This is a genomic window from Hymenobacter cellulosilyticus (genome assembly GCF_022919215.1).
GTDB classification, from domain to species: domain Bacteria; phylum Bacteroidota; class Bacteroidia; order Cytophagales; family Hymenobacteraceae; genus Hymenobacter; species Hymenobacter cellulosilyticus.
The window spans coordinates 850,328-959,355 of record NZ_CP095046.1 but is presented as its reverse complement, the minus strand read 5'-3'; the positions used below and the strand labels follow the sequence as shown (position 1 = coordinate 959,355).

Here is a 109,028-nt window from a genome sequence, read left to right as displayed (position 1 = left end):
CAAAGAAAGAGGCATAATGCAGCTGGCAGCCCTGGAAATGAACTTCGAACAGGAAGTCGCGGCAGGCCGCAAACTGCACTCCCGACAACTTGCAGTCGGTAAACGCTACGTTCTGCAGGCTGGCCCCCGCCATGGCCGCCGATGACAGATTGCAGCGCTCAAACAGGCAGTCGGCAAACCGGAGCTGGCTGAACTGGGCCCCGGAGAAGTCGCAGCCGATAAAGTGGCACTGCTCAAACTCGGTTTCGGGCTGAGCTGCCAGCGTACGGGCGTCCCAACGCTCAAAACGGTTTTCGGCGGGAAATACGGTGGGCCGGCCGGTCGGCTTCGCTCGACGCTGCTTCATAGCAAGAAGGTAGTTCAGAAGATAAAAGGGAAGGGTAACCGGGGCAAAAGCCGGGCTAGGGTTGCTGCTGCAGCCAGCGCACAGCCTCGCCTTCCTCCACAAACCGCTCGGCCAGAAAAGGCTTGCCCCCGAAGTAGGTCGCGGGCGGAAAAGCCGCGTCGGCGTCCTGGTCGCGCAGGTTTACGGGAGCCAGCAAGTAGGCCAGATAAGTACGCTGGTGCAGGCGGGGCTGGAGCTGGGGCAAAAATGTGCTCAGCATCCACTGGGCACCTTCTCGGTCAGTATTGAAGCGCCGGCGGCCGTCGAGCAGCCAGTGCCGGCAGCCGTGCTCGGCGGCGTATTCCAGCAAAACCAGGTAGCCCTGCTGCATTTCCGCCACCGAAATCAGGCGCTGCCAACGCACTAGCAGCACATTCAGATCGGGACGGAAGGTGAGCGTCAGAAAATCGGGAACGGGAGGCAGAGGCATGGGCGGCGGGTAGCGGGCAAAGCTACGCGCCCAGGCTACAAGTAAGAACCCCGGCCGGAAAATTTCGCCGGGAGCCGCCAACAAAAACAGGCACGGGACAAAGCCCCGCGCCTGTAAACAAGCGGGTTGAGCCCAGATGACCCCAACCACTACTTGCCCGGAACTGGCGCCGAGGCGCCATATACCTGGTTTTCTGCTGAAAAAGGACCGTAAACCAAACCCAAGAAGCTTGCAGGAACCTCCTGTAGCCCAGCCCTGGCCCCAACCCAATATTGCTTCCTTTGACGAGCTTCCGCAATACCTACTTGTGGGTATTTTGACTGGCTAGCAGTACAGCAGGGGAGAAGCAATAGCTTGAGTCGGGCAAGCTGCTCATAGCGCCATAATTATATTCAACTTATTCCGGCTTCATCCTTCTAAATCACAACAAGAAACCTTATTGACTAAATACCAACCCATAAAACGTCTGTTTAACTACAAAAATTACAATTTATTCTTTTTAACAGCTTGCCATTTCTTCGAAATAATCCAATAAACTTGTAGTTCAGTCGAAAGACTATCCGGTCCGCAAACCGGTGGTTCAGCGTGTTACTTGCCAAGTTGGATTTGTGAAGAAAATACTGGCCCTGCTACTAGGGCTGCTAGCTTTTCCCGCGCTAGCTCAAACGGGGGCCTCTACGCCGCAGCTGGCCCACTGCGACGCCGCCATTGAGCAGTTTATGAAGCGCTGGAAAATTCCGGGCGCCTCGGTAGCCATCAGCCGGCAGGGCAAGCTGGTCTACAGCCGGGCTTTCGGCTACGCCGACCTGGCCCGCACCGAACCCATGCGCCCATCCCACCTGCTGCGGGTGGCCAGCGTGTCGAAGCCGGTGACGGCCACAGCCATTATGAAGCTGGTAGAAGAAGGCCGCATTGATCTGCAGCACAAGGCCTTTGGGCCCGAGGGCTATTTGCAGTCGGCGTACTACACCGGCGCCATTCAGGACGAGCGGATCTACGACATTACGGTGCAGCAGCTGCTGGAGCACAGCGCCGGCTGGAACCGCAACAACGGCGTGGACGGCTACAACACCTCCGACCCCATCGACTTCCCCTTGCACGTGGCCGACGCGCTGAGCGTGCCCAACCCGGTGGGCGACTCTACCATGGTGCGCTTTCTGCTCAGCAAGGGCCTCGACTTCAAGCCCGGAGCCCGCTATGCCTATTCCAACGTAGGCTACCTCGTGCTGGGCAAGATTCTGGAGCAGATAACCCGGCAGCCCTACGAGGCCTGGGTGCAGGAGCATATTCTGGCCCCGGCCGGAATTCACGAAGCACACCTGGGCCGCAACCTGCTGACGAACAAGAACGAGCGGGAAGCCGAATACTTCAGCAAAGAGCACCGGCTGTCTTGCTATGGCACCGGCAAGGAAGTGCCGGCCGCCTACGGCACCTGGAACATTGAGGCCATGAATGCACACGGCGGCTGGCTGTTTACGGCCCGGGACCTGGTACGTCTGATGCTGGCCACCGACGGCAACCCCACCCAGCCCGACGTGCTGGCGCCCACAACCCTGGCTCAGATGATGGAGCCTTCCGAAAACAACCGCCACTATGCCAAGGGTTGGATGGTCAGCAAGAAGGTGAACTGGCACACCGGCAGCTTAGAAGGCACGGCCAGCTGCGTGGCCCAAACGGCCGACGGCTACACCTGGGCCATTCTGCTCAACAGCCGCGCCAACCCCAACCGTTTCTGGAACGACCTGGAAAAGCTGGGCTGGGAGTGCGTGGAAGGCGCCACCGAGTGGCCCGAACAGGACTTTTTCCCGCCGGCACAGAACGCCGCTACCCTGCGTGCCACGGCCACCCAGCCCACCACCGCCGCCCTACGCTGGACCAACGGCAACGGCAGCCGTCGCCTCGTGGTAGTGCGGGAGGGCAGCCCAGTCGAAACCCTGCCCCACGACGGCACCAGCTACGCCGCCGATGCTGCTTTTGGCCACGGCTCGGCCCTGAGCAAGGGAACCTACGTAGTAGCCGCCGGCACCGACAGCACCGTGACCATCCGAAATCTGGCGCCCAACAAGACGTATTACGCCCGGGTGGTGGAGTATTTCCAGAACGACACCACCGGCCAGCAGGCCATGTATGCCCTGGATGGCAACCCCTCCTGGCAGTTTCACACGCCTGCGGCACCGTCCTTGTTGGCCAAGCGCAGCCGCTCTACTGGTAAAAAGGCAACGGCAGCCAGCCGCTCGACCAAGAGCCTCAACGTCAGCAAAGCTGCCGGCAAAAAGCCTTTGCCCGCTACCAAGCCTGCCTCCACCGACGGGGCCGAACCTCAGCTCAGCAAGCAGCACTCCAAGGGCTGGAGCTGGCTGAAGTGGTTTGCCCGCGCCTAAGGTTGGCGTTTGCCTGCAAGGCTTAGTTGCCGACAGTTTTTGTCTTTGCGGGAAGTTGAGCGTATAAGCGGCGTAAAAGTCCGGCCGGCACGTGTACTTTCGGGTACCAGCCGGGCGTAACGCATGCGTCCGTTGCGGGGTCCTGCCAAAGGCCAGCCCCGCTTTTCGCTTCAACTATGACACAGATTCGCACGGGCCTGCTGGCCTACGGTATGTCGGGCAAGGTTTTTCACGCCCCTTTTGTTGCCACCCACCCCGGCTTTGTGCTCAGTGCCGTGACGGAGCGTAGCCGCAAAGAAGCCCGGCAGCAGTATCCTGAAGTGGTGAGCTACGACAGCGTGGAAGCCTTGCTGGCCGACGACAGCCTGGAGCTGGTGGTCGTAAACACGCCCAGCAACACCCACGCCGACTTCACCCGCCAGGCCCTGCTGGCCGGCAAGCACGTGCTGCTGGAAAAGCCCGTGGCCACGTCGCCCGATGAGGTGCGGGAGCTGTGGGGCCTGGCCCAGCAGCAGGGCAAGCACCTACTGGCTTACCAGAACCGCCGCTGGGACAGTGACTTTCAGCTAGTTAAGCATGTTATCGAAAGCGGGCAGCTGGGCCGGCTGGTGGAAGTTACCTTCCGCTACGACCGGTTCAAGACGACGCTGAATCCCAAGCCGTTCAAGGAAACGCCCCTGCCCGGCAGCGGCTTGGTATACGACCTGGGGCCCCACCTGATTGACCAGGCCATCAGCCTCTTCGGTCAGCCCCTAAAAACGCGCAAAACCACTGGCCGCTTCCGCACGGGCACCCAGGTCGACGACTACTTCTCCATCCAACTGCTATACTCGGGCTTCACGGTATCCTTAGTATCCGGCCTGCTGATTGCCGACCCGTTGCCGGCCTTTGTGGTGCATGGCACCCAGGGCAGCTTCCGCAAAAACCGCAGCGACGTTCAGGAAGCCCAACTGCTGGCTGGCCTCTCGCCCCTGGCCCCCGAGTACGGCCTGGAGCCCGCCGACCAAGCCGGCACCCTGACTATTGCCGGCGGCAATGACGTGAAAACGACCACGGTTCTGCCTGCCGCGAAAGGCGACTACACAGGTTTGTTCGAGGCCGTGTACCACACCATTCGCCACGGTGAGCCCTATCCTATTCGGGAAGAGCAGCTGCTGTGGCAAAATGAAATTCTGGCCCAAGCCGACGACCTCTGGGCGCTATAGGCTTAATTAAATCCGCAGGCGTGGCTCACGCTACGCCTGCCTGTAGTGGGCTTACACCTGTTTGGGCCGCTCCAGCTTGCTGACTGGGTATTGCGGGTCCATTTCGCGCAGGGCGTCGCGTAGGGCTTTGGCTACCACGTAGGCTTTGTACCAGTTCTGGTCGGCGGGTACCAGGTGCCAGGGGCAGCTTTCGGGGCTGCAGTGGCGGAACACGTCTTCGTACACGGCCCGGTACAGGGGCCATTTCAGCGCCTTGGTCTCGTCGCCGGCCTCGTACTTCCACTGCTTGGCCGGGTCGCTGATGCGCTCCTGCAGCCGCTCGCGCTGTTCCTGCTCCGATACGTGCAGGTAAAACTTCAGAACCGTAGTACCGGCCTGCTGCAGAAGCTTTTCGAAGGCATTGATGGCCGTAAAGCGCCGGCGGGCTTCCTCCGTGGTGATGAGCTTCTCGACCCGCGTAATGAGCACGTCTTCGTAGTGGGAACGGTTGAACACCTGTATCATGCCATGGCGCGGCACCTGCTGATGTACCCGCCACAGAAAGTCGTGGGCTAGCTCCTCGGTAGTCGGCTCCTTGAAGGCGTGGACCCGCACGCCCTGGGGGTTGAGCCCGCTGAATACCTTACGAATCAGCCCATCTTTCCCGCTGGCATCCATACCCTGCAGAATAACCAGCACGCTACGGCGGTTTTCGGCGTAGAGCCGGTCCTGCAACTCTACCAGGTCCTGCCGGATTCGCTCCGTTTCGCGCTGAATATCATCCTTATGTACTTTTGAAGGGGCTTTGCTATCGGCAGTAAGCAAATCGAAGGAGGCGGAGTCTTTCATATATAATGGCGGGTAATAGCTAAGGAAGTCAACTATACGAGCGGCGTCTGGGAAAAGACTATTGACCAGCAACTGCTAGACTGAACGACGTCAAGGTGGCAAGCACACGGAAAGTCCGGCCAATTATGCATGCCACATTGGCCGAAATATAAGGCATTGAGGAGCTTGCGGCGGTCAATATGGCTGCTTTGGCTACTTAACGTGGCTTAAAACGGGTTGGTACAGCGTTTGTATTTAAGCAGTCAACCAAGAAAGGAAAACTAGCCATGAATCTGATTAGCAAAGAGTTTATTCGCAACATCGCCCCCCAGCTCGACCTGCTCAACACGTTAGGTGGAGGCACGGCCCAGGCGGTAGTGCGTGTGGATAAGCGCGAGCAGGGCGTGGTGATTCGGGTGGCAATTCCGGCCGTACGTCCCGAAAACTTCCACGTAGTGCTCGACAACTCCCGCCTGACGGTGTACTGCGAGTATCGCCACACGCCCGAGGATCAGGTAGCAGCTCCGCTGTTTGCCCAGAGCCTGGACCTGCCCGCCAATCTCGACCTGACCCGCATCGACGCGGTGCACAAGGGCAGTGAGCTGCAGGTGCGCATCCCCTTCAAGGATGCTGCCGCCCAGAAACGCGAAATTGAAATCAAGCAGCGCTAGGAATCTGCTCCTGCTGCATTCTTCATACCGTCGGGGCCGACCGACACCATTGTTCCACTTGGCCACTGCCTCCGCAGTGGCTTTTTTATTGCCTTCTTGAGTTGGCTTCTAGCCAAACAGTGGAATCAGCAGCACGAAACCCAGCAGTAGCGACAGATAAAACCACCCCATCACCTGCCCGCGGTAACGCCGCGGCAGCCGGTTGCTGAGCACCAGCACGGCCGCGACTACCAGCACCAGGTACAACAGCAGAAACACCACCGTTTTTACCCAGTTGCTGACGATGGTGTTTTCGGGTTGAAACTGGTCGGCCATGCCCAGGCCTGAGGTCAGCCAGCGCAGCAGGTAATAGGCCGCGGTTTCAAACGCGACGAACAGGACCGCGCCCAGCAGTAGCTCCCCGGGCCCGGATTTTTGTTTGATTTCAGCCATTGCAGCCCTAAGCTACAAAAACAAGTCGGCCAGCGGATATTCCACTGGCCGACGGGCGGTACTGGTCTGACGGGTAAGGCCGACTATTTCTTGCCTTTGCCGTTGGGCTTCCGGTCAAAGGTGAGGGTGACGGCTCCGGAAGGCTCCGTGGTAGCCACCGTGTTGTAGGTCAGGCCTTTGGTGGGCCCTTCGAATACTTCAACGTAGGTTGAGTTGAACACCACGCGCTGCGCCGGGCGCTGCCCTTCGGGAACCATACCGCGCCATACGGCCGAGGAGTTGCCGCTGGGCGTTACGATAAACTTCTCCTGGGTCATCGTCACGCAGGACGTAGCCGGCAGTGTGGGCAGACCCAGCAAGGTATTCGTCATGCATTCCTGCCGGTCGGTTTTCAGCACGTAGGCCCCGTTACCGTTTTGTACCGCGCCTCCAATTCTATTGTTCTGGGCCTGAACGGAGCTGCCAGCAACCAATAAGCCGGCGAAAAGCAGAGCGCTGAAGAAGTTGTGCGTGCGGTTTTTCATGTTGAAAGGAGGGAGAGTGAGAGAGGATTTCTTTGTGTTGTCCAAGGCCAGCCAAGAACTATACCAGAAAACTCAGCCACTATTCCCGCCCCGGCAGCTCGCTGTTCTTTACGGAAGCTGCCGGCCCAGAATTTCAGCCGTGCGGGCCCGCACGTACAAATCTTCCACCTTAGTTCGGGCCCAGGGCGTACGGCGCAGAAACGTCAGGCTGGACTTTACGGATGGATTGACTGCGAAGCAGTTAACCTTGATTCGCTCGTCGAGGCCCGGCCAGCCGTAGTGGGCTACCAGATACTCCAGAATCTGAGCCAGCGTGACGCCGTGCAGCTCCCGAATGAGGTGGCCGGATTCGTCACGAACTTCGTTGGGGTTGGGCTGAGCCATAAAGCAAAAGGCGTTTAGCAGGAACCACAAAGGTGCTGAAAAGCGCTTGTATCTACGTAGCCAACGGCAGCCGGGAGGCGGGGAAGATGGGTTTTTGCCGGCTTTTGCACATCATTGGCTTAAACTTGTTCGTTACCTTTGGCATGGCGACCCTCATGAATAAACCTTCCCGACGACCTGCTTCGCGCCGCCGCGCTTCTTCCTGGCGCCGCTATCTGGGCCTGGCCGTACTGGCTATAGGGATTCTGGGCTTGGCCGGCTACCTGCGCTACCAGCGCCAGATTCACCGCTACGCCCGCCGGGCCTACGCCAGCTTCAGGGCCGGCAGCCTCACGGGCCGCGAAAAAACCCCACTGCTGACGGGCTACTCGGTGCACGGTATCGATGTATCCTCGTACCAGGGCAAGGTTGACTGGGCGACCGTAGCCGAGCACAACGTGCGCTTTGCTTTCATCAAAGCCAGTGAGGGCGTTACCCTGCGCGACTCCCGCTTTCAGCGCAACTGGAAAGGCGCCCGGGCGGCGGGTATTTACCGCGGCGCTTACCATTACTTTCAGCCCAACTACGACGGCGCCAAACAAGCCAACCTGTTTACCCGCACCGTACCACTGGAGGCCGGCGACCTGCCGCCGGTGCTGGATGTGGAAGCACCCGAGTTTCACGACGTAGCCGTGATGCGGCGGGGCGTGGGCACCTGGCTGCGGCTGGTAGAGCGCCACTACGGGGTGAAACCCATTCTGTACTCCAACTACAGCTTTTATAAGCGCCACCTGGCCGGGCACTTCGACGACTACCCGCTCTGGCTGGCCCATTACGAGGTCGAAAGCCCCAAATTGCCCCGCGACAAGTGGATTATCTGGCAGCACAGCGACGAAGCCTACATTCCCGGAATCCGCGGCACGGTCGACTTCAATGTGTTTCAGGGTAATTTCGAGAGCCTGCTGGCCCTGCGCATTCCGGCTGCCCGTTCCGGCAAATCCAACTAACCGCTGCTTTCATGACTGTTGCTCTGCTTCGTTCCTCTGTCGTTGGCCTGCTGGCTGGTTTGCTTTTGCTTAGCAGCTGCGGCGGTAGCAAGAATGCCTTTACCCAGTCGGGTGGCGCTTCCTACTACGCCGACAAGTTCAACGGCCGCAAAACGGCCAGCGGCACCACGTATCGGCCAAACAAGCTTACGGCGGCTCATAATACCCTGCCCTTCGGTACCGTGGTCAAGGTGACGAACCCGCGCAACAACCGCTCGGTCAAAGTAACCGTTACTGACCGGGGACCCCACGCGAAAGGCCGTGTAATTGACCTTTCACGCAAGGCAGCTCGTAAAATAGACATCGTCGATGCTGGCGTGGCGCCCGTGCAGCTTAAAGTGGTTCGGGCCAAAGGCCGACGCTAGAACCCGAATTATCTTCTCACTCTTTACCCAGCCGCTGCTCGTATGCGCATCCGCAAAAAAGTCAAATGGGTCCAACCCGCCGAGGCCGACCGGTTTACCAACCTCAGCGCTTTCGTGAAGGCCGCCGAAGCTCAGGGCTGGACCGAAGCTGAAATCCAGTTCGTTATCAACGAAATAGTGGAAGCCCGCGACGAAGCCGAGGTACACGAAATATTCCGGGACTACACCCACCTGTAGCCTTTGGGCCTGCCTACAAACTACAAAAGCTCCGACGCAGCCTGCGTCGGAGCTTTTGTAGTTTGGGAGTAAGTGCTGGAAAGCTTAGTTCTTGCGCTTCGCCTTCATCTTGCCTTTGCCGTTTTTAGCCATCATCATCAGGCTGTCCTGCTCAGCTTTCATGGCTTTAGTAGTCAGGCGGCCACTGAGCGACATCATGTCGCCTTCCTGCAGGGTCACGGTACTGCCGTCGGGCTTGGTTACGGTGCCATCAGCCATGATTTTGGTGCCGTTGGTCAGGGTCGCGGGCTCAGTCAAAGCAGTGGTGTGGCCCTGCTGGGTCAGCAGCACCTTGCCTTCCTGCATCAGCACCCCGTCTTTCATCGTGACACCTTCCCGTACTACGGTTTTGGGCTTGGGGGCAACTGCCCGGCGGGGCGCAACTTTGGTTTGGGCCTGGGCGGCCACGCCAACTACGGTTAGCCCGAGAGTCAGCAAAAAGGAGAAACGAAGCTTCATGAGAGAATCATTAAAGTGAGAGAGGAGCGCTTGGTAGCGGAAGTGTAAAATACAAAATCCTGGCAAAAGTTCCGGGCTCTTCCGCAACAACCATCTTTTCCTGGTTGGCGTTAAAAAGAGCAACCAGTTTTGCCGATTTACTATTTACTGCCTTCTAAGCCCAACCTTATGTCAAATCAAACGTCACCCCAGGACATTTACACTGAGTTTCGCCAGCAGGTCAATATGACGCCTGCCGAACTGGAGAAATGGCTTACAACGGAGGAATCCAAATCGGTAGGGCAGGACGACGGTGACGGTGAAAGCGTCGGGCACAAGTCGGGCCGCCGGATTATTCAGCTTTTGGGCAAGCCCAAGACCGAGCTTACTGCCGACGATGAAGCGCATATGCATAAAGTACACGCGTATATCAGTCGCCACCTGGCGCAGGGCCCGCAGGCCGACAAAGAGCATTCCCGCTGGCGCTATTCGCTGATGAATTGGGGCCACGACCCGATGAAAAAGTAGCTTTGCAGTGGGCAGATTTCAACCCGAACCACTCCCGGGCCAGGTTGGAATCTGCCCACTGCAAAGTCGTCACTATCTTCCATCATGGATTACAAAGACTATTACAAGGTTTTGGGCGTGGAGAAAAACGCCACAACTGACCAGATCAAGAAAGCTTACCGCAAGCTGGCCCGCCAATATCATCCCGACGTAAATCCCAACGACCCGAATGCGGAGCGTAAATTCAAGGAAGTAAACGAGGCCAACGAAGTTCTGAGCGACGAGGAAAAGCGCCGCAAATACGACCAGCTCGGGGCCGACTGGCAGCGCTACCAGCAGGCCGGAGCTGGCCGCGGTGGGCAGGCCGGGGGCGGGTTCGACTGGTCGCAGTACACCCAGGGTGGTGGTTTCGAGGGCTTTGGTGGCGGTGGAGGCGGCAGTAATGACCCGTTTGGCGGAGCCGATTTCTCTGACTTCTTCAGCTCCATCTTCGGAGGTGGTGGCGGTAGGGCCAGCGGCAACCCCCGCCCCGCGGCCGGCCAGGACTATCAGGCCGAGTTGGAGCTTACTCTGGAAGATGCCTATCAGGGCGGCCCCCGCACCCTCACCGTGAACGGGAAAAAGCTGCGCATCAATATCCAGCCCGGCGTGGAAGACGGGCAAACTATCCGGCTGCGTGACCAGGGCGCCCCGGGCCGCAACGGCGGACCCAGCGGCTCGCTCTACATCACCATCCGCCTGCAGCCCGATGCGCGCTATACCCGCACCGGTGCCGACCTGACCATGGACGTACCCGTGAGCATTTATAAGGCGCTGCTGGGCGGCGAGCAGGTGGTCGACACGTTTTCGGGGCCGGTCAAAATCAAGATCAAGCCCGAAACCCCAAATGGCACCCGCCTGCGGCTGCGCGGCAAAGGTTTTCCGGTGTATAAGCAGGCCGGGCAGTTTGGCGACCTGTACCTGCGCCTGACCCTGACTTTGCCCCTGAACCTGACCGATGAAGAAAAGGCACTAATTCAACAACTGGCCGACCTCCGCAACGAATCGTGACGCGTTATGGAACCCACCTTCATTACTATTACCCTGCTCGAGTGCTCGGCCCACTACGGTTTGAGCGAGGCCGATGTAAGGGAGTTCATCGACCTGGGGCTGCTGCAAGAGGCTGAAACGCCTGATGCCATCCACGGTGAAGCCGACGACCTAGCCCGTCTTTCCCGCCTGCACCACGACCTGGGTATGAGCAAGGAGGCCATTGACATCATCGTAGCCATGCGGCGGCGACTGGTAGCCCTGCAGGACGCGCTGGCCCAGCAAACGGCCCGCGCCGCACAGCTTGAGCGGTTTTTGCGCGGCTCAGGCCCCATCATCGAGGCCGACTTCTGAGGCGCTGCCTTATACTAGATCCACGGCCAGCGCCAGGGCGCAGCCGGCTACGGTAGCCGCCAGCTTGGGCAGGTTCAGGTGGTGCTCGGGGCTGGTTTCGAAGAGAATGGTGGTAGATACGTGCAGAAAGTTGCCGGCCACCAGGCCCAGCAGGGCCGCGTACCAGCCCCCTTGCAGTAGTTGCTCCAGCACCACGTAGTTGCTTACCACAATGCCCGCTGGTCCAGCCAGCGCGAAGATAACCAGATAGGGGAAGGCGCGCTTAAAGCTGTTGAGTCGCAGCAACAAGGCGGCCATCAGGGCAAAAGCGGCCGGCACGTGGTGCAGGGCAATACCGGCCAGAATAGCGTAGAAACTCTGGCCCACCCCCGCTGCTTCCGGCGACTTCACCAGGATGCTGCCTTCCAGAAAGGAGTGCAGCACGAGCGAAAACAACAGCAGAAACGGAACCCGCCCGGCGTGCGACGTATGGTAATGCACGTGCCCGTGCTCCACGCCCTGGGAAAATACCTCTAGCAGCAGCTGCCCGAAAAACCCGGCCAGCACAAAATACCCAATGCGGTGGCTAAACTCCGGCCCCAGGCTCAGCGCTTCTGGCAGCAAGTGCATGATGGTCAGGGTGAACAGGTAGGCGCCGCTGAAAGCCAGCAAAGGCTTCATCCAAACGGTGCGGGCCGTGGGCACCAGCCGGGTAAGCCACCCTGCCCCCATTACAGTCAAAAACAACAAAAAAACGGCAAGCCACATGAAGGTACAGTGCTAATGTGGGGTAATAGGCTAATAGGGAATAGGCTAAAAATGAGCCCAGGAATGCTTCTGCGTTAGAGAGAAGGCCATTACGAGCAGTAGCCCGTCAACGCTTCAGGTAACCCTACTTCTTCAGGACAAAAATCATCCGCGGGCTGGTCTGCTCATCGTAGGGGCCGAGGTGGTAGTCGCCCAGCACCTCGGCCAGGCGTAGGCCCGCCATATGAAAATATTCCTCAAACCGGGCCTGGCTCAGCGCCCGCACCCGTTCCTCGTAGTGCTGCTCCCGCCCGTCGCGGTCCACGAACCGGATATCTTTGACGATAAAGTCGTTATCGAGGTGGCGGTGCAGGTGAAAGGTGATGTCGTCCACGGTTTTTTCTTCCCGGGCCACTAGCTGCCGCACCGTCAGCTCGGTGTTCATGAAGTCAATGACCATCTTGCCCCGGGGCGCAGGGCTTCTGCCGCTGAGCGCAGGGCCACCACGTTTTCGGTTTCGTTGGCGAAGTAGCCGAAGCTGGTAAACAGGTTGAAGATGAAGTCGAACGGGCCGTAGGGCAAGGCGTCGCGCATGTCGTGCACGTGAAAGTGCAGGTGCTCGTGCTCAAACTGCCGGGCGTGCGCAATGCTTTCCGGCGACAAGTCCACACCGGTTACGTCGTAGCCCTTTTCGCTCAGGTAAATGGCGTGCCGCCCTTTGCCGCAGGCCAGGTCCAGCAGGCGGGTGGTAGGCTTGGGGTGCAGGTGCGTCAGCAGCTCGTCGATGAAAACCCGGGCTTCGGTGTGATTTCGGTCCCGATAAAGCAGGTGATAATAAGGCGAATCGAACCAGGTACTAAACCATTCGGCTACGGGTTGTGGCATTCGGGAAGGGGTAAGCAGAGCGGTAGGCAGCATGCGGCGCGGAACAAGCTGGCTAGACGCGTAATTTTGCAACAATGTTACAAAAAAGCCCGCGACTTTCGGCCGCGCCAGCCTCCACGGCACTGCGGTTGGCTTGTTTGTAAAAATACGCTGGCCCCAATCCCGGTCGCCGCCGACGTAGGGTCAGCAGCGCCGGCATTGGGGCCAGACGGTGTATAATAAAGAGGGTACTACTCCTCTTTCATCTGTTCAGCGGGCTTCTCGTTGGTGTCGTGCTGGGTTTCGGCCGGCGCGGGAGCAGCCTGCTCCGACTTGGTGCGGTCTTCCGCTTCCCCATTGGCCGAGCGGGCGGCTTCGGCACCAGGATGGCGGTCCTTCTCAAATTCTACGTTCGAGCTGATCGGGGCAGCAATGGCTCCACCCTTGGCCTGGTTGGGCTCATGGGCCGTGCCCATATCAAAATTGTCGCTGGAGCGGGTGCCAGGAGCTACCTGATCCAGAGATACTTTGGCCTCCGGACGCAGGTCCGATGGTTCGCTGCTGCAGGCGTTCAGGGCCAGGGTGGCCATGGCCACGGCGGAGAGCAGAAGTTTTTTAGTCATGTTCGTAAAGTGTTGAAATGCTAAGCGTTATGGCAGGCAACAAGCCCCGGCAAAGGACCTCCACCCGTTGCCTCACTTGCTTAGTACCAGAGTACTGTACCGGAGCGGACGGCTCAAAGTTACGCGGAAGTTGGGCTCGTAGGCGCGGGCGAGGCCGGAGATTGGGCCGGCAGCAGGTTTTTGCGACGCAGCATTGAGTCAAACAGCTTGATGTCGTTGGGCGAATTGAAGATGCGCAGCGGGAAGTGCAGGAAAATCGGCACGTTGAAAGTGCGGGCCATCCAGCCCTTGAAGCCCTTGAAGCCCTTCAGCTCGTCGGCCGCGGCCGGGGGCTGCAGCCACAGCAGGTAGGCATCGTTGTCGCGGCGGGCCTGCCCGATCATGTCCCAGGTGAGGCCCATGCCCTTGGTGTCGCTCTGGCGCAGAATCACCTGCCGGTTGTCGATTTCGTAGTGCATCCGCTCAAACAGAGCCTTGCTTTGCTCCATCTGCGCCACGCCCGTAATCTGGGCTGAGCGCAGCAGCACGAAAAGCACCGTGAGCAGAACAGCGGCCAGCAGCCACCACCACGAGGGCCAGATAAGGGCCGGCAGCAGGCCGATGGCCAGCGGAATCAGAGCATACCACCATTCCTTGCGCCACACCTGGGCCATGGCCATGCGGGTGTAGGTATCGGTGTCAAGCTGGTATTTTTTGGTGCGGATAGCCATGGGCGCCGGGCCCTGGGCTTGCCGGTAGCCACCGCGTTGGTTGGGTTGTTGCATCTAGCGTAATGTGGAAAATGGGTTCTGCCGGTGCTGCGTAAGAAAATGGCCGGGTGAGTTCGGTTCGTAAAACGGCCCCCACGACCTTTTTACGGTCAGTACCTTACAGATTAAAATGCTTTCAGGCTCAGGTCAAGGCTTTTCACGGAGTGCGTCAGAGCCCCGACGGAAATGAAGTCGACCCCGGTCTGGGCTACTTCGGCAATGGTATCCTCGGTGATGCCACCGGAGGCTTCGGTTGGGAAGCGGCCGGCAATCAGATCCACGGCTTCGCGCAGCTTGGCCGGCGGCATATTGTCGAGCATAATCCGCTCGATGCCCCCGATTTCAATGACCTGCTGCACTTCAGCCAGCGTGCGGGTTTCGACCACAATGGGTAGCTGCCGGTTGGTGCGCGCCAAATACGCTTTGGTGGCCTCAACAGCCTGTCGGATGCCCCCGGCATAGTCGACGTGGTTATCCTTGAGGATGATACCGTCGAAGAGGCCGTAGCGGTGATTGACGCCGCCTCCGATTAATACTGCCCACTTTTCGCAGATGCGGAAGTTGGGCGTGGTTTTGCGCGTGTCGAGCAGCTTGGCCTTGGTACCGGCCATCAGGCTGGTCAGGTAGGCCGTCTTGGTTGCAATGGCACTCATGCGCTGCATGCAGTTGAGCACCAGGCGCTCGGCCGTCAGGATGCTCTGGGAGCGGCCTTCCACGATGAAGGCAATGTCGCCGTGCTTTACCTCTTGGCCGTCGTTGAGGCGCTGCTCTACCTGCAGGTCGGCGTCTACTTCGCGGAAAATCAGGTGGGCCAGCTCTACGCCGGCCAGAATACCTTCGCCTTTAACCAGCAGATGGGCCCGGTTGCGGGCATAGGCCGGAATGGCGGCCAGGGTGGAATGGTCGCCGTCGCCGATATCTTCGGCCAGGGCCGTGCGAATAAAGGTGGTAAGCGCTTCGGGGGTCAGGTAGGATGGGTTTTGCACGGTGCAAAAATAGAAAAAGGCCCTGACTTGCGCCGGGGCCTTTCCTAGAATCCTTAAAAACAGTTGGCGGCGTAAAGGCTGCGGTTCTGTTTAAATAAGTAGCTTTTTCTCAAATTCTTAGCTCTGCGGAGCCCGGTGGGCCAACTATTCCTTGGTGAAATCAATGGTGTCAATCACCAGGTTGCCCTGCACCGACTTCATCTTGACGAACATCCGGTAGGCTCCGGTTTTGCTTACGTACTTGCCAACCGCGTAGGGAGTTCCCTCGTTACTACCTCCGTAATGCACAAAGTCGAAACCGGCAGGAGAGTTTTTGGCGAAGAAGTCCTTCATCACAAATTCGGCCTGTGTGGCGCTGTAGCTTTGTTTATCACCATCAAAGCTCAACTCGACGGTAGAGCCAAAATGTTGGGACAGTTCCCGCGAAGAACCACTCCGGATGGCATTGCGAACCGGTGTGAAGGCCTCACCTTGTGCCAGTACCGTTACAGATAGTAACAAGAACCACACGATGGTAATAACCTGAAAAATGTTGCGTTTCATACTATAAGTAGGGAATGTATCATACAGTTCGCTAAAACTATGCCAAGTAGGCATTGTTCATAAAATGTCCCCACAGCCGTTCGCCACGGCTACAAGTTAACCTAAACCAACAAAATGCGCACGTTCCCGCCCGTGCCCTTATCTTTGCCGCTATGAATAAACAGGTATTGCTGGTGATTTTGGACGGGTGGGGTTTGGCTCAGAACACGGAAGTATCGGCTATTGATAAGGCCAATACTCCGTTTGTCGACTCACTGTTTCAACGTTTTCCCCACAGTAAGCTTCAGGCCTCAGGCGAAGCCGTGGGGCTGCCCGACGGGCAGATGGGCAATTCGGAAGTCGGCCACATGAACATCGGGGCCGGCCGGGTAGTGTACCAGGATCTAGTGCGCATCAACAAATCGATTCGGGAGCGGAAGCTGGGCTCGATGCCCGCGCTGGAAAAAGCTTTCGAATACGCCCGCACCACGGGCCGCAACCTGCACTACATCGGCCTGCTGTCGGATGGTGGGGTGCACTCCCACATTGAGCACCTCAAAGCCCTGTGCACGCTGGCCCACGATGCCGACGTACATAAGATCTTTATTCACGCCTTCACCGACGGCCGCGACACCGACCCCAAGGGTGGCGTGAACTACGTGAATGACCTGGAGCAAAGCCTGGCCCGCAGCGGAGCCAAAATTGCCTCCGTGGTGGGCCGCTACTACGCCATGGACCGCGACAACCGCTGGGAACGGGTGAAAATAGCCTACGACCTAATGGTAAACGGCAAGGGCACGCCCTCCCAGAACCTCATTCAGAGCATGCTCGATTCCTATAAGGAAGGCGTGACGGATGAGTTCTTGAAGCCGATTGTGAAAGTTGGGGCCGACGGGCTGCCGCTGGCTACCATTCAGGAAGGCGACGTGGTTATCTGCTTCAACTTCCGCACCGACCGGGGCCGGGAAATCACCCAGGCCTTGACCCAGCAGGATTTCCACGCCTTCAACATGCACCGGCTGAACCTGCACTACCTGACGATGACCAACTACGACGCTACGTTTGTGGGCGTCACCCCGATTTTCGAGAAAGACAACCTCGAAAACACGTTGGGCGCGGTGCTGGAAGCCAACAGCAAGAAGCAGATTCGCATTGCCGAAACCGAGAAGTACCCCCACGTTACGTTCTTCTTTTCCGGAGGGCGGGAAGTGGAGTTTGAGGGCGAAACCCGCCTGATGCGCGCTTCACCCAAGGTTGCCACCTACGATTTGCAGCCCGAAATGAGTGCCTACGAGCTGCGCGACGCCCTGGTGCCCGAACTGCAGGCCAAGTCGGCTGACTTCGTGGTGCTCAACTTCGCTAATCCCGACATGGTAGGCCACACCGGAGTGTTTGAAGCGGCCGTGAAAGCCGTGGAAACCGTGGACACCTGCGCCCGGGACGTGGTAACGGCCGCGTTGGAGAGCAACTACGCCTGCATCGTCATTGCCGACCATGGCAACGCCGACATGATGATTAACCCCGACGGCACGCCTAACACCGCCCACACCACCAATCTGGTGCCCTGCATTCTGGCCGACAACGATTACCAAGGTACCCTGGCCGACGGCAAGCTGGGCGACATTGCCCCCACCGTGCTGGCGTTGATGGGGCTACCTCAGCCCGCTGATATGACTGGCGTGTCGTTGCTGCAACCCACTGTTATTACCGCCCAGAATGCATAGAGCATGGTGGGCCGCGGCCGTCCTGTTACTCGCTACGTCCTGTAGTGAGCAGCAGGAGGCTGCCCGCCCGGCCAACCAGTCCGTAAGCCGCTGTATTTCGACGTAAAAGGCTTTCTGGACAATCAGGCGGCCCAACTCACCCAGCGCCAGCCGGCCGTGGAAAAACAGGTAATGCTGCGCGACGGACAGATGGAAACCACGCGGGTGGAGAAGGTCGACTGGAGCAAGGAGCTACAGATTTTCTACCAAGCCGACATCAATAAGCCTGCCCTGCGCGGTGCCTACGAAGCAATAGGCAGCCCGGTAAATGGAGCTCAGGAATACCGCCGCAAAGGCATCATTGAGAACATTGTGGATCAGTTACGGGTAAGCGGCGACGGGACTTCTTCGGGCACCATTGAGGCGACTCTGACCCAGGACAACCCGCTGTTTTTCTCGCGCAAGTTTCTGGCGCTGAGCTACCAAAATGGGCTACTGAAAACCTACCGGGTGCGGGGCGTGCAGAAGCTGGTTCTATTCGATACGCTGCGTTACTCGGCAACGGTTACCGTGCTGCCTTAAGTTTGGTTGGAAGCTATTCTGCAGTTTCTCTCTCAAGTTTTGGCGTCTAACGATACCAGTTACGCCCTGGTAGCACCAGTGCTGCTAGCTTTAGCCACCGGCCCGCGCCGCGACCAAGCCCGGTCGGCACTACGGAGTGTTAACCTCCTGCTGGCTGCAGGAGGGCTGATAAGCATACTCCTTGTCATGAATAAGGTCTGGCAGCTTTACTTTTTTGAGGGGAGGCCGAGCGGTTTACCTTCGTTAACCTATATACCGGCCCGTATTGGTGGGCTGCTGTCCTAAGAGTGCTGCCGCTGTTACTGGCTCAGCTGTTCTGGTGGCGCCGGCTGCGGCAGAGCCAGTGGCTGCCGGCTTGGCTGGTAGGCATCATATGGGCAGGAGCGCTAAGCCCATTTCTGTCCTTTTTGTGCCGGGAATGCCTGCCTAGTGCTTGGGTAATGGTTGCCTTACCCGATTATTACCTGGCCCTAACGCTGGCTATTTACAGTGGTGTTGGCTGGTACTACGGCTGGCGCCGGGCTTACTAATCTTGCTGCTTAATCCAGATAAGGCTCCACGTGAGCTACCGAAGGTTTGCCCGCCGAGAAAGTAGCCGATACGTTGTTGGTACGCTCAGTATCCCGAATCTGCACTTTGGCGCAAGAGCCACCATTCTGTCGCGTAGAAGCATCCAGGGTTTGGCGCAGGCGCTGCCCGTAGGCAGGAGTGAAGTTGATAATAACGGCGCGCCGTAACAGACGCTGCTCGGGCATACAGTAGAACTCGAACTGGTTGCCCTGGTGCTGCAGCGTCAGAATCGTGTCGGTCTGGCCTTTCTCGTGCACGTTGGCAAACGACTTGCGGGAAATGACTCTGGCGCCGGCCTGCAACAGTTGTCCGACGGTGGGCTCGGTACCGAAAGGCTGACCGGCCAATGTGTCGTTGGTCGTAACGCAGGTGGTTTTGGCCGCTCCAGGCCGGGCTACCGTGCGGCGCTTGGGCGAGGTAGGCGGCTCAGTCTGCGTGCGGCTGGCCTGTGCGCTGCCATTAGGCTCCAGACCCATGCTAACCGCGACGCACACTGCCAGGGCAGAGACGAGTTTGACCGAAGGAAGCAGGACAGCAGAAAACATAGCGCGACAAAGGCCTTTATTGCCTCATACGCAAATATTTACTGCTTGGCCTTGCCCGGGTCGGCTTTATTTTAACGGATTTTATCCTTCCGTGCCCATGATGGTGGCCACTATCCAGCGGCGGCCGCCGTGGTTGCGGTGTTCTCCCAGATACACGCCCTGCCAGGTACCCAGGGCCAATTCCCCGTTGGTAATCGGGATGGAGACGGAAGTGCCCAGCGTGGCGGCTTTCAGGTGGGCCGGCATGTCGTCGGGGCCTTCCTGGGTGTGCTGGAAGTAAGGAGCATTTTCCGGAACGGCCCGGTTGAAATACTGCTCAAAATCGTGGCGGACGGTGGGGTCGGCGTTTTCGTTGATGCTCAGGCTGGCCGAGGTGTGCTGGATAAAAAAGTGGACGGTGCCCATCTTAATCTGTTCCAGCTCGGGCAATTCGGCCACCAGCACGTCGGTAATAAGGTGGAAGCCGCGGCGCACGGCCGGCATCCGCAGGCGTTTCTGAATCCAGATCATGGCAGTATTAAGGGTCTAGACGCTCGTAAGCTCCCGGGTCGGGGGTCCTTGAGTTGCGGGGCCGGTTGAGCAGGTCCGTGCCGACGCCGCCAAACGGCTGAGCCTTATCGAGCACCTGGGAGAGCGTATCGAGGCTGTAGTCGAACTTGTCAGCATACTGGCCCGCGGGCCGCTTAAACTTAGGGTCTTTATTGATCAGGTTACCGTTGGTGTCGAAGCCGGTCTTGTAGCGCTGAGTGCGCAGTACGGTGTTGCGCACGGTCAGCTCGGCGTAGTCATTGCCATTGCTAAACAGCAACTCATCCGGAATGGAGCCCCAGATAATGGAGTTGCGAATAGCTATCCGCGTTACTATCGGCTGGGCGGTCCACTTTGCCGCTGGCTCATTCGTGAAGGCCAGAGACTCTGATTCGCGCCGGAACAGGGGCGTGAAGTTGGCAACGGTGCAGAAATTCAGGTTGAAGGTGCCCCGGCCAACCCGAGAATAGCATATTCGCCGCAGTTGGTAAACAGGCAATTGGTCAGGTTAAACTCGCCGGCAATGCTCAGCACCCCGGCTCCATCGAAGGTTTGGCCGCCGTTGGCAAAGGATAGCTTCGAGCCGGAAATGTTCTTAATGATGGTGTTTTCGACGGTTACCCGGGGCGGGGCTGCTGGTTGCCCGGGTTGTAGACGAGCAGACCGAAGCCGGCATTCTTGATTTCGGCGTAGCGAATCAGGTTGTTGCGGCTGCTGACCGAGTCGAACTGAATCCCGGCCCACTGTCCGGGAACTTCGTTGTAGAAAGGCTCGAGCCGGTCGCCGGAGAAGCGCACGATGTTGGGGTCGGTGGGCTTGATGGGGCCGGTAGGGGCATAGTCGGGGTTTACCCGCAGCGTGCCTTTCACGATAATAGCGGCTCCGGCGTGGGCGTATACCCGGGCTCCGGCCTCGATGGTAAGCACGCAGCCGGCAGGCACCAGCACCGAACTGGGCAGCACGTGGGGCTTGTCTTTGCGCCATACCTCGTTGCAGGCCAGCACGCCCCGGTGAAAAAAGGCGTTCTGCCCGTACGCCACCAGCTCTACCTGCTGGTCGTTGCCGTTGGTCTTGAACCGGAGCTGGTCGGCAATCAGGAAAGGCTTGCCTTCGGGCTGGGCGCCGCCGGGCCCGAGCTTGGCCCGCACTAGCACCAGCAGGCTGTCCTTGCCCCGGATTTCAACGTTGTTGGCCACTGGCCCAGCATCCCCGTTTACGATTAGGGAGTACTCCGACACGGCCGGGTTCAGCACACTGATCTGCTCCACTTTCACGGCCCGGCTGTTGCGGTTATACACCCACAGGCGTTTCGTGACTGTGCCTACCTGGGTAAAAACTGTGTCGAACAGCACTGTATCGGCCGAGAATTCGAGCTTGGCACCAGGGTCGGTGGTAAACAGGTCTTCCTTCGGCTCACAGCCCGGCAGCACAGTAAGCAGGCACGACAATACGAGCAGGCAGGGTAGCAGAAAGCGCATAGCAAGGATATGGGTCAGGGTAAAAACGGGTCATCCTGAGCTTGCAAACAACCTTAGAGCCGTGGAACAATGTGTTCTAGCGCAGTAAGGTCCTTCGCAAACTCAGGATGACAAACGGAATACAGGGCAGCTTAGTGCATTGCGCTTACGCCACGCCTTCCTGCAGACGCTCGGCGCTTTCGGCGATGCGCAGCTGCTCGACGAAGTCGTCGATGTTGCCTTCCATCACGCTGGCCAGGTTGTAGACCGTGTAGCCGATGCGATGGTCGGTAACGCGGCCCTGGGGTAGTTATAGGTGCGGATTTTGTCCGACCGGTCGCCGCCGCCAATCATGCTCTTGCGCTGGGCGCCTTCGGCTTCGTTCTTTTTGGCCAGCTCAATTTCGTAGAGGCGGGAGCGAAGTACCTGCAGGGCCTTGTCGAAGTTCTTGAGCTGCGACTTCTGGTCCTGGCACTGGGCCACCAGGCCGGTGGGCAAGTGGGTGAGGCGCACGGCCGAGTAGGTCGTGTTTACCGACTGACCACCGGGGCCCGACGACATAAACAGGTCCTTGCGCACGTCGTTCATGTCAATCTGTACGTCGAGTTCCTCGGCCTCGGGCATTACCACGATGGAAGCCACCGAGGTGTGAATGCGGCCCTGGGTTTCGGTGGCCGGCACGCGCTGCACGCGGTGCACGCCGCTCTCAAACTTAAGCTTGCCGTACACGTCCTCGCCTTTTACGGCCAGGATAATTTCCTTGTAACCACCCGAAGTGCCTTCGGTAGCGTCCACGAGCTCCATCTTCCAGCCCTGGCGCTCAGCAAAGCGCATGTACATGCGCTGCAGGTCGCCGGCGAAGATGGCCGCTTCGTCGCCACCGGCCCCGGCCCGGATTTCCATGATGATATCCTTCGAGTCGTTCGGGTCTTTGGGAATCAGCAGCTCCTTGATGACGGTTTCGAGGCGTTCCTGCTCGGGCAGCAGGGTTTCGAGCTCGTCTTTGGCCATCTGCCGGAAGTCCTCGTCCTTTTCGGTGGCAATAACTTCGCGGGCGCCCTCGATGTTGGAGAGCACCTGCTGATAATTCCGGTACTCGGTCACGATTTTGCCGAGGTCCTTATACTCTTTATTCAAGGTCTTGTAGCGCTTCATGTCGCTCATGGCCTCGGGCTGCATCAGCTGCTCGTTTACGTCTTCGTAGCGCTGGCGAATGGCCTCCAGTTTATCTAGCATCTTGCCTTCAGGGAATTGTATTTGCTATGCAAAGGTAAGGAAACAAACACGATGAACCCGGGCCCGCGTTCCAGGTAACTGATAGAATATAGGGTAGCCCCTACATTGGCTGCGCCAAGCCGCCAAAGCGGCGGAAGTCAGCGTCCCAAACCCCTAGACCATCTACTCCGGCGTGAATCATTAGAGAGAGGCCGGTAACCTTCGCAGAGGCGGTGTGAATCATTGCAGAGAGGCCGGCAACGGGCGCAGGGGCAGCGTGAATCATCGCAGAGAATGTGGCAATGACCGCAGAGACAGTGTGAATTATCGCAGAGACGGTGGCAATGACCGCAGGGACGGTGGAAACCATCGCAGGAGCGGTGGCAAGGAGGGCAGGAACAGTAGCGGTCAGCGCCGGTCAGGGGCTTTGGACGAGCAGCGCCGGAGGGGCGGCGGGTGGCAAGCTGGACGGGCTGAGCAAAAATTTAACACGCTTTAAAGCGGGGAAGGCGTTGCGCGGGCCGGATAATTCACTACTTTGGGCTCAATATTCAACGCGCCTGATGCTTCAGCCAACCGCTACAGCTGCTTTTTCCCGCGCCCTGACTGTCATTACAACAGTCACAGGTATGGTCACAACAACCCGGTAACCGGGCTGCACCTACCTCTTTTTCCCAACGTTTCTTTTCAGAGTTGCAGCCCGAGCCGAGGACCCCACAGGGGATTCCTCCACGCCCGGGCTTTTTCGTGTGTTCTTTCTACATTAAACGGTATGCAGGTTCTAAAATTCGGGGGTACGTCGGTGGCCAATGCGGCCAACATTTCCAAGGTTATTGACATTGCAACGGCCGCGGCCCAGCAGGAAACCACCATCGTGGTAGTATCGGCCCTGGGCGGCATTACCGACGCGCTGATTGAAGCCGGCCGCCTTGCTGCCACCGGGCAGGAGGACTACAAGGAACGCCTGCGCCACATCGAAAGCCGCCACATGGAAGCCGCCCGGGAGCTGGTGCCGGTGGTAAGCCAGAGCAGCGTGCTGAGCCTGGTCAAGAAGCACTGCAACGAGCTGGAAAGCATCTGCGACGGGGTGTTCCTGCTCCGGGAACTGAGCGTGCGTACCCTCGACCGGGTGATGAGCTTCGGGGAGCTGCTTTCCTCGCAAATCGTGGCGGCCAGCCTCAAAGGCCGGCAGGTAGCCCACCAGTGGCAGGATAGCCGCCAGCTGATCCGCACCAATTCCCAGCACGGCTTTGCCGCCGTCGACTTTGCCGCTACCAATCAGCTCATCAACGACTTCGTAGCCGGCCAACCGGAAGCTTTATACCTGGTGCCGGGCTTTATTGCCGCCGACGAACAGGGCATTACCACCACGCTGGGCCGCGGCGGCTCCGACTACACGGCCGCCATTTTTGCTGGAGCCCTGGGCGCCAGCCGCCTGGAAATCTGGACCGACGTGAGCGGCATGATGACGGCCGACCCGCGCCTGGTGCCCCACGCCCGGCCCATTCCGCGCATTTCCTACCAGGAAGCCATGGAACTGTCGCACTTCGGGCCAAGGTGCTCTACCCGCCCACCATTCAGCCGGTGATGAGCCAGGGCATTCCGTTGTGGATCAAGAACACCTTCGCCCCACCGACCACGGCACTCTGGTGGAAGTGAGTCCGCCGGCCAACAACCACATTGTGCGCGGGTTGTCCAGCATTGCACAGCTGGCCTTGCTTAGCCTCGAAGGCAGCGGCATGGTGGGCATTCCGGGCTTTTCGAAGCGGCTGTTTGAAGCCCTGGCCCGGGAGAAAATCAACGTAATTCTGATAACTCAGAGCTCCTCGGAGCACTCCATCAGCGTGGCCATCAACGCCCGCGACGCGGCGGCGGCCCAACGCTCCGTGGACGAGGAGTTTGCCTACGAAATTGCCGTGGGCAAAGTGGACCCGCTGCACCTGGAAACCGACCTGGCCATTGTGGCGCTGGTGGGTGAGAACATGAAAAACCACACCGGCATCAGCGGCCGGATGTTTGGGGCCCTGGGCAACAACGGGGTCAACATCCGGGCCATTGCCCAGGGCTCGTCGGAGAAGAACATTTCCACCGTGATTCGGGCCCAGGACGTGAAAAAGGCCATCAACGTGCTGCACGAGTCGTTCTTCGAAGCCACCGCCAAGCAGGTCAACCTGTTTGTGGTGGGCGTGGGCAACGTGGGCAGCAAGCTGCTGGAGCAGCTGGACCGGCAGCAGGCCTACCTCCAGGAAAAGCTCAAGCTCAACGTGCGGGTGGTGGGCGTGGCCAACAGCAGCAAATTTGCCCTGCACGAGCACGGCCTGGAGCCCGGTGAGTGGAAGCAGGCCCTGGCCGACGGCGAGCCGCTGCACTTGCCTACGCTGGTCGAAGCCATTCACGCCCGCAACCTGCGCAACGCCGTGTTTGTGGACGTGACAGCCAGTGCCGACGTGGCCCAGGTGTACGGAGCGTTGCTGGAAAAAAGTGTGGCTGTAGTGGCCTGCAACAAGATTGCCTGCGCCTCGGAGTACGTGAACTACGCCCGACTGAAGTCGCTGGCCCAGGAGTTCAATACCGATTTTCTGTTCGAAACCAACGTGGGTGCCGGCCTGCCCATCATTGGCACGCTCAACGACCTGCTGCGCAGCGGCGACGTGGTCAACCGGATTGAGGCGGTACTGTCGGGCACGCTCAACTTCGTATTCAATAACTACGACGGTAAGCGGCCCTTCGCCGAGGTGGTGCGCCAGGCCCAGGCCGAAGGGTATACCGAGCCCGACCCCCGCCTCGACCTCAGCGGCACCGACGTGGCCCGCAAGATTTTGATTCTGGCCCGGGAAACCGGTGAAAAGCTGGAAATGGAGCAGATTCAGAACGTGTCCTTCCTGCCCGAGTCGTGCATGCAGGGCAGCGTGGAAGACTTCTACGAGCAGCTGGCCGTGCACGAAGACCATTTCCGCAGCCTCTACGAAGCCGCCGCTGCTCAGGGCAAGAAGCTCAAATTCGTGGCCCGCTACGCCGACGGTAAAGCCAGCGTAGGATTGCAGTCCATTGCACCCGGCCACGATTTCTACGCCCTGCACGGCAAAGACAACGCGGTGCTGTTCTACACCGACCGATACCCCGAGCAGCCCATGGTTATCAAAGGCGCCGGGGCCGGGGCCGAGGTAACGGCTTCGGGCGTATTTGCCGACATCATCCGCACGGCCCGGGGCTAAGTTTTCTTCAGACGCTCAATTTCACTTTATGTCTGCTTCTGTAACCGTACTGGCTCCGGCCACCGTGGCCAACGTGGTCTGCGGCTTCGACGTGCTGGGCTTTGCCCTGGCCACGCCCACCGACACCATGCACCTGCGCCTGACCGACACGCCGGGCGTGACCATCATCAACGAGGACGACTATAACCTGCCCACCGAGCCTACCCGCAACGTGGCCGGGGCGGCCCTGTTGGCCTTGCTGCGTGAAGCGCCGGCGGGCACCGGCATCGAGGTCCGCATTCAGAAAAACATCAAGCCCGGCAGCGGCATCGGCAGCAGTGCGGCCAGCGCGGCCGGGGCCGTGGTGGGGGCTAATGAGCTGCTGGGCAATCCATTCAGCCAGGAAGAGCTGGTGCGCTTTGCCATGTTCGGGGAGGAAGTGGCCTCCGGCGTGCAACACGCCGACAACATCGCGCCGGCCATCTACGGGGGCGTCACGCTGATCCGGGCCACCGAACCCAAGCTCGACATTGTGACTTTGCCCGCGCCTGAACTGCACGTGACAGTGGTCCATCCCCAGATTGAGGTCAAGACTTCCGATGCCCGCCAGATTCTCAAAAAGGAAGTTTTGCTCAAAGACGCCATCCGGCAATGGGGCAACGTGGGCGGGCTGGTGGCGGGCCTGCTTAAGGGCGACTACGACCTGATTGGCCGCTCCCTGGAAGACGTCATCATCGAGCCCGTGCGCAGCATCCTGATTCCGGGCTTTGCGGCCGTGAAAGAGCAGAGCCGGCTGGCCGGGGCTTTGGGCGGCGGCATTTCCGGCTCGGGCCCGTCCATCTTCATGCTGAGCCGCACCGAGGAAACGGCCCAGGCCGTAGCCCAGGCCATGCAGCAGATTTACAGCGATTTAGGCATCGACTTTCATACTTACGTTACCCGCATCAGCCCCGGCGGGGTGCGCGTGGTGCCGACTCAGCAGCTTCACTCCAATGCAGTACTATAGCCTCAAGCACCAGGCCCCGAATGTCGACTTCCGGGCCGCCACCATTGCCGGTCAGGCGCCCGACGGTGGCCTGTACTTCCCCGAAACCATTCCGCGCTTCTCCGCAGAGCTGCTGGCCAGCCTGAAAACTTTGCCCAAAGCCGAGCTGGCCTTTCAGGTGATGCAGCCCTATGTGGGCGACACGATACCCGCCGCCGAGCTGGCCCGCATCTGCGCTGAAACCGTAGACTTCCCGTTTCCGGTGGTACCCGTTACCGGGCAAATTGCCGCCCTGGAGTTGTTCCACGGCCCGACGCTAGCATTTAAGGATGTGGGTGCTCGGTTTATGAGCCGCTGCTTGGGCTACTTCTCGCGGCAGCAAACCAAGAAGGTAACCGTGCTGGTAGCTACTTCCGGCGACACCGGCGGGGCCGTAGCCAACGGGTTTCTGGGTGTGGAAGGCGTAGACGTGGTTATTCTGTATCCGTCGGGCAAAGTAAGCCCGGTGCAGGAGCGGCAGCTCACGGCCCTGGGGCAGAACATTACAGCCCTGGAAGTGCAAGGCGACTTCGACGACTGCCAGCAGCTGGTGAAGCAGGCCTTTACTGATGCCGCCGTCACGAGCCATTTGACGCTGACCTCGGCTAACTCCATCAACGTGGCCCGCTGGCTGCCCCAGCAGTTGTACTACATCTACGCCTGGCAGCAGTGGGAACACCCGGAGGCGCCGGTGGTGGCCGTGCCCAGTGGCAACTTCGGCAACCTCTGCGCCGGCCTGCTGGCCTACGTGTCGGGGCTGCCGGTAGCGCACTTCGTGGCCGCCTGCAACGCCAACGACTCTGTGGCCAGCTACTTACGCACTGGTGACTTTGCCGCTAAGGCCGCCGTGGCTACCCTATCCAACGCCATGGACGTGGGCAATCCTAGCAACTTTACCCGCATTCTGGAGCTGTTTGCCCAAAGCCACGCTACCATCAGCGGCCTGATCCACGGCTGCACCGTGAGCGACGAAACGACTAGTGCCACCATCGAGCAGGTGTACCAGCAAACCGGCTACATGCTCGACCCGCACGGCGCGGTGGCCTTTCACGCCCTGAATGACTACCTGCACACCCGGCCCGGGCAGCACGGCTTGTTTTTGGAAACAGCCCACCCGGTGAAGTTTCCGGAGGTGGTCGAGCCGCTAATCGGGCAAGCCATTGCCCTGCCCGACTCGTTGCACGAGCTGATGCGGCAGCCCAAGCAAAGCACTATGCTGGAGCCGCGCTACGAGGCGTTGCGGGAGTATTTGCTGGCGCGCTAACCGGCAACTTCCGATTCTTTGCGTTGTTTGCACTACCAAAGCCGGTAGATGCCGGCTAGGCTGTTTTCCTTGTTTTCCTGCCGTTATGCGTCCTGCTTTTCCCGCGTTATTCTCCGCTGTACTGGCGTTGAGCCTATTGGCCGGCTGCCGGCCCGACCAGATTGAGCACATCGAAAACGGAAAGCAGATTGCCACGACCCTAGAAAATATGGCCGTAAAGCGCATTCTGCCGGCCGACTTTCTGCGGGCTACCCGCTGGGCCGGCGACTCGCTCACCGGCCAGGCCGACCGGGAACTGCGCCGCCTGCTGGCTGAGCAACTGCAGGCCGGCGGCGTAGCAGCGGCCCTGCCTTACTGCCGCCCCGAATCCTACGCCTCCACCGATTCGCTGGCCCTGGTGCTACTGGCTACGCCGGGCCGGCTTTCGTCTCGCCCCCGCAACCCGCAGAATCAGGCCCCGTTATCTGCTACCGAGCTGCGCCCCGATACGACCCGGCTTATCAAACGGCTCACAGCAGATGTGTTTGAGTATCAGCGGCCCATTCTGCTCAGCGACGCCCAGTGCCTGCGCTGCCACGGGGAAGTTGGGAAAGACATTGCGGCTGCCGACTATGTCCTGATCAAAAAGCAGTACCCGCAGGATCAGGCCGTGGGCTATAAGCTCGGCGACGCCATGGGCGTGTGGCGCGTAAGCTTTGCCCGCAACGGCATTGCGGAGTTTTATACCATGAAAACCCGCAAGGTGATGAAGCCCCGCAAGCCGCTATTTTAGCCTGTAAAACGTTCATCATCTTTGTGTTAGTTGGCTAAGGAAGCCAGTTCTGCAGTGCCCGCCTGATTTTGACCTCAACCTTACCCCGGCTCTGGCAGTTGAGGGAGCTATGAGCCAGACTTCAGCTACTCCTATCATCATTATCGGGGCCGGAATGGCCGGCCTCACCTGCGCCAACTATCTGCACCGCGCGGGCCGGCCGGTGCTGGTCCTCGAGGCGGCCGATGCCGTGGGCGGCCGGGTGCGCACCGACGTTACGCCCGAAGGCTTCCGCCTTGATCGGGGCTTTCAGGTGCTCCAGACCCGCTACCCCGAGGTGCAGCGCCTGCTGGATTATGGAGTCTTGCAGCTGAAAGCCTTCCGCTCGGGAGCTGCCATCCGGCTGGCCGACGGCCGGCAGACGACCCTGGTGAATCCGCTGGATCAGCCCCTGGCCGCTTTTTCGGCCCTGACTTCGCCCATTGGCACCCTGGCCGATAAGCTGCGCATCCTGGCCCTGGCCAAGCGGGTAAAGACCAGCACCAACCAGGAACTGCTCAACTTTCCCTCGACCGATACGCTGACCTATCTGCGTCAAAACGGCTGGAGTGAGCAGATCATCGACTCATTTTTCCGCCCCTTTTTCGGCGGGGTGTACCTAGACCGCGGCCTGAGCACAGCCAGCAACTTTTTCGAGTTCGTGTTCAAGCAGTTCGTGGAAGGCGACGCGGCCATTCCGGCCCTGGGCATACAGCAGATTCCCGAACAACTGGCCGCCCGCCTGCCCGTTGGCAGCATCCGGCTCCAAACGCCCGTTGCCAGCATTCAAGGCAACACCGTGCAGCTGGCCTCGGGCGAAACCCTGCAAGCCGCGGCCGTGGTAGTAGCCACCGATGGCGAAGCAGCAGCCCGACTGTTGCCCACGTCCCGGCTCAGCTTTCCCACCGCCTGGCGCCGCACGACCTGCACCTACTTTGCCGCCGACCAGTCGCCGGTGAAGGCCGATAAGCTGCTGCGCATAAACGCCGCGCCCAACACTCTGGCCCACAATGTGGCCTTTACCAGCCACGTCGCGCCGGACTATGCCCCGGCGGGCCGCACACTGATTTCCGTCAGCACCCACGGCAGCCAGGGACTGGACGAGGCTGAGCTTACGACGTATCTGCGCGAGGATCTGGCTATTTGGTTTGGCCCTGAAGCCCGGCGCTGGCAGCACCTGCGCACCTACCATATTCCCCAGGCCCTGCCTGTGTACCCCGGCGGGCAGCCTCCGCACCAGCCCTTGCAGCTGGCCCAAAACCTGTACCGCTGCGGCGACTACACCGCCTATCCGTCCCTGAACGCGGCTATGGCTACGGGCCGGGAAGTAGCGGAAGCCCTACTGGCCTCTTAACTGTGGCCAACTAAAATAACTGGCCCCGGCGCTGCTCCTGTTGAGCAAAGCCGGGGCCGGTTGGCATGTAAAAAGGCTGGCTAACTGAGTTTCACGAAAGCCGGGCAGTGGTCGGAGTGTACTACATCGGGTAGCAGGCCGGCATCGGCAATGCGTGGCTGCAGGGTCTGGTCTGCCAGGAGGTGGTCGAGACGCCAGCCCACGTTACGGGCCCGGGCTCCGGCTCGAAACGTCCACCACGAGTAGTGCCCCGGGGCGTCGCCGTGGTGATGGCGGAAGGAGTCCACGAAGCCGTCGGCCAGAAAGTCGGCAAACCAAGCCCGCTCTTCCGGCGTGAAGCCCGGGCTTTTCTGATTGGCTTTAGGATTGTGCAGGTCAATATCGGTCTGGCAGCAGTTGTAGTCGCCCCCAATAATCAGCGGCGGTACGCTTCCTTTTATTTGGTCGATATAGCGGCGGAAAAAGTGCAGCCACTCCACCTTAAACGCCTGCCGCTCCTCACTGCTCGTGCCCGAAGGCATGTACACGTTCAGCACCGAGCAATCGGCAAAATCCAGGCGCAGCACCCTTCCTTCCAGGTCGTAGCACTCCGTGCCACAGCCGTAGGCCACGTGCAGCGGCGCTATTTTGGTAAACGTAGCCACGCCACTATAGCCTGGTTTCTGGGCCGGATACAGATAAGCCTGATAGCCCAGCGCTTCGAAGCCGGCCACGTCCAGCGGCGCAGTGCCCGCCTTGATTTCCTGCAGGCACAGCACGTCCGGATTGGCTTCCTTTACCCAGTCCAGCAAGCCTTTGCTAAGAGCTGAGCGGTAACCATTGACGTTGTAGGTGATGATTTTCACAGACAAAAATAAGGTTGGTAGGCGAGTACGTGTCCGGTTTACAAACAACGCGTTACGCCCTGTTTGGCAAGCGGAGCCTGGTTACTCGTCTTCCTTCATGAAAGCGTCAAAATACTCCAGCATGTGCCACTTGAGCATCCGCTCCTGCTCTTTCAGGTTGGCAAACGGCACGGGCCGCACCAGCCGGTAGTGCGGCCAGCCCTCCTCGTCCACATGGTCGAGCTCGTAGTGCCCCGACAGGCTGAACAGCCGGCAGGTGGCAATGTGCATCAGGTCCTGCTTCTGCTCTTTCGTGAAAGGCCCGGCTCCCTGGCCCAGCTCCTGCACACCAATTAACAGCAGCAGCGCATTCAAATCAGGCTTTTTACCGAACCGGGCGCGCATCTCATTCATGAGCTGCCACCAGCGGGCCTCAAACTGCGCTTCGGTTTCGTCCGTGTGCAGGGGCATGGTTACGCGTCGTGGTGGTGTGGGGGCGCCAACGGGCCAGCCTCCTCCTTGAGTATTTCCCAGTACTCCACGGCCCGGCGGAAGTGCGGAATTACGATGCTGCCCCCAATCAGGTTGGCAATGGCAAACACCTCGTAGATTTCCTCGTCGTTGAGGCCTTCCTCGTGGCACTTGCCCAAGTGGTACTTGATGCAGTCGTCGCAGCGCAGCACCATGGAACAGGCCAGGCCCAGCATTTCCTTGGTTTTCACGTCCAGGGCGCCGGCCTGGTAGGTGTTGGTATCGAGGTTGAAAAACCGCTTGATGACCTTGTTGTCAGCCGCCATGATTTTCTCATTCATGCGCTGGCGGTACTCATTAAACTCCGTGACTTGGCTCATGGTAAAGGGGTAAGATCTGGGCTATAAACACGAAAGTAGCTACAAAAGTCGCCTGCTGCCGCTGCTTCTTCAGCGCTGCCTAGCTAGTAGGCTCATCTACCGTTTTTTACGGTGGCGGTGCCGGATAAATCCGTACCTTTTGCCGGCTTATCTTTTATTGTTACCTGCCTTATTTCTTCTATTATGCTACCTGCTTTCCTGGTCGATTTGACGGCTTTGGTTTTTCCCCAGACCTGCTTGGCCTGTTCCCAGTCCCTGATGCGGGGTGAAGACGATATCTGCACGCAGTGTCGGGCGCAGCTCCCCTACACTGACTATCATAAGCTGCCCGCCAGTCAAAATCCTCTTGCCCGCCGCTTCTGGGGCAAAGTCCCGTTGACGCACGCCCTGAGCTACCTGCGTTTTTTGCGCCGGGGCCGGGTTCAGCACTTGTTGCATCAACTCAAGTACCAAGGACAGCGCGAAGTTGGACAAACCCTGGGCCGTTGGTACGGGGCAGAGCTTGCCAGCCAGGACCTGCACACCGAGTTCGATCTTATCGTGCCCGTCCCGTTGCACCAGCGCAAGCTGGCGCAGCGCGGCTTCAACCAGTCCGACAGTTTTGCCGAGGGGCTGGCGGCTGGCCTCGCCGTGCCGTGGCATGCTACCACCCTGCGGCGCACCGAGTACACCGATTCCCAAACCCGTAAGAACCGCACCCAGCGCTGGCAAAACGTAGCCACAGTCTTTGAAGTAGCCGAGCCCCACACCGTCACAGGCAAGCATGTGCTGGTAGTTGATGATGTGCTGACCACGGGGCCACGCTCGAAGCCTGCGCCGCGGCATTACTTGCGGCTGGGTGCCGGGCCGTCAGCATTGCCACTATTGCCTGCGCTGAGCACTGACTCAGGTTTTTTTATTGGGAGGGCCCGGTGTTGCCCGCTTAGTATCGTGCACATTCCGAGCAAGGCATAAACAAGAAAGGCCACCCGTTTGGGTAGCCTTTCTGCATTTGAGGTAATCGTCTGAAATACCCGGTCGAAGCCGAAGCTCAGATTACTTGTTCGAGCCGGCGTTGATCATAGCGCAACGGAAGCCGATAGCTGCCGTGGCCGAATCTTCAGCCATGAAACGACGCGTACCGGGCGACAGCCAGTAAGCTACGTCTTTCCACGAGCCGCCTTTGTACACCCGCACGTGGTCGTCGATCAGCGACTGGTAGTTCTTCTTGTCGTATTTCTCGGAGGGGTCCAAGAAGCCGTTACGACGGAAGGGGTTCAGGTCTTCCACGTCTTCGAACGACAGCGGACGGTAGATGTCCTGTACCCATTCGTTTACGTTACCCGACATGTTGTACAGGCCATAGTCGTTTGGTGGGTAGGCGTATACGTACTCCGTAATCATGGCGCCGTCATTCAGGCTACCAGCAATACCGGCATAGTCACCGCGGCCGCGCTTGAAGTTAGCCAGGAAGGTACCCATGTTCTTGCCGTAGGGGTTCCGCACCTGACGACCATCCCAAGGATAAATCCGCTTATTTTCCTGGTTTTCGTTACCAACTTCCTGGGTACCAATCAGAGCCTGAGCAGCATATTCCCATTCGGCCTCAGTAGGCAGACGGTAGTTAGGCAGCGTGTTACCGTTCTCGATGGAGATTTTTACGCCTCCAGCAGCATCAGTACCTTCCGCAGCATCACCGTCTTTGTTCTTCTTCTTGCCGAACAAGCCACCGCCTTTAGAGCTTCCTCCGCCATCATCAGAGTCCATAGCCAGACGCTCGTTTACTTTCGAGGTCCGCCAGGTGCAGTAATCGTTGGCCTGCAGCCAGCTTACGCCCACTACGGGGAAGTAGCGGAAGCCGGGGTAACGCAGGTAATAGTCAACGTAAGGGTCGTTGAAAGACAGCTCCCGGGCCCACACGGTTGTGTCGGGCAGGGCGCGCTGGTAAATTTCCTCCGACGAGTCTTTGCGCACAAAGTGCAGATACTCCAACCAGTGAATGTTAGCCACTTCGGCCTCATCCATGTAGAAAGAAGCAATAGTAACGGTCCGCTCGATGTTGTCGTGCGACATGGTTACGTCCTCTTCCTGGGTACCCAGGACAGTGCGGCCACCTTCGATAAACACCAGGCCCGGACCCTCAGGGATGCCCTGATAATCGGCCACTTTCATGCCCTCTTCAGTGTTGTACTCAATGCCCGTAGTCGAGCTGTACTTACCGGGCTTGGTAGCTGTGGGAGGGCCACCCTTACAGGAAGCCAGCGCGCAGGCTCCTACGACCGCAAAACGCAGGTACTTGGAAAAATTCATGATCAAGTTGAAACTACCTGAGAGAAAATGATTTAGGCAAGGCAATTTGGATGCAATAATACGAAAATTTAGAACGCTGGGCAAGGAATTGACGGGTAATTACGCCGTTTCAACCGGCGCCAGGCCGCTTCCAGCGAATCGAACTGTCGCAGGCTCAACGATACCTCGTGCGCCCCACCCAAATCCGCACTTAGCGCGCTCAGACTTGCATCGTAGCTATAACCGAGCCGAAATGCCCCCACACTGAGCCCGGCGAGGGCCGTCAGGATCTGTTGGGGCTGCTGCGAACCCGGCAGCGGCACCCCCGGTAGAGGAGGCCCAGCGTGATGGGCGTCAGCACGGCGTAGAGGCCGGCTTCGGCCCGCTGGCTGCCACCCTGCCGGGTGTAGCTTAAGGTAGGAGAAAGGCTGATTTCGCGGTATTGTTGCTTCACGGTACTGCGCACGAAGTAATGCTTGTAGCCCCCGTTTAAGTTCAATCGGAGGGGGAGTTTGGTTTGGGTCCGGAAACCCAGGTCGGGCTGGTTGAGGTGATGCCCGGCCAGACCGAACCAGAACCGCTCCCCATATACTAGCAGGCCGGTACCCAGCGTAAGGTAACTGACCGGAGCATAGTCCAGAGCTTCGCGAGTACCACCCTGCACGGTGCCGTTGTTGTCGATTTGGTCGCCGAAGACGAGGTTGTTGTAGCTGATGCGCTGGTTACCGTAGCTGGCCTGGGCACCAGCGCTGACGCTAAGCTGGGGCGTGAGGCGGGCGTGGTAGGCGTAGGTGCTCCCCGCTTCAATACGGGTATACCCAATACTGCCAGTGCGGTCCACGTTCAGGAGCACACCCACAGCACTGGTCTGGTCCTGGAAACGGTAGTCGGCGGCGAGCTGGCTGGTTTGGAACGTGCCGGCCAGGGTCGGGAACTGGTTGCGGTAGCTGAGCGTGAGGCTGTAGTCGTCGAGCAGGCCGGTAAAAGCCGGATTGGTATGCAGGCGCGTAGCGTAGGGCTGGGCAAAGTACAAGTCCTGGGCCTGGGCTGCCCCGGAGCCAGCCATAGCGCAGCCTGCCACCAGCATTATAGCCGCCAGCGGCTGCCACCGCCCCTGGTGGTACCCTATAACCCGCGCCGAAGAAACACGATACGTCCGCATAAGCAACTTCCTTAACGCGTTACGCATCTGTTTTCGTACATGCCCGCTGCCGGGCGCTGGAACTAAACAGTTAAAATTATCCATCTTCTACGCAGGTTGCTTATGGTAGTGGTCGGGACGGTGGCGCTACCCTCTATTTACTGAAAACTACGGACCCAGGGCCCAACCGGCGGTAAGTTCTGCACTACTTTTGTCAATAGCTGAGTATACTGCGGCTTCGCTCCGACTCCTTCTTCGTTTTTTCCTTACTCATATGCGCAAGTTTTTTTTAGGCTTACTGATCTTCCTGGTCGTGCTGGTGGCAGCCGTAGCCCTGACGCCCATCTTATTTAAAGATAAAATCAAGCAGGCCCTGGACAAGCAACTGGCCCAGCGCGTGAATGCCAAAGTGGAATACGACCCGGGCAATGTCAGCCTGAGCTTGTTCCGCACGTTTCCGGACCTGGCTTTGAGCATCGACCAGCTTCGCGTGATTGGCAAGGACTCGTTTGCCCGCGATACGCTGGCCTACTTGCCCGCTTTCCGGGTGGGTATGGATTTGATGAGCGTGGTGCGTGGGGAGCAGATTAAGATTAGGTCGATTGAGCTCGACCAGCCCGACATCAGCGCCAAAGTACTGAAAAGCGGCCGGGCCAACTGGGACATTATGATTTCGGATTCGGCCGCGGCGGCCCAGGGCCAGGATACTTCCCAGGTGAGCCTGGCTATTAAAGGATGGAAAGTAAACGACGGGCACCTACGCTACGAGGACCGCACCATTCCCTTCAGCATGGAGATGCGGGGGCTGAACCACTCGGGCTCGGGCGACTTTGCCAGCAACATCTTCGACATGGTAAGCCAAACGACGGCCGAGCAGCTTTCCATGACTTACGCCGGCACCGAATACGTTTCGAAGAAGAAGCTGACGGCCGACGTGACCCTGGCCATGGACCTGGGTAAGATGCTGTTTACCTTCAAAGACAACAAGGTGCAGCTCAACGATTTCCCGGCCTCGTTCCAGGGTAGCATCGGCTTGCCCAACGCCACCGACATTACCTACGACCTGACCTTCAAGGCCCTGGAAACCGACTTCAAGAACATTCTGAGTTTGGTGCCGGGCGTGTATACCGAGCAGTTTAAGGACGTGGAAGCCGAGGGCAAAGTAGCCTTCGACGGCTACTTCAAGGGCGTGCAGAACGAGCTGAAGATGCCGGGCTACGGAGTGAATCTGCAGATCAAGAACGGCATGTTTCACTACCCGCAACTGCCGCAGGCGGCCCGCAACATCAACGTGGACATGAACGTGGACAACCCCTCGGGCTTTACCAACAACGTGAAAGTCAACGTGAAACAGTTTCACCTGGACCTGGGCAAAAACCCGGTGGATGGCAACGTCATCGTGGACGGGCTGGAGCCGATGAAGATTGACGGCCGAGTGAAAGCCAACGTAGACCTGGCCGAAATGATGAAGGTGTACCCGGTGCAGGACTTGACCCTGCGCGGCAAGCTATTCGTGGACGCTACCGGCAAAGGCACGTATTCTAAAACCCAGATGCCGGTGGTAAATGCCAAGATGAACCTGACCAACGGCTACGTAAAGAGCAAGCAGTTTCCGGCCCCGATTGAGAACCTGACGCTGAACGGCACGGTAGTAAATGCTACTGGGCAGGTCAATGACACCCGCATCGACATCCCGCAGTTTCGGATGCTGCTCGATGGTGAGCCGCTCGAAGGCCGCGTGGCCGCTCAGAATATCGACAAGCCCATCTTCGACGCCGACATCCGGGGTATTGTGGATTTGACCAAGCTGACCAAGATTTTCCCGCTGGAAGGCATGACTGTGACGGGCCGTCTGAACGGCAACGTGGCCGCCAAGGGCAAGATGGCCGACATCGAAGCCGGCCGCTACCAGAGCGTGGTGGCCTCGGGCACGGTGAACGCCCAAAACGTGACTTACAAAAGCCCCGACTTGCCCCAGGGGGTGAAAGTGACCAAAGCCACGGCCACGTTCAACAACGACCAGATTGTATTGCGCGACATGACCGGTTTCGTGGGTTCGTCGGACATTGCGGCCTCGGGCACGATTTCCAACTACATGGGCTATATGTTTACGCCCGGCCAGAGCCTGCGCGGCAACCTGAACGTGAATTCGCGCCGCTTCAACGTGAACGAGTGGATGGTGGACAATGTGAGCGGCAAGCCCAGCGCCGGCGCTGCTACGGTTGCCAAAGCTCCCGCCACGCCCACCCAGGCCGATGGGGTGCTCGAAATTCCCAAGTTCTTCGACCTGACCCTGAACGCCAACGTGGGCCAGGTGGTATACGACAACCTCAAGCTCGACAACATGAAGGGCACCCTGGCCGTGCGAGACCAGGGCGTGAACCTCAACGGGCTGACATTTAACACGCTGGGTGCCAGCTTTGCTACTACCGGCGGCTACACCAGCAAGGACTTGGCTCACCCCAAGTTCAACCTGGGCCTTAACATCAAGAACCTTAACTTCCAGAACGCCTTCAACGCCTTCAACTCGGTGAAGAAGCTCGTGCCGCTGGCCTCGCAGGTGGAAGGCATCTTCTCCACCAACTTCAACGTGAGCGGGGAAATGGGCCAGGACATGATGCCGGTGTACAGCACCCTAACCGGCAAGGGCTTGTTTGAGGTAATCCGGGCCGCGGTGGGCGCCTCGCCGGTACTGAGCAAGATTAGCTCCCTGACCCAGTTGCAGGAACTCAAGAGCTTTGCCGTGAACAACAAGGACGTGGCTGCGGAGCTCATCAACGGCAACTTCATCGTGAAGCCCTTCGACTTTACCGTGGGGCAGGTGAAAAGTACGCTCGGCGGCTCTTCCAACATCGGTGGGGCCCTGGAGTACGTCATGGCCCTCGACGTGCCGACCGGTAAAGTAGGCAACGCCCTGAATGCCAAGCTCACCCAGCTCACGGGCGTGCAGGATATCAAAGGCACGGAGCGCGTCACGCTGGGCCTCAAAATCGGGGGACGATGACTTCGCCCCAGGTAGCCCTGACCACGGGCAGCGTGAAAACCCAGGCCAAGGATGTAGCCAAAGGCTTAGTGCAGAGTGTGGTGCAAAGCAAGGTAGACGACGCCAAGCTCAAGCTGGCCGCCCGCAGCCAGGTGGCCCAGGACAGTGCCCGCAAGGAGCTGGACCGGAAGCGCCTGGAGCTGGAGGAAAAGGCCCGCCAGGAAATCGAGAAGAAGCGCCTGGAGGCCCAGGCTAAGCTGAAGTCGCAGGCTACCCAAACGCTGGGCAACCTCTTTGGCAAGCCTAAAAAGCCGGCTGCCAAAACTCCCGACCCGGCTCCGGCCGATACTGCGAAAGGCGGCCAGTAAGCAGCTTGTTCCTTTATCATCCTTACAAAAGCCCCGGTCTTGCTCAAGGCCGGGGCTTTTGCTTGACCCAATTGGGAGAAGCTCATGGTGAGTACCGCTACTGAGCAGAAGAGCTTGATATCTGGAATTTTATAGAACTTTTTTAATGAATATAGAAGATTAGCAAGGCGTTTTGCATAAAAACGGACCGGTTCTTGTCAGAAACGAAGTTGTTGAGTTTGCCTGCAAGCCCACCACTTTGCTCTTCCCACTCTTACCTACCTCCGTTATGAAGTTTCCCCAACTCCTCTCCGTAGCCGCCCTGGCCAGCCTGGCTTTTGCGGGCTGTTCTAAAGACAACGACGCGCAAAATCAGGCCAAGCTCGAGGTGCGCCTCACCGATGCTCCCGGCGACTTCAGCCGCGTGAACCTGGATGTGCAGCAGATTGAGGTTCACCTCAAGGACGAAGCTGACCCCACCGGCTGGGAACGGCTGGCTTTCACGCCCCAGGCCCTCAATATCCTGGATTACGTCAACGGCCGCTCGGCCCTGCTGGTCAGCACCGACTTTGCTCCCGGCGACCTGAAGGAAATTCGCCTGATTCTGGGCCCCAACAACACCGTAACTACCCGCGACGGAGAAACCTACACGCTCAAAACTCCCAGCGGCCAGACTTCGGGCGTGAAGCTGAAGCTGGACAAAGTAACGCTCCGGGCAAGTGAAACCTACCAACTCCTGCTCGACTTCGACGTGGCTAAGTCCATTGTGGAGCGTGGCAACTGGAAGCCCGGCAACGACAAGAAGGAGCGTTACCTGCTCAAGCCCGTAGTGCGCCTGGTAGCCCAGGAAATTGCCGGTGGCATCTACGGGCAGGTTACGCCCGCCGCGGCCCTGCCCCAGGTCCTGGCCATCCGCTCGTCGCTCACGCCCGCCGACACGTTCAGCACCTCCGCCGATGCTACCGGCGCCTACCGCCTGCAGAGCCTGCCCTCGGGTACGTACCGCCTGGAGTATTTCCCCTCCACCACGGCCCCGGCCAATCAGCCCGCTTACCGCCCAGCCACCCGTACCGGCATTGTGGTGGTCAACAATCAGCAAACCAACGTGCCGAGCGTAAGCCTGGTTAACTAAGTCTGGTTTCAGCCTAGCGCGGAGTTTTCTGTGCTTGTTGTTAAACAAAAAAGCCCCTCAGTCAGTCACTGAGGGGATTTTTTATTGGCGTCGGCCAAGCTTAGGCCAATCCTTGCACCAACTGCAGAATCTCCTGCTGGGTGCTTTGGGTCTTGTCTTTGGCGTACCAGGCATGGAGCTGGGTGCTGAACTCCTCAAAGGGCAGATTCTGACTTTTTAGCTCCAGAAACATGTGCTGAGCTGGCTCCGGGCGAGGTCCCCAACTGGCTGCTTCCGTCAGCGTCTCGGCGTCGAGCACCACGAGCTTCGGGATAGAGCGGCCCCCGTTGGTTAGGTACTGGTCTATCAGGTCCAGGTTTTCGTCGCGCAGTACGTAGTGGGTCGTGATGTGGCCGCCCGAGGCCTGGGCCACGGCTTCCAGCGTGGGCACAATCTGGGCCGCGTCGCCGCACCAGCCTTCGGTGATAATCAGCCAGGCATAGCGCCGGGGTAGGGCCGCTACGGCCGCCCGCAGCTCGGGCAGCAGCTGAATGGTTTTGTCGATGCGGCTCATGCGCTGCACGTTCAGCCGGGTGTAGTTGGTCAGCAACTCGCTCTGCTGCGGACCAGTGGTTTTGCCCTCGGCCTGCAGCTCGTCAATCAGGTGGCGGTAGGCGGTGTAGGAGTAGCTGGCGGCCAGGCGCTCAGGCGTTAAGACGGGAGTTGCCATATCAAAAAGAGGGAGAAGGGAATGGCGTATAACCAACAAAAAGCCCTTCGGTTTGACGACCAAAGGGCTATGTATCCGGTGTGGGTCAGGTAATCTACAGGCTTACCTGCTCCTTGCCGGCCGCCGACAGCTCCCGGCAGTAGGTAATGAAGTCGGTGTTGATGGGTTCCAGGCCGTTTTCGCGCAGGCGGGTGGCTACCTGAGCCCGGTGGTAGTTGGCGTGCACCGGCACGTGGGTAAAGATGTCCGACACTTGGCTGGTGTAGGCGTCGCCCACCGAGTTGGTGTACGAAATCAGGCGGCTCAGCTCGGCCTCGTCGGCGCTGCTGATGAGCTGGTGCAAATGCTCCGAGGTTTGGGCGTGCAGCTGGTGCAAGCCGGCCAGATCATGCTCCTGCCATACTTTCACCGGGCTTTTCGTGTCCGAGAGGCGGGCAATCCAGATGGCCTGAGCATTGAGCACGTGGCTAAACAGGCGCAGGCAAACGGCCGGAATTTCCTGACCCGCGGCTACTAATCCGTCGAGGTGGCGCAGCAGGGTTTCGTTAGCCCACACGTTGTAGGCCCCAGCTTTTCGTTGGTGTTAATCATGATGGTAAAGAATTGAATGCAATGGCGGAAAAAGGCGGCTACGCCGGTCCGTTTGGCCCTTAGCGCGGGTCTCGCCAAACCAGGCTTTCACCGGTTTTGTTTTTATCAAAGTCAGGGCACTGTCCGTCTCCTTTGCCGGTCAGGCCCCCGTCGGGGTGGCAAATAAGCTTACCCTTAGCGTTGTACACATTAGAGAACTGGTCGCAGCAGCCCAGGGTTTCATAGTACACTACTTGGCCTTTATAGGTGTAGCGCGAAATCTGGACGCCTGGGTTGGCTTTGGGCTCGGCCAGGTGCGCCTGAATCCGGTCGGCCAGCCACTTGGGACGGGCGGTAGTGTCGAAGGCCGCCGTGGCAGAGGCCCGCAGGTCGGTGGTGTTGGTGCTGGTCGGGTTTGGCGTATCGTTTCCGTTTACATTGCCGCTCACGGGCGGGTCGGTAGGCGTGTTCACGGCTACGCCGCGGCCACAGGCTGTACTCAGCCAGATAGCCAGAGAAGAAACGGCAAGGGACAGGAATAAACGCATGACAACAGGATTAGAGGGCGCGAATGTAATGAACGCACACTAAACCGGGAGGTTGCCGCCTTAGCCCAGCAAGGCCCATACCCGGGGGCCAAACACGAGCAGCCCCACTACGAGCGCGGCACCAGCCGTCACGAGTACCGCCCCGGCGGCTACATCCTTGGCCTTGCCCGCCAGCAGGTGGTACTCCGGCGACACGAGGTCGACAACGGCCTCGATGGCGGTATTGACCAGCTCCGCCGACCAGACCGAGCCCACGGCTAACGCCACTAGGGCCCATTCTAGGCCGGAAATTCGGAAGTAGAAGCCCAAACCAATAACAATGACCGTAGCCAGAGCGTGAAAGCGCAGGTGTACTTCTGAGCGCAAGGCCGAAGCCACCCCCGAAAGGCGTGCCCGAAGCTGGCTATGCGGCGGCGTAGCAGGCTGTCCTGGGGCTCAGCCACGGGCGTCGAATTCACGGAACACGGTGAGCCGTAGCTGGTCCCATTCCGGTTTCAGGATACTAAAATAGACCGAGTCGCGGCGCTGCCCGCCCTGGGTAAACATGTGGCTGCGCAACACGCCTTCCTCGGTGGCACCCATGCGGCGCATAGCCTCCCGCGACTTCCAGTTGCGGGCATCGGTTTTCAGCTCCACCCGCTCGCAGCCCAGTTCCCCAAAGGCGTATTTGAGCAAGAGGTGTTTGGCGGCGCGGTTGAGGCCCGTACGCTGATAATCCCGACCAATCCACGTCCAGCCGATTTCCAGCCGCTTTTCGGGCAAGGCAAAGCTGCCGTAGCTGGTGCTGCCCACCACCCGCCCCGTCTGCCGATCGATGATGGCGAAGGGGTAGCGGCGGTGGTTTTCCCGGTCCTGCACGGCCTGGGTAAGGTAAGCCGCCAGGCCCACGGCGTCGCTAGGGTTGGGTATGGTGGTAAAGCGCCAGATTTCGTCGTCGAAGATGACGGCTTTCAGGTCTTCAAAGTCGGAACACTCCAACGGCCGCAGCCGGACGCGGGAGTTTTCGAGCGTGATGCAGCGGGAACAGTCCATGAGGTGGGAATAAGCAGAACCAAAATCGTCTGTCATCCTGAGCTTGCGAAGGACCTTATTACGTTAGAACGAATCGTTGTTACGAGTATCGTTCTTATCCTAGAAGGTCCTTCGCTTTGCTCAGGATGACAGACGATTGATAGATTGTCAGATTAAGAAAACTACTTCTTAATCTCGCCAACCATGTCCTCGGGCTTCAGCCACTCGTTGAATTGCTCCTCGGTGAGGTAGCCGAGCTGCAAAGCCGTTTCCTTCAGCGTCGAGCCGTTTTTGTGGGCCGTCTGGGCAATTTCGGCGGCTTTGTAATAGCCGATGTGGGGGTTCAGGGCCGTGACCAGCATCAAGGACGAATCGACGTGCTTCTTGATGTTTTCTTCCAGCGGGCGAATACCCTCGGCGCACCGGTCATTGAACGACACGCACACGTCGCCGATGAGGCGGGCCGAGTGCAGGAAGTTGTAAATCATAACCGGCTTGAAGACGTTCAGCTCGAAGTGGCCGTTCATGCCGCCGATGTTGATGGCTACGTCGTTGCCCATTACCTGCGCCGCTACCATGGTCATGGCCTCGCTCTGGGTAGGGTTTACCTTGCCGGGCATGATGCTGGAGCCGGGCTCGTTGTCGGGAATGAACAGCTCACCGATGCCGGCGCGGGGCCCGAAGCCAGCAGGCGGATGTCATTGGCAATCTTCATCAGCGAAGCAGCCACGGTTTTCAAAGCGCCGTGGGCTTCCACAATGGCGTCGTGGGCGGCCAGAGCCTCAAACTTGTTTTCGGCCGTGATGAAGGGCAGGCCGGTCAGGTCGGCAATGTGCTTGGCCACGGCCTCGGAATAGCCAGGAGGCGTGTTGATGCCCGTACCCACGGCGGTGCCGCCCAGGGCCAGCTCCGAAAGGTGAGCCAGGGTGTTGTTGATAGCGCGCAGGCCGTGGTCGAGCTGGGAAGCATAGCCCGAAAACTCCTGGCCTACGGTCAGCGGGGTGGCGTCCATGAGGTGAGTCCGGCCAATCTTGACGATGTGCATAAACTCCTCCGACTTGCGCTTCAGCGTGTCGCGCAGCTTGGTAATGCCCGGGATGGTTACCTCCACCAGCGTCTGGTAGGCGGCAATGTGCATGGCCGTCGGGAAGGTGTCGTTCGACGACTGCGACTTATTCACGTCGTCGTTCGGGCCAGCACCTTCTTCTCGTCGGCGAGGCTGCCGCCCTGCAGCACGTGGCCACGGTAGGCAATGACCTCGTTCATGTTCATGTTCGACTGCGTGCCCGAGCCGGTTTGCCACACCACCAGCGGGAAGGCGTCGGCCAGCTCGCCAGCCAGAATTTCGTCGCACACTTTCCCAATCAGCTCCGCTTTTTCGGCGGTCAACACGCCCGCGTCGCGGTTGGTGAGGGCCGCAGCCTTCTTCAGAATGGCAAACGCCCGGATGATTTCCTTGGGCATGCGGTTGATATCCTGCGCAATCTGGAAGTTCTCGATAGAGCGCTGAGTCTGGGCGCCCCAGTAGGCGTCGGCCGGCACCTGCACGGTGCCCATGGTGTCTTTCTCGGTGCGGAATTGCATGTGGGAAGGAAAGTTGTTGGTTGCTGGTTATTAAAGCCTGGTTGGAAGCAGCTCGTCCACCGAATGGCAGGCCTTAGCTGTTGCGAAAGTACGGAAGGCCGGCGGAAGACGCCACGCCTTCCGCTTACTTCACTACTTCCAGCCAGCCTTTGACGTAGGGCGTACAAAAGCGCTGATTTTCCAGCGTATAATAATACGTCCCATCGGGCTGGCCGGGGCCCCAGTCGTTGCGGTAGTCGTCGGTGGTATACACCTGCCGGCCCCAGCGGTTGAAGATGCGCAGGCGGGTACCAGGCTCTATCAAGGCAGCGTTGGAGGGCTTGAAGACATCATTTAGGCCGTCGCCGTTGGGGGTGATGATGTTGGGCGGCAACACCGGTCGCAGCAGCGTCACGGTTACGGCCTTTTCTTCTACGCAGGTGCCCTGCGTGATGCGTACCGTGTAGCGCCCCGAAGTGGTAGCTACAATGCTGGGCGTAGTCGCCTGCGTCGACCACAGGTATGTGCTGCCCGGCTCAGCTTTGGTAGTCAGCACCACGCTTCCCGCTATGCAGCCGATGGTATCGGGGGTGATGGTAGGCGAAGCTACCAGGCGGATGGTAGTACTGTCGCGGGCTGAGCAGCGGCCGTTATCGACCACTACCGAGTACTTGCCGGGCTGCCGCACCACAATGCTGGCCGTGGTGGCGCCGGTGTTCCAGCGGTAGGTGGTGCCGGGGGTGCTGGCGTTGAGCGTGAGGGAACTTCCGGGGCAAAGGGTCAGGTCGCGGGGCAGGGTCACCGTTGGTTTGGCTTTCACGCGCACGGTCACGTAGGTCGTATCGTTGCGGGAACACGCCAGGCCGGTGCCCAGTGCCACCATCCGCACCCGGTACGTCCCGGGAGTCTGAAACAGGTGCACCGGGGCTGCGGAGGTATCCTGGGCGGAACCATCGGCAAAATTCCAGCGGAAACGGGTGCTGCCCGCGGTCCTGTTGACGAAGGCCACCTGTACAGGTGCGCACGCCGAATCGACAGCCGCCACGGCCGCCTGCACCAAATTGCCCAGACGGATGGTGGTACTGTCGCGGGCTGAGCAGCGGCCGTTATCGACCACTACCGAGTACTTGCCGGGCTGCCGCACCACAATGCTGGCCGTAGTGGCGCCGGTGTTCCAGCGGTAGGTGGTGCCGGGAGTGCTGGCATTCAGCGTGAGGGAGCTCCCGGGGCAGAGGGTCAGGTCGCGGGGCAGGGTCACCGTTGGTTTGGCTTTCACGCGCACGGTCACGTAGGTCGTATCGTTGCGGGAACATGCCAGGCCGGTGCCCAGTGCCACCATCCGCACCCGGTACGTCCCGGGAGTCTGAAACAGGTGCACCGGGGCTGCGGAAGTATCCTGGGCGGAGCCATCGGCAAAATTCCAGCGGAAACGGGTGCTGCCTGCGGTCTGGTTGACGAAGGCCACCTGTACAGGTGCGCACGCCGAATCGACAGCCGCCACGGCAGCCTGCACCGAAGTACCCGCGCCAGTGTTCTGGTCGATTTTAAGTGCTAGTACATCTAGCCCGCCGCCGGTACGCGAAACGCGAGAATACGCTGTGGCCGTGGTGGGGGAGGGGCTATTCGTGCAGAAGCTCTGGTACAGCCGGCCTTGCTCGTCAATCCGGTGCGAGTTGGAGTGCACGTGTTGGGGTGAAAAGCCAAAGTAAGAACCGAATAAGCGGGTGCTGCAAGTAGCGTTCAGGGTCGTCGTATAAAACCCACTCAAACCGCTATTAGGCAATGGATTCACGATTGGCAAGGCCGAATTGGAATCGAGGCCCGCCAGGTGAATATTGCCGCAGCCATCTACCCTAAACGATTGAACCGTCAGAAAGGAGGTGTTCAGGGGTCTGGCCAGAAACTGCTGCTTGGTAAGCGTACTGTTCAGGCCCGCTATAAAAATCCGCCCACTCGGCGTGGTCAGGGCGCCGGGCGTGGTGGCAAGCGTGCCCGACGTGTTGCCGCATACTATTATGTTGCCGGCCGCATCGGTGTCGACGTGCGTTATGACATCGGTCGCGTTCAACGAACCGAAAAAGGTGGAAGCGAGCAGGGCCCCGCCATCAGCCTGCAAACGAGCCACGAACGCGTCGCCGGGAGTGGCATATGTGGTGCGCAATGCGCCGGACGTTACCGGAAAGTCGGAAGCATTGGTGGTGCCCGTAACCAGCACGTTGCCGGTAGGCTCCAGCTGCACGGCCGTGCTGGTTTCAATTCCCTGCGCGCCGCCCAGGAAAGTGCTCCATTGTAGCGTGGTCATGGAGGCATTCAGGCGGGCCACAAACAGGTCGGTACCTCCTAAGGTCCGGTCGTACGCCCCGGCGGTGGTAGGGAAGTTAGTCGAAGACGTAGTGCCAACCACTACCGCTCCGGCATTGGTTACAGCCAGCTCAACCGGCGCATCCTGGCTGCTGCCTCCCAGATAGGTTGACCCTACCAGAGCCGTGCCGGTGGCATTGAAGTGCGTTAGGGCCAGATCAACCGAGCCATTGGCCGAAGCATCGTAGCAACCCGCCGTGGAGGGAAAGTTGGTAGAGTTGGTGCTGGTCAGCACGTACAGTTCCCCCGCGCTGTTGGTGCGCAACGCCCGTACCTCGTCCGAGCTACTACCCCCCAGATAGGTGGCGTACATCAACTGAGAACCAGTCGGATTCAGCTTGCTGATCGCCACTTCGGTGCTGCCCCGGGATGAAACCTGATAGGCCCCCGGCGTAACCGGATACCCGCTGCTTTGGCCAAAACCGGCGGTATAAATATTGCCGGCATTGTCATAGCCCGTGGCTGCCCCCCACACCTCACCGGTGCTGCCCGAGAAGGTACAGGCCACCACGACTGGGTCAATTATCAGGGGCTGCTGATGGTCGTAACCCTGCGGGAAATCATAGCGCAAGGTGTTGTCGGTGAGGCGGTACTGGCAAGGTACCGCCCGGCGCTGGCCGTGCACGAGCTGATACGCATACGGGCGCTGCTCTACCACGTCGGTTACGGAGGTATGCACCAGCAGAGTGCCGTCGGGCTGCAGCTGTAGCCCATCGGTGCCACGGTAGCGGAGCGCAATGGCGGCGGGCTGCCCCCCGGGCTGCACAATGAAGTCGTATTTTAGGCTGCCATTTTCGGTCCCGTACACCCGCAGATCGGTGCCGGGATACAGGCCGGCGTAGCGCACCTCCTCGAAGAGCGACACGTGGCTGGCCCAGCGGCTGGGGTCGTTGCCGATAAAGTAGTTGTGGTACGCCGGCAGCTGCTGCTGTCCCACCGACTTCGCCGCCGCCGATGCCCCCACAAAGTCAACGAATACCGCGTGGCCGCGTACCGCCACATCGGCGGCGGGCTGGTGGGTGCGAGTGGTAGCTTCGGCAGCATCGTGGGCGCGTAGCAGGTCGGCGGTACTGCGCCAATCGTATACGAGGCCGGTAGCAGTCAGAAACACACTGCCGCCCGGCACTTCAGCCCGGAAACGGACCGGCGTATCCCATTGTTTTTTGTTTTCAACAAATCGGGGGTTGGAAGCTGCCTGTGCTCCGGTGGTGCCAATTGCACATAGCAAGGCCAGTACCGGCCGTAGCCATCGGGTAGAAAAGGGCATAAAAAATTAAAAAAAGAGAATAGAGTAAGAGCAAACGAATTGTAAAACTACCTAAATCAGCAGCGCACCTGTTAGTAATTAGCCGGCTTTTTAGCGAAGAAAGCAGGCTTACCTCCTAGGCCTGCCTCGTTGTAGCTATAGCCCCATAATTCTGCGCGCAGCCGGCATGACTTTGCGCGGTCTGATTCCGTACACGGAAACTCAAAAGCCTAACTCCACCCGTATGAAAACGACCTTCGAATCTGAGTCCGACGCCCTGGCCACTCCCGCAAGCACGCCCACCACTGCCCAGCCCACCGCCGCTACTGCCCCAGCTGCTACCGAAGAAACACCGGTGCCCGTGGCCGGCAACGGCAGCCCCGACTACAGCCAGGTGCAGGTGAAAACCCAGCCCGACCTGCCCCGCGAGGTAGAGCCCGGCGGCAGCGCTACCGAAGCAGAAAGCGGCGGCGGCTACAGCGGCTAGGCTACGAGCTGTCATCCTAAGTGAGGCGAAGCACCTTCCTCACCTACCCCACGAAAATTCTTGCCAACGTGAAAAAGCCCCTTACCACCGCAGCGGTAAGGGGCTTTTCACGTTTAATTATTCTTATCACTCGGGCTAGGAAAGTGCTTCGCCTCACTGAGGATGACAGAAACAACGTCGGGCTGCTTAGAACGAGTAGTTCACTGAGGCCTTAATCACCCGGTTCTGGGCGTCGAAGTTGTTGTTCTTATCTAGAGACGAGAGGCCGAAGTCGTAGCCGGCGCTTAGGCCAAAGCCGCTGTCGAACTGGTAGCCCAGGCCGCCCACCACGCCAAAATCAACGGAGCGGAACTGGTCTTTCACGTCGAAGTCGGTGGAGAAGGCATTGAAGCCCAGGGCCCCGGCCTGCACCCGCACTTTATTGCTAACCAAAAACGAAGCCTGCGGACCAGCAAACAGATAGAAGCCAGGCGTGAGGTAGCCTTTGAACAGCACCGGCACGTCGATATAAGACATGCGCGAGGTGGCCGTTACGCGGGCATTGAGGAAGTCGAACTGCTCCCAGGGCAGGGTGCCCACCAGCTTGGCGCCCTTCTCGGAGTAGGAGACGCCGGGCTCCACAGCAAAGCCAGGGCCGAGCGGAATGGTAGCATACACGCCGGCGTGCAAACCGGGCTTCATTTCTTTGGTCACGGCCCCGTCGGTGTAGCCGGCCAGGTCCATCACGCTCTGCACGGCATCACCCGACCAGTCGGAGACGTTGACTCCGGCCCGGAGGCCGAATTGAACGCCGGGCGTGGTGGGCGTGGTCCGGACGGGAGCCGAGTACACCGGCCGGGCCGGGGAATTGGAATATACGGGGCGGCGAACCTGGGCCTGGGCCGCGGAAAACAACGAAGAAAGCAAAAGCGCGGCTACAGCCAAGCGCCCGAAAAGGCTTTTGGAGTTCATGGCAGAAAGGAAAATCAGGAGGGAGATGTCAGAGAAAAAGCTGGCCGCAGCGGGGCGCGCATTGCTGCAGCGGGCATTCTGAGGACCATACATTACAAAACCGTGCCAGTTGAGAAGCCCAGCCCGCCTGGCTCGGGGAAGTCGTGAGCTTCCCTTTTGAAAGTCAGAACCTTGTGTTTTGGCCGCATCGACCAAATCGGCTAAACTATCGACTGGCGGGCGGCGGGGTATTCAGCTGAAGAGTGGGCTGAACTGTGGCGGCGCTTCACGAATCGGGCAGGCTCGGCAGCTGTTTGGCGGCTGGCTACGTACACCCTTTCCCAACCATTCACGCCAAACACCCCGCGCTATGAGCACGATTAAGAAAGTAATTGAGGTCCTGGCTTCCTCCGAAAAGAGCTTCGAAGATGCCCTGCAACGCGCCCTAACCGAAGCCAGCACTACCGTGAAAGGCATTAAGTCTATCTATATCAAAGACCAGAGCTGCCGGGTGCGCGACAACAAGATTGTCGAGTACCGCATCACGGCTAAAATCACCTTTGAGGTAATGCACAAGTGGGACCCCAATGCCCTGCATACCGGCGACGCGGCTTCGGACACGCCCACTCCCGCCGGCGACGGCAGCCCCGACTACAGCCAGGTGCAGATCAAAACCCAGCCCGACCTGCCCCGCGACGTGGAGCCCGGCGGCAGCGCCACCGCACCCGAGAGTGGCGGCGGCTACAGCAACTAAGCGAAAGCAAGCACCACGTCTGACCAACAAAAAAGCCGCCCCAACTCAGGGGCGGCTTTTTTGTTGCCTTAAGGGTAGTTTTCCCCACGTGTTGACTATGAGGCTTTAGAACGTCACGTTGACGTCGACAACCTGGTCGGCACGGCGGCCGTTGGCGGCGCCGGGCTTCCAGGCCGGACCCTCGCAGAGCAGGCGGATGGCTTCCTGGTCGTAGTCGCGGCGCAGACCACGCATCACCTTGAAGTTGTCGAGCGAGCCGTCGGCCTTCACTGTGAAGCGCACCCGCACACTGCCCGAAAGCTGCGTGGCTGGTGGGTCGGGTACAAACATGGCCTCGCGCCGCAGGTACTCCCGTAGCACGATGTAGCCGCCCACGGGCTGGGGACTGATAGCCGGAGCCGGGGGCAAAGCAGGTTTGCGCTTGATAACTTCCTCCGTAGTTGCTGCCTGGGGCTTGGCCACCGCCGGGGCGCACTGACTGAGTCTGCTCCGACTTTTTGAGCCAGCATCACCCGGCTTTGCTCGGCCTTGGTTTCCGTAGGCTCCGGCTGATTGGGAGCAGCTACCACCGGAGCCGGGGCCTGCATGGCCACAGAGCCCGAAACTGCCTGGTCGCTCAGCACACTGGCTGCGGCAGGGGCAGACTGACGGGCGGGAGCCGCCGCTACTGCCGGCCGCCGACTGCGCCGGGCCGGAGCCACCGGGTGCCGGGCGGCCGGAGCAGGTAGGGGAGCCGTAGCGGGGGCAACTGGCGTCGCTACAGGTCCTGTTGCCGCAGCCACCTCTGCCGAAGCAGGCTCGACTTGTGACGGAGCAGTTTCTACTGCGGCGGGCGGCGGGGCGGGCACTTGCACCGCTACGGGCGGCGACCCGGCCGCCGGGGCCTGCGGACGGCGTACTCCCCACCACACGGCCGTGCTTACCAGCAGCAAGGCCAGCACGGCGGCCACGGCTTGCCAAGTGCGGGCCGCGTAGCGGGGCGCGGCTTCCCGGGCCACGCGCTGGTGCAGCCGGTGCCGCAACTCGCTCAGGGCCTGATCGGTGACGGCGGGGCTGGACAGGTCCAGGCCTTCCAGCACTTCGGCGCAACGGCTGCAGCTCAGGGAGTGCGCCTCCACGCGGTGCTGTTCGGCGGGTGGCAGCGCTCCGGCCACGTACTGCCGCAGCAGGGGCAGCGGCAGGTGCCCGGCCGCATCGGGGGCCGGGGGCTGGGGTGGAACAGGAGGCTGATTAGCGGGCCGCATTGGGAGCTGAGTCGAGGTAACGTTTGAGGTTGCGCTTGCCGTTTTGGAGGTGGCTTTTCACCAGGCCGAGGTCAAAGCCGGTGAGGTCGGCAATGTCGCGGTAGCATTTCTTTTCGAGGTAAAACAGCTCCAGACAGCGGCGCTGTGCCTCCGGCAAATCGGCCAGGGCGTGCTCCAGAGCCTGCAGGCGGGCCTCGGTGAGTTCTTGATCTTCAGTTGCATCACCTGCCTGATGCAGAACTCCGGAGGATTCCATATCGGCCGCGTCGGGAAAATGCAGGACCAGGGCACCGTCGGGGCCGGCCCGCTGCCGGGCCCGGAGGATCATCAGGCAGTGGTTGCGGGCCGTCGTCTGGAGCCAGGCCGGGAAGTTGCTCACTTCGTGCCGCCGCAGCGTGTCGAGCAGCTTCTCGAAGAGCTGCATCACCGCGTCCTGGGCGTCTTCGTCGGGCCGCAGGTACTTGCGGCACACGGCAAACACCAGGGGCATGTGTCGCTCGTAGAGCACGCCCAGGTCGGCCACGGCGCCTTCGAGGCGGTAGCGCGTGAGCAGCTCCTCATCGGACAGCTCGGTGGGCGACTTCGGGCGACGTTTGAAAAACATAGGACAGCGCGGCCCCACGGACCTGGGCCCAAGATACGGCATCGGGCTCGTTGTTGGGCGCTTGGTGCAGGTTTGAGTGGCTCCTGGCTTCCGGGGCGGCGCTGGCTTCCGGATTGGCGAATAAAGCCCAACAGGGTCAGGGTTTCTTATCGAAGCGGCCCTTGGTCACTCTAATCGTGTCGCAGCCGGGCTGGGCCAAGGTGAATTCAAATGTGCCAGAGATAATACCAGCGCTCAGGTCCAGGCGGCTTATAAATACAGTACCGCGGGAGTAGACGGCTGCTTGGTCGTTTCTATATTCATTACAAGGGCGCATCTTGTAGTCATCAATGAAAGAAACGCCCACTTCACTATTCAAACCTACCTTGTAGGTACCAACGTGGTCGATATTTATCCCGCCCAATGACACTTCTTGCGTTTTCCCACCTTTGGGCTCAGGATACCGGTAGGTCACAATTTGGAGGCTGCCTCCCAGAAAATCCGGTTCGTAGATTACGGTATAGTTGCTGATACCGGCATTGCCACTGGGTAAATAGACCTGTCCGTTTACCAGACACCCGAAGGTATTGGCCCCGGTTTGAGTCGCGGGTGGCAGCTGGCTTTCGGGGAGGGGTCTTTCTTCTTGCACTGGATTAGGCCCAACAGTGCTACGAGTAGAAGTGAATTTCTCATAGCTATAGAACTAGAGCTGCTTGTCGAAGCGGCCGTTGGTGACGCGAATAGTGTCGCAGCCGGGTTTGTAGAGGGTAAAGGAAAAGGTGCCGGAAATAATGCCGGCGGTAAGGTCCAGGCGGGTAATAGTTAAGCTGCCGCGGCGGTAATCCGGGAGTTGATTTCCGTCATAACTATTACAAGGAAAAGGAATTGAAGTATTTACATAGGAGCCGGCCCCTTCTGTCACGGGAATAGTCAGGGCGAATTCACGTGCTTGCGTTATTGGGCCACAACTAAGATTTATATACTGACGGTCGTTACCATGCACCTGGTAGGTTCGAATGTTTAACGTGGCTCCATTTGGCCCAGGTTAATAGAGCACGGCATAGTTGCTGGTACCGGTATTGCCTCGCGGCGTCCAAGGCCGGCCATTGACCAGACAGCCAAAGGTATTGGCCCCGTTCTGGGTGGCAGGCGGCAGCTGGCTTTCGGGGCCGGTCACGTCCGACTTGCATTGCAGCAGCGGTAGGATGGCTAGGAGCAGGGGCGCGGAAAAGACTCGGCGAAAAGGCATAGCTAACGAATAAGACCGAGCCGCCACGATTCGGCGCTCAGCTATAGTAGTCAGCAAGATAAAGGAATCCAAACGGCTCCAGAATTTTTCTGCGCCCGGTGTGGAATCCGGTGTCGGGCCGCATCAGAATAGGTGAAACTGATCTTCTCACCTTCGTCTGATTGTATGCGCAAGCCCGTCCTCCCGGAGCCAAGCCGCCGGCCAGCCCTCCTCCGGCAGACCTTCCCGCCGAGCCCTGACTTTCGGCTGAAAGGCCCAAATAAAGGGGAGGCAAGCAACTCTTCGGACGATTATAGTCTCCTTAGCCTAGCGGGACAGGCCACGCCGGCGGCACTTTCGCGGAGCCAGGCGGTCCGGCGGAGGTGGGTACCGGGCCCAGGCACTGGTCGTCAAGCTCCGGGCAACACGCAATTGGGTAGAGTTGTCGTTAGGGCAGCGTCCGGCATTGCCCTTCGGGGGCCAAGCGGTAAAGAGCCGGCTCAGCCAGTCGGCACAAGGCTTCGGCGGGGAGGATGCGGAAACGTAAAGACCAACGGAGTACACCTGTTGCAGCAGCTGTATTCAACGTTTCGGCACCTTCCCGCCCTGAGCCAGCCCCTTACCGGCCCGTTCTGCCCGACTACTTCGCCCTACGACTGCTCCAGCCCACCGGCCCCGATGAGCACTTCGCTGGGCCCTGGTGCCTAAGCCTGATAGCCTCTCCGCTACTTCCATCCCAAGTTTCTGCTCCTACTACTGCCGCCAGTATGCACACCTCTGCTGTTTCCCGTCGTATTGCTGAGCCCTGCTCCCAGTCGTGGGCCGCTATGACGCCCCAGGGCCCCGGCCGCCGCTGCGCCGCCTGCGAGAAAGTAGTTATTGACTTCACTCAGAAAACCGACGCCGAAATTCTGGCTGTGCTCCGGGCGGCGGTGGGCGGCAAGCAAACCTGTGGACGGTTTGGCGCCAGCCAACTGAACCGGCCGCTGCAACTACCAGCCCCACCCCGGGCCGCGTGGTGGCAAACGGCCGTAGCGGCCACGGTGGCCCTGCTGGGGCTACGGACTCTAGCCCCGGCTGCCGGGTGGGCCCAGCAAGTAGAGCAGCATCTGCCCGGGCCAGCCGCCTTGCTTCTGAGCCAGCGGGGCAGGTGAAGGGAAACTTTGAAGGAGTAGCGGTAACAGTCCCTACTTCCGCTGATTCAACGGTTGTTACCGGGCGGGTAATAGACAAGTCAACCAACGAAGGGCTGCCTGGAATCGGGGTCGTCTTGAAAGGCACAATCCGCGGCACCGCTACTGATCCTGATGGGTATTTCTCTCTGCGCGTGAGCCAAGAGGAGCGGAAGCTGCCCCTGCTTTTTCAGACCATTGGCTACGTCAGCCAGGAGCTTCCGCAGCCCACCAAGGTTAAGGCCCAAGGCCTACTCGTAGCGTTGGACGTGGATGTCAAGGGCGGGCTGGTTTGGTATGCGCCGATTTACACCCCACAAGGCGTGTGGCAGCGGGTGAGCAGCATTCCGAGGCGAATTCTGTATGCCGTTCGGCGCGACTATTAGCCATGAGAAGCGCTACTCTTCTCATTTCCCATCGGCGGCGGACACTGGCCGCCGATAGAATCACCGTCTGGGCCGCGCGCCTGCTGCCGAATGGAAGCAAGTGGCCCGGGCACAGCCGCGGCCGGGCCCCGGCCTGCAGGGCGCCACCTTGCGCGGACTGGTTTGGCGGGTCACCGCTTTCCCGCTCACAAACCAACTCGAAGAAACTCCTGACCGGTGGGCGACTGGTCAGGAGTTTTTCGTTTGAGCCGGCCCAAACGACGCAGTCGTGCTTTTTATTATACAATTATCAGTCTACAGGGATGCCCGAATTATGTTGGAAAAAAGTCACGGGCCGCTGGGTTACGTATGCAGACCTGTCGGTATAAAGAATCACTAAGCGGCGCCGCTTTCGCAGCATTTTCCGAATACGCAGCTCTGCGTACAGAGCCTCTTCGCCCCGTCTTCAGGACCTTCCGCTCGCGACGGATGTTTCTGGTCACGCGCTTCTTTTCCTGGAAAAGTTCTGAATTCAGTTTCGTGAGTTCAGCGGTGGAAGCATGGCTTTTTCGGTAGTCTTTTCTTTCCACTAGCCCTTACTTCAATGCCTATATCCCGCTTGCGGCCCCTGTGGCTGCTGGCGAGCGGCTTGCTGCTGCCCGCCTGCCAACAACAACGCTACTCTGAGCCCCTGGAGGCAGCTTCCACCTACGAAATGCCCCCGGCGGCCGACTACGCTGAAGCCGCTCCGCCGCCCCGGCCCCGAATACCGAATCCTACGCCCGGCTCCCGGAAAACCCATTCGAAACCGTGCGGCAGGCTCCGCTAAGCACCTTTGCCATCGACGTGGACCCGGCCTCGTATAGCAATGTGCGCCGCTTCCTGACCCAAAACCGTCAGCTGCCCCCGCCCGAAGCGGTGCGCCTGGAGGAACTCGTCAACTACTTCCACTACGACTATCCCCAGCCCCTGCGCCCCGATGAGCCGGCCGCGCTGCAAGCAGAAGTGGCCCGCTGCCCCTGGAACCCCGCGCACCAATTGGTGCTGGTGGGTGTGCAGGGGCGGGAGGTAGCCCACACCGAGCTGCCGCCGGCCAACCTAGTATTCCTGCTCGACGTGTCGGGCTCGATGAGTGACGCTGACAAGCTGCCGTTGCTCAAGGCCAGCCTGCGCGAGCTGCTGCCCCGGCTCCGACCCCAGGACTACGTTTCTATTGTGGTGTATGCCGGTGCGGCGGGCTTGGTGCTGCCGCCCACGCCGGGCAGCCGGCCCCGGGAGATTATGGCGGCTCTGGAGAACCTGGAGGCTGGTGGCTCTACGGCGGGCGGGGAGGGCCTGCGCCTGGCCTATCAGGTGGCCCGGCAGCAAGCCCGGCCCGGCTACAACACCCGCATCATCCTGGCTACCGACGGTGACTTCAACGTGGGGGAAAGCTCGGATGCCGCCATGGAGGAGCTCATTACCGAAGAGCGGCAGTCGGGTGTGTTTTTGTCGGTGCTGGGTTTCGGGGAAGGCAACCTGCAGGACAGCAAGATGGAGTTGCTGGCCGACAAGGGCAACGGCAATTACGCCTACATCGACAACCTCAACGAGGCCCGGCGGGTGCTTGTGCAGCAGTTTGGCGGCACCCTGTTTACCCTGGCTAAGGATGTAAAGGTGCAGGTGGAGTTTAACCCCGCCGAGGTGCAGCAATACCGCCTACTCGGCTACGAAAACCGGCTACTGGCCGCCGAGGACTTCAACGACGACACCAAGGACGCCGGGGAGCTGGGCGCGGGTCAGCAGGTGACGGCCCTCTACGAAATCGTGCCCGCCAACGTCCGACCCCGCGTCGACCCGCTGAAGTACCAAGCGGGCCCGGCGGACTACGGCATTGTCTCTCCTGCCAGCGCCGAGTTGCTGACCGTGAAGCTGCGCTACCAGGAGCCCCAGGGCAGCGCCAGCCACCTGCTCACGCTGCCCGTGCGCAACAGTAGCACCGCCATCGAGCAAGCCTCTGACAACTTCCGGTTGGCCGTAGCCGTGGCTGAGTTTGGGTTGCTGCTGCGGCAGTCGGAGCACCGGGGCCAGGCCAGCTACAGAGCGGCGCTGGGCCGGGCGCAGTCGGTGCGTGGCCGGGATGCCGACGGCTCCCGCCGCGAATTTGTGGAGCTAGTACAGCGGGCCGCTGAGCTTAGCAGTGAAGCCGCCCAAGCACTGCCCAACGAGGAGTGGCGCCGCTAGTAATGCGCGGATAATCTGGTAGTTGAAGCGCTGAGGAATTACTAGTCCAGGCGCCTGTTTCCTGAAGGGCTACCGAACGTTTGTTCGTAATAAGCCGCAAAATTTAATTTGGAATTGCCAGAACCTGGTCCCACCTTGCCCTCGCAAAGCACCTGATTCTCATGTCTCAGCACACCGGCCGTTTCTTTTTTAGCTATTACTTCTACTACGCCCACGCGTAGTCGAGCGGCCCTCCTGTAGCTTTTCTAACCGAAACTCTCAGCGCCTCTCGACAACCTCGGGAGGCGCTTTTTTTACGCTTACTTTTTGCCTCACATGCCTGCTTCAGTCTTCTTTTATTACGGCTATACCTACTTCTTCTTTACGAAGAAGCGGGGCCCCGTTTGCCGAAGCTGACCGAAGCGCAGCACCAAAGCAAAACCCAGGCCCCGCACTCCGGAGGCCTTTTTTTTATGTCTTTTCCCAAGTACCTCGCATCATGCTCCCAACCGTCGCCATCCAGGGCTTTGAAGGTAGTTTTCACCAGATTGCCGCCCGCCACTACTTCGGTCCCGCTGCCTTGACTACGCCCTGCGCCACGTTTGGGGAGGTGGTGCGGCAGGTGAGCAGCGGCACGGCCGGGCACGGCCTGATGGCTATTGAAAACTCCATTGCCGGCAGCATCTTGCCCAACTACAACCTGCTCCGCCAGGCCGGTCTGCGCGTCACGGGGGAAGTGTACCTGCAGATCCGACAGCATCTGATGGCCCTGCCCGGACAGCAGCTCGATGATATCCGGGAGGTGCACTCCCACCCCATGGCTTTGCTGCAGTGCGCCGACTTTCTCAATCAGCACGGCCCCTGGCGGCTGGTCGAAACCGAGGATACGGCCCTGAGCGCCCAGCGCATCCGGGAAGGCCTGCGCACCGGTACCGCCGCCGTAGCTGGCAAGTTAGCCGCCGAGCTGTTCGACCTGGAAATTCTGGCCAAGGACATTCACTCCGAAAAGAAGAACTACACCCGCTTTCTGGTAGTGGACCGGCCCGAAAATGCCGCCGCCGTGGAGGCGCCCAATAAGGCTTCGCTCTACTTCCACACCACCCACGCCCAGGGCAGCCTGGCCCAGGTGCTCATCCGCATTGCCGACCAGGGCATCAACCTCTCCAAGCTGCAGTCCTTCCCGATTCCGGCCAAAACCTGGCACTACTACTTCCACGCCGACCTCGAATTTGATGACTCGGCCCAACTGGACGCCGCCCTGCACAGCATGAAGCCAGTAACGGAAGGCCTCGAAGTGCTGGGCGTGTACCACAAAGGCACCACGCATAAGTAGTTCATACTTCAGAACGTCATGTCGAGCCCCGCGAGACATCTCGCGTGCCACAGTATTCAAATTACCGACCTAACATCAGCACGCGAGATTCCTCGCGGGGCTCGGAATGACAGCCCGAAACGAATATTCTAGATCATAACCCATGCAAGTCTCCGTAGCCAGCCGCCTTCAGCACACCCAGGAGTACTACTTCTCCCGGAAGCTGCGCGAAATCGACGCCATGAACAAGGCCGGTGCCCAGGTTATAAACCTCGGTATTGGTAGCCCCGACATGCCGCCCCATCCGCGCGTAATTGCCGCCCTGACCCAGGCCGCCGAGCAGCCCACTACCCATGCCTACCAGAACTACAAAGGCGTGCCGGCCCTGCGCCAGGCCATGGCCAGGTGGTACAAGCAGAGCTACAGCGTGACCCTGGACCCCGAAACGGAAGTATTGCCGCTGCTGGGCTCCAAGGAAGGCATCATCCACGTGAGCATGACCTTTCTCGAAGCCGGCGACGAAGTGCTGATTCCCAATCCCGGCTACCCGGCCTACCGCGCCGCCGCTCACTTGGCCGGCGCCACGCCCGTGGACTACGACCTGCAGGCCGAAAACAGCTGGCTGCCCGACCTGGCTGCCCTGGCTCAACGCGACCTAAGCCGGGTAAAGCTCATGTGGGTTAACTACCCGCACATGCCAACCGGTACCCCGCCCAACGCGGCGTTCTTCGCCCGGCTGGTGGCCTTTGCTACCGAGCACAACATCCTACTGGTGCACGACAACCCCTACAGCTTCATCCTGAACCAGGAGCCGGCTCAAAGTCTATTAGCTGTGCCGGGAGCCCGGCAAGTAGTATTGGAGCTGAACTCTCTGAGCAAGTCGCACAACATGGCGGGCTGGCGCGTGGGCATGCTGCTGGGCCGCGGTGATTTGCTCCAAGAAGTGCTGCGCTTCAAGAGCAACCTCGACTCGGGGATGTTCCTACCGGTGCAGCTGGCCGCCGTAGAAGCCCTGCAACTGGACGCAAGCTGGTACGAGGAGCTCAACGCCCACTACGCCGCCCGCCGGGAGCTGGTCTTTGAACTGCTCGACACCATCGGCTGCCGCTACGAACGGAATCAGGTGGGCTTGTTCGTGTGGGCTGCCATTCCGGCCGGTCATGCCGATGGCTACGCGCTGAGTGATGAGCTGCTGCAGGCGGCCAAGGTGTTTATCACGCCCGGCGGCATCTTCGGCTCCAACGGCAACAACTTTATTCGGGTGAGCCTCTGCCAGACGACGGCCGTGCTGGAATCCGCTTTAGGCCGAATCCGGGCGGCCCGGCAACAACCTTCTTTTACCACCCCGACCGTATGAAAACTGTCACTGTAATCGGCCTGGGGCTTATTGGCGGCTCGCTGGCTATCAGCCTGAAAGCCCACGGACTGGCTGAGCATATTATAGGAGTAGACCACAGCCCGGAAAACCTTGGCAAAGCCCAGGAGCTAAGCCTCATCGACGAAGGCACCACCGACCTGCCCGCCGCCGTGCGCCGCTCCGACCTGGTGGTGGTGGCCGTGCCCATGGACGCCATGCTCACCGTGCTGCCCCAGGTGCTGGACGAAGTCGACCAGCAGGTGGTCATCGACGTGGGCTCTACCAAATCGATGCTGCTGGCGGCCGTAGCCGGGCACCCGCGTCGGGGCCGCTTCGTGGCCGTGCATCCCATGGCCGGCACCGAGTACTCGGGCCCCGAAGCCGCCGTGCCCGAGCTGTTTACCGACAAAACCCTGGTTATCTGCGACGCCGAACAGAGCGACGCCGACGCGGTGAACCAGGTGCAGCACCTCTTCGAGCAGCTCCGGATGCGCATCGAATACCTCGACGCCGCTGCCCACGACCTGCACACGGCCTACGTGTCGCACATTTCGCACATTACCTCCTTTGCCCTGGCCCTCACGGTGCTGGAAAAGGAAAAAGAGGAGCAGCAGATTTTTGCCTTGGCCAGCGGCGGTTTTGCTTCCACGGTGCGCCTGGCTAAAAGCTCACCGGATATGTGGGTGCCCATCTTCCGCCAAAACCGCGTCAACGTCCTCGACGTGCTCGACGAGCATATCAAACAGTTGCAGCACCTGCGCCACCTCATTTCCCAGGAAGACTACCCCGCCGTCTACCAGCAAATCGAGCAAGCCAATCTGATCAAGAAGATTCTGAAGTAAGAACAACCTGGATAGAACGTCATGTCGAGCCTTGGCGAGACATCTCGCGTGCAGTGCTAATCAATGCCATTGCAACCTCAGCACGCGAAATGCCTCGCGAAGGCTCGACATGACAGACGACTTCTTCTACCATTTCTCAACTCCCCGCAAAACTCAAACCCAACATATCATGCAATCCGCACTTTTCAACCGCCAGCCCGACGATAAGCCTTACCTGATTTCCGGGCCTTGCTCAGCCGAAACCGAGGAGCAAGTTCTAGAAACCTGCCAGCGCCTGGCCGCTACCGGCAAGGTGCAGGCCCTGCGCGCCGGCATCTGGAAACCCCGCACCAAGCCCGGCGGCTTCGAAGGCGTGGGCACCAAGGGTTTGCCCTGGCTCAAGAAAGCCAGTGAGCTGACCGGCCTGCCCATTGCCGTGGAAGTGGCCACCGCTAAGCACGTGGAAGACTGCCTGGCTTTCGGCGTCGATATTCTGTGGGTGGGCGCCCGCACCACCGGCAACCCCTTCTCGGTGCAGGAAATTGCCAACGTGCTGCGCGGGGTGCAGGTGCCGGTGCTGGTCAAGAACCCGATTCACCCCGAGCTGGAGCTGTGGGTAGGCGCCGTGGAACGCCTGCAGAAGGCCGGCCTAAGCCAAGTGGGGCTGATTCACCGGGGCTTCAGCTCTTACGGCAACACCGACTTCCGCAACGCCCCGATGTGGCACCTGCCCATCGAGATGAAGCGCCGCCACCCCGAAATGCCCTTGCTCTGCGACCCCAGCCACATCTGCGGCCGCCGCGACACCTTATCGGCCGTGGCCCAGCAGGCCCTGAACCTGGGCTTCGACGGCAACATGATTGAAAGCCACATCGACCCCGACCACGCCTGGAGCGACGCCAAGCAGCAGATTACCCCGAGGTGCTCAAGGACCTCATCACGGACCTGGTGTGGCGCCACGAAACCACCAACCAGCGCGAGTTTCTGACGGCCTTGTCCAGCCTGCGCGAGCAAATCAACCAGCTCGACGCCGAAATCATCCAGCTCCTAGGTCGCCGCATGGCTGTGGCCGAGAAAATCGGGGTCTACAAAAAGGAAAACGACATCACCATTCTGCAAACCAGCCGCTGGAACGAGGTACTGGAGCGGGCCCAGCGCCAGGGTTCATCCGTGGGCCTTACCCCGGAGTTTATCGAGCAGTACTTCGCCGCCGTTCACCTGGAGTCCATCAACCACCAGAACAAGGTGATGGAAGGCTAACTTCTAGCCCGAGCGGTCCGGTCGAGTCCCGCCACCTCACCCAGAGCCCCGTCTAACGGCCCGTTGCTGCTCGCCAGCAACGGGCCGTTGTGCGTCCTGGCAAGTCGAAATCAGCTCGGTCCGATAAGTATTTAAGAATACCCGAAATGCCCGTGAAGTTCTTGTCTAATTCCCTAAGGTTTCATCAGCGCCGCAGCCAGACCCGGCAACGACAGAGTGCCGGTAGGAGAGCAGGGTGCCGACCACGCAAAGTTTGCCGATAGAGAGGTTTGTAGACTTGGAAAAGAACAATTTGTGTTTAAGCTGGATTACAAATATTTGCTAAAATGAATTAGGATATTTTGTCGTAGTGTTCTTAATTTAGAAGCGCCTTACACCTGAAGTTTAGGATTAAGGTAATGTATTGGGATGGTGGAACTGATCTAACAACATTTAAATCTTGGCTATGTACAAAACAATACTCATTCTCCTGTGTGCCTTGTTTACGCTTCTGGAGCCCCAGGCGGTACAGGCAACCACCGCTGACTATTCGGTTGAAAAAACCGAAATAGCAGAAACCAACACTCCCCGCCCAAACTACAAGCCTTACCGGGGCAATAGCCGCCACCGGGCTAAAAAGCTTGGCGTATTCCGGCGGTGGGCCTTGCGCCGCAAGGCAATGCGTAAGCGTAAGCGCAAGGCAATACCATCGGTGAAAGTCGATAAGCCCATGCGCAACAAATAGGTCCAGTCTACTTAAGCACAGCATACGGAGCAGTTTATCCGAGTCCGAAAAGGGCCGGGTAAACTGCTCTGACTTTATAACGGGGTCATGGCCGTAGCCAACCCCAGGAATAACGGCTCACGTCTTCTAAAACAGATATGCCTTTGGGTTATACATAGTTGAGGACAACAAGCCCGTTAGAGAGTGCCCAACGCCGAGTGGCAAGAGGAGAAACATAGGATTATATTTTTAAAATTATATACTAGCTGTAACACTGAGCCTGTTGTAGCTGTAGTAGCCTTGAACGTTCATCATCCTCTATCTTGAGGCTCCATACTACCTCTGTCTTCCCACTCCTATGGCTGAACAATTGCAAACCATTACCAAATTTTTGAAACTAAGTGAATCTCTGGAGATAGACCCGGCAGCTTATGCGACAGTATTGCATCCGGATGTGGAGCAGGTAGAGTTTCCGAATATGCTGAACCGGACCCTGCAGCGCCGTTCCTTTGCCGAGATTCTGGAAAATATTCGGGCCGGGCGTGAGCTACTGGTAAATCCCCTTTTCGAATTACAGCAGATGCAGCAGTGCCCGGATGGAAGTGTGGTGATTGAGGCTCACTGGCAAGCCACGCTGGCCAATGATATTGGGCCGCTAGTCCGGGGCCAGCAGCTGGCTGCCCAGTTCTGCGTAGTCTTCGAACTGAAGGATGGCCTTATCATCAAGCAGCGCAACTATAGCTGTTTCGACCCTTTCTAGAAAAAGTGGGGAATTGTAGGTAGGCCCAGCAGGAAGATTGCAGGAAGCTGAATCCAAGGTGAACTTTTTTGCGTTTGATAAAACACCATTTTCATCCTGGTATAGTATTAGCTAGGAGAAAATGGAAAATTCGCCCGGCAAAGTTAGTGAACGGTAAACCTCTGCTGTTCAGGTTGTTTGTGCGAAGCGTAAAGTCCACCTTTTCTTCAGCGTTATGTACAAACTACTGCTCTTACTGCTTTGCGCGGTGCTATGCCTGGGGGAACCAGGATCAGCCATGGCCGAATCGGAAACCAGTGCTGCCGCTACGGAGCTAACCGTGGATGGCCGCCCGATTCCGCGTCCGAACTACAAACGGTATAAAGGCCGCAAAAAGCACCGCAAGCCCGGCTTCTTCAGACGGTGGGCCGCTCGGCGCAAAGCAAAACGGAAGCAGCAGGCTGCCCCAGTGCGCAAAGGCGTTATTACTGTAGATCCTCCAACGCGGAACCAGTAACCGGATCCGCTTCCCGGTATTCAGCCGCACTTCTCTCGTGAGGGAGGTGCGGCTGATTGTTTTACCGGACCGGGAGGCGCAAGTGCCAGATGCGGTTGCGGCGTAGTGCTGTGGTAGTTTTTAGTTTTGCCTTCTATGAGTTCTCCTTCCCCGCCAACGGCAAGGCTACGCTCGGGACGCCGTTTCAATACGCGCTGTTCCGGGCCATCTGGATTGCATCAGTCGTGTCGAACATTGGCACCTGGATGCAAAACGTGGCCGGGGTGTGGCTAGTCACGACGCTGACTACCTCGGCTTTGGTAGTAGCCCTGATGCAAACCGCCAACAGCCTGCCTGCCTTTTTGCTGAGCATGCCCGCCGGGGCCCTGGGCGACTTAATTGACCGGCGCAGGCTCTTGCTGCTCACGCAGGGATTTATGGCCATTGTCGCCTTCGCGCTAGGGGCTCTTACGCTCCTGGGCGAAGTTTCGGCTCTGGGTGTCCTGGCGTTTACTTTTTTACTGGGAATCGGGGCGGCGTTGAACGCGCCGGTGTGGCAAACCGTGACGACGGAGCTCGTACCCCGCCCGGTACTGCCGTTTGCTATTACCCTGAATGGCGTCAGTAATAACATTGCCCGCGCCATCGGCCCGGCCATCGGCGGACTCATCATTGCCTATTACTCGCCGGGCTGGGTGTTTTTGGTGAATGGGCTGTCGTTCTTAGGCACGTACGCCGTCATTTTTTCGTGGCAGCGCACGGAGGAGGCCAGCAGCGGCCCCGCCGAAAATTTTACCGGCGCGCTGCGGGCCGGCCTGCGCTACGTGCAGTATTCGCCGGCCATCTATGCTGTGCTGTTTCGCACGTTTGCCTTTTCATTTGGCGCCAGCGCCATGTGGGGGCTGCTCTCGGTGGTTATAGCCCGCAAGCTGGGCCTGAGCTCAGGTGCTTACGGGGTGATGCTGTCTTGGCTGGGAGCCGGCGCTATTACGGGCGCCTTGCTGATGGGCCGAGCCGGAAATAAGCTCAACTTTAACCAGCGGGTGCTGCTCGGGACCCTGGTATTTGTTGGTACCAATGTGTGCTTGGCCCTGGTAACGGTAGTGTATTGGCTGTATCCGGTTATGTTTCTGTCGGGAATTGCCTGGCTTATGGTCATGACCAGCTTTAGTACGACGGTCCAGCTGCACGTGCCCAAGTGGGTGCAGGCCCGGGTGGTAAGCATCTATATGCTGGTCTTTCAGGCGGGACTTTCGCTGGGCAGTATTGTGTGGGGCGAGCTGGCTGACCGGGCCTCATTGGAAACGGCCTTGCTGGCTACTGCAGTCTGGATGCTGGTAAGCATGCTGCTGGCTATTCCCTTTCCCATGCGCTCGGCCGAAGGGCTGGACCTGGCGCCCGCTGAGCACTGGCCCGATCCGGCGGTGCAGGGCACCATCGACCCCGATGACGGACCGGTGGTAGTCATGATTGAGTACCACGTAGCTGCTGCGGACCAGCCCGCTTTCCGGCAAGCAGTGGCTCGTCTTACCCGCCTGCGGCTGCGGGATGGTTCGTTGCGGGCCGGGGTGTTTTCGGATATCGCCGACCCGACGCGCATTACGGAATTTTTTCACGTAGCTACCTGGGGTGAGCACCAGCGGCAACACCACCGCTTTACCCGGGAAGATCAGGCCCTGGAAGCCCAGGTGCGGCAGCTGCATACGGGCCCGGAGCCGCCCCGGGTGACGCACTTTCTGGCTTTCCCTAAAACCCCTAATGTGGAAGTGGCCACGCCTTTCGAAACGATGGAAGGGCCGCAGTAGTCCGTAACGTAGCAAAACAACGTGGCCGCCCTGTAATGGAGCGGCCACGTTGTTTTATACCCGACGGGCTGAATTACCAGGAACCGCTATTATCGTTGGTGTCATCGAAGCCGCCCCGCCCGAATCCCCGGAGGAGGGGTCATCATACGACGAGCTTTCGTCGGAGGAGAAATAATCGGGGCCGGAATCGGCGGAGGTATTCTCGGAGAAGTAGTCTGGAGCTGGATTGTCAGTGGTGCCGCCAGTGCCGTCGAGGGCCGGGAAGCCGCCGCTGGTAGCCGGGCCGGCCGCGCCGTAGCCCAGGTGCGGTGCCGGCGCATCCGGATTGAGCTGATCGGGGTGGGGTGTGTCGTGGGCGGAGGCCATACGGTTGCCCAGATAAGCGCCGGCCGCTGCCGCTGCCCCGGTCATTAGCATGCCTCCCACGGCACTGCCGGAGCCACCGCCCCGGTTAGGAAGAAAATCCGGGGCTGGCTGTCGGTTATAGCCTTGGTTGTAGCCGGGGCCCGGCTGGTTGTAGCCACCGGAATTAGGACGGTTGGGCAGAAAATCGGGAGCTGCGCTGCCGGTAGCTGGCGCCGCGGGAGTTGAAGACCGTCGAAACAGCCGGGTTACCAGCCAGATACCGCCGCCCAGCACCAAGGCTCCGAGCAGCAGCGTACCTAGTCCAAATTCAGAAGACTCGGGCTCTGGCGCCGACACCGGAACCGAACTGATGGGCTCTGCGGCCGTAGCCGGTGGGGAAGTAGCTACGTCGGGACTGGCTAAGCCGGTGCCGCCGGGAGTGGTGGCCGTGGCAGCAGAAGCAGCCGGCTGGTTTTTCTGGGGTTGGATTCCGGGTTAGCCGCTAGCATCAGCGTGTTTAGGCCCGCGCGCAGTCCGGCGAAATAGTTGCCTTGCTTAAAGCGGGGCGTCATATCCTGGCTGATTACCCGGGCAGTAACCTCGGGCGTAATGGCCGTGCGCAGTCCGGAGCCGGCCTGAATGGTTACCTGATGCTCCTGGGCGCCAAGCAGGATAACGAGGCCGTTGTCTTTGTCGCGCTGGCCGATGCCCCAGGCCTGCCCCAGCGCCCGACCGTAGTCGGCAACGCTGCGGCCCCCGAGCGAAGGTACCGTGACGACAACTATCTGAGTACCGGTTTTATCGGCGTAGCGGCGCAGGCCGCCTTCCAGCGTTTTGGCATCGGCCGGGCTCAGCAGCTGCGCCTGATCTGTTACGAAGCGGAAAGGGGTGGGGCGGGCCGGTATATCATCAGCGGGGGCCGCCGCCCAGGCCGGCTGACTCCCAGCCACGACCACCAGGGCCCAGAATAGAAAGAGAAATCGGTACATGGCGCAGGCAGTAAGGTTAGCAGTTAGATCTGGTTTGCCTCACTTTTACGCACTGATTAGCCAAGTGGCTACGGTATTTTCCCTTCGGTTCGTCGGGGTCATTTAAAGCTGAAACGACTCCTGCGGGGCGTGCTACCGGTGGGTTGTCAGCAGGGAGTAAACGACCGTGTCCAGGTAGCGACCCTGGAAGTAGTAGTTTTCCCGATAGTGAGCTTCCTGCACGAAGCCGTGCTTGCGCAGCAGCCGGATGGAGGCCACATTATCGGGGTCCACCTGAGCTTCCAGGCTATGGAGCCGCAGGTGGTCGAAGCCGTAGTCGATTACGGCCTGCAATGCCTTAGCCATCAGGCCCTGCCGGGCAAAGTCGGGATGCAGTCCGTAGCCAACCTCTGCCCGGTGATGGTCGGCCTGCAAGTGCCAGAGGCAGATGGTGCCCATCAAGACTTGCGGCTGCTCGGGCGGGCTCAGGGCCCAGGTAATGCCTTGGTTGGCGGCTTCCAAATCGGCCAGCAGCCGCAGATGTTGCTGAGCCTGAAACAGGGTCGGCTCTTTTTCGCGGGGAACGTAACGCAGAAACTCCTCGTCGGAGCGGAAAAACCGCATGGCTTCGGCATCGTCAGCCGTCAGCTGCCGCAACAGTAGCCGGGGAGTGCGCAGCTCGGGAAAAGGCGTAAACTGAAACTGCAGCACGGCGCTACTTTTGAGCAGCCGGGTGGGCCGACTGGCTGGCGGTGAACAGGGCTTCGGCCGTGGGCTTGAGGTCTACCTCATCCAGGAATCCATCGGCCAGCGTCAGGACCGAAAACAGCTGCCGCTGCAAGTCCTGCACGTTCAGCGGACCGCTACGTAGGGCCGTTTGGACCAGATGCAGCGACAAATCGGCTAGTACCAGCCGCTTGCGCTGCCAGTGGTCGGGCTCGGCCACGGCGCCTTGTTCGGTCAGGGCGTGCGCCTGACTTACCAACTGAAGAATTTGCTCGTGCATGTTCGTTGCTGAATCGAAAGGAAGAAAGCCCCGGCCGGGGCGGAACACCAACATAAGCAGGCCGGGCAACCTGAGCAGCCCCAGGCGGAGAAGCCATAAAGCCGGCACCCGGCTCAGTTACCGCATCACCGACCGGGACGCCGGCGGCTCACTCGGCTCTACGGACCGGACAAAGCGTAGGCGGCCGTCGGGACCCATGCTGGCCGCTTCAAATCCATTGCGCTGCAGCACAAGCTGCGAAGCCAGGTTGTCGGGCTGGGTGTGAGCCAGAAGCTGCCGGACCATGCCCGTGTGACTGGCCTGCTGCACCAGGCCGGCTACCAACTCGGTTGCCAGGCCCTGTCCGCGCCAGTCGGCCGCTACGGAGTAGCCAATTTCGGCAGTGCCCGCCGCGTCGGGAGGGCCCAGAAAGCCGCCCGCGCCAATAAGGGTGGTGGGGTGGGCGTCGGTGGCTTTGCGCAGGGCATACCAGCCGTACCAGCCCGCTGCCGTGCGGCCACCAGCCGTGAGCTGCTCCAAAAAGTAGCGCATAGCGTCCAGGTCGTACTCACCCGGGGGCCAATCAGAGGGCAGAGCTGCCCCGAGCAGAACCGGAAAGTATTGGGGTTTGTGCAGCTCGGCGGTGAGCAGGGCCCGGCTGGCGGCAATAAGCGTGAGGCGGGGCGTGTGGGTGATGAGCGGAATCATAACAGGCTATACGATTTCCCGGGGTAGGAAAGCAAATATAGGCAGGGCCGCCACCTTTGGCTTAGCGGTCTGCCTCCCGGACGAAACCAGCAAAAGCGCCAAAAAGATTTTTAGTCACGCGCTTAATCCGGCCGCTTGGCAGCAGCAAAAGGTTGAACAACTAGCCCCGTTGCAGGTTGAGCAGAAGAATTGGGCCGCCGGCTCAGTAATCCGGCGCCGTCGTTTATGAGTGCAAAGCTTGCCTCCGCTATTTATTTTCAAAATGCCGCCGGCCAGCTGCTGGAAGATCCGGCGGGTTTTCTGCGAGTCAACTGGTCTTCGGGACCCCGGCAGCTTCAGGACACCAAGGCTTTGTTCACGCACATGGCCTCGGCTTTAAAGCGCCGGGGCTGGAGCCGGATTTTGATTGACCAGGTAGGAATGCTGCCTTTTTCCGAAGTAGAGCAGCGCTGGGTGGCCGAGGAATGGCTGCCCCATGCCGTGGTGGGCGGCTACCGGCACGGGCCATTATTGTATCGGCTGATGTGATGGTGCGCCTGGCCACGGCCTACATCACGACCCATATTCAGGGGTTGCCGCTGGTATACCGCTCATTCGAAAAACCAGCTCAGGCCGAAGCGTGGCTGCTGCAGCAACAGGGGCAGCCCGGGTAAGCCGCCCAACGGCTGCCAACACCCGCTGTTAGGGCTTGGTGGTGCTCAGGGAAGGAGCCATGGCTTCTTCTGCCAATGGGTTCCAGCCGCGTAGCGCGGTTTCGTAGTTGTAGAAAGCCGCCTGGTCGGCGTTGAGCTGCCGCGACCAGGTGGTGCGGGCTTTGGGGCTGGCGCCGGGGCCTTTCGACTTGTATTCGGCGAAAAAAGCTTCCTGCTTGTTGTCTTCTTTGCCCCAGTGGTCCCAGCCTTTGGCCTTAATAATGCTGCTCAGCTCGCAGTTCAGAAACACGGTTTTGGCGGCCGGCTTCCAGGGGCGGCCCAGGAAATACGAGTCCTCGGGTGCGTCGCCCACCACTTTGCAGCGCTGAAATACGTAGCCGAAGCCGATGCTGTCCGGGGTGGAAGCGGCCGTGATGCACGTGCCTTTGGGCTTGCAGTACAGCGTGCAGTCCTCAAACCACGCCGTGGCCGCCCCCAGGATAAAGTCGGTAGTGCCCTCGATGTAGCAGTTCTTGTAGAATTGACGGCTGCCGTAGCCATAGGTATAGAGCGTGTCGCGGAAGCCCAGGAAGCGGCAGTTCACGAAGCGGGCCTTGTCGCCGTACACCCACATGGCCGGGGCCTGACCCGCCAGCCCGGCCGAGTTCTGAAAGGTGATGTTTTCGGCGCTGAAGTTGTTGCCAAACACGCGGAAGCTGGCGGCTTCGGAGGTGCCCAGCTTTTCGCCGCTTTCGGCCACGCGGCCGTTATAATCATCGTACACGAGCACCGTCTCGTTGAGGTCTTCCCCAGCAGCGTTACGAAGTTCTGCTTTTTGGCCAGGTTGAGCTTTTCCTTGTAAGTGCCTTTCTTAATAAAGATGGTAATCGGAATGTCGTTGCCTTTCGGCACAGCGTCCAGGGCGGCCTGCACGGTTTGGTAGGTTCCGCTGCCGTCCTGGGCAACTATGATCTGTTTAGTTTGAGCAAAGGCAACGCAGCAGGAAAAGAGGAGCAACCAAACGAGTAGAAGCTTTTTCATGGGTAAGTAGGTGGGTAGAGATAATCATGGGATTTGAGAAAACTAATTGCAGAATAGGTGTGAAAAATGCGCGGAGCGCAGGGGCGAGGTATTTCAGAGCAAAATAGGAGAAAAGAAAGGCTTATCAAAATCAGATAGCCCGGAAAATCCGGCGCAGGGCCAGAACCCAGCGGCGCCAGCTTACCAGACTCTTCGCCGCTGGCAAGTTTGGAGTGCCCGTGTGGCTTTACTGTCGGGGGCAGTCTTTATCTTGCGCGGTTACTTGTTACTCGCCCAGCCCGATGAATCCACACCTTGCTCTTGTTACCGCTTATTTTGACCTCGTCGACTCGTTTACGACCGATCCGGCTGCGTATACCGACATCCTGCATCCGGACGTAGAGCAGACCGAATACCCCAATGCGGTGTATAAAACCCTGCAGCGCCGCTCATTTAGCGAGATTATCGACAACCTCCGCATCGGGCGGGAGCTGCTGTATTCTCCCAAGTTTGATGTGCAGCGTACTCAAGCCTGCCCCGACGGCACAGTGATAGTAGAAGGCCTGTGGCAGGCCACGGTGATAAGCGACGTGATGGGCCTTACCCGCGGTCAGCGTATTTCGTCCCAGCTGTGCCTGATTTTCGAATTCAAGGACGGTAAAATCTTCCGGCAGCGTCGTTATCCGTGCTACGAAGTACTATAAGCCGTAAACGAGGCTAATTTGTATTATTCCTGCTATTGATTGATCAAAGAAGCCCGAGCGTGCTGGTCAGTCGGCTTTCTGGCTGCCGAAGCTGGTGGGAGGGGAGCGGGTTCTGCAAGCATTGGCAAATCGGCACGAAAAAGGCCTTCCCTTACGGGGAAGGCCTTTACCTGATAGTTCGGGCTGCCAGTATCAAGAGCCCGTACCATTACTGCTGGTACCGGCCAGCTCGGACATAGCCGCCGGGCTGTTGGGCTGGTTCTGGTTTGTGTCGGAGCCGTTTTGCACGGGCACGTCGGTGGCTTGCTGGCCTACGCGCTCCGACATACGGCCGGTGCCGTTACTGCCATTGCCAGTGCCGCTCATCGTTGCTGCCGACTGGCTGCCGCGCACCTCAATCTGGTGCCGCCGGGTTTTCTGCTCGTCCTTGGGCACGCTGACGCGCAGCACGCCGTCCTCGAACGAGGCCTGAATCCGGCTGGCGTCGACGGTATCGGGGAGCTGGAAGGAACGGTTAAACGAGCCGAAGGAACTTTCTACCACGTGGTAGCGGCGCTGCTGCTGTTCCTGGCGGAAGTGCCGTTCCCCGGCAATGGTCAGCCGGCCCTGGTGAAAGTCCACCTTAATGTCTTCCCGCTTCAGACCGGGCAGAGCCGCCTCTATTTCGTAGCTCTGCTCAGTTTCGTAGGCATCTACGTGGGGAGAGAAGCTATTCACGCGCCCCCGCGCCGCCAGTGAATCGTTGAAGAACCGGTCGAGCATCGTGCTGAAGCTCGACGAAGCCAGATCCGAAAACGAATCCTGATACTTTTGAATGGCCATGGTCGTACAGGTTTGAGGTGAAACAAACGAATACAAGCGGCCTTAATACGCAGGCAAAAAAAGTGCGGTTTCACCCGAAAAGCAGCTTTTTTAGCCTGTAAAAGCGAAAAATCGGGTAACGGCTACTAGTCCTACCAGCCAGCTACGGGTTCTGAAACGACAGCGGCCCGCATCCGGAAAGACGCGGGCCGCGGGAACGGCGGTAACTAAAAGAACAGCTTGTCGGCCAGGTTATTCTTCCGTCTTCAGCGGAACGTTGGTGAAGCTGCCGTTGATGATAATGTCGCACCGGCGCTTGGGGAAGCTGCTGTACTCTACCGTTGGGTCATAGTTGCCGGCCAGGGTAGCGGTGTAGGTACCGCTCAGCAGCTGCCGCTTGGCATCGTAGGCCGTGATGATAAAGTTACCGGTGATATTCTGCCCGCGGCTGTTGAAGAGGACACTGCCGCCGCCCAGATTTTCCGGCAACCGGTAGGCGTAGGTCAGATCGGCGTCGCCTTTGGCAAATTCCTTCTGGGTTTTGAGCGTATAGCTACCCACGATGCCGGACTTAACCGCGGTTCGGTCGAAGGTAAAGTCGACGTACTCCGTAGACGTGAGCGGGCCGGCCGCTACGCGCATAATCTTGCTGTTCTGGACCGACACCATTGAGGCTTTCTTGTCCTGAAAAGTGGTGTCCCGGCGCTGGCCGTTGTCGTAGTACACGATGGAGCGGCTGTACACAAAGGTGGGCTCGGGCAGGGGCTCTGGCGCGACTTGCTGGTCATCTTCTTTGTCGCAGCCCGTGGTCAGTAGCAGCGTAAGGCCCAGGAATAAGGAGCGGGTAATAGTGAATTTCATAATGAAGTATAAAGGTGAGTTTGAATGCTCAGACGAAAAATAGTGCCAACTGGGCAGCTCAGGCCCGAAAATACCGATCGGGCCAGTTAAACTAGAGACCAAACGAAGGGCCGGAAAACAAAAAACCGAGGCACCCGCCACTGCGGATGCCTCGGTTTGAAGCTAGCCAGGAACAAGCCCGGCCAGTAAGCTTAGTCGACCAGCAGGCGGGCCGTCTGCAGCTGGTTGCCAGCCTGAACCTGTACCAGGTACAGACCAGCGGCCAAGTTGCGGAGCGACACCAGCTGCTCCTGCTGACCAGCGCCCTGGCGCACGGCCGAAAGCTGCTGCACGGGCTGACCCAGCATGTTCAGCACGGTCAGGGTAGCCGAGGAAGCCGAAGTCAGCTCGTAGGCTACGCGCACCGTTTCGCGGGCGGGGTTAGGAGCCAGGGCCAGGCTCAGCGTGGGCCGGCTGGCGGTAGTGCTGGCCGTCGTGTTGCGGGTGAACGTGTAAGCGCCGGTGATGTCGTTGAACGTTACAGAGTAGTTGCCGGCAGTAGCCACGGGAATGTTCGGGCCGTTGGCAACACCTACGCCACTGGGGAAGGTAGCAGCACCCCAGTTTACATCCCAGTTATCGTTGGCACGGAACTTCACCTCACCCACGGTCAGGGGCAGGGTAATGGTCCACTGGTGGTTGTTGGCGCCGGTGCCGGCCGTCATGGCCGTGGAAGCATCCCAGCCCTTAGCCGTAGCCGAGCCAATGATGCCAATCGTGGGGTAAGTTGTCTGGGCCATAGCCAGCGTAGCGCTGAACAGCAGGACCAGCAGGACGGTAAGCGTGCGGGTAAAGTTTTGCATGTGGTGGGAGTTGAATTGTGAATTAATTACACAACAAATAAAGCTATAAAACCTGTAATTAAGTACTGTTCAGCGCATCTTTTAACGAGGCTTTTGTGATCTGAACGAAGAGGAAGCTCCGGAATGCTGCGCTACACGCAGCCGCAGGTACTGCTGAAGCCAGATGGGGTAAAGATTATAGCCCACGTTACTAAGCAGCAGCACCACTGCCCAGCCCAGGTGCCCTTGCGCAGCTGCATATACACTCGTTCCGGCAAAGAAGAGCAGCATACTCGCGTGAAAACGCTCCTGGTGGTAGCTGCCACTGGCCAGCCTACGCAAAGCGGCCGGGCCCGCGGCGTGGCGGTAATGCGGGTACCGGCGCCGAATCAGGAAGTTAACGAGGTAGCCGTGCTGGGTGAAGTAGTTGACTGCGGGCACGCCAAGCCGCTGGTAAGGAACTCGGGAGCGGCTAAGCTGCCAGTACCGAAACCAGGTCTTGGGTACTGCATACACCAGCAGGCTTGCGGCCAGCAACCCCCACAGCCAGGGCCGGGCCATGTGCTGATAGCAAAAGGCGCTCAACGGCCCCAGGCTCAGCCCCGACCACAGCACGTTCGGCACTGCGTTGAGGCTGGTCAGAAACGCCGCGGAGGGAGCGGAAGCTTTCTTTTCGGTAAGCATGGCAAGCCCGTGAAGTAGCTCCTGATTATACAATCCTGAGGCGCAGTGGCGTCCCTGGCTCTGCTACTCCCGCAGGTGCTCGGCTTTCCAGCGCATGGCCGTCAGCACGCGGGTGTGGCCGCTGGGATGGTCGAAGAAGATGATTTCCTCCCAGGGGCTGGGGTCAATCTTGCGGTACTCCGAGAGCTTCATGGCCGTGGAGGCAAAGCCGTCGGGCTGGCGGGCGGCATTCAGGCCAAACATATCGGCTTCCTGCTCCTGGGTGCGGATAATGGTGTTGAAGCCGGGGCGGGCCAGCAGCATGAACACGCTGAACAAGACGGCCACCAGCGGCAAACCGCCCACGTCGCCGATGCTGCTGATGCCCCAGCGGCTGCCGTAGCGGGCCAGCAGGCGGTGGAAGGCCCAGTCGACAAACCCCAGCCCCAGCCCGATGATGAGCACGAAGAAGATGAGCATTTTGGGAATGTGGTTGAGCACGTAGTGGCCCAGCTCGTGGCCCATGACGGCCTGCACCTCGGCCGGGGTGCAGCGGCTCAGCAGGTTGTCGTTCAACGATACCCGGATGGTGCTGCCCAGCCCGCTCACGTTGGCACTGATGCGCTTACTCTGCCGGGAAGCGTCGTACACGTACACGTTGTCGGCCGGCACGCCATTGGCCCGGGCCATGCTCAGAATCTGGCTGCGCACCGGGCCGGCGGGCAGGGTGGTGTATTTATTGAACAGGGGGCTGATAAAGATGGGCGACAAAAACACCGACACCACCAGGAAAATGCCGACCAGGCCCGTGGCCCACGCCCACCAGCTGCGCCCCGTGCGCCGGATGGCCGCGTACAGAATCAGCACGACCACGCTGCCCACCACGGCCGATATAGCCAGGCTCTTGAGGTCATCGGTGAGCCACTCCCCAAATGACTGGTTCGACAGCCCGTACTGGTGCTCCCGGAAATAGTCGTCGTACACGCTCAGCGGAAAGCTCAGCACGTGAGTCAGCACAATATACAGGGCAATGTAGGCCAGCGTGGGCAGCACCTTGCCCGGCAGGCGCTGGGCCCAGGCTTTCATGCGGCGCGAGAGGCCCAGCACCAAAAACACGGCCGCCACTGCCAGGCCGTAGAGCAAGCCCCACAGCTGCAGCCAGTAGCCGCCCTCGAAGTAGGCGTCGGAACTGGCTTTCTGGGCCGGGGTCAGGGTGTTGAGGTAGTGCTGGGTAGCCGCTTCCACGTTGAAGGCCGCTGAGTCGGGAGGGGTGGCAGCCAGCACGGGCAGGGTGAGCAGTAGTAAGGTGCCGGCCAGCAGCAGGCGTCGGGTAGAAAGGGGCATAGGGAGAAATAAAGGAATACAAGCACTAAACACAGCAGCACGGCAGCAGTGGTGCGGTACCACTACTACGGGCGCTGCCTTGGCTCCCAGATGCACGGATTCCGGCTGGGGTTGCCTGCCTTATTTGTCTAAAAGCCCGAGGCTTGCGGCCCTTACCGCCGGACCCAGGCGCCTGCTACTGCACGGGTACGTTCGCAAAGGAGCCTTTGAGGACTACCGTGCATTTCTTGCGCAACGGCTCGCCCAGGCCGGCCAATGCGCCGGGGTCCGATACGCTGGCTTGCTGCAGATAGAACCATCCGGATATCAGCTTAGTCTTCGGGTCGTATTTATCGATGCTGATGCTGCCATTGCTCAGCGCGTTGAAGTAGGTATCAATGAGGGGGCGAGTCGCGGCTGAGCCCACCACGTACGAGCCGCCGGCACTATTCCGCTTCGTCTTATACAGGTCGAAGAAGTATTGTCCGGTCAGACTCGGGCTGAGCTTCGCGTCCGGAATCATAATGCGCACCTGCTCGGCCTGGCTGGGTACCTCCAGCACAATCTGCAGACCCATGTAAGACGACCACGTGGCCCCAGGCCCGATGGCCGTGGCCTTAATGACCTCCGCCGGATAGCCATTGGCCAGCACCAGCACCGTGTCGCCATTGGCAGCCGGGGGCGTCAGCGGATAACGCAGCTCCCGGTCCATGCGGGTTTCGGCAGCCGGTACCGGGTCGTCGCCATCCGACGTATCGGAGCAGGCGGGTAGAGCAACGGTGCCCGCAGCGAGCAGGAGGGCGAAAAGGTGTTTCATAGCAGGGCAAATAGAATAGTAGTTCTAAGGCAGATAAGATACTAAAGCACGCGGAAACCCACCGGGGCCAAGCTAGGAGCGGCCGTTGGAAGCTTCCGAGGCCGTATTGCCGCGAAACAGCAGGATGTCCTTATCGAACATGTAAATCCCGCTTTTATCGTCTCCGACCAGCTCCAGCTTGTCGTTCAGGGTGCGGGCCAGGGCTTCCTCTTCCAGTTGCTCCGAGACGTACCACTGCAGGAAGTTGTGGGTGGCAAAGTCGCGCTCCTGCAGCGTGAGGCCCACCAGTTCGTTGATGCTCTCCGACACGGCTATTTCGTGGCGCAGGAAGTCTTCGAACACGCGCTTCAGGGACTGAAACGTAATAACCGGCTGGGGCAGGGCCGGCACCAGGGCAAAGCCGCCCCGCTCGTTCACGTAGCGAATCAGCTTGAGCATGTGCACCCGCTCCTCGTCGCTCTGCTGGTAGAAGAAGTTGGTTACCCCATCCAGGCCCGGCTGAATCTCGGCCCAGGACGCCATAGCCAGGTAGGCCTGCGACGATTGGGCTTCCATGAAAATTTGCTTGTTGAGCGCGTTTTGAACGAGTTGGGGCAACATAGCAGATCAGCTGTTAAGGTGGACGGAGTGGGTAATTTACAGGTTTACCGCTTTCCTAGCGCTTGCCCAGCCAGATTATTCCGGAACCTGGTAAGGACCCGGAATCCGCTTTTCCCAATCCAGCTGCTGCGCCCGGGTCAGGGGGCCCTGCACGGCCGGGTCCCGTTCCTGCCGGCCCTGGTAGCGCTTCTTGTCCACCACGAAGTAGAACAGGCTGTCGGGAGGCACGGAGGTAAGCTGCCAGGCGTTGTTGTCGGCGTAGCGCCAGTAGCGGCCCTTGGTGAGCACGTAGCGGCTGTTCCACTTGGCCGAGTCGCACCCGCCCGGAATCACCGGCTCGGTGCCGTTGCCGATGTAGAGGTTGGTGTAGTCCAGGCTGTTTTGCCAGGCAAAGGTCATGTTGTCGCCCAGTTCGGTGGAGTAGCCGTTGTCGCAGGCGCTGAGGCCAACGGCGGCCAGGAGCAGGCCGAGTGCTTTTTTCATCCGGGAAGTAAGCTAGGATTGATGCCGAACCAGTCTTTCTTGCGGCCGTGCCGGTCCACGGTTTTGCGCCGGGCCATGTACCAGCTATGGGTATGCATACGCACGCTCCACACGTAAAACTGGTACGTGAACCCATAGGAGTACCACCGCGGCGACCGGAAATGGTCGAGCCGGTGGGTGCTGTGGCCCAGGAGCGAGTACAGGGACTTGGTGTCAGCCACCACGATGATGACCCGGTTACCGTGTACAAAGCCGCTCATATTGGCCGAGCCGGCAAAGGTCTTGTTGCGGTTGCTCAAGGACGTAACGGCCTCAATGGGTCCAAAAGACAGGGCCATGTCCACGTACTGGGCTGCCCCTTCCGGATTGCCCTGGTACTTGTCGTAGAGCAGGTAAATCAGCCGGTCTGTTTCCGACTGCATAGCCACCTTCAGGTCGTTAGTAACGGGGTGCTCACTAAGGAAGGCGCTGTTTTGGGGCCTTCCCCGTCGGCAAACTCATCCCACAGGTTCTGGAAATGATGCATCAGTGGCTTCAGCATCGGGGCCAGCACCTCGCCCGGGTTCCAGGTCGTCACGTCGGTGGTACGGATGTGCAGATCCTGGTCCTGGGAGTTGCGGTAGCCGTCCCGGCCCCGGTAGGCCAGGGTCTGGTGAATGCACTTCTCGTAGAGTACCAGCTCGTCGAGGTTGTAGCGCACGTTGCTCTCCAGGTTTATCACAAACCGGGTTCGGAGTGGCGGGCCGCTTCTGACGGGCCGCGGGGCCGCCTCCATCCGCCGCCCGGCGGGCAGCAAACTGGCTTTATCGTGCCGCACCGGCGGGGGCGTGGGGCGAAGCGCCTGCCCGGCGCGCGCCAGCTGCTGCTTGTCGCTCTGGGGCCTGGGAGTCAGCTGTTTCATAACCGTTGATAGAGTCGTAAGAAATAGAGCGTTGAGATAAATAAGGCCGGTGGGTAGGCGGCCGTAAGGTGTACGCTGCCACCGGTTAGCGGTTGGAATATAGGAAGTATTCCATGTCCGCGGCCGGATTGGGCCTGCCCGCAGGGTAGGACTTTGCCGGTGGGGCCCCAAACCGAAAGCCTGGATTGGAAAGCACGCCCGTTTGCCCTATTTTGACTCCTGATCAGACTGCCGGGGCAAAAGCCTGGCAGGTTGTGCCTATCCTGGTTACCACCTTTTATCAGAAGTTATATGAAGAAGTTAGTCATGGGGGTAGCCTTGCTGGGCTTGCTTACCGCTTGTCAGAAAGAAGATGAGGCCCCCGCCGCGGAGCCGGGCTTTACCTTTCGGGGTTCCACCATCGATGCCCTGGATATTGCCACGCACGATACCTGCTCCTTGTTCAACAAGTCGAAGAACGCCCAGTCGTTTCTCTGGGACTTCGGCAACGGCGTCACCTCGGAAGCCAAGCAACCGGTGCTTTCCTACGACAAGCCCGGCAACTATATCGTGACGCTGACCACTACCAACCAGGAAGGCCGGAAAACCTCGATTTCCAAGACCGTGCAGGTTCGGGACCTGGTGGTGAAGCGCATTATGCTTAACCGGGTCTACTGGTCCCTGACGCCGATTCCGAACTTCAACTCTACCTGGCCCCAAACCGACGAGGCCGACGTTTACCTCCAGATTCAGTACGTAACCCAGAACAGCAAATTCTTGCCCGGGGCATCGTGGAAAACGCGCCGGTGGTATTCCGGAGTGAGGCGCTGAAAAACGTGTTTCGGGACACCCGCACGCCCTTGGCCATCGAGGTGCCCAGCAAGGTGGCGCTCGACAAGCGCAAGTTTGGCCGCAGCTTTTCAAATGACTACTACTTGGTCAGCCTGATGGCAACCGATGCTGCCGGCACGTACTGTCTGATATCGAACATGTTTAGTGGGGGCAGTGCCGGGCCTAAGACCGATGACTTTGCCAGCCGCAAGTATATCTACAACGTGGCGCTGTTCAGCTCCCTGGACTTGGAGTGCAGCTACGAGTAAGCTCCTGCACCAACCCAGCCTCCAGCATACAAAAGCCCTTTACTACCGCGTAGTAAAGGGCTTTTGCATGCTTAATAACGCTTGTCAGAACATGGAGGAAGGTCCTTCGCAAGGCTCAGGATGACAGACAAGGAAGAGAAAAGTCTACATAAACAGGCCGCCGTGGGAAGGTAGCCGCTAGTAACTTTCCTTCTGGAAGCCGAACTCCCGGAGCTTGGCCTCAAACGTATCCGGGAACTGGGCCTTGATGTGGTGAATCAGGGCCCGCAGGGCTTTGCGCACCTGCTCTTCGCCCTGGTCCTTGCGGCTGACTTCTGATACGGCACAGCTAAGGGCCGCCGGCTTGCATAATAATATAGCGCAGAGGTTGATTTGCCGTTTGCTTGCCCGCATAAAAGCAGACCTTTGTACTTGCCTAAAGCTCAACTTTCTGCCTGCTTATGAAATACGGTACTCTTTTTATCTATTTGTTTACGGTTGTTACGGCGTTGCTTACGGGGCCCAAAGCCTGGGCGCAGGCCCCGACTGGCAGGCTGTAGTTGGTATTAGTGGCCCGGTGGGGAATGGCTCACAGATAAAAGCTACTACCACCGACGCCAGCGGCAACGTGTATATAGTCGGCACGTTTGGGGAAAGGCCGGCTTTGGCTCCCTCACCCTGACGAGTGAAAGAGTCAGCATATTCGTGGCCAAATGGAGCCCGGCTTCGGGGCGTTTCCTGTGGGCGCAGCAGGCGGGGGCCTCCTCGACAACGAGGCTACGGCCATAACGGTGAGCGGCAACGACATTTACATTGCGGGTCAATTTGCCAGCCCCACCATCACCTTTGGCTCCATCATGCTTAGCAGTACCAGCGTCGATTATACGACCGACGGATTCGTGGCGAAGCTTACCCAGCAGGGCGGTACGGCCCGCTTTGTCTGGGCGGAGCGCATAGGAGGCACCCGGGGGCAATATATTACGGCGGTAGCCTGCGCCGGCACCAGCGTATACGTGGCCGGGTATACCGATGGCCCTACGGCTCAGTTTGGCGCATTCACCTTCCAGAACGCTTCCTCCGACACCTATACGACGGATGCCTTCGTGGCCAAGCTCACCGACGCGGGCAACGCGGCTTCCTTTACCTGGGTGCAGTACCTCGGTGGCACCGACTTCGACCAGGCGGATGCGTTGGTGGCTGAGGGCAACAGCGTGTATCTGGTGGTAAGTTCGTCCAGTCCGGCTTTTGCCATCGGCAACACGGTGTTCAGCAGCGCCGGCGGCTCCGACATCTTCGTGGTCCGGCTGGCTGATGCCTGGGCTACCAGCACCATAACCTGGACGCGGCAACTCGGCGGCACGGGTGCTGACCAGGCCCGGGCCCTGACCCTGAGCGGCGACAACCTGTACCTGGCGGGCGGCACATCGAGCCCCGGGTTATCCTTTGGCTCCGGCAACTCCAATTCGGCCGGTGGCTATGATGCTGTGGTTGCCAAGCTTACCACGGCGGGCGTCCCGGTATGGATTGCCCGGGGCGGGGGCTCCAGTAACGAATCGGCCTACGCCCTGGCCGTGAGTGGGAGCAACGTGTACGTAGCCGGGTACCAAGCCAGCCTTACGGCTAGATTTGGCACGACCAGCCTGGTAAGATCGGGGCCAAATGCGTCCATGGGCACCGATTTGTTTGTGGCCCGGCTCACCGACGCCGGCCCTACCGGCGACTTTACCTGGGCCCGGAAAGCAGATGGTATAGGCAGCAGCAATTACGCGTTTGCCGTGGCCGTAAGCGGGGCCAGCGTATACGTCGCAGGTCAGATAGAGGGGTCTACTACTTTTGGCAGTGTGCCCGTAAGTACGGGAGGGGGACGCGGCGGGGCTTTCTGGCGCTGCTAGCCGATGTAGCTCCCGCCACCAACACCAAGGCTCTGCTATCGGAGGTAGGTCTGTACCCGAACCCCGCCCACACCAGCGTTACCTTGCAGTTGCCCTTGATACCCAAGGCTACGCCGGTGCTGTTCAAGCTGCTCAATACCGTGGGGCAAGTGGTCAGAACCCGCACCCTGACGCTCACCAATGGCCTGCGCTCGGAGCTAAACCTGGCTGGGCTGGCCGCCGGCCACTACATCCTGCTTATGGAGGCAGATGGTCAGCAGGCGGCCCACCCCTGATTGTGTACTAGGATAGGGAAGCGTTTGCGGTCCGGGAAGCAGATGTAAACACAGAAAAGGCCTACTAGCTGCTAGTAGGCCTTTTCTGTGTTTACATCTGCTTCCGGAACCTGAACTCCTGGAGCCAGGCCGCAAGCGTATCCGGCAACTGGTTGCCACTCGGTGCTCATACCGGCAAAGAAAGAGGATATGCCGCCTTCGCTACCGAGGCAGTGCGCCCGCAATAGGCGCAGCGGCCAGCTGAAGCGAAGTACCATCTATGCTTCGTTTGCCTTATTGCGTTTGTCATCCTGAGGCGCAGCCGAAGGACCTCCCTCACTTACCCCTCGAAAAAGGCGTTCAATGCCTAAAGCCCTTTCCTATCAGCGTAGGAAATGGCTTTAGGCATTGAACGACGCTTGTCAGAACATGGAGGAAGGTCCTTCGCAAGCTCAGGATGACAGAGGCGAGAAAGCGAAGGAAGGTCCGCCGGACGGGCTAGTAGCTTTCTTTCTGGAAGCCGAACTCCCGGAGCTTGGCCTCAAACGTATCCGGGAACTGGGCCTTGATGTGGTGAATCAGGGCCCGCAGGGCCTTGCGCACCTGCTCCTCGCCCTGGTCCTTGCTGCTGACCTTGCCGCTGCGCTGCCCGCTGGCGTGGGTGCTGTCCTTTACTAGCTCCTTGTACTCCGCCACCAAAGGCTCCCAGTGGGCGGTGCCGTACTTGTTCTTGTCGAACTTGTGCGCCTTGAGGGCCTTGAGCAGCTTGTCCAGGGACTTTACCCGCTCGGGGCGGGCGGTGGGGAGTCGGTAGTTTTTGCCCATCTTCTCGATGCCAAACTCCCCGTAATAGGCCGTTTTATCATCGTTGGCTTCGGCCAGGTAGCCTTTCACGTAGGTCAGGCTCTTATCCAGCAGCTTGTCCAGGGTCTTCAGGCGCTTGGCCTGCGGGGTGCGGGCATCCCCGGCGGCATCGGCCGCGTCGCGGCTGTTGGCGAAGGCAGCGGCCTGGGCGGCAAAGTCGGCCTTGGTGAGCCAGAGCAGCGCCGGCAGCTCCGAGCTTTGCCAGGCTTTGGCGGCGTTGGTGGCTACTTCCGCCAGCGCAATGGCGGAGGTGGGTAGTTGGCCGGCCCGGTTGGCGGGCTTAGCGGGTTTGGCCGGCGTAGCGGCCGACTCAATAGGATTACTAGACATCGATAAATGAGTTAAAGGATACAACTTCAGGAATATACCGTTCTGATTGTATACTGTCAAGCAGTAGCCGAGCCCGGAAACAATTATTTCTAAGCCCCGGGGGAGCCCCTGAGCCCGGAAACAAAAAAATACAAGCTCCTCTACTCCCCGGAGCCTTCCAACGATTGTTTTGAAGCTCCGGGGAGCAGATGAGCCCTAAAACGAATGTTTCCAAGCCCCGGTGTAGCAGCCGGGCTTGGAAACATTCGTTGGAGAGGTCAGGGGACTTTCTACCGGCAGTTGCTCGGCTGTGCCCAGTGACGACTAGAGCTGGTTTAGCGGGCAAAGCGCTTGAGAAGCTTGCCTTTGCGGGAGTACACGGCGTTGACGTCGAAGTAGGGAATGTCGTCGCATTGGTAGAGCACCCCCGCTCGCCCACCCCGATGTCGTAGCCAAAGCGGCCCCGCACCACGACCGTATCCCGGCGGCCGTGCCGGAGCTGCCGGCTGTAGTAGCGGTAAAAGGCCGTGGTGTCGCCGTAGTGGCCGCTGGGGTAGGGCACCAGCAGCGTGGTGCCCTTGAAGAGCCGCCGCACCAGGCTGTTGGGGTACTCCACCTTGACAACGGTATAGGCCTCCTGAAACTCGTCGCAGCCCCAGTCGCTGGGCCAGGTGACGGTGACGCGGGTAGGGGGCAGAAACCGGTGTTGCAGCCCATCCACCATTGCTCCCGCTCCGGCGTACAGCATCAGTCCCACCACAAGCAGTACCGGAATGGCCACTAGAACCCCAATACCATAGAGCCACCGCTTCAACATGCCGCAAGCTACGGGAGCGGGGTGAAGAACCCTACTGCGCACTAGGCTCCCAATAAACGTATGTTTGCCAATCCCTAACCCTCCATTTCAGCGCTATGCCGGGCTACAAGCTATACCTCGATGATATCCGCACGCCAAAGGGCGACGGGTGGACAGTCGTACGGAGCTACGAGGAGTTTGTGGCTACCATCAAGCAGCTCGGCCTGCCCCAGGAAATATCTTTCGACCACGACCTGGGCTGGGACGACGAGCACAATTGCGAAGTGAAAAGCGGCTACGATTGCGCCAAGTGGCTGGTCGAGAATGATCTGGTGGTAGAAAACTTTAATGTTCATTCGGCCAACCCTGTAGGCGCCGAGAACATCAAACGCCTGCTCCAAAACTTCCTGAAGTTTAAGCAGGAGCATGGATGAGCCTTGGCAGTGGCTTAGCAACTGCAGAAGCGACGAGCATCTAGGTCTTTTTTCGAATTAGGGGTTGTGCTGCTCCCCACGGAAGTTTAGCCCACGCAGGGACTGTACATTCCACAGTCTTATTGGGAGCTACTATTCGATATGCACCACCTAACTGCACAAGTGTATTTAAAATAGCCATTAAGAGGTATGCATGAGGAGGGCTAGGGTAGTGGAACGTGTCGACACGATAATAGCCAGACGACTCCTTGAAGTTTACCAAAGTGAATACCCCCAGATCATTACATTCTATTACTATTTCTCTTTCATTTTCATACGTCAGTATTAAGCCGGTATTCTCCATTGTCTTTTGGACAATGACATCTAAAGTCGGCAGTGGTTCCTCGAAGTAAACCGTTCCGCAACAGTGTGCCATCATAGTTGGACGTTAGACTGTAAATTCACCATTTATGTCGGGCGCATTCAGAACGACAACTCCGCTCAGGTATCTCCAGGTGGCGGAAGGTAAAGGAAACGGACAGAAACTGCTCCTCATTCACTCGGCACAGCCAAGCTACTAGTGCCTCTGGCTTACATAGCTAACTCAGGCTGTCCCATCCCGGAACTCGTAATAAAGAGTCACGCACCAGCTGATTCCTATCAGCAGGAAGAGTACTCCAAAGACGCTATGCATTCTGCCTTGCGTGGCTAATATTCCGCCGGACAGGAACAACAGAATTGGGCTTCCCAGCAAGCGAAACAGGATGAAGGCCCAGCTGGTAGAAAAGCCAAGGCTATTCCCCAGGGCGTAGGCAACAAGGGGTATCGTGGCAAGTATAGCTACTAGATACAGAACTACTAAAAGGAAGCGGTGCCCAGACATATTCAGTTACAGGATGTCGGCAGTCGCTCGGCTGTGCCGAGTGACGACTACGCGGAGCGGCTTTGCCGCGAGGGTCCCGCGCCGGTAGGTATCGTTCCAACGACCCAGATTAATTCGCAGCATAGCTGCTCAGAGCGTAAGCGTCACTCGGCCCAGCCGAGCGACTGCGGGAGGATTAGAACTGCTTGAAGAAATCGTCCCACACTTCACCGGTAGGCGAAAACTCGACATCATAATGGAACATGGGCAGCATGGGCGCATTTTTTGGTGGCAGCCCAATATTATGCCCCACCCGGAAGAAATGGGACCGGCGGCCGTTCTGCATTACTATCGACAGCTGGTTAAATTCAACTGCTAAGTCTTGCAGCCGGTATCCCTTCAATCGTTGGTAGTCTATTTCATGCTCTTCGCTGGGGTTGGACATAAGTTTTAGAGTAGCTGCATAGGCCTTTGCCTTGAGTTCCTCCATAAAGTCTTGGGTAGGCCACTGTATATCCATGTTGGTGCGAAAGTAGCGTTTGTCGCTCCAGTTCCCGGCTGTGCCTGCCCCATCAAAACGACTACGTCACCCTTATATCTCCAGGCGGCGCGGTTTCGGGGTGTTGTTGGCCTAGCTTAGGATTCTGTTGTCAACTGTACTCGAAAAATACCGCCTGCTGAATCTCCTGCTATCCACATGTAGTAAGTGCCATCTATTAATTTACTCAACGCCAATTTCATTTTTTGGGGCTCAATAGTATTGCCTGTTCCTGTTCTTTGGATGGGCTGATAAGTACCAGCGCGTTTTATCAGCCTGTTGTAATTCTCTTCGTCCCAAAGAGTAACGGAGGTTCTAATCATCCCCGGTAAGGCTAGCTCTATTCGCTCACCTTTTTTCCGGATCACTATAATCGGGCGGCACTCGTTGCCTTCTTCACAAGCCTGAAGATAGTCCATGCTCACTGGAATAGATCTGATAGGCCGGCTGTGGGGTATATAGGCACTACTCAAGAATGCGAGGCCAAGAAGGAGCGCAAGTATCAGATATTTCATGCTAAACGGATTCGTGAAAAGGAAGGAGGAGTCCTGTTTTGTAGCGTAAGCAAACAAAAAAGCCCCAAACGTTTACGCTTAGGGCTTTTTCTTATTCACGTTTAGCTAAACTATGATGCCAGCTGCCAATTGGTATCAGGCGGTAGTTGGCCATTTTTGCGCAGATGAGTCAAGAACTGTTGCTTAGTCAGCATGCCGCCGGTGCGGGCACGTTCGTACTCTTCAGCTGTCTTACCAGCCATCGAAAGATTAGAGGCCGGCTGCGAGTTGGCGGAGGATGACGTCTTGGATGGTTTCATAGCTCGGCAAAATTACGTCTTCGATGACAACGTGGTCATCATGTAACGTAAAGGTAACCGAAAGAAATTTCCGATGTTTCGTGTATCCGACAACTTCGTAAGCCCCAGCTTCTTTCGGGTAAAGCCCACTACGAGGAGGAAGTAGAAGAAGCTCTTCTATTTCCTCCTGTAGAATGCTGTAACTGCCACACCAGTTCCAGTTGACCTTACCGAAGTCGACCCTATAGCCGTCTAACATCTTACGACCCGCAGGCCTCGCAGGCGTCCGGGTTATCCAGGGAGCAGGCCATGTCCGAGGCGTTCTGGGCCATGGCGTTCAGGGGCTCCAGGGTTTCGGCGGCTTGCTTCTGCACCGTGAACTTGATGGCGTCGGCGGCGGCTTTGGTGCGCAGGTAGTACATGCCGGTTTTCAGGCCCTTCTTCCAGCTGTGGAAGTGCATGCTGGTCAGCTTGCCGAAGTTCACGTTCATCACGTGCAGGTTCAGGCTCTGGCTCTGGCAGATGTAGGCACCCCGGTCGGCCGACATATCAATGATGCGGCGCTGGGAAATCTCCCACACCGTCTTATACAGGTCCTTGATGTGCTGCGGGATGGTCGGAATGTTCTGCACCGAGCCGTTGGCGGCAATGATGTCGTTCTTCATCTGCTCGTTCCAGATGCCGAGCTTCACCAGGTCCTTGAGCAGGTGCTTGTTCACCACCATAAACTCGCCGCTGAGCACGCGCCGCACGTAGATGTTGGAGGTGTAAGGCTCAAACGACTCGTTGTTGCCCAGGATCTGCGCCGTCGAGGCCGTGGGCATAGGAGCCACCAGCAGGGAGTTGCGCACGCCGTGCTCTACCACTTCCTGGCGCAGGCTTTCCCAGTCCCAACGGCCCGAGTCGGGCTGCACGTTCCAGAGGTCGAACTGGAACTTGCCCTGGCTTAGGGGCGAGCCTTTGAAGGTCTCGTAGGCGCCGTCCTTCTTGGCCAGGTCCTTGGAGGCCGTCATGGCCGCGAAGTAGATGGTTTCGAAGATGTCCTTGTTCAAGCCGCTAGCTTCGTCGCTCTCGAAGGGCATGCGCAGGGCAATGAAGGTATCGGCCAGGCCCTGCACGCCGAGGCCGATGGGGCGGTGGCGGCGGTTGGAGTTCTCGGCTTCCACTACGGGGTAGTAGTTGATGTCGATTACCTTGTTCAGGTTCTTAGTGGCGTGGTACGTCACGTCATACAGCTTCTGGTGGTCGAACACCAGGTGGCCGTTTTCCTCTTTCAGGAAGCGGGCAGGGCCAGGGAAGCCAGGTTGCAGACGGCAATTTCGTTCTCGTCGGTGTACTCCATAATCTCGGTGCACAGGTTCGACGACTTGATGGTGCCCAGGTTCTGCTGGTTGCTCTTGCTGTTGGCGGCATCCTTGAACAGCATGTAGGGCGTGCCGGTCTCGGTCTGGCTTTCCAGGATGGCAAACCACAGGTCCTGCGCCTTCACGGTGCGGCGGCCGCGGCCTTCGCGCTCATACTTCATGTAAAGCTTCTCGAACTCGGGGCCCCAGGTGTCGCCCAGGCCGGGGCACTCGTTGGGGCACATCAGCGTCCAGTCGCCGTTGGCTTCCACGCGCTTCATGAACAGGTCGGGAGTCCAGAGGGCGTAGAACAGGTCGCGGGCGCGGTTTTCCTCCTTGCCGTGGTTTTTCTTCAAGTCCAGGAAGTCGAAGATATCGGCGTGCCAGGGCTCGATGTAGATGGCGAAGGCGCCTTTGCGCTTGCCGCCGCCCTGGTCTACGTAGCGGGCCGTGTCGTTGAACACCTTCAGCATCGGGATGATGCCGTTGCTGGTGCCGTTGGTGCCCTTGATGTAGGAGCCAGTGGCGCGCACGTTATGAATGCTCAGACCGATACCGCCGGCCGACTGCGAAATCTGGGCGCAGTTCTTCAGCGTGTCGTAGATGCCCGTGATGGAGTCGTCCTTCATCGTGAGCAGGAAGCAGGAGCTCAGCTGGGGCTTGGGCGAGCCGGCGTTGAAGAGCGTGGGCGTGGCGTGGGTAAACCAGCGCTCCGACATCAGCTCGTAGGTCTCAATGGCCGACTCGATATCCTCCTTGTGGATGCCAATGGCGACACGCATGAGCATGTGCTGGGGGCGCTCCACTACTTTGCCGTCTACGCGCAGCAGGTAGCTCCGTTCGAGGGTTTTAAAGCCGAAGTAGTCGTAGCTATAGTCGCGGTCATAGATAATGGCCGAGTCCAGGGTAGCGGCGTGCTTGTGGATGATTTCCCACACGTCCTTGGCAATCAGCGAGGCATTCTCGCCGGTCTTGGGGTCCTCGTAGGTGTAGAGGCGCTTCATGGTGCTCGAAAACGACTTCGAGGTCACCTTGTGCAGGTTGCTTACCGCAATGCGGGCCGCCAGGATGGCGTAGTCAGGGTGCTTGGTGGTGAGCGAAGCAGCGGTTTCGGCCGCCAGGTTGTCGAGCTCCACGGTGGTCACGCCATCATAGATGCCGTCGATGACCTTCTTGGCTACCTCAATGGGGGAAACGAAGTTCTGGTTGAGCCCATAGCAGAGCTTCTCGATGCGTGCCGTGACTTTATCGAATTTCACGGATTCGCGGCGGCCGTCGCGTTTGATTACCAGCATAAGCGTGCGAGGTTGTATTGAATTTGTGTATGAAAACACCACGCCGTGAAAGGGCGGGGACTACGTGCAAAAACGGGAGCAGCCGGGAACTTTTCCGGCCTTCCTGATGCGGAAGTTATCCGCTTCCGTTGGGTAGGACAAACCTAAAGTTTAGAAGTTTTCCACATTAGGCTAAAACGGTGCTGTTCAGGCCCTTTTTCGTCATTCGCACCCTACTATATAGGGCCAGAATGACCCCGGAAATAGGGTTGGCAATGTGCGCAGGATTCGGTATTGTCGGGGTAGGGGCCCGCGGCCTGGAAAGCAAAAAGGCCTCGGCGCCGGTCGGGGGCTTTTTGGCTGATTCCAAGGCCTACTATTTTCCAGCGGTAAGCAGAGTTCGAGCTCATACTGAGCCAAGGGCTGCGGGCTTCGTCGGACAGCGGACCGGCTAAAGCGCGGGGTCCCACTTGCGGTAGGTCTTCCCATCGTAGCCGTAGGCGCAGAGGCAGTTGGGCTTAATGGGCCGGTCGGGAAAGAGGGCCCGATACAGCTGCACCCGGTTAACCTCACCGGGCCCCACCGCCAGCGGGTCCTGATGATTACGCAAAAAGTAGCTGAAACCCAGCAACGGGTCGTGCAGCGGTGGGCGCCAGCCGTCGTAAAATTCGACCTGGGTGTGATACCGAAAATGCATACCCACGATGCGCTCCGCCACGTAGGTTTGCGGCAGCACCTGGGCCAGGTTGTGGGTGGTGAGTTGGTGCTGGTGTGCCAGTTTGGTGGCTATGCCTTCTATAGCCTGGTACTCCCGATAAAACCACAACTGGACCGGCAGCAGCACCGTGGCGCCCAGTAGGCCTACCAGCCAGGCACCGCGCAATGGACTGCGGCCAATACGCCAGAGAATCTGCAACCCAAACAGCACCGGTACCCAACTTAGCAGCGGGAACAGCAAGAAGCCCATGAGCAGCGTCCAGACCAAGGTGGCGGGCTGCAAAAACAGTACGCAGTAGCAGCAAACAGTAAAAGCCAGGCCTTGCAGGAAGACAGCACCGTACCGAACGAGCTCAGGAGTATGGGTCAGCCAGGGCCAAGCTAAAAAAGCGCCGACGGCCGCTACCAAGGCCAGGCCCGCCCACACCACGGGCTGACAGAACATCTGCACAAAGTAATTGGCCGTCCAGGCGGCGGCGGCCAGCCAGATGTTGAGAAACGGCAACCGCTGCCGGAACAGGGAGAACACACGCTTTAGTCGGGGTAGCAGAGCCATAACGCCAGTAACGGCAGGTACCGGAATTTCTTACGCGGGCAGCAAAAAGCCCGGCCCTTTTTGCGAAGGAGCCGGGCTGAAAAAGGAAGCTGGATTTAGCTTAAAAGTCCTCGTCGAGGGAGAAGGCGTTTTCGGTCCGCTCGCTCATCACGCCGGCTTTCTGGTACTCAGCCACGCGCTTTTCGAAGAAGTTGGTTTTGCCCTGCAGCGAAATCATCTCCATGAAGTCGAAGGGGTTGGTCGAGTTGTAGATCTTGCTGTAGCCCAGGCTCTGCAGCAGGCGGTCAGCCACAAACTCGATGTACTGGGCCATGCTCTTGGCATTCATGCCGATCAGATTCACGGGCAGGGCGTCAGTCACGAACTCCTGCTCGATGCTTACCGCGTCGCGGATGATGCTGTGCACGCGCTCCTCGCTGAGCTTGTTCTGCAGGTAGCTGTAAAGCAGGCAGGCGAAGTCGCAGTGCAGACCCTCATCGCGCGAAATCAGCTCGTTGGAGAAGGTCAGACCCGGCATCAGGCCGCGCTTCTTGAGCCAGAAGATGGAGCAGAACGAGCCCGAGAAGAAGATGCCTTCCACGGCGGCAAAGGCAATGATGCGCTCGGCAAAATTCTCGGAGTTGATCCACTTCAGGGCCCACTCGCCTTTCTTCTTCACGCAGGGTACGGTTTCCAGCGCGTTGAAGAGGCGGTCTTTCTCCTGGGGGTTCTTGATGTAGGTGTCAATCAGCAGCGAATAGGTTTCGCTGTGAATGTTTTCCATCATGATCTGGAAGCCGTAGAAACAGCGGGCTTCGGGCATCTGCACCTCCTGCATGAAGTTGACGGCCAGGTTCTCGTTCACGATGCCGTCGGAGGCAGCAAAGAACGCCAGCACGTGGGAGATGAAGTGCTTCTCGTTGTCGTTGAGGTTGTCCCAGTCTTTCTGATCCTGGGAGAGGTCAATTTCTTCGGCGGTCCAAAAGGAGGCCTCGGCCTTCTTGTACATCTGCCACACATCATCATTCTGGATGGGGAAGAGCACGAAGCGGTTGGGATTCTCGACGAGCAAGGGTTCCATAGCAAGGAAGTAAGGCGTGGAAAGATCTTCTGACAAAACCTGAACGGGCAGGAAGAACAGCTAGCCAACCCCGGGCCAAGGTGAAATGTTTGGCCGCTTTTTAGGGGGACTGAGCCGAGTCGAAGCATCAAATATAAACTCATGCTTCACCTCATTCACGTTTTTTCTACGCTAATTTTTCTGTATGACCTACAGATATCCACACTGGCGGTATAGACGAAAATCGGGCGAAAAACCTGGATTTACCCCGGTTTTACAAAAGTTATCCACATTTCACCTGTGGACAATCTGAATTATCCACAAAATTACTATGCGTGCACCCGCTCAGGCGTTCCTTAAGGAACTATTACCGACTGGTGCTGATGCCACAGTAGAGCCTACATGGGACCCGACTGAATGATGATTAACGAGTTAGGTTTGGTTTTGTGAAATGATACTTCTACTTTTGCCTTCCAATTTTCAGAAAACGCGAAGACGCCGATGTACGCAATTGTCAACATAGCCGGGAAGCAGACCAAGGTCGAAGCCAATAAATTTGTATACGCCCACCGTTTGGCTGGCAACGTCGGCGATACGGTAGAGCTGGGCAAGGCCCTGCTGACCGACAGCGACGGGACCATCACCATTGGTGCCCCCACGCTGGACGTAACCGTAACCGGTACCATCCTGTCGCACGTACAGGGTGACAAAGTACTGGTATTCAAGAAGAAGCGCCGTAAGGGCTACAAGAAGCTGAACGGTCACCGTCAGCAGTTTACCAAAGTAATGATCAACAGCATCGGCTAATTAGAGCTTAGTTGTTAGTGCCTGGTACCTGGGAAAGCCCGGGTCGTTCGGCTCTAACGCGACATTCTAAGCACTGATAACCAAGCACTAAGTACTAAATACAATGGCACACAAGAAAGGCGTAGGTAGCTCCAACAACGGCCGCGAATCACATTCTAAGCGCTTGGGCGTGAAGATCTTCGGCGGTCAAGATATCATTGCTGGTAACATCATCGTGCGTCAGCGCGGCACCAAGCACCACCCCGGCCAGAACGTGGGTATCGGCAAGGACCACACGCTGTTCGCTATGGTAGACGGCACGGTTCAGTTCCGCAAAGGCCGCAAGGACCGTTCGTTCGTGACGGTTGTTCCGGTTGGCGAAACGGCTGAAGTTGCTGCTTAAATAACTGCTCATCCGCTCTTCGGAGCTGGTTGAGTATACAAAGGGATAGTCCTACCGGGCTATCCCTTTTTGCGTTGCCCTAAACCAAGCCTGTTGCCGCAACCTCCGTGAGTTGGTAAAGCACTGGCTTGCTGGGGCTGGCATCCAGTTCCAGGCTGGTAATCTGAAGGTTGAGCAGATACAAGCCGTCGGTTACGGAGTCGGGTACGAAGATGAGTTCAGTAATCGTGCAGCTGGTGCGGGTACGCTCCGGGTACTGCCAGAAAGCGTGGTGGGCCAGCAGCGCCCCTGGTCCTCCTCCCGGTCGACGCTGGGCAGGTCGAGCAGCAGGTGCTGAATATTCTGCGTGACGAGGTAGTGCGCCAGGGCCGGCTCCAGATAGGTAGGGTTGGTACCCGAGTACTGACGGTGGCGCTTGGCTTCATCATTGGGCAGGGTGCGCAGCACCAGGGCCTCCGGGGCTGCAGCAGTTGCTTCGAGCAGGGGCTGCACATCGGCCAGTAGTATCACCAAGTCACCGTTTGGCTGCTCCTGTGGAGCCACCGAAACCAGTTGGGCGACAAAAAGGAAGCGGTGCAGGCAGCGGTTGAGCGTTGCCTCGGGCTCGGGGCTGATGTGGCCATAGCACTCGGTGTGGGTGCCGTTGCCGTGGGGCGTGAGGTGCACGCGCTGATAGTTGGTACTACCGCCCAAAGCCACGCTGCCCACAAAAGAGCCCACGCGAATCGTTTCAAACTCCACCGGCTCGGCCCACCAGCAACTTACCTGTTCGGGCCCGGGTGCCAACGGCAGAGAGATGTCCAGCGGGGCAGCAGGGTCAAATGAAAAGGTGCGGCCGTGGTAAGGGTAGGTGGCAGACATAGGGAAAAGACGGTCGGGGACAGGGCTAAGATAACAGCGCGCCAGCAAGGCCGCCGACAACGCGCCTTCCTTTCCTTGCCAGCGCCAAGCCGCTGGGTACAAGTTGCGGCCTAGTAAGCGGTTAGTTTAGCGGCAGCGCGTTGAGGATCCGGCTGATTTCCGCAGCGTGGCTCAGGACCATAAAGTGCGTGCCGCCCGGAATAAGGTACTCCACCGGCGTGGGACCGGGCGGAAACACCCGATCGTGGGAGCCCAGAATCTGAATGCTACGGCCCACGTTGGTACTGTCCCAGTGCAGGAGCCGGTCGATGGCCCAACGGGTGTAGTGGGGCTCCATGTCCTTCAGAATCTGCTTAAAGACCTCGTATTCCTCCCCATTATTGACCCCGAAGTACCACTGTCCGGCCCGAGGAAATAGTTTGAAAGCCTGGGGTGGCACCAGCTTGTATACCCTGGTAGCCCGGATAAGGCGCAGCAACCGGGGCAAAGCGTCGGCGTCGGGAATGCTGGAAACCAATACGGCCCGGGCCTGCGGACGCAGGCGGGCAATTTCCAGCGCTACCACGCCCCCAAACGACACCCCTACCACGAAGCAGGGCTGCTCGGGTGGTACGGCCTGGGCCATGCGAGCTACATAGTGGGGCAGGGTTTCGGCGGGTTCGGGCGTCAGCCAGTGCACTACGTGTGCCTCACCCTGTAGCAGGGGCAGCAGATTTTGAAAGACCCGCTCATCAGCGCCCAGGCCGGGAATCAGATAAAAGACGCGGGAAGCGGCAGCGGTAGACACGTTGGAGAAGGTTAGCGTCAGAACAAGAATCAGCCATTTCACGGCTCCAGCCGCATGAATACTCCCTCCAGGTAAAAGATATTGTGAGGCATGCTGTCCTCGTCTTCCTCGGGCTCGTCGGCGGGGTAGGTGCAGGAGAGCTTCATGGCCACACCGTCCAGCGGTACCGGTGGCGAGTCCTCGGTGGTGTATTCCAGCAGGCAGGGCCACTCCGTGACGGTGGCCAGGGCGTCGGCTATCTGCTCCTGCAGCGCTTCGGCCCGGGAGCCAGCCAGGCGCAGGAGTAAGTCGAGGGCCGGGAACTGCAGACCCAGGTGGAAAAAGTGGATATCGTCGTCAAAAAACGTGGTGGCCCACACCGTCACGTCGTCGGTGTTATCAAAGACAATGGCTGTAATCTGGACTTGCTCGACAAAAAAGTCGGTGTCATCCACAAGAGCATCAACGAGGCGTTTCATCTTCTGAACATACGTAAATCCAAGCCACGAACTAAGCTGATTACGCAGATTTCCCCGATTTTGGCGGCCCGTTTTGGCAAGCGGCTCAGAGGAAAGGACTTAAGCAGAACCTAAAAAATGGCGGCTCTCAGGCTGGTCTGGGTTAAGCCCGGCCGAAAAGAAAGACCTTGCTATCCACATTGAGTACTTGGGTGCCATTGGCTAATACCGCAGGCTCGGTACTGGGCCAGTGCGAGTGACCACAAAAGACCAGCGTCGGGTTGCCTTTGGTCAGGACGGCCGTTAGCTGCTCCTCACCCTGAAAACCTTTATCAGCAATGGCCGGCGACAAGTGCGTTAGCAATATATCCGGCTGGTGCTGCAGTAAGGTTGTTACCGCGCGCAAGTAGGCCGTTTCGGGCAGCCGGAAGTTTTTATCGGGCCTTCCAATGATGCCGCTAATACCCGCCACGGTCAGCCCATGCTCATGTGTAATGCCCTGGGTCAGAAAGCGTGCCTTGTCCAGGGCCTGTACCTGGCTGAGGGCGGGGCCGAAGTCGTCGTGGTTGCCGGCAATGCCAACGGTGCGCCCAAAAGTCGCGTTGAACTTGTTCCACACGCTGCTGGGATTCCCGCTTGCCCCGCGCTTGGATTTGTTGGCGTACAGGTCGCCGCAGAGCAAAGCCAGCGTATTTTCCTTGTCCAGCTCAGGGAAGTACAGCGCATACAGTAGCTCCAGATAATCTGCCACGACCTCCCCGAGTAGAACATCCTCATTTCCGGTTGGCACTACGCCCTGCAAATCGGAAGCAACAATCAGGGCACTAACCGTTTCGGGTAGTCCCCGCATCGTGCCCGTGTAGATAGGAAGCTCATACTCCCGGGGCTCCGTTTCGTTCGGGGCAGTTGTCCAATAAGAAATTGTCTCCAGCGGGATAGGGCAAACAGAGACAATTTCGAGGCGCATCATGGTATCCTTTTAACAGCTGGTTCTGGGCTCGTCCTACGCTTCCGCCTCCAAGAAGAGCTCCAGCGTAATCTGGTCGGCCAGCAGCTTGCCCCGGTCGGTGAGTACCAGCTGGGGCCGCGCACGGTGGCCCAGCCGTTGTGCTCCAGCTCCCGCAGGTAGGCTGCCCGGCCCGTGCGCAGGTCGGTGCCCAGGGTGTGGTGTAGGTAGTCCAGGTCGCAGCCCCGGCTGGTGCGCAGGGAGGTCATCAGGTACTCGTTGGCCCGGTCGGTGGGTGACAGGGTTTCCACGGTGGCCGGCACCACGCCGCGTTCCAGCACGCTGCTCACGTACTGCGGATTGTTGGCTACGGCGTACTGCCGGCTGCTGCCATTAAACGAGTGGGCACTGGGACCCAAACCCAGGTAAGGCACGCCGCGCCAGTAGTTCGAGTTGTGGCGCGACTCCCGGCCGGGGCGGCAGAAGTTCGATATTTCGTACTGCTCGTAGCCCTGCATGGGCAGGCTGGTGAGCAGCATTTCAAACTGCTGGGCCACGAAATCATCGGGTGGGGCAGCGAAGGAACCCTTGCGCAGCCGGCGGCCAAACACCGTGTCGGGCTCGATGGTCAGGGCGTAGCAGGAAAGGTGGGGCACGTTCAGAGCGAAAGCCGCGGCCATATCCTGCTCCCAGAGGCGGTGGTCGGGCGCGGGCACGCCGTAAATCAGATCCACGGAAATATTCTCAAAGCCCGCATCCTGAGCATGGCGCACAGCCAGCGTCGACTCCTGGGCCGAGTGGGCCCGGTTCATTAGGCGCAAGTGGGGCTCGTGGAAGCTTTGCAGGCCGATGCTAAGCCGGTTGATGGGCGAAGCGGCCAGCTCCCGCAGCTTGGTCGGGGTCAGGTCGTCGGGGTTGGCTTCCAGGGTAATTTCCACCTGCGGGCTCACCGCAAAATGCCGGTAAATGGCCTCAAAGAGCGTGTGCAGCTCCGCTTCCGTCAGCAAGGAAGGCGTGCCGCCGCCGAAGTAAATGGTTTCCAGCGTGGCAGCCGGCCCCAGGTAGTCGCGCCGGATTTCCAGCTCCCGCACCAGGGCTTCCACCAAGCTGGTTTTCAAGCCCATGGATGTGCTGAAGTGAAAGTCGCAGTAGTGACAGGCCTGTTTGCAAAAAGGAATGTGAAGGTAGATGCCAGCCATGGAAGGGGAAAAAGGCGCCGCCCTACGGAAGCGGCTAACGCTGGAAAACAGCGGCGGCCCGGTGCTTCGTTCACTCGTGGAACTGCTGAATAGGTCCGGGCCCGTATTTTCGGGAAATTAAAAGCGCGGTTTCGCGTTTGTGTTTCCAAATGTACGCCCGTGCCCTCGTTTTCCTGCTGCTTGGCAGCTGGCTGCTCTGCGGCTGGCCGGGCGCAGCGCGGGCCCAGACGCCGACGTTGCCGGTGCCCAACCAGCCGGGCCTGACTACGCCCGCCCCACCCGCCACCGCCCGGCCCGATTCCAGCGCCCGAACCCGGGCCGGGCGCAACGCCAGCCGGACGGTTATCCGCCTGGCAACCGAAGCTGCCGACCAGGCCGTGCTGCGCCGCTACCGGTACCGCACCACCGTCCCCGATTCCCTGACTGCCTTCCACGAGGTGCGGGACTTGGTACTGGCTCTGCAAGCCGCTTCCTACCTGACGGCCTCGGCCGACAACATGCGCTGGAGCCACGACACGCTGCGGGTGCAGCTGTACGTGGGCGAGAAGTTCCGCTGGGCCCGCCTGCGCAACGGCAACCTCGGCGACGGGCTCATGACCCGGGCCGGATACCGGGAAAAATTCTTTAACCGCACTCCCTTCGAGCCCAACGAGTGGCATAAACTTCAGCAAAACATCCTGGCCGAAGCCGAAAACCAGGGCTACCCGTTTGCCGCCGTCCGCCTGGACTCCCTGGAGCTGCGCGGAGCCGATATCAGCGGGCGGGTGGTGCTGGACCGGGGCCGGCTGGTGGTGTTCGACTCGATTCAGATAGTAGGCAAAACCAAGACAAAGAAGCGGTTTCTGACCAAGTACCTGCAGATATTTCCGAACCAGCCCTACAACCAGCAGCGCGTGGACGCGGCAACCCGCCTGCTGCGGCAGCTGCCGTATCTGCAGGTGCAGGCCGAGCCCGAGGTGCGGTTTTCCCAGGGCAAGGCCCGCCTGTATCTGCTGCTGGAGGATAGGCCCTCAAACCAGTTCGACGCCATTGTGGGCGTGCTACCTAACCCGTCGCCGGGAGTGGGCCAGAAAAAACTGCAGCTCACCGGCGACGTCAACATCAACCTGCGCAACCTGAGCGGGGGCGGCAAGCAAGTGGGGCTGCAGTGGCGCAAGCTCGACGTGGCCTCCCAGCAGCTAGCGGCCCACTACGTGCATCCCAACTTCTTCGGTACGCCCCTGGAGCTGGGCGCCAACTTCGAGCTCTACAAGCAGTCCAACTCTTTTCTGACCGTGCAGCCCCGCTTACAGGTGACGTACCCCACGGTGCGGGCCGGGCGCATTAGCTTCTTTACCGAACGGCGCAGCTCCCGCCTGCTGGCCGACACGGCCCGCAACCTAAAGGAGCTGGACGTGCTGCCCGACAATATTGACTCCCAGTACAACTCCTACGGCCTCGACTACAATTGGAATAGCCTCGACGATTTGCTGTTTCCGCGCCGGGGCTTTCTGGCGGCCGGGCAGGCCGCCGTGGGTACGAAGCGCATCACCAAAAACGCCGACCTGGAAGACTCGCTCTACAACCGGGTGCCCTTGCAAACCACGCAAATAACCCTGGGCCTGCGGCTGGAACGCTACTTCCGCGTCGGGCGCAACGGCGTGCTGCTCACCCGCCTGCGGGGGCAGTCCTTGGTCAATGAGCGGCTGTTTCTGAACGACATGTTCCGCATCGGCGGCCTGGCCACGCTGCGGGGGTTCAACGAATACGCCTTTTACGCCAACACTTACGGCATTGGTACGGCCGAATTCCGGCAGTTCACCGGCGCCGACTCCTTCGTGTTCCTGTTCGTGGATCAGGCCTACCTGCGCCGCGACCTGCAGAACGACAAAACCAGCGAGGCGCCCACCGGCCTGGGCGCCGGGCTGAGCTTCCGCACCGGGGCCGGCCTGTTCCAGTTCGTATACTCGGTGGGCCGTTCCGAGAATCAGCGGATGTCGCTCAGCAACTCCAAGATTCACTTCGGTATTATCAGCCGGTTCTGACCAAACTTGTCAGCGCATAGAAAAGCCCGCCCTGATTTCCAGCGCGGGCTTTCTGTGTTAAAACAGGCAACTGTTAGCTTACTTCAGCGCGTTTTTTAGTTCGCCAGCGGCCAGGTCCTGGGCTTCCTTGGCCTGGGGCACCACGGCACCCATTCCGAAGAACTCGTGCGTTACGTTGTCGTAGTTCTGGTACTTGACGGCAATGCCAGCGGCCTGCAGCTTGTCGGCATAGGCCTTGCCTTCGCTCATCAGTGGGTCGATGCCGGCTGTGATGACCGTGGCTGGTGCCAAGCCTTTTACATTCGGAGCTTTTACCAGCGAAATCAGCGGGCTGTTGCCGTCGGCAGGGGTGCGCAGGTAGTGCTTGAAGAACCAGCCCATGAAGGGCTTGCTCAGGGGCTTGGCCTGGGCATTCTTCTGGTACGACTCCGTGTTCATGCTATAGTCGGCAATGGGGTATACCAGCAGCTGGTGCTTGGGCTGCATCACCCCTTTGTCGCGGGCCATCATGCAAACGGCCGCGGCCAGGTTGCCGCCGGCACTTTCGCCGGCTACGGCTACCCGCTTAGGGTCACCCTTGATGGAGGCCGCATTCTTCAACACCCACTGATAGGCCGCAAACGAGTCGTTATGCGCCGTGGGAAACTTGTTTTCCGGGGCCTGCCGGTAAGCCACCGAAACAAAAACAGCGTTGGTTTTCTCGGCCAGGGCCCGCACCGATGGGTCATACGTGTCGAGGTTGGCAATAACCCAGCCCCGCCGTGGTAATAGACCACCACGGGCAAAGGGCCGGTAGCCCCCTTAGGAACATAAATCCGGGCTTTCACGCCCGGGGCTACTTCCCGGCTCATGGTATCGAGCGGAGAGGGAGGGGTAGGAATGCCAAAGTCCTTCATGACGGCCATGGTGGCGTCGGTAGCGGAAGGGGCCTTGCGCACTTCGGCTGGCGTGAGGGTTTCGGGCGGCGTAGGGCCCTGCAGTGCCGCCAGCTTCTCGATGACGGTCTGCATTTCGGGCGCAATGTTCGGGGCCCAGGCTGGGGCGGGGCCGGCGGGCTTCACCGGCTTAGCGCCAGCCGTAGCAGCCGTGTCGGCAGCGGCAGCTTCAGTGGTAGCGGTAGTTTCGGTAGTTTGCTCACTCGTGCTGGAGTTGCCGCAGGAGGCTAAGCCCAGCGTGGAGGCAAACAGGGCAGTAGCCAGCCACGTAGGGCGGCTGGAGATGGAAAAAGAAGGTGTCATAGTGTGGTTGTGTAAGAATGGTTGAGCTTATCCACCTGTACGCCCTGTCGAGGTTAATGTTTGAACAATTACCTGTTTGAATAGGATAGTAGAATAGGGATTATGAATTCTCTATCAGGGTATGATGCTTTTGTGAAAAATTTTGTCCCTGATAATCAGGTTGAAAGCCTAGGAAAAGGGTATAATGTAGACTGGTAGGACGCTTTTCCGAAAAACCCTCTTACATTTGCATCACCAAACAGTGCGGGGTGGAGCAGTTGGTAGCTCGTTGGGCTCATAACCCAAAGGTCACAGGTTCGAGTCCTGTCCCCGCTACCTAAAAGGGCGTTTCCAATACGGAAACGCCCTTTTTCTTTTTAGCCAAGTGACTCCAAGCCACTAGGCTTTGGCTAAGTAAGGATTGCTTTTGTAGCGGCTCCAGGCTACTAGCAAGCCAGTACCCGAGATACCCGCGCAAATGCCAAACCACAGCAGAACGTTGTAGGTGTCGGTAAGGGCCCGGTAGCCTGCCGTGTATACAAATAACAGCAAACCAACTACTTCCCAGATTCGACTCTCATACAGCGGCGAGGTCGGTAGTACCAGCGCGGGTTTGTTGACGAGCGGCCGTAGGCTGTTCCAGTCCCAGCCAAGCAAACCGAGGGTTGCCAGTAGCATAGCGCCGGTAATGACGGGCGTGAAAGCGAAGTCGTAGGAAATGGTAATAACGAATACGTTGGCAATGATGGGCAAGAACAGCAGGGCTCCGAGCAGGGCATACCGCTGGGTCAGGAGCAGCATACCCGCCACGAACTGCCCTACGCCGATGAATTGCCAATACAGGCCCGACTGGTACAAGGTCTCGAAGAAATGCGCCGCGCTGTGGATTGGACTCAAGGCACCGTTGCTGGAAGTAAACCGGTGGCCCTTTATCTTAATCAAACTGGCAAATACGAAGGCCCCGCCCAGTAGGTAACGGGTGTAAATGACGGCGAGCTGCAGCAATGCAGACTGTTTTAGCTCCTGAATACGCATAGCTTCTGACCCTGGTGTAAGTAGAGAAGAACAGCTTTCCGGCTTACTGCCACAGCCCCGGAATTGATAGAATACGCGCTGTAATAAAGATAAATCCTCGGTAATGATTTCGGCCTGCCCTGCAACTGCTGCTTAAAGGCTATGGGCTTGCGGTAGGTTGTAACCAATTGGGACGGGAGCTTTACTATGACGTCGTAGGAGTTGCCGTGTGGCAGGGGAGCCACCCGGGCCACAAGGCCTTCCAGCATGCCATACTGCTCGGCCGGGTAGTTGTCTAGCATAATATTGACGCGCTGTCCTGCTTTCACCTTGCCGGAGCCCTGCACCGGTAAGCGCAGGCGCCCCGTCATGGCCGTGCTACGAATGAGCACGGAGAGGACGGGTGTGGCGGCCGGCACAAATTGGCCCACCACCCATTCCTTGAGCAAAGTCACCGTCCCGGCCTGCTTGGTCAGCAGCACGTGGTCGGCTTCCCACTGGGCAATGGCATTGCGTAGGGAGCGGGCCGTTTGCTCCTGGGTCAGGAGCAACTGTTGCTGCCGTTCGTCGCGCTGCAGCCGCAACTCTCCCATGCGGCGGCGCAGCTCAGAGGCGGTAATGGTATTGGCAATAATATTGGCCTGGGAGCTGGCCACGCTTTTCTTCTGCTGAAGCAGGGTTCGCCGGGAGGCTTCCAGGTCAGTTTCTGCAATTACTTTGCTGGTAAGTAGACGGTCGTCAATTGCATACCGTTTGCTGGCCAGAGCTAGCTCCTGGGTTTGGAGCTCCTTCTGGCCGGCCAGGTTACGGTTAAGGGCTTCGTAGGCCGCCACTTCGTAGCTCAGGGACCGTACCTGCTGACTGTACTCATCCAGCTGCTCGAAGTGCTGATAGTCGGCCGTGGCCTTGCGGAAAGTCTCGTAGGCGGATTGCAGCTCGCCCAGCTGCTTAAACTGGTCGAATCGGGTCCAGATGCCGGCCGTGGCGGGAGCTTCGGCTAGGCGCTTTTTCAGCGCTTGTACTTGCCCATACGAAGCCGCACTTTCGACGTAGCCCAGGGGCTGGTTGGGCTGTACTCGCTGGCCTTCCCGCACGAGGAGCTGCAGCGGCCCATTGACGCGGGTAACGGCCGTGAAGGGAGCTACCTCGCTGGTTACCACAATGGAAGCGGGCAGCACGTCGGGGTAGCGCACCGCGCCGCTGAGCACGAGCACCAGTAGCAGCAGCCCGAATAAATAGCCGGCCCCGGCCCGGAGCAGCCAGGACGGGGAAGTGCCAATAATTTCCTGAATACCGTCGCTCCGGTCGGTGAACTGAGTAGGCATGGCTGATAACTGATTGGCAGGTAACTATCTAGATACTAATTGCTTGTTACGCCAGCTCCAGCTGGTTGCGCACCAGGGAATAATAGGCGCCCTGGGAGCGGGTTAGCTCGGCATGGGTGCCCACTTCCACAATTTTGCCGCGGTGCAGCATCACAATCTGGTCGGCATTTTTCACGGTGCTCAGCCGGTGGGCAATAACCACCACGGTCCGGTCCTCGAAGAACTCGTTCAGGTTTTGCATAATTACCTTCTCGTTGGTCGAGTCCAGGGCGGAGGTAGCCTCGTCGAAAAACAAGTAGTCGGGGTCTTTATACACGGCCCGGGCAATGAGCAAACGCTGCTTCTGCCCCTGACTCAAGCCAATTCCGTCACTCCCGATTTTGGTGTGGAAGCCCAGCGGCAAGGACTGAATAAACTCCTCAATGTTGGCCACCTGCACTGCATGGCTCAGCTTGTGCGGATCAACTTCCTCGTCCGACACGGCAATGTTGTTGGCAATGGTGTCGGAAAAGAGGAAGCCATCCTGCATCACCACGCCGCATTTGCGCCGCCATTCCTTCGAGCTGAGTTGGTCGAGCGGGGTGCTGCCCACCAGCACGTGCCCGCCGGTGAGCGGGTAAAACTTGAGCAGGAGTTTGAGCAGCGTGGTTTTGCCGCTGCCGCTAGAGCCCACAATGGCCGTTACTTTACCTTTGGGAATGAACAGCGACAGGTCGTCGAGGACCAGAGGGGAGCCCGGACCGTCGTAGCGGAAGTTGAGGTGCTGCAGGTAGATATCCTGCTGGCGGCGGGCGGGCACGGCCGTCTGCGCGTCTTCTTCATTGGCCAGGGAATGAATTTCGCTGATGCGCTCCAGGCTCGTGTTGGCGTCCTGCATTTCCTGAACGAAGCCGATAAAATCATTCACCGGCGCATTGAGCTGCCCAATGATAAACTGCACCGACAGCATCATGCCCAGCGTCATGTCGCCATTGATGACGGCCTGAGCGGCTACGAAGGTGATGATGATGTTTTTGAGCTCGTTGATAAAGGCGCTGCCTACCTGCTGGTATTGGTTCAGGGCCGTGGTGCGCACGTTCAGGCGAAAGAGCTTGGCCTGAATGGCTTCCCAGTCCCAGCGGCGCCGGACTTCGCAGCCGTTGAGCTTGATTTCCGTCATGCCGTGCAGCAGCTGAATCAGGGTGCTCTGGTTTTGCGCCAGCTGGTGAAAGCGGAGTTGGTCCAGCTTTTTGCGCCGCTTCAGGAAAAACGTGATATACAAGGCATAGAGCGCGCTGCCGCCCAAAAAGATGAGCAGAATAGTCAAGTCGTAATAGCCCAGCACCGCTCCAAAAAGCACCAGGTTGAACAGCGAAAACACCACGTTCAGGGACGACGTGCTCAGGAAGCTTTCCACCCGGTCGTGGTCCCGGATGCGCTGCAGATGGTCGCCGATGCGCTTGGCTTCAAAAAAGGCCACCGGCAGCTTAAGCAGCTTGGTCAGGAAGTCGGACACCAGCGCCACGTTGATGCGGGTGCTCAGGTGCAGCAAGATCCAGCGGCGCAGCAGTTCTACGCCGGTGCGGCCGGCAAACAGCGTAATCTGGGCAATGAGAATCAGGTAAATGAAATTCAGGTTCCGGGTCCGGATGCCGGTGTCCACAATGGCCTGGGTTAGAAAGGGCAGTGCCAGCTGGATAATGCTGCCAATGAGCAGGCCAATGAAGAGCTGCACCAGCAGGGGCCGGTGCACCCGCAGGTAGGTGCGCAGCAGGGCCCAGCCACTCAGGGCTGCGTCGCCGGCTTCCTCGTCGCGCTCGTGAAAGGCGGGCGTGGGTTCCAGCAACAGGGCAATGCCCACATTCGCCCTGCCCTGCCAATGCTGCTCCAGCTCGGCGCGGGTACAGGTAATGGGGCCCAGGCCCGGGTCGGCAATGTGATACTGACCACGGGCAACTTTGTGCAAGACTACGAAGTGCTGCTGGTCCCAGTGCAGGATGCAGGGAAGCTGGGTTTCGGTGGTCAGCTGCTCCACCGTCAGCTTCACGCCCAGACTGCGCAGCCCGATGCCTTCCGCCGCTTCGCTCAGCCCCAGCAAAGAGGCCCCCGAACGGTTTAGGAAACTATGCTGCCGCAGATACTGCCGGGAATAGTCGCGGCCATAGTGCTTGGCCACCATCCGTAGGCAGGTAGGCCCGCAGTCCATTTCGTCCTGCTGCCGATAGAAAGGAAATTTTTTCATCGAATAATAGCCAAATACACCTAGAGCCTAATCAATCAAAAGGCATTGTCAGCCGGGGTCTTATAAGGACTCCAGCAGCAGCACGGCGGGTACTTGCTCGGGCCGGGCCAGGCGCAGCAGCTGGTAGCCAATGCCGGCCAGGCCAGTCATCAGGCCCGGGTTTTCGATGCCCAGGGCCACGCCCGAAATCGGGCCGTGTTGTTGGAAGCTGTAGCGCACGGCACCTAACAATTGCGTCAGGGTAGCATCCAGCTGGGCTTCGGGATGGGCCTGCTGGTACTGCAGCAGGTATTCCAGGCTGCCAAAGTCGCCGTGGCACAAGGAGTGGTTCCAGCCCATGCCGTAGCGCAGCGTGGTGTCCAGGGCAATTTTAGCTTCCTGGGCCAGCTGCTCATCCTGGTAAAACGGCCGCATGGCAAGGCGGCTCAGGCCCACCCCGGTGGCCCCGGCGCACCAAGCCGTCATGTTTACCATTTCGTTGTTGCTGTTGCCGGCCTCCACGTTGAGGTTGCGCAAATCGGCCCAGTTGCCTTTACCGGGCAAAAATTGGCTGCGCTCATAGGTCAGGGCTTCTTGCAGCAGCGTTTGGAAGCGGGCATCAGCCGTGGCGTGGTGCAGCTTGGCCAGGGCCAGGGCTACCCCGCTGGTGCCGTGGCCAAAGCCAGTGAGGGGCTGAGCACTGTACGAAAGCCACCCAACGCCGTGGGGCATCGGCTTGGCTTGCTGCAGCAGCATTTCCCCGCAGCGGGTAGCGTGGCGTAGTGCCGAGGCCGAGCCCGTAGTTTGGTGCAAGCCCAGGTAGGCAAGAATCAGCCCGGCGAAACCGTTGATAATGTCGAAGTTCGTGCTGCCCTCAATGGCGGCGGCGGCTAGGTCCCCGAGGTGGTGGGCCCGTTCGGCCAAAGCCGTGTCGCCGGAAAGAGCTGCTAGCTGCGAGTAGAAGTAGATCCAGCCCCCAACCCCGTCGAATACCCCGATACTGTTGGTCAAAGGTCGTTTCTGGGCCAGGATATTATCCACGAAGCCGTTGAAACAGCCCAGCGTTTTCTCGGCCAGCTCGCCGTACTTGGCCTCGCCAGTGAGTTTGCTCAAGTGAGTCAAGAACAGGATAATACCCGGCAGGCCACTGTAGAGGTCTACGCCCACGGGCCATATTTCGTACACCTCGCCCTTCATGGAAAAGCCCAGCCAGCTCACCGTGCCCTCGCTCGAATGAATAGCCAGCTCGCTCAGCCGGTCCCCAATCATTCGGGCCTCTTGCAGCAGCAGCGCCGGCGTTACCGGCAGCATCCCGTCTTCCAGGTAGCGCAGGGTGGAGAAGTTGATTTGGTTGGGCAGGGCCGAGGCAATAGTGGAGCGGATCAGCCAGCACTGCCGTTCCAAGTCCGTGTTGCTCATGCGGGCTATTTTCTCCTTGCAGCAATCGGCGCCCGAGGCGGCGTAAAAGTTGGGAAAGCAGTGGGCATGGTCCAGCCACAAATCCCGGGAGGCCGGATAGGTCGTAAACAGCGGTACGTCCTGCCGGGTCAGGGCCTCGTGCTCCAGCTGAATCAAGGCCGCGGGCAAGCGGTCAGACTCGGTTTGGTGCCACAGTCGGTCAAACAGCCGGTCGCGGTCCAGGGAATGAATCAGATAGTCGGGGTGGTAGCTGGCGTATAGCAGGTCGCCGTAGGTGCTGGTATTGCGGAGCAGCACGCGCACCGCCGTATGGTTGAACGCATCTACAAAGCCATTCGGGCCCATAAACAAGGCTTTGTTGCGCTCAGTAAGCGAATAAACGGCCCGGAAGCCGGCTTCCAGCTGCGGGAGGTAGTCGGATACCTTCACCTTTTGGCCGTTCAGAGTCGGGTTATTTTTGCCCCGGCCCAGCGGCATTTCCTGGGGCTCAATGCGCATCTCGTCGGTTTCGAAGGCATTCCAGGCCGGCCGTAGCGTCAGGCTCTTCTGATCCTGGGCCACGCTGATGCCGCTCAAGTCGACCCGCTTACGGGCCTGGGTGTCGTAGCGCCACGTGGGTAGGATGGCAATCTTCAACACGGAATCCTCCAAAATTCCCTCAATGGAATCAAGAGGTTTCATGTTGGGCGTTACCAGGGTTTCCAGGTCAATCAGCGTTGGGTCGGAGCCGTGCGCAATTAGGTTTTCGTAATGAAAGTCGGTGGCATTGGTAAGGTGCAGCAGGGCCAGTAAGGCCCCCAGCTTCTCATGGAAGCTGGCTACTTCGGCTTCACTCCGACAGGGCAGCTGGTCGATGTGCTCAACCCAGCCGTACTCGGGCCGGCCAATAATCCGGACCGTTTTGAGTGTGAAGCCCAACTGCTGGGTGTTTATCCAGCGAATGATGTCGTGGAATTTTTCGTCCGTATCGAGGGAGCGGGGCTTGTAGACGACTTTGCTACCCGATTTAAACGTAATAATAGATACCGACTTCCCTCCATTGTGCGCATCGCCGGCGCCTAACTGCACCTTTATAATTGTATCGGCTGTAATGCCAAATTCTTTTTCGATTTCAGCTTTATCAGCAATAAAGCGGCTAATTAAATCGGCGCTATTATGACGCCAGTTTTTTAGAGTGACATAGAGTACTTTGAAAAGGGCCGGATATTCTTCGTATAAGCTTCCGATTTTGTCGGGGTTGCTTAACGATTTTAAATAAAAGGCGAAACGCTCGGCCGGGGTTGCACCTTGTAGCAAACCCAGTTCCCGCGACACATTCAAGTCTAGCACCAACGTGCGGTTGATGATTTCAAACAGGATGGCGCCCAGGCCCCGCTTACATTGCAGAACGCTCGTGCGGCACACCTCAGCGTGGGCCGGGTGGCGCTGGGCCAGCTCCTGTAGCAGCAACTGTTGCTGCCAGAACAGGATAGGCTCGACCACATCGAAGAAGGCGGCCACCGGATATTCCTGCCGGAAAAAATGGGACAGTCGGTCCGTGGGTTGTTGCCAATCGGCAGAGTGGAGCTCGGCCAGTACCGTAGCAATAGCCTCATTTACAGCTTGGCTCTCCTCAGTTGGTTGGCTAATAATAGCAGTAAACTCATCCTGGCTTAGCCCGATGCCCTTGAGCCGTTTTTCTAAAATGCCGGGGTGTCGCAACGTCTCCAACCACGCCTTGACGCGGAAATGAGACGTTCCCTCAGCGCTATTCAAGCGGAGTTTGCCGTGAACAGATGTACGGCGCAGGTGCACAACCCGCTCGGCGAGACCAACGGTTTTGTCGCTCATAAGGATGAGAATAGAAACTAGTGATAAGGATATAATAGAATAATATAAAGGCACTCTCACTCGTAAAAAACAGGGAGCATTTGAACCGAATGCCCAAATGCTCCCTGCTACTCACTGACTTGTCAGCTTTCTACAGTTACTAAGGAAGGTTTGAGCCGAATGGGTTGCAGCAGGTGCCACCGTTGCATTCGCCGCTAATGGTGGTAAACCAGCCGTCGCCAACCCGCAGGCCACCAGCATTCTGGGCAAGCTCTTCTTCGGTGAGGGCGGTGCCCACGGGTTGGGCTCAATTAGGGCCAACTGCTCGGGGGTGAGGGTAGCGCGGTACTCGGCATCTTTCCAAGCGCGGATGGTCATCAGTTTCTTTTCCATAATAATAGATATGCCTTACTATAATTTTACAATGCTCTACAACCGCAGAGCAGTCAAGGCACAAGCAAAAAATAATTCAACGAATTGCTGCAGGGGTTGAATTTTCCCTCGGCCTTACTATTCACTTTGCTAATTAGACAGGCTGTTGCTAGTATAGATAATGGCAGTCTTTTTTATAGAAAAGAGCGTTGCCCGATTATGCAAAGGCTGTAATTATGCTGGTAAAAATAAGGTACGCGTACTTTAAAGCAAGCTGAGTGGCACTCAGCTTCTTACTGCAAGCAAGCGGCTTAGATTATCGGCCTGAGCCGAATGGGTTGCAGCAGGTGCCGCCATTGCATTCACCGCTAATGGTGAGGAACATACCCGGGCCAACCAATTCGAAGAACTGTCCGCCAGTGTTCTGGGCGAGTTCCTCTTCGGTGAGGGCGGTGCCCACGGGGTTGGGCTCAATTAGGGCCAACTGCTCGGGGGTAAGGGTAGCGCGGTACTCAGCATCTTTCCACGCACGGATGGTCATCAGTTTCTTTTCCATAATAATAGATATGCCTTACAGTATAATTTTATAATGCTCTACACCTGCAGAGCAGTGAAGGCAGGGTCAAGTAGCAGGGTTAAGACTGGAATTCCTAGCGTATTGGAATAGTGCCGTATCAACACTTTGATTGGGAGGACCAAAAGGCGTAATTGCAGGACTTAAGCAGGTACATACGCCTGATAGTTCAACCCACTTCCTTTACCGGCTATTTAGTAGAGGCAACAGCCCAGAGCGGCAGGGTAACAAACCGGAAGGATGTGGGCCGACAGCCGGCACAACCAGGTGCTGCTCGTCACTGTTAGGGCATTCATCCGTAAGCAGTGTCGTATCAGGTAAGGTACAGCCACCGCCACCGCCACATTCCCCTATGCCATCCTTTCTTACTTGGTTTCTTTGCCTGTCCCTTCTGACCTTTGGCAGTAGCTCCGCCGCTTTGGCCCAAACGCCGGCCACGGCCCGCCAACCCACCGGCGACGTGTACGTGGACGGGCAGGGTGTCCTGCGCTGGCAGCAAACCAAGCAGGAAGTAGCCCTGTTTGGCGTCAATTACACTGCCCCGTTTGCCCACGCGTACCGGGCCCAGCGGACGGTGGGAGGCAGCCCCGAAAAGGCCATTGACCAAGACGTATATCACCTCTCGCGCCTGGGCCTGGATGCTTTCCGCATTCACGTGTGGGACGTCGAAATCACCGACACGCTCGGCAACCTGCAGCAGAATGAGCACCTGCGCCTGCTCGATTACCTGGTGGCCCAGCTCAAGCAGCGCGGCATCAAGATTATCCTGACGCCCATTGCCTACTGGAACAACGGCTACCCCGAGCCGGATTCGGGCACGGGCTTCTCCAGCATTTACTCCAAGGTGCAGGCCTACACCAATCCGCGGGCTATCCGGGCCCAGGAAAACTACCTCACGCAGTTTCTCAACCACCGTAACCAGTACACTCAGCAACTGAACCGCGAGGACCCGGATATTCTGGCGTACGAAGTGTGCAACGAGCCCCGCTACCATCAGCCCGAGGCCGAGGTAACAGCCTTTGCCAACCGGATGGTGGCCGCCATGCGGGCTACCGGCTACCGCAAGCCCATCTTCTATAACATTGCCGAAAACCCGGGAGTGGAAGAAGCCATTCTGGCCGCCAACGTGGATGGGCTGACCTTTCAGTGGTACCCGGCTGGCCTGGTGAGCGGGCACACGCTGCGCGGCAACCTGCTGCCGCACGTAGACCAGTACCCTATTCCGTTTCGGCAGGACCCGCGGTTTCAGCGCCGGGCCAAGATGGTGTATGAGTTTGAGTCGGGCGACATTATCCAGCCGGTCATGTACCCGTTTATGGCCCGCAGCTTCCGGGAGGCTGGGTTTCAGTGGGCCACGCAGTTTGCCTACGACCCGTTGGCCATTGCCTACGCCA

At 59.0% G+C, this 109,028-nt stretch carries 118 protein-coding genes, 1 tRNA gene and 5 pseudogenes (2 of these 124 running past the window's edge); 48 read left to right on the top strand and 76 right to left on the bottom strand.

Going from position 1 to position 109,028, the window contains the following annotated elements:
- Positions 1-346: the 5' portion of a pentapeptide repeat-containing protein gene (locus tag MUN79_RS04740; protein ID WP_244676635.1), read on the bottom strand. The gene continues 260 nt to the left of window position 1, outside the view; 346 of the gene's 606 nt are visible here — the first part of the coding sequence; it begins with the start codon at positions 344-346; the stop codon falls past the left edge of the window.
- A gap of 55 nt (positions 347-401) precedes the next feature.
- The gene (locus tag MUN79_RS04735) at positions 402-815 is read right to left on the bottom strand and encodes a hypothetical protein (RefSeq protein WP_244676634.1); all 414 of its coding nucleotides are present in this window, start codon (positions 813-815) and stop codon (positions 402-404) included.
- A gap of 608 nt (positions 816-1,423) precedes the next feature.
- Here MUN79_RS04735 and MUN79_RS04730 point away from each other — a divergent pair.
- On the top strand, positions 1,424-3,196 hold the full coding sequence (locus MUN79_RS04730) for a serine hydrolase domain-containing protein (protein WP_244676633.1): 1,773 nt from the start codon (positions 1,424-1,426) through the stop codon (positions 3,194-3,196).
- Positions 3,197-3,372: 176 nt separating this feature from the next.
- Positions 3,373-4,401 carry a Gfo/Idh/MocA family oxidoreductase gene (locus MUN79_RS04725; RefSeq protein ID WP_244676632.1) on the top strand — a complete coding sequence of 343 codons (1,029 nt, stop codon included), beginning with the start codon at positions 3,373-3,375 and terminating at the stop codon, positions 4,399-4,401.
- 51 nt (positions 4,402-4,452) lie between these two features.
- Here MUN79_RS04725 and MUN79_RS04720 read toward each other — a convergent pair whose 3' ends face one another.
- Positions 4,453-5,229, bottom strand: coding sequence for a PPK2 family polyphosphate kinase (locus MUN79_RS04720; protein ID WP_244676631.1), 777 nt, complete (start codon positions 5,227-5,229; stop codon positions 4,453-4,455).
- A gap of 266 nt (positions 5,230-5,495) precedes the next feature.
- On the opposite strand from MUN79_RS04720, the gene MUN79_RS04715 reads away from it, so the two are divergent.
- The gene (locus MUN79_RS04715) at positions 5,496-5,879 is read left to right on the top strand and encodes an Hsp20/alpha crystallin family protein (protein WP_244676630.1); all 384 of its coding nucleotides are present in this window, start codon (positions 5,496-5,498) and stop codon (positions 5,877-5,879) included.
- 108 nt (positions 5,880-5,987) lie between these two features.
- On the opposite strand, the gene MUN79_RS04710 is transcribed toward MUN79_RS04715, so the two are convergent.
- The 3 genes from MUN79_RS04710 to MUN79_RS04700 all read right to left on the bottom strand — a co-directional run bounded on the left by MUN79_RS04710 (position 5,988) and on the right by MUN79_RS04700 (position 7,219).
- Positions 5,988-6,311 (bottom strand): hypothetical protein, encoded by a 324-nt coding sequence (locus tag MUN79_RS04710; RefSeq protein ID WP_244676629.1) that lies wholly within the window; start codon positions 6,309-6,311, stop codon positions 5,988-5,990.
- 83 nt (positions 6,312-6,394) lie between these two features.
- Complete coding sequence (locus MUN79_RS04705) at positions 6,395-6,835, bottom strand: hypothetical protein (RefSeq protein ID WP_244676628.1); 441 nt, start codon at positions 6,833-6,835, stop codon at positions 6,395-6,397.
- A 108-nt stretch (positions 6,836-6,943) separates the two neighbouring features.
- Positions 6,944-7,219 (bottom strand): VF530 family protein, encoded by a 276-nt coding sequence (locus MUN79_RS04700; protein WP_244676627.1) that lies wholly within the window; start codon positions 7,217-7,219, stop codon positions 6,944-6,946.
- A 143-nt stretch (positions 7,220-7,362) separates the two neighbouring features.
- On the opposite strand from MUN79_RS04700, the gene MUN79_RS04695 reads away from it, so the two are divergent.
- The 3 genes from MUN79_RS04695 to MUN79_RS04685 are packed head-to-tail and all read left to right on the top strand — an operon-like array spanning position 7,363 to position 8,846.
- Positions 7,363-8,205, top strand: coding sequence for a glycoside hydrolase family 25 protein (locus MUN79_RS04695; protein WP_244676626.1), 843 nt, complete (start codon positions 7,363-7,365; stop codon positions 8,203-8,205).
- An 11-nt stretch (positions 8,206-8,216) separates the two neighbouring features.
- A complete protein-coding gene (locus MUN79_RS04690; RefSeq protein ID WP_244676625.1) occupies positions 8,217-8,609 on the top strand; it encodes a septal ring lytic transglycosylase RlpA family protein in 393 nt (130 codons plus the stop codon).
- 42 nt (positions 8,610-8,651) lie between these two features.
- Positions 8,652-8,846 (top strand): hypothetical protein, encoded by a 195-nt coding sequence (locus MUN79_RS04685; protein ID WP_244676624.1) that lies wholly within the window; start codon positions 8,652-8,654, stop codon positions 8,844-8,846.
- Between the two features lie 84 nt (positions 8,847-8,930).
- Here the strand turns inward: MUN79_RS04685 and MUN79_RS04680 are convergent, their stop codons facing one another.
- Positions 8,931-9,344: a DUF6799 domain-containing protein gene (locus MUN79_RS04680; protein ID WP_244676623.1), complete on the bottom strand. Its 414-nt coding sequence runs from the start codon at positions 9,342-9,344 to the stop codon at positions 8,931-8,933.
- A 168-nt stretch (positions 9,345-9,512) separates the two neighbouring features.
- Between MUN79_RS04680 and MUN79_RS04675 the strand changes: the two genes are divergently transcribed.
- From MUN79_RS04675 to MUN79_RS04665, 3 genes are all read left to right on the top strand, one after another.
- Positions 9,513-9,851 (top strand): DUF3140 domain-containing protein, encoded by a 339-nt coding sequence (locus MUN79_RS04675; protein WP_244676622.1) that lies wholly within the window; start codon positions 9,513-9,515, stop codon positions 9,849-9,851.
- A gap of 84 nt (positions 9,852-9,935) precedes the next feature.
- Positions 9,936-10,880 carry a DnaJ C-terminal domain-containing protein gene (locus tag MUN79_RS04670; RefSeq protein ID WP_311136656.1) on the top strand — a complete coding sequence of 315 codons (945 nt, stop codon included), beginning with the start codon at positions 9,936-9,938 and terminating at the stop codon, positions 10,878-10,880.
- 6 nt (positions 10,881-10,886) lie between these two features.
- Positions 10,887-11,213 (top strand): chaperone modulator CbpM, encoded by a 327-nt coding sequence (locus tag MUN79_RS04665; RefSeq protein WP_244676621.1) that lies wholly within the window; start codon positions 10,887-10,889, stop codon positions 11,211-11,213.
- Between the two features lie 9 nt (positions 11,214-11,222).
- Here MUN79_RS04665 and MUN79_RS04660 read toward each other — a convergent pair whose 3' ends face one another.
- The 7 genes from MUN79_RS04660 to MUN79_RS04630 form a co-directional block, all read right to left on the bottom strand.
- Positions 11,223-11,924: a ZIP family metal transporter gene (locus MUN79_RS04660; protein WP_244676620.1), complete on the bottom strand. Its 702-nt coding sequence runs from the start codon at positions 11,922-11,924 to the stop codon at positions 11,223-11,225.
- A gap of 160 nt (positions 11,925-12,084) precedes the next feature.
- Positions 12,085-12,399, bottom strand: coding sequence for a hypothetical protein (locus MUN79_RS04655; RefSeq protein ID WP_244676619.1), 315 nt, complete (start codon positions 12,397-12,399; stop codon positions 12,085-12,087).
- Entirely contained in the window at positions 12,381-12,824 is a 444-nt protein-coding gene (locus MUN79_RS04650; protein WP_244676618.1) for a class I SAM-dependent methyltransferase, read from the bottom strand. The genes MUN79_RS04655 and MUN79_RS04650 overlap by 19 nt, the downstream gene beginning before the upstream one ends.
- A 230-nt stretch (positions 12,825-13,054) precedes the next feature.
- Positions 13,055-13,426: a YajG family lipoprotein gene (locus tag MUN79_RS04645; RefSeq protein WP_244676617.1), complete on the bottom strand. Its 372-nt coding sequence runs from the start codon at positions 13,424-13,426 to the stop codon at positions 13,055-13,057.
- Positions 13,427-13,545: 119 nt separating this feature from the next.
- Positions 13,546-14,190, bottom strand: a complete 645-nt coding sequence (locus MUN79_RS04640) for a hypothetical protein (protein WP_244676616.1) — start codon at positions 14,188-14,190, stop codon at positions 13,546-13,548.
- Between the two features lie 110 nt (positions 14,191-14,300).
- Positions 14,301-15,161, bottom strand: coding sequence for a carboxylating nicotinate-nucleotide diphosphorylase (nadC, locus tag MUN79_RS04635; protein WP_244676615.1), 861 nt, complete (start codon positions 15,159-15,161; stop codon positions 14,301-14,303).
- A gap of 144 nt (positions 15,162-15,305) precedes the next feature.
- Positions 15,306-15,704 carry a DUF4783 domain-containing protein gene (locus MUN79_RS04630; RefSeq protein ID WP_244676614.1) on the bottom strand — a complete coding sequence of 133 codons (399 nt, stop codon included), beginning with the start codon at positions 15,702-15,704 and terminating at the stop codon, positions 15,306-15,308.
- Between the two features lie 152 nt (positions 15,705-15,856).
- Between MUN79_RS04630 and gpmI the strand changes: the two genes are divergently transcribed.
- Both gpmI and MUN79_RS04620 read left to right on the top strand, forming a co-directional pair.
- Positions 15,857-17,407, top strand: a complete 1,551-nt coding sequence (gene gpmI / locus MUN79_RS04625; RefSeq protein ID WP_244676613.1) for a 2,3-bisphosphoglycerate-independent phosphoglycerate mutase — start codon at positions 15,857-15,859, stop codon at positions 17,405-17,407.
- A gap of 156 nt (positions 17,408-17,563) precedes the next feature.
- A complete protein-coding gene (locus tag MUN79_RS04620) occupies positions 17,564-17,968 on the top strand; it encodes a hypothetical protein (protein ID WP_244676612.1) in 405 nt (134 codons plus the stop codon).
- Between the two features lie 539 nt (positions 17,969-18,507).
- Here the strand turns inward: MUN79_RS04620 and MUN79_RS04615 are convergent.
- From MUN79_RS04615 to prfA, 5 genes and pseudogenes are all read right to left on the bottom strand, one after another.
- Positions 18,508-19,083 (bottom strand): adenine nucleotide alpha hydrolase family protein, encoded by a 576-nt coding sequence (locus MUN79_RS04615; protein WP_244676611.1) that lies wholly within the window; start codon positions 19,081-19,083, stop codon positions 18,508-18,510.
- A gap of 81 nt (positions 19,084-19,164) precedes the next feature.
- Positions 19,165-19,593 (bottom strand): secondary thiamine-phosphate synthase enzyme YjbQ, encoded by a 429-nt coding sequence (locus MUN79_RS04610; RefSeq protein ID WP_244676610.1) that lies wholly within the window; start codon positions 19,591-19,593, stop codon positions 19,165-19,167.
- 7 nt (positions 19,594-19,600) lie between these two features.
- Positions 19,601-20,110: a hypothetical protein gene (locus MUN79_RS04605; protein WP_244676609.1), complete on the bottom strand. Its 510-nt coding sequence runs from the start codon at positions 20,108-20,110 to the stop codon at positions 19,601-19,603.
- A 118-nt stretch (positions 20,111-20,228) separates the two neighbouring features.
- Complete coding sequence (locus MUN79_RS04600; protein WP_244676608.1) at positions 20,229-21,089, bottom strand: hypothetical protein; 861 nt, start codon at positions 21,087-21,089, stop codon at positions 20,229-20,231.
- Between the two features lie 145 nt (positions 21,090-21,234).
- Positions 21,235-22,304, bottom strand: a pseudogene (prfA, locus tag MUN79_RS04595) (peptide chain release factor 1).
- A 751-nt stretch (positions 22,305-23,055) separates the two neighbouring features.
- On the opposite strand from prfA, the gene MUN79_RS04590 reads away from it, so the two are divergent.
- From MUN79_RS04590 to MUN79_RS04565, 6 genes are all read left to right on the top strand, one after another.
- Entirely contained in the window at positions 23,056-23,871 is an 816-nt protein-coding gene (locus tag MUN79_RS04590; RefSeq protein ID WP_244676607.1) for an aspartate kinase, read from the top strand.
- A gap of 19 nt (positions 23,872-23,890) precedes the next feature.
- Complete coding sequence (locus MUN79_RS04585) at positions 23,891-25,498, top strand: ACT domain-containing protein (RefSeq protein ID WP_244676606.1); 1,608 nt, start codon at positions 23,891-23,893, stop codon at positions 25,496-25,498.
- Between the two features lie 28 nt (positions 25,499-25,526).
- Positions 25,527-26,483, top strand: a complete 957-nt coding sequence (locus MUN79_RS04580) for a homoserine kinase (protein WP_244676605.1) — start codon at positions 25,527-25,529, stop codon at positions 26,481-26,483.
- Positions 26,470-27,765, top strand: coding sequence for a threonine synthase (gene thrC, locus MUN79_RS04575; protein WP_244676604.1), 1,296 nt, complete (start codon positions 26,470-26,472; stop codon positions 27,763-27,765). Before MUN79_RS04580 ends, thrC begins: the two co-directional genes overlap by 14 nt.
- A gap of 85 nt (positions 27,766-27,850) precedes the next feature.
- Positions 27,851-28,537 carry a c-type heme family protein gene (locus MUN79_RS04570; protein ID WP_244676603.1) on the top strand — a complete coding sequence of 229 codons (687 nt, stop codon included), beginning with the start codon at positions 27,851-27,853 and terminating at the stop codon, positions 28,535-28,537.
- A gap of 109 nt (positions 28,538-28,646) precedes the next feature.
- A complete protein-coding gene (locus MUN79_RS04565; protein WP_244676602.1) occupies positions 28,647-29,909 on the top strand; it encodes an NAD(P)/FAD-dependent oxidoreductase in 1,263 nt (420 codons plus the stop codon).
- Positions 29,910-29,989: 80 nt separating this feature from the next.
- On the opposite strand, the gene MUN79_RS04560 is transcribed toward MUN79_RS04565, so the two are convergent.
- From MUN79_RS04560 to MUN79_RS04550, 3 genes are all read right to left on the bottom strand, one after another.
- Positions 29,990-30,754 (bottom strand): exodeoxyribonuclease III, encoded by a 765-nt coding sequence (locus MUN79_RS04560; protein WP_244676601.1) that lies wholly within the window; start codon positions 30,752-30,754, stop codon positions 29,990-29,992.
- An 81-nt stretch (positions 30,755-30,835) separates the two neighbouring features.
- Positions 30,836-31,204, bottom strand: coding sequence for a hypothetical protein (locus MUN79_RS04555; protein ID WP_244676600.1), 369 nt, complete (start codon positions 31,202-31,204; stop codon positions 30,836-30,838).
- Between the two features lie 2 nt (positions 31,205-31,206).
- Complete coding sequence (locus MUN79_RS04550; protein ID WP_244676599.1) at positions 31,207-31,584, bottom strand: carboxymuconolactone decarboxylase family protein; 378 nt, start codon at positions 31,582-31,584, stop codon at positions 31,207-31,209.
- Positions 31,585-31,767: 183 nt separating this feature from the next.
- Here MUN79_RS04550 and MUN79_RS04545 point away from each other — a divergent pair, with 183 nt between their 5' ends.
- Positions 31,768-32,538, top strand: a complete 771-nt coding sequence (locus tag MUN79_RS04545; protein ID WP_244676598.1) for a ComF family protein — start codon at positions 31,768-31,770, stop codon at positions 32,536-32,538.
- A gap of 81 nt (positions 32,539-32,619) precedes the next feature.
- Here MUN79_RS04545 and gldJ read toward each other — a convergent pair whose 3' ends face one another.
- From gldJ to MUN79_RS04535, 3 genes are all read right to left on the bottom strand, one after another.
- The gene (gene gldJ / locus MUN79_RS04540) at positions 32,620-33,873 is read right to left on the bottom strand and encodes a gliding motility lipoprotein GldJ (protein ID WP_244676597.1); all 1,254 of its coding nucleotides are present in this window, start codon (positions 33,871-33,873) and stop codon (positions 32,620-32,622) included.
- Between the two features lie 68 nt (positions 33,874-33,941).
- On the bottom strand, positions 33,942-34,115 hold the full coding sequence (locus MUN79_RS31695) for a hypothetical protein (RefSeq protein ID WP_375378237.1): 174 nt from the start codon (positions 34,113-34,115) through the stop codon (positions 33,942-33,944).
- 20 nt (positions 34,116-34,135) lie between these two features.
- The gene (locus tag MUN79_RS04535) at positions 34,136-34,918 is read right to left on the bottom strand and encodes a PorP/SprF family type IX secretion system membrane protein (RefSeq protein ID WP_244676596.1); all 783 of its coding nucleotides are present in this window, start codon (positions 34,916-34,918) and stop codon (positions 34,136-34,138) included.
- 349 nt (positions 34,919-35,267) lie between these two features.
- Here MUN79_RS04535 and MUN79_RS04530 point away from each other — a divergent pair, with 349 nt between their 5' ends.
- The 3 genes from MUN79_RS04530 to MUN79_RS04520 all read left to right on the top strand — a co-directional run bounded on the left by MUN79_RS04530 (position 35,268) and on the right by MUN79_RS04520 (position 39,455).
- Positions 35,268-37,997 (top strand): AsmA family protein, encoded by a 2,730-nt coding sequence (locus MUN79_RS04530; RefSeq protein ID WP_244676595.1) that lies wholly within the window; start codon positions 35,268-35,270, stop codon positions 37,995-37,997.
- A complete protein-coding gene (locus tag MUN79_RS04525; RefSeq protein ID WP_244676594.1) occupies positions 37,994-38,344 on the top strand; it encodes a hypothetical protein in 351 nt (116 codons plus the stop codon). The genes MUN79_RS04530 and MUN79_RS04525 overlap by 4 nt, the downstream gene beginning before the upstream one ends.
- Positions 38,345-38,612: 268 nt before the next feature.
- Entirely contained in the window at positions 38,613-39,455 is an 843-nt protein-coding gene (locus MUN79_RS04520) for a DUF4382 domain-containing protein (protein WP_244676593.1), read from the top strand.
- Positions 39,456-39,555: 100 nt separating this feature from the next.
- Here MUN79_RS04520 and MUN79_RS04515 read toward each other — a convergent pair whose 3' ends face one another.
- The 7 genes and pseudogenes from MUN79_RS04515 to MUN79_RS04480 all read right to left on the bottom strand — a co-directional run bounded on the left by MUN79_RS04515 (position 39,556) and on the right by MUN79_RS04480 (position 47,484).
- Positions 39,556-40,164, bottom strand: a complete 609-nt coding sequence (locus tag MUN79_RS04515; RefSeq protein WP_244676592.1) for a thioredoxin family protein — start codon at positions 40,162-40,164, stop codon at positions 39,556-39,558.
- Positions 40,165-40,258: 94 nt separating this feature from the next.
- Entirely contained in the window at positions 40,259-40,720 is a 462-nt protein-coding gene (locus MUN79_RS04510) for a DinB family protein (RefSeq protein WP_244676591.1), read from the bottom strand.
- Positions 40,721-40,814: 94 nt separating this feature from the next.
- A complete protein-coding gene (locus tag MUN79_RS04505) occupies positions 40,815-41,282 on the bottom strand; it encodes a DUF6970 domain-containing protein (RefSeq protein WP_244676590.1) in 468 nt (155 codons plus the stop codon).
- 60 nt (positions 41,283-41,342) lie between these two features.
- The gene (locus MUN79_RS04500; protein ID WP_244676589.1) at positions 41,343-41,660 is read right to left on the bottom strand and encodes a diacylglycerol kinase family protein; all 318 of its coding nucleotides are present in this window, start codon (positions 41,658-41,660) and stop codon (positions 41,343-41,345) included.
- 57 nt (positions 41,661-41,717) lie between these two features.
- Positions 41,718-42,314: a GNAT family N-acetyltransferase gene (locus tag MUN79_RS04495; RefSeq protein WP_244676588.1), complete on the bottom strand. Its 597-nt coding sequence runs from the start codon at positions 42,312-42,314 to the stop codon at positions 41,718-41,720.
- A gap of 161 nt (positions 42,315-42,475) precedes the next feature.
- Positions 42,476-43,877 (bottom strand): annotated as a pseudogene (fumC, locus tag MUN79_RS04485) (class II fumarate hydratase).
- Between the two features lie 124 nt (positions 43,878-44,001).
- Positions 44,002-47,484, bottom strand: coding sequence for a DUF7948 domain-containing protein (locus tag MUN79_RS04480; RefSeq protein ID WP_445991690.1), 3,483 nt, complete (start codon positions 47,482-47,484; stop codon positions 44,002-44,004).
- A 223-nt stretch (positions 47,485-47,707) separates the two neighbouring features.
- Between MUN79_RS04480 and MUN79_RS04475 the strand changes: the two genes are divergently transcribed.
- A complete protein-coding gene (locus MUN79_RS04475) occupies positions 47,708-47,950 on the top strand; it encodes a hypothetical protein (RefSeq protein WP_244676586.1) in 243 nt (80 codons plus the stop codon).
- Positions 47,951-48,136: 186 nt separating this feature from the next.
- On the opposite strand, the gene MUN79_RS04470 is transcribed toward MUN79_RS04475, so the two are convergent.
- Positions 48,137-48,901: a porin family protein gene (locus MUN79_RS04470; RefSeq protein WP_244676585.1), complete on the bottom strand. Its 765-nt coding sequence runs from the start codon at positions 48,899-48,901 to the stop codon at positions 48,137-48,139.
- A 349-nt stretch (positions 48,902-49,250) separates the two neighbouring features.
- On the opposite strand from MUN79_RS04470, the gene MUN79_RS04465 reads away from it, so the two are divergent.
- Positions 49,251-49,634, top strand: coding sequence for a dodecin family protein (locus tag MUN79_RS04465; RefSeq protein ID WP_244676584.1), 384 nt, complete (start codon positions 49,251-49,253; stop codon positions 49,632-49,634).
- A 105-nt stretch (positions 49,635-49,739) separates the two neighbouring features.
- Here MUN79_RS04465 and MUN79_RS04460 read toward each other — a convergent pair whose 3' ends face one another.
- The 5 genes and pseudogenes from MUN79_RS04460 to MUN79_RS32340 all read right to left on the bottom strand — a co-directional run bounded on the left by MUN79_RS04460 (position 49,740) and on the right by MUN79_RS32340 (position 52,710).
- The gene (locus MUN79_RS04460; protein ID WP_244676583.1) at positions 49,740-49,916 is read right to left on the bottom strand and encodes an energy transducer TonB; all 177 of its coding nucleotides are present in this window, start codon (positions 49,914-49,916) and stop codon (positions 49,740-49,742) included.
- On the bottom strand, positions 49,901-50,878 hold the full coding sequence (locus MUN79_RS04455) for a zf-HC2 domain-containing protein (protein WP_244676582.1): 978 nt from the start codon (positions 50,876-50,878) through the stop codon (positions 49,901-49,903). The genes MUN79_RS04460 and MUN79_RS04455 overlap by 16 nt, the downstream gene beginning before the upstream one ends.
- On the bottom strand, positions 50,865-51,482 hold the full coding sequence (locus tag MUN79_RS04450) for an RNA polymerase sigma factor (protein ID WP_244676581.1): 618 nt from the start codon (positions 51,480-51,482) through the stop codon (positions 50,865-50,867). The genes MUN79_RS04455 and MUN79_RS04450 overlap by 14 nt, the downstream gene beginning before the upstream one ends.
- 136 nt (positions 51,483-51,618) lie before the next feature.
- Entirely contained in the window at positions 51,619-52,110 is a 492-nt protein-coding gene (locus tag MUN79_RS04445; RefSeq protein WP_244676580.1) for a Riean_0653 family protein, read from the bottom strand.
- Between the two features lie 54 nt (positions 52,111-52,164).
- Positions 52,165-52,710 (bottom strand): annotated as a pseudogene (locus MUN79_RS32340) (Riean_0653 family protein).
- 746 nt (positions 52,711-53,456) lie between these two features.
- Here MUN79_RS32340 and MUN79_RS04430 point away from each other — a divergent pair.
- The 12 genes from MUN79_RS04430 (at position 53,457) to MUN79_RS04380 (ending at position 64,921) form a co-directional block, all read left to right on the top strand.
- The gene (locus tag MUN79_RS04430) at positions 53,457-53,843 is read left to right on the top strand and encodes a hypothetical protein (RefSeq protein WP_244676577.1); all 387 of its coding nucleotides are present in this window, start codon (positions 53,457-53,459) and stop codon (positions 53,841-53,843) included.
- Positions 53,774-54,247 carry a carboxypeptidase-like regulatory domain-containing protein gene (locus tag MUN79_RS04425; RefSeq protein WP_311136655.1) on the top strand — a complete coding sequence of 158 codons (474 nt, stop codon included), beginning with the start codon at positions 53,774-53,776 and terminating at the stop codon, positions 54,245-54,247. The genes MUN79_RS04430 and MUN79_RS04425 overlap by 70 nt, the downstream gene beginning before the upstream one ends.
- 583 nt (positions 54,248-54,830) lie before the next feature.
- Entirely contained in the window at positions 54,831-55,055 is a 225-nt protein-coding gene (locus MUN79_RS04420; RefSeq protein WP_244676575.1) for a hypothetical protein, read from the top strand.
- Positions 55,037-56,449: a vWA domain-containing protein gene (locus MUN79_RS04415; RefSeq protein ID WP_244676574.1), complete on the top strand. Its 1,413-nt coding sequence runs from the start codon at positions 55,037-55,039 to the stop codon at positions 56,447-56,449. The genes MUN79_RS04420 and MUN79_RS04415 overlap by 19 nt, the downstream gene beginning before the upstream one ends.
- 478 nt (positions 56,450-56,927) lie before the next feature.
- Entirely contained in the window at positions 56,928-57,761 is an 834-nt protein-coding gene (locus MUN79_RS04410) for a prephenate dehydratase (protein ID WP_244676573.1), read from the top strand.
- Between the two features lie 142 nt (positions 57,762-57,903).
- Positions 57,904-59,097 carry a pyridoxal phosphate-dependent aminotransferase gene (locus tag MUN79_RS04405; protein ID WP_244676572.1) on the top strand — a complete coding sequence of 398 codons (1,194 nt, stop codon included), beginning with the start codon at positions 57,904-57,906 and terminating at the stop codon, positions 59,095-59,097.
- Complete coding sequence (locus MUN79_RS04400) at positions 59,094-59,939, top strand: prephenate dehydrogenase (RefSeq protein WP_244676571.1); 846 nt, start codon at positions 59,094-59,096, stop codon at positions 59,937-59,939. The genes MUN79_RS04405 and MUN79_RS04400 overlap by 4 nt, the downstream gene beginning before the upstream one ends.
- 169 nt (positions 59,940-60,108) lie before the next feature.
- A complete protein-coding gene (locus MUN79_RS04395) occupies positions 60,109-60,906 on the top strand; it encodes a hypothetical protein (RefSeq protein WP_311136654.1) in 798 nt (265 codons plus the stop codon).
- Positions 60,840-61,178 (top strand): chorismate mutase, encoded by a 339-nt coding sequence (locus MUN79_RS30615; protein WP_311136653.1) that lies wholly within the window; start codon positions 60,840-60,842, stop codon positions 61,176-61,178. Before MUN79_RS04395 ends, MUN79_RS30615 begins: the two co-directional genes overlap by 67 nt.
- A 478-nt stretch (positions 61,179-61,656) precedes the next feature.
- Positions 61,657-61,902 (top strand): hypothetical protein, encoded by a 246-nt coding sequence (locus tag MUN79_RS04390; protein ID WP_244676570.1) that lies wholly within the window; start codon positions 61,657-61,659, stop codon positions 61,900-61,902.
- 370 nt (positions 61,903-62,272) lie between these two features.
- A complete protein-coding gene (locus MUN79_RS04385; RefSeq protein ID WP_244676569.1) occupies positions 62,273-62,641 on the top strand; it encodes a nuclear transport factor 2 family protein in 369 nt (122 codons plus the stop codon).
- A 606-nt stretch (positions 62,642-63,247) separates the two neighbouring features.
- Positions 63,248-64,921: an MFS transporter gene (locus tag MUN79_RS04380; RefSeq protein ID WP_244676568.1), complete on the top strand. Its 1,674-nt coding sequence runs from the start codon at positions 63,248-63,250 to the stop codon at positions 64,919-64,921.
- A gap of 54 nt (positions 64,922-64,975) precedes the next feature.
- Here MUN79_RS04380 and MUN79_RS04375 read toward each other — a convergent pair whose 3' ends face one another.
- The 5 genes from MUN79_RS04375 to MUN79_RS04355 all read right to left on the bottom strand — a co-directional run bounded on the left by MUN79_RS04375 (position 64,976) and on the right by MUN79_RS04355 (position 67,927).
- Positions 64,976-65,623, bottom strand: a complete 648-nt coding sequence (locus MUN79_RS04375) for a hypothetical protein (protein WP_244676567.1) — start codon at positions 65,621-65,623, stop codon at positions 64,976-64,978.
- Between the two features lie 62 nt (positions 65,624-65,685).
- On the bottom strand, positions 65,686-66,255 hold the full coding sequence (locus tag MUN79_RS04370; RefSeq protein ID WP_244676566.1) for a TPM domain-containing protein: 570 nt from the start codon (positions 66,253-66,255) through the stop codon (positions 65,686-65,688).
- 132 nt (positions 66,256-66,387) lie between these two features.
- On the bottom strand, positions 66,388-66,945 hold the full coding sequence (locus MUN79_RS04365; RefSeq protein ID WP_244676565.1) for a GNAT family N-acetyltransferase: 558 nt from the start codon (positions 66,943-66,945) through the stop codon (positions 66,388-66,390).
- A 4-nt stretch (positions 66,946-66,949) separates the two neighbouring features.
- Complete coding sequence (locus tag MUN79_RS04360) at positions 66,950-67,294, bottom strand: hypothetical protein (RefSeq protein ID WP_244676564.1); 345 nt, start codon at positions 67,292-67,294, stop codon at positions 66,950-66,952.
- Between the two features lie 63 nt (positions 67,295-67,357).
- On the bottom strand, positions 67,358-67,927 hold the full coding sequence (locus MUN79_RS04355; RefSeq protein WP_244676563.1) for a GNAT family N-acetyltransferase: 570 nt from the start codon (positions 67,925-67,927) through the stop codon (positions 67,358-67,360).
- A gap of 225 nt (positions 67,928-68,152) precedes the next feature.
- Between MUN79_RS04355 and MUN79_RS04350 the strand changes: the two genes are divergently transcribed.
- Together MUN79_RS04350 and MUN79_RS29845 are read left to right on the top strand one after the other, a co-directional pair.
- A complete protein-coding gene (locus MUN79_RS04350) occupies positions 68,153-68,455 on the top strand; it encodes a hypothetical protein (protein WP_244676562.1) in 303 nt (100 codons plus the stop codon).
- Positions 68,452-68,580, top strand: a complete 129-nt coding sequence (locus tag MUN79_RS29845) for a hypothetical protein (protein WP_262922986.1) — start codon at positions 68,452-68,454, stop codon at positions 68,578-68,580. The genes MUN79_RS04350 and MUN79_RS29845 overlap by 4 nt, the downstream gene beginning before the upstream one ends.
- 28 nt (positions 68,581-68,608) lie before the next feature.
- On the opposite strand, the gene MUN79_RS04345 is transcribed toward MUN79_RS29845, so the two are convergent.
- Together MUN79_RS04345 and MUN79_RS29840 are read right to left on the bottom strand one after the other, a co-directional pair.
- On the bottom strand, positions 68,609-69,349 hold the full coding sequence (locus MUN79_RS04345; protein WP_262922985.1) for a pectinesterase family protein: 741 nt from the start codon (positions 69,347-69,349) through the stop codon (positions 68,609-68,611).
- 65 nt (positions 69,350-69,414) lie between these two features.
- A pseudogene (locus tag MUN79_RS29840) lies at positions 69,415-69,600 on the bottom strand (pectinesterase family protein); the annotation flags it as partial.
- 281 nt (positions 69,601-69,881) lie between these two features.
- Between MUN79_RS29840 and MUN79_RS04340 the strand changes: the two are divergent.
- The gene (locus tag MUN79_RS04340; RefSeq protein WP_244676561.1) at positions 69,882-70,283 is read left to right on the top strand and encodes a nuclear transport factor 2 family protein; all 402 of its coding nucleotides are present in this window, start codon (positions 69,882-69,884) and stop codon (positions 70,281-70,283) included.
- A gap of 192 nt (positions 70,284-70,475) precedes the next feature.
- Here the strand turns inward: MUN79_RS04340 and MUN79_RS04335 are convergent, their stop codons facing one another.
- The 10 genes from MUN79_RS04335 to MUN79_RS04290 form a co-directional block, all read right to left on the bottom strand.
- Positions 70,476-71,105 (bottom strand): Hsp20/alpha crystallin family protein, encoded by a 630-nt coding sequence (locus tag MUN79_RS04335; protein WP_244676560.1) that lies wholly within the window; start codon positions 71,103-71,105, stop codon positions 70,476-70,478.
- A gap of 231 nt (positions 71,106-71,336) precedes the next feature.
- On the bottom strand, positions 71,337-71,945 hold the full coding sequence (locus MUN79_RS04330; protein ID WP_244676559.1) for a hypothetical protein: 609 nt from the start codon (positions 71,943-71,945) through the stop codon (positions 71,337-71,339).
- 191 nt (positions 71,946-72,136) lie between these two features.
- Positions 72,137-72,787, bottom strand: a complete 651-nt coding sequence (locus MUN79_RS04325; protein ID WP_244676558.1) for a T9SS type A sorting domain-containing protein — start codon at positions 72,785-72,787, stop codon at positions 72,137-72,139.
- A gap of 81 nt (positions 72,788-72,868) precedes the next feature.
- Positions 72,869-73,450, bottom strand: coding sequence for a glycosyl-4,4'-diaponeurosporenoate acyltransferase CrtO family protein (locus tag MUN79_RS04320; RefSeq protein WP_244676557.1), 582 nt, complete (start codon positions 73,448-73,450; stop codon positions 72,869-72,871).
- Between the two features lie 63 nt (positions 73,451-73,513).
- Positions 73,514-74,773 (bottom strand): M48 family metallopeptidase, encoded by a 1,260-nt coding sequence (locus MUN79_RS04315; RefSeq protein WP_244676556.1) that lies wholly within the window; start codon positions 74,771-74,773, stop codon positions 73,514-73,516.
- 175 nt (positions 74,774-74,948) lie between these two features.
- Positions 74,949-75,569, bottom strand: a complete 621-nt coding sequence (locus MUN79_RS04310) for a hypothetical protein (protein ID WP_244676555.1) — start codon at positions 75,567-75,569, stop codon at positions 74,949-74,951.
- 72 nt (positions 75,570-75,641) lie between these two features.
- Positions 75,642-76,169, bottom strand: coding sequence for a ferritin (locus MUN79_RS04305; protein ID WP_244676554.1), 528 nt, complete (start codon positions 76,167-76,169; stop codon positions 75,642-75,644).
- A gap of 75 nt (positions 76,170-76,244) precedes the next feature.
- The gene (locus MUN79_RS04300) at positions 76,245-76,652 is read right to left on the bottom strand and encodes a hypothetical protein (protein WP_244676553.1); all 408 of its coding nucleotides are present in this window, start codon (positions 76,650-76,652) and stop codon (positions 76,245-76,247) included.
- Positions 76,649-77,074: a hypothetical protein gene (locus MUN79_RS04295; RefSeq protein ID WP_244676552.1), complete on the bottom strand. Its 426-nt coding sequence runs from the start codon at positions 77,072-77,074 to the stop codon at positions 76,649-76,651. The genes MUN79_RS04300 and MUN79_RS04295 overlap by 4 nt, the downstream gene beginning before the upstream one ends.
- 8 nt (positions 77,075-77,082) lie before the next feature.
- Complete coding sequence (locus tag MUN79_RS04290; protein WP_244676551.1) at positions 77,083-77,553, bottom strand: hypothetical protein; 471 nt, start codon at positions 77,551-77,553, stop codon at positions 77,083-77,085.
- A 291-nt stretch (positions 77,554-77,844) separates the two neighbouring features.
- On the opposite strand from MUN79_RS04290, the gene MUN79_RS04285 reads away from it, so the two are divergent.
- Positions 77,845-78,363: a PKD domain-containing protein gene (locus MUN79_RS04285; protein WP_244676550.1), complete on the top strand. Its 519-nt coding sequence runs from the start codon at positions 77,845-77,847 to the stop codon at positions 78,361-78,363.
- A complete protein-coding gene (locus MUN79_RS04280) occupies positions 78,324-78,632 on the top strand; it encodes a hypothetical protein (RefSeq protein WP_244676549.1) in 309 nt (102 codons plus the stop codon). The genes MUN79_RS04285 and MUN79_RS04280 overlap by 40 nt, the downstream gene beginning before the upstream one ends.
- 177 nt (positions 78,633-78,809) lie before the next feature.
- Here MUN79_RS04280 and MUN79_RS04275 read toward each other — a convergent pair whose 3' ends face one another.
- Positions 78,810-79,025: a hypothetical protein gene (locus MUN79_RS04275; protein WP_244676548.1), complete on the bottom strand. Its 216-nt coding sequence runs from the start codon at positions 79,023-79,025 to the stop codon at positions 78,810-78,812.
- A 299-nt stretch (positions 79,026-79,324) separates the two neighbouring features.
- On the opposite strand from MUN79_RS04275, the gene MUN79_RS04270 reads away from it, so the two are divergent.
- Together MUN79_RS04270 and MUN79_RS30610 are read left to right on the top strand one after the other, a co-directional pair.
- A complete protein-coding gene (locus MUN79_RS04270) occupies positions 79,325-80,503 on the top strand; it encodes a hypothetical protein (protein WP_244676547.1) in 1,179 nt (392 codons plus the stop codon).
- Positions 80,410-80,778, top strand: a complete 369-nt coding sequence (locus MUN79_RS30610; RefSeq protein ID WP_311136749.1) for a T9SS type A sorting domain-containing protein — start codon at positions 80,410-80,412, stop codon at positions 80,776-80,778. Before MUN79_RS04270 ends, MUN79_RS30610 begins: the two co-directional genes overlap by 94 nt.
- 477 nt (positions 80,779-81,255) lie before the next feature.
- Here MUN79_RS30610 and MUN79_RS04260 read toward each other — a convergent pair whose 3' ends face one another.
- Complete coding sequence (locus MUN79_RS04260; protein WP_244676545.1) at positions 81,256-81,951, bottom strand: hypothetical protein; 696 nt, start codon at positions 81,949-81,951, stop codon at positions 81,256-81,258.
- 891 nt (positions 81,952-82,842) lie between these two features.
- On the opposite strand from MUN79_RS04260, the gene MUN79_RS04255 reads away from it, so the two are divergent.
- Positions 82,843-83,160, top strand: coding sequence for a cyclic-phosphate processing receiver domain-containing protein (locus MUN79_RS04255; RefSeq protein ID WP_244676544.1), 318 nt, complete (start codon positions 82,843-82,845; stop codon positions 83,158-83,160).
- A 1,037-nt stretch (positions 83,161-84,197) separates the two neighbouring features.
- Here MUN79_RS04255 and MUN79_RS04250 read toward each other — a convergent pair.
- The 6 genes and pseudogenes from MUN79_RS04250 to MUN79_RS04225 all read right to left on the bottom strand — a co-directional run bounded on the left by MUN79_RS04250 (position 84,198) and on the right by MUN79_RS04225 (position 90,282).
- Positions 84,198-84,491, bottom strand: a complete 294-nt coding sequence (locus MUN79_RS04250) for a hypothetical protein (RefSeq protein ID WP_244676543.1) — start codon at positions 84,489-84,491, stop codon at positions 84,198-84,200.
- Between the two features lie 146 nt (positions 84,492-84,637).
- Positions 84,638-84,958, bottom strand: coding sequence for a hypothetical protein (locus tag MUN79_RS04245; protein WP_244676542.1), 321 nt, complete (start codon positions 84,956-84,958; stop codon positions 84,638-84,640).
- Positions 84,959-85,164: 206 nt separating this feature from the next.
- A complete protein-coding gene (locus MUN79_RS04240; RefSeq protein ID WP_244676541.1) occupies positions 85,165-85,353 on the bottom strand; it encodes a hypothetical protein in 189 nt (62 codons plus the stop codon).
- A gap of 239 nt (positions 85,354-85,592) precedes the next feature.
- Positions 85,593-87,970 (bottom strand): annotated as a pseudogene (locus tag MUN79_RS04235) (ribonucleoside-diphosphate reductase subunit alpha).
- A gap of 430 nt (positions 87,971-88,400) precedes the next feature.
- Entirely contained in the window at positions 88,401-89,195 is a 795-nt protein-coding gene (locus MUN79_RS04230; protein ID WP_244676540.1) for a hypothetical protein, read from the bottom strand.
- Between the two features lie 127 nt (positions 89,196-89,322).
- Positions 89,323-90,282 carry a ribonucleoside-diphosphate reductase small subunit gene (locus MUN79_RS04225; RefSeq protein ID WP_244676539.1) on the bottom strand — a complete coding sequence of 320 codons (960 nt, stop codon included), beginning with the start codon at positions 90,280-90,282 and terminating at the stop codon, positions 89,323-89,325.
- A gap of 480 nt (positions 90,283-90,762) precedes the next feature.
- Here MUN79_RS04225 and rplU point away from each other — a divergent pair, with 480 nt between their 5' ends.
- Together rplU and rpmA are read left to right on the top strand one after the other, a co-directional pair.
- The gene (rplU, locus tag MUN79_RS04220; protein ID WP_226186335.1) at positions 90,763-91,068 is read left to right on the top strand and encodes a 50S ribosomal protein L21; all 306 of its coding nucleotides are present in this window, start codon (positions 90,763-90,765) and stop codon (positions 91,066-91,068) included.
- Between the two features lie 103 nt (positions 91,069-91,171).
- Positions 91,172-91,450 carry a 50S ribosomal protein L27 gene (rpmA, locus tag MUN79_RS04215; protein ID WP_244676538.1) on the top strand — a complete coding sequence of 93 codons (279 nt, stop codon included), beginning with the start codon at positions 91,172-91,174 and terminating at the stop codon, positions 91,448-91,450.
- A 192-nt stretch (positions 91,451-91,642) separates the two neighbouring features.
- Here the strand turns inward: rpmA and MUN79_RS04210 are convergent, their stop codons facing one another.
- From MUN79_RS04210 to hemW, 5 genes are all read right to left on the bottom strand, one after another.
- Positions 91,643-92,311 (bottom strand): cyclase family protein, encoded by a 669-nt coding sequence (locus MUN79_RS04210; protein ID WP_244676537.1) that lies wholly within the window; start codon positions 92,309-92,311, stop codon positions 91,643-91,645.
- Positions 92,312-92,432: 121 nt separating this feature from the next.
- Entirely contained in the window at positions 92,433-93,098 is a 666-nt protein-coding gene (locus MUN79_RS04205; RefSeq protein WP_244676536.1) for an alpha/beta fold hydrolase, read from the bottom strand.
- 38 nt (positions 93,099-93,136) lie between these two features.
- Positions 93,137-93,556 carry a hypothetical protein gene (locus MUN79_RS04200; RefSeq protein WP_244676535.1) on the bottom strand — a complete coding sequence of 140 codons (420 nt, stop codon included), beginning with the start codon at positions 93,554-93,556 and terminating at the stop codon, positions 93,137-93,139.
- 142 nt (positions 93,557-93,698) lie between these two features.
- Positions 93,699-94,505 carry a metallophosphoesterase family protein gene (locus MUN79_RS04195; RefSeq protein ID WP_244676534.1) on the bottom strand — a complete coding sequence of 269 codons (807 nt, stop codon included), beginning with the start codon at positions 94,503-94,505 and terminating at the stop codon, positions 93,699-93,701.
- Complete coding sequence (hemW, locus tag MUN79_RS04190; protein ID WP_311136652.1) at positions 94,502-95,680, bottom strand: radical SAM family heme chaperone HemW; 1,179 nt, start codon at positions 95,678-95,680, stop codon at positions 94,502-94,504. The genes MUN79_RS04195 and hemW overlap by 4 nt, the downstream gene beginning before the upstream one ends.
- A 149-nt stretch (positions 95,681-95,829) precedes the next feature.
- Here hemW and MUN79_RS04185 point away from each other — a divergent pair, with 149 nt between their 5' ends.
- Complete coding sequence (locus tag MUN79_RS04185) at positions 95,830-97,704, top strand: BamA/TamA family outer membrane protein (protein ID WP_244676533.1); 1,875 nt, start codon at positions 95,830-95,832, stop codon at positions 97,702-97,704.
- A 78-nt stretch (positions 97,705-97,782) separates the two neighbouring features.
- Here the strand turns inward: MUN79_RS04185 and MUN79_RS04180 are convergent, their stop codons facing one another.
- Positions 97,783-98,412, bottom strand: a complete 630-nt coding sequence (locus MUN79_RS04180; protein WP_244678275.1) for an alpha/beta hydrolase — start codon at positions 98,410-98,412, stop codon at positions 97,783-97,785.
- Complete coding sequence (locus MUN79_RS04175) at positions 98,301-98,942, bottom strand: hypothetical protein (RefSeq protein WP_244676532.1); 642 nt, start codon at positions 98,940-98,942, stop codon at positions 98,301-98,303. Before MUN79_RS04175 ends, MUN79_RS04180 begins: the two co-directional genes overlap by 112 nt.
- A gap of 242 nt (positions 98,943-99,184) precedes the next feature.
- On the opposite strand from MUN79_RS04175, the gene MUN79_RS04170 reads away from it, so the two are divergent.
- Positions 99,185-99,257 (top strand) — tRNA-Met (locus tag MUN79_RS04170).
- A gap of 63 nt (positions 99,258-99,320) precedes the next feature.
- Here MUN79_RS04170 and MUN79_RS04165 read toward each other — a convergent pair.
- The 6 genes from MUN79_RS04165 to MUN79_RS04140 form a co-directional block, all read right to left on the bottom strand.
- The gene (locus MUN79_RS04165; RefSeq protein WP_244676531.1) at positions 99,321-99,926 is read right to left on the bottom strand and encodes a hypothetical protein; all 606 of its coding nucleotides are present in this window, start codon (positions 99,924-99,926) and stop codon (positions 99,321-99,323) included.
- A gap of 11 nt (positions 99,927-99,937) precedes the next feature.
- Positions 99,938-101,260, bottom strand: a complete 1,323-nt coding sequence (locus MUN79_RS04160; RefSeq protein ID WP_244676530.1) for an HlyD family secretion protein — start codon at positions 101,258-101,260, stop codon at positions 99,938-99,940.
- Positions 101,261-101,306: 46 nt separating this feature from the next.
- Entirely contained in the window at positions 101,307-103,481 is a 2,175-nt protein-coding gene (locus MUN79_RS04155) for a peptidase domain-containing ABC transporter (protein ID WP_244676529.1), read from the bottom strand.
- Between the two features lie 60 nt (positions 103,482-103,541).
- A complete protein-coding gene (locus MUN79_RS04150; protein ID WP_244676528.1) occupies positions 103,542-106,589 on the bottom strand; it encodes a type 2 lanthipeptide synthetase LanM family protein in 3,048 nt (1,015 codons plus the stop codon).
- Between the two features lie 231 nt (positions 106,590-106,820).
- Complete coding sequence (locus MUN79_RS04145; protein ID WP_244676527.1) at positions 106,821-107,081, bottom strand: mersacidin/lichenicidin family type 2 lantibiotic; 261 nt, start codon at positions 107,079-107,081, stop codon at positions 106,821-106,823.
- Between the two features lie 295 nt (positions 107,082-107,376).
- Positions 107,377-107,616, bottom strand: coding sequence for a mersacidin/lichenicidin family type 2 lantibiotic (locus MUN79_RS04140; protein ID WP_244676526.1), 240 nt, complete (start codon positions 107,614-107,616; stop codon positions 107,377-107,379).
- Positions 107,617-108,052: 436 nt separating this feature from the next.
- Here MUN79_RS04140 and MUN79_RS04135 point away from each other — a divergent pair, with 436 nt between their 5' ends.
- A protein-coding gene (locus MUN79_RS04135; protein WP_244676525.1) for a cellulase family glycosylhydrolase crosses the window boundary here: on the top strand, positions 108,053-109,028 show its beginning. It continues 1,052 nt past the right edge of the window; 976 of the gene's 2,028 nt are visible here — the first part of the coding sequence; its start codon is at positions 108,053-108,055; its stop codon lies beyond the right edge, outside the window.

What these genes read in the sequence shown, in the direction of transcription:
- MUN79_RS04475 (WP_244676586.1), top strand. Translation starts at nt 47,708, where the DNA reads ATGAAAACGACCTTCGAATCTGAGTCCGACGCCCTGGCCACTCCCGCA.
- MUN79_RS04695 (WP_244676626.1), top strand. Translation starts at nt 7,363, where the DNA reads ATGGCGACCCTCATGAATAAACCTTCCCGACGACCTGCTTCGCGCCGC.
- MUN79_RS04550 (WP_244676599.1), bottom strand. Translation starts at nt 31,584, where the DNA reads ATGAGCCAAGTCACGGAGTTTAATGAGTACCGCCAGCGCATGAATGAG.
- MUN79_RS04370 (WP_244676566.1), bottom strand. Translation starts at nt 66,255, where the DNA reads ATGTACCGATTTCTCTTTCTATTCTGGGCCCTGGTGGTCGTGGCTGGG.
- MUN79_RS04275 (WP_244676548.1), bottom strand. Translation starts at nt 79,025, where the DNA reads ATGCGGGCAAGCAAACGGCAAATCAACCTCTGCGCTATATTATTATGC.
- MUN79_RS04495 (WP_244676588.1), bottom strand. Translation starts at nt 42,314, where the DNA reads ATGGACTGTTCCCGCTGCATCACGCTCGAAAACTCCCGCGTCCGGCTG.
- MUN79_RS04255 (WP_244676544.1), top strand. Translation starts at nt 82,843, where the DNA reads ATGCCGGGCTACAAGCTATACCTCGATGATATCCGCACGCCAAAGGGC.
- MUN79_RS04555 (WP_244676600.1), bottom strand. Translation starts at nt 31,204, where the DNA reads ATGCCCCTGCACACGGACGAAACCGAAGCGCAGTTTGAGGCCCGCTGG.
- MUN79_RS04720 (WP_244676631.1), bottom strand. Translation starts at nt 5,229, where the DNA reads ATGAAAGACTCCGCCTCCTTCGATTTGCTTACTGCCGATAGCAAAGCC.
- MUN79_RS04305 (WP_244676554.1), bottom strand. Translation starts at nt 76,169, where the DNA reads ATGTTGCCCCAACTCGTTCAAAACGCGCTCAACAAGCAAATTTTCATG.
- MUN79_RS04145 (WP_244676527.1), bottom strand. Translation starts at nt 107,081, where the DNA reads ATGGAAAAGAAACTGATGACCATCCGCGCTTGGAAAGATGCCGAGTAC.
- MUN79_RS04140 (WP_244676526.1), bottom strand. Translation starts at nt 107,616, where the DNA reads ATGGAAAAGAAACTGATGACCATCCGTGCGTGGAAAGATGCTGAGTAC.
- MUN79_RS04325 (WP_244676558.1), bottom strand. Translation starts at nt 72,787, where the DNA reads ATGCAAAACTTTACCCGCACGCTTACCGTCCTGCTGGTCCTGCTGTTC.
- MUN79_RS04245 (WP_244676542.1), bottom strand. Translation starts at nt 84,958, where the DNA reads ATGGACTATCTTCAGGCTTGTGAAGAAGGCAACGAGTGCCGCCCGATT.
- MUN79_RS04310 (WP_244676555.1), bottom strand. Translation starts at nt 75,569, where the DNA reads ATGAAACACCTTTTCGCCCTCCTGCTCGCTGCGGGCACCGTTGCTCTA.
- MUN79_RS04240 (WP_244676541.1), bottom strand. Translation starts at nt 85,353, where the DNA reads ATGAAACCATCCAAGACGTCATCCTCCGCCAACTCGCAGCCGGCCTCT.
- MUN79_RS04610 (WP_244676610.1), bottom strand. Translation starts at nt 19,593, where the DNA reads ATGATCTGGATTCAGAAACGCCTGCGGATGCCGGCCGTGCGCCGCGGC.
- MUN79_RS04355 (WP_244676563.1), bottom strand. Translation starts at nt 67,927, where the DNA reads ATGATTCCGCTCATCACCCACACGCCCCGCCTCACGCTTATTGCCGCC.
- MUN79_RS04465 (WP_244676584.1), top strand. Translation starts at nt 49,251, where the DNA reads ATGAGCACGATTAAGAAAGTAATTGAGGTCCTGGCTTCCTCCGAAAAG.
- MUN79_RS04160 (WP_244676530.1), bottom strand. Translation starts at nt 101,260, where the DNA reads ATGCCTACTCAGTTCACCGACCGGAGCGACGGTATTCAGGAAATTATT.
- MUN79_RS04520 (WP_244676593.1), top strand. Translation starts at nt 38,613, where the DNA reads ATGAAGTTTCCCCAACTCCTCTCCGTAGCCGCCCTGGCCAGCCTGGCT.
- MUN79_RS04615 (WP_244676611.1), bottom strand. Translation starts at nt 19,083, where the DNA reads ATGTTTTCTGCTGTCCTGCTTCCTTCGGTCAAACTCGTCTCTGCCCTG.
- MUN79_RS04395 (WP_311136654.1), top strand. Translation starts at nt 60,109, where the DNA reads ATGCAATCCGCACTTTTCAACCGCCAGCCCGACGATAAGCCTTACCTG.
- MUN79_RS04545 (WP_244676598.1), top strand. Translation starts at nt 31,768, where the DNA reads ATGCTACCTGCTTTCCTGGTCGATTTGACGGCTTTGGTTTTTCCCCAG.
- MUN79_RS04405 (WP_244676572.1), top strand. Translation starts at nt 57,904, where the DNA reads ATGCAAGTCTCCGTAGCCAGCCGCCTTCAGCACACCCAGGAGTACTAC.
- MUN79_RS04700 (WP_244676627.1), bottom strand. Translation starts at nt 7,219, where the DNA reads ATGGCTCAGCCCAACCCCAACGAAGTTCGTGACGAATCCGGCCACCTC.
- MUN79_RS04210 (WP_244676537.1), bottom strand. Translation starts at nt 92,311, where the DNA reads ATGTCTGCCACCTACCCTTACCACGGCCGCACCTTTTCATTTGACCCT.
- MUN79_RS04660 (WP_244676620.1), bottom strand. Translation starts at nt 11,924, where the DNA reads ATGGGGGCAGGGTGGCTTACCCGGCTGGTGCCCACGGCCCGCACCGTT.
- MUN79_RS04505 (WP_244676590.1), bottom strand. Translation starts at nt 41,282, where the DNA reads ATGCGTTTATTCCTGTCCCTTGCCGTTTCTTCTCTGGCTATCTGGCTG.
- rplU (WP_226186335.1), top strand. Translation starts at nt 90,763, where the DNA reads ATGTACGCAATTGTCAACATAGCCGGGAAGCAGACCAAGGTCGAAGCC.
- MUN79_RS04320 (WP_244676557.1), bottom strand. Translation starts at nt 73,450, where the DNA reads ATGCTTACCGAAAAGAAAGCTTCCGCTCCCTCCGCGGCGTTTCTGACC.
- MUN79_RS04155 (WP_244676529.1), bottom strand. Translation starts at nt 103,481, where the DNA reads ATGAAAAAATTTCCTTTCTATCGGCAGCAGGACGAAATGGACTGCGGG.
- MUN79_RS04655 (WP_244676619.1), bottom strand. Translation starts at nt 12,399, where the DNA reads ATGGTCATTGACTTCATGAACACCGAGCTGACGGTGCGGCAGCTAGTG.
- rpmA (WP_244676538.1), top strand. Translation starts at nt 91,172, where the DNA reads ATGGCACACAAGAAAGGCGTAGGTAGCTCCAACAACGGCCGCGAATCA.
- MUN79_RS04600 (WP_244676608.1), bottom strand. Translation starts at nt 21,089, where the DNA reads ATGCGCTTTCTGCTACCCTGCCTGCTCGTATTGTCGTGCCTGCTTACT.
- MUN79_RS04295 (WP_244676552.1), bottom strand. Translation starts at nt 77,074, where the DNA reads ATGCAGTCGGAAACAGACCGGCTGATTTACCTGCTCTACGACAAGTAC.
- MUN79_RS04225 (WP_244676539.1), bottom strand. Translation starts at nt 90,282, where the DNA reads ATGGAACCCTTGCTCGTCGAGAATCCCAACCGCTTCGTGCTCTTCCCC.
- MUN79_RS04680 (WP_244676623.1), bottom strand. Translation starts at nt 9,344, where the DNA reads ATGAAGCTTCGTTTCTCCTTTTTGCTGACTCTCGGGCTAACCGTAGTT.
- MUN79_RS04710 (WP_244676629.1), bottom strand. Translation starts at nt 6,311, where the DNA reads ATGGCTGAAATCAAACAAAAATCCGGGCCCGGGGAGCTACTGCTGGGC.
- MUN79_RS04670 (WP_311136656.1), top strand. Translation starts at nt 9,936, where the DNA reads ATGGATTACAAAGACTATTACAAGGTTTTGGGCGTGGAGAAAAACGCC.
- MUN79_RS04645 (WP_244676617.1), bottom strand. Translation starts at nt 13,426, where the DNA reads ATGACTAAAAAACTTCTGCTCTCCGCCGTGGCCATGGCCACCCTGGCC.
- MUN79_RS04515 (WP_244676592.1), bottom strand. Translation starts at nt 40,164, where the DNA reads ATGGCAACTCCCGTCTTAACGCCTGAGCGCCTGGCCGCCAGCTACTCC.
- MUN79_RS04420 (WP_244676575.1), top strand. Translation starts at nt 54,831, where the DNA reads ATGCCTATATCCCGCTTGCGGCCCCTGTGGCTGCTGGCGAGCGGCTTG.
- MUN79_RS04530 (WP_244676595.1), top strand. Translation starts at nt 35,268, where the DNA reads ATGCGCAAGTTTTTTTTAGGCTTACTGATCTTCCTGGTCGTGCTGGTG.
- MUN79_RS04300 (WP_244676553.1), bottom strand. Translation starts at nt 76,652, where the DNA reads ATGAAAAAAGCACTCGGCCTGCTCCTGGCCGCCGTTGGCCTCAGCGCC.
- MUN79_RS04360 (WP_244676564.1), bottom strand. Translation starts at nt 67,294, where the DNA reads ATGTTGGTGTTCCGCCCCGGCCGGGGCTTTCTTCCTTTCGATTCAGCA.
- MUN79_RS04185 (WP_244676533.1), top strand. Translation starts at nt 95,830, where the DNA reads ATGTACGCCCGTGCCCTCGTTTTCCTGCTGCTTGGCAGCTGGCTGCTC.
- MUN79_RS04260 (WP_244676545.1), bottom strand. Translation starts at nt 81,951, where the DNA reads ATGTCTAGTAATCCTATTGAGTCGGCCGCTACGCCGGCCAAACCCGCT.
- MUN79_RS04450 (WP_244676581.1), bottom strand. Translation starts at nt 51,482, where the DNA reads ATGTTTTTCAAACGTCGCCCGAAGTCGCCCACCGAGCTGTCCGATGAG.
- MUN79_RS04565 (WP_244676602.1), top strand. Translation starts at nt 28,647, where the DNA reads ATGAGCCAGACTTCAGCTACTCCTATCATCATTATCGGGGCCGGAATG.
- MUN79_RS04705 (WP_244676628.1), bottom strand. Translation starts at nt 6,835, where the DNA reads ATGAAAAACCGCACGCACAACTTCTTCAGCGCTCTGCTTTTCGCCGGC.
- MUN79_RS04350 (WP_244676562.1), top strand. Translation starts at nt 68,153, where the DNA reads ATGAGTGCAAAGCTTGCCTCCGCTATTTATTTTCAAAATGCCGCCGGC.
- MUN79_RS04430 (WP_244676577.1), top strand. Translation starts at nt 53,457, where the DNA reads ATGCACACCTCTGCTGTTTCCCGTCGTATTGCTGAGCCCTGCTCCCAG.
- MUN79_RS04470 (WP_244676585.1), bottom strand. Translation starts at nt 48,901, where the DNA reads ATGAACTCCAAAAGCCTTTTCGGGCGCTTGGCTGTAGCCGCGCTTTTG.
- MUN79_RS04340 (WP_244676561.1), top strand. Translation starts at nt 69,882, where the DNA reads ATGAATCCACACCTTGCTCTTGTTACCGCTTATTTTGACCTCGTCGAC.
- MUN79_RS04270 (WP_244676547.1), top strand. Translation starts at nt 79,325, where the DNA reads ATGGAGCCCGGCTTCGGGGCGTTTCCTGTGGGCGCAGCAGGCGGGGGC.
- MUN79_RS04330 (WP_244676559.1), bottom strand. Translation starts at nt 71,945, where the DNA reads ATGAAATTCACTATTACCCGCTCCTTATTCCTGGGCCTTACGCTGCTA.
- MUN79_RS04735 (WP_244676634.1), bottom strand. Translation starts at nt 815, where the DNA reads ATGCCTCTGCCTCCCGTTCCCGATTTTCTGACGCTCACCTTCCGTCCC.
- MUN79_RS04250 (WP_244676543.1), bottom strand. Translation starts at nt 84,491, where the DNA reads ATGGAGGAACTCAAGGCAAAGGCCTATGCAGCTACTCTAAAACTTATG.
- MUN79_RS04690 (WP_244676625.1), top strand. Translation starts at nt 8,217, where the DNA reads ATGACTGTTGCTCTGCTTCGTTCCTCTGTCGTTGGCCTGCTGGCTGGT.
- MUN79_RS04715 (WP_244676630.1), top strand. Translation starts at nt 5,496, where the DNA reads ATGAATCTGATTAGCAAAGAGTTTATTCGCAACATCGCCCCCCAGCTC.
- gldJ (WP_244676597.1), bottom strand. Translation starts at nt 33,873, where the DNA reads ATGAATTTTTCCAAGTACCTGCGTTTTGCGGTCGTAGGAGCCTGCGCG.
- MUN79_RS04650 (WP_244676618.1), bottom strand. Translation starts at nt 12,824, where the DNA reads ATGCCACAACCCGTAGCCGAATGGTTTAGTACCTGGTTCGATTCGCCT.
- gpmI (WP_244676613.1), top strand. Translation starts at nt 15,857, where the DNA reads ATGAATAAACAGGTATTGCTGGTGATTTTGGACGGGTGGGGTTTGGCT.
- MUN79_RS04335 (WP_244676560.1), bottom strand. Translation starts at nt 71,105, where the DNA reads ATGGCCATTCAAAAGTATCAGGATTCGTTTTCGGATCTGGCTTCGTCG.
- MUN79_RS04665 (WP_244676621.1), top strand. Translation starts at nt 10,887, where the DNA reads ATGGAACCCACCTTCATTACTATTACCCTGCTCGAGTGCTCGGCCCAC.
- MUN79_RS04590 (WP_244676607.1), top strand. Translation starts at nt 23,056, where the DNA reads ATGCAGGTTCTAAAATTCGGGGGTACGTCGGTGGCCAATGCGGCCAAC.
- MUN79_RS04480 (WP_445991690.1), bottom strand. Translation starts at nt 47,484, where the DNA reads ATGCCCTTTTCTACCCGATGGCTACGGCCGGTACTGGCCTTGCTATGT.
- MUN79_RS04285 (WP_244676550.1), top strand. Translation starts at nt 77,845, where the DNA reads ATGAAGAAGTTAGTCATGGGGGTAGCCTTGCTGGGCTTGCTTACCGCT.
- hemW (WP_311136652.1), bottom strand. Translation starts at nt 95,680, where the DNA reads ATGGCTGGCATCTACCTTCACATTCCTTTTTGCAAACAGGCCTGTCAC.
- MUN79_RS04525 (WP_244676594.1), top strand. Translation starts at nt 37,994, where the DNA reads ATGACTTCGCCCCAGGTAGCCCTGACCACGGGCAGCGTGAAAACCCAG.
- MUN79_RS04675 (WP_244676622.1), top strand. Translation starts at nt 9,513, where the DNA reads ATGTCAAATCAAACGTCACCCCAGGACATTTACACTGAGTTTCGCCAG.
- MUN79_RS04400 (WP_244676571.1), top strand. Translation starts at nt 59,094, where the DNA reads ATGAAAACTGTCACTGTAATCGGCCTGGGGCTTATTGGCGGCTCGCTG.
- MUN79_RS04570 (WP_244676603.1), top strand. Translation starts at nt 27,851, where the DNA reads ATGCGTCCTGCTTTTCCCGCGTTATTCTCCGCTGTACTGGCGTTGAGC.
- MUN79_RS04175 (WP_244676532.1), bottom strand. Translation starts at nt 98,942, where the DNA reads ATGACACCTTCTTTTTCCATCTCCAGCCGCCCTACGTGGCTGGCTACT.
- MUN79_RS04685 (WP_244676624.1), top strand. Translation starts at nt 8,652, where the DNA reads ATGCGCATCCGCAAAAAAGTCAAATGGGTCCAACCCGCCGAGGCCGAC.
- MUN79_RS04290 (WP_244676551.1), bottom strand. Translation starts at nt 77,553, where the DNA reads ATGAAACAGCTGACTCCCAGGCCCCAGAGCGACAAGCAGCAGCTGGCG.
- MUN79_RS04630 (WP_244676614.1), bottom strand. Translation starts at nt 15,704, where the DNA reads ATGAAACGCAACATTTTTCAGGTTATTACCATCGTGTGGTTCTTGTTA.
- MUN79_RS04640 (WP_244676616.1), bottom strand. Translation starts at nt 14,190, where the DNA reads ATGCAACAACCCAACCAACGCGGTGGCTACCGGCAAGCCCAGGGCCCG.
- MUN79_RS04725 (WP_244676632.1), top strand. Translation starts at nt 3,373, where the DNA reads ATGACACAGATTCGCACGGGCCTGCTGGCCTACGGTATGTCGGGCAAG.
- MUN79_RS04455 (WP_244676582.1), bottom strand. Translation starts at nt 50,878, where the DNA reads ATGCGGCCCGCTAATCAGCCTCCTGTTCCACCCCAGCCCCCGGCCCCC.
- MUN79_RS04200 (WP_244676535.1), bottom strand. Translation starts at nt 93,556, where the DNA reads ATGAAACGCCTCGTTGATGCTCTTGTGGATGACACCGACTTTTTTGTC.
- MUN79_RS04195 (WP_244676534.1), bottom strand. Translation starts at nt 94,505, where the DNA reads ATGATGCGCCTCGAAATTGTCTCTGTTTGCCCTATCCCGCTGGAGACA.
- MUN79_RS04410 (WP_244676573.1), top strand. Translation starts at nt 56,928, where the DNA reads ATGCTCCCAACCGTCGCCATCCAGGGCTTTGAAGGTAGTTTTCACCAG.
- thrC (WP_244676604.1), top strand. Translation starts at nt 26,470, where the DNA reads ATGCAGTACTATAGCCTCAAGCACCAGGCCCCGAATGTCGACTTCCGG.
- MUN79_RS04580 (WP_244676605.1), top strand. Translation starts at nt 25,527, where the DNA reads ATGTCTGCTTCTGTAACCGTACTGGCTCCGGCCACCGTGGCCAACGTG.
- MUN79_RS04315 (WP_244676556.1), bottom strand. Translation starts at nt 74,773, where the DNA reads ATGCCCCTTTCTACCCGACGCCTGCTGCTGGCCGGCACCTTACTACTG.
- MUN79_RS04535 (WP_244676596.1), bottom strand. Translation starts at nt 34,918, where the DNA reads ATGGCTGGCTCCGGGGCAGCCCAGGCCCAGGACTTGTACTTTGCCCAG.